Origin of the sequence: Pseudomonas sp. 65/3-MNA-CIBAN-0223 (assembly GCF_040310425.1) — a bacterium.
Taxonomy (GTDB): Bacteria; Pseudomonadota; Gammaproteobacteria; order Pseudomonadales; family Pseudomonadaceae; genus Aquipseudomonas; species Aquipseudomonas gregormendelii.
Window position 1 is genome coordinate 55,549 of record NZ_JBEOPV010000008.1, and the last position, 113,210, is coordinate 168,758.

Consider the following 113,210-nt stretch of genomic DNA (forward strand, 5'->3'; position numbering starts at 1 on the left):
TCGGCTTGACGGATTCCTCGGCGTTGACGTTGCGTCGCTCCAGGTACCCTTGCACCGCGCTCAGTGCGCCAGTGAGGTCCGGGGTCACCACGGTCACCGGCTGCTTGCTCAGCTCACCCACCTGCTCAAGCATCACTTTGCTCTGCGGGTTGTCCGGGTTGAAGTTGCCCTTGAGTATGTCCCGGGCTTCGGCCAGGGCCTGTGTGTACACCGGGCCCTGACCATTCAGCGCAGCCCACTGGGCTTGCTCCAGGGCCAGGCTAAGCGCCAGGCGCACCTGGCTGAGGCTCTGGCCTGCCAGCAATGGGCGAACATTCTTGTCGGCGTTGAAGTCGATGCGGATGTAGCGCGAGATCTGGTCCCACCATTGAGCCCAGCGGCTCGCGCCATCGCCATCGGCGGTCAGGCCCAGCAACGACTCGCCACGGTCCTTGTACTCCGGCGCCAGTTCGGTGAGGTTGATCACCTGGTCGCGCAATGCGCCCAGGCGCAGGAACAGTCCGGTGCGGTCCGGCTGCTCGGTGCTGCGCAGCGCGACCAGGGTCTTGGCCACTTGCTCGCGGGCAGCGAAGGAGCCCGGATCGTTCTGTTCGCGCAGGATTTCGTCGGCACCCTGGACCAGGGCCTGAGCGCTGCTGATGTCCTGCAAAGCAGACAGGCGCAGGCTGGCGAGACGCAACAAATGCTCAGCCTCAGCCAGGCGCCAGTCCTTGCGGCTGGCACCGAGGATGGTTTCCAGGCGCTGGTTCAGGCGCTGCTGATCGCCTTGCAGCTGAGCCACCAGGCGGCTGCGGGCCTCAAGTTCATCGGCAGGGGGCAGTTGCTCCAACCGAGCGCTCAGGCGTTGCTCATTGAGTTTCAGGCTCTGCGCCTGATCGTTCAAGGCCTGCACCTGGCTCAGCTGTTGCTGGTTATTGGCCTGCAGGTGACGCACCTGCCAGACACCCCAACCGCCGACAGCAACGCCGGCAGCACCCAGCAACAGCGCGACGATTGCCAGGCCATTGCCACGGCGCTGCACGGGGGCAGGAGGCACGGTATCAATCGGATCTTCAACCGGGGCATGCAGCACTGGCTGGACGTCATCTTTTGGCAAGGCTGTTTCGCTCACGTATCCATCCTTTGCATTAGAGAACGGGTTCGGGATGCTCCCGTAACGCCGTCAGCAAGGCCGCGGCACTGGCGCCACGACAATCCACAACTATTTGCGCCCCGGCAGCACGTGCCATTTCGGCGACCCGGGGGCTCGGTACAAACAACGGCAACTGCGCCAAGTGCGGCCAGGAATCGCCAGCCAATTGATGCAAGTGCTCAAAACCCTGTCCACTGCTGACCACCAGCCCGTTCAAGCGTTCCGCGCGGATCCGCTCAGGCAGCGTTGCCGGCGGGTAGTGGGGCAATTCGCGACGGTACAACTGCAGATACTCGACACTAGCACCAAGCCCGCGCAAACGCTCAGCGAGCAACTCGCGCCCGCCCTCCCCGCGCATGATCAGCACACGCGAAGCAGGCCCGGCGATTGCCTGGCGAAACGCGCCATGCTCAAGCAATGCTTCGCTGTCATCGCCCTGCTCGGGAAAGCTGACGTCCAGACGATGCTTATCGAGTATCTGCGCGGTAGCCGCGCCGACGGTGAACCACTTCAACGCCGGTGGCTCTGGCCAATACTCGCTGAGCAACTCGACGGCGATCCTGGCGGCGGGTTTGCTGACCACGATCACCGCATCGAAGCGATCCAGCCTCTGGATCAACTCGCGCATGTTGGCAGAAACGGGAAGAGGCTCTATGCCCAAAAGCGGCAAGCTGCTGCTGAAAACGCCCGCGTCCATCAACACGCCAGCCAGCGCCATCGACTCATCGGCGGGACGTGTCAGCAACAGGCGCCAGCAAGTCACTCGTGACCTGCCTCGCCATAGACCGCTTTGAGGATGTCATCGGCACCCTGGCTCAGGAGGTCTTCAGCCACTTGCACGCCCAGGGCTTCGGCCTCGCTGCGTGGTGCACGTGCCTCGGCGCTGAGCAACAGGCCGCCGCTTGGGTCACCCACCAGGCCGCGCAACCAGACCTGCTGGCCTTCAAGCACGGCGTAGCAGGCGATCGGCACCTGGCAGCCGCCATTCAAATGCTTGTTCAGGGCTCGCTCGGCGGTGACACGGGTAGCCGTGTCCTGATGGTGCAACGGCGTCAGCAAGGCGTGGATTTGCGTATCGACGCTGCGGCACTCGATGCCCACTGCGCCCTGGCCGCCGGCAGGCAGGCTGTCGTCGACGCTGATGGCCGAGGTGATGCGGTCTTCGAAGCCCAGTCGAATCAGGCCGGCAGCTGCCAGGATGATCGCGTCATATTCACCGGCATCGAGCTTGGCAAGTCGCGTGTTGACGTTGCCGCGCAGGAAGCGGATTTCCAGATCCGGGCGACGAGTCAGCAACTGGGCCTGGCGACGCAGGCTGGAGGTACCGACGATGCTGCCCTCAGGCAGTTCGTCCAGGCTGGCGTAGGTGTTGGAGACGAACGCGTCGCGCGGATCTTCGCGCTCGCAGATGCAGAACAGCCCCAAGCCTTCGGGGAAGTCCATTGGCACGTCTTTCATTGAGTGCACGGCGATGTCCGCTTCGTTTTCCAGCAGCGCCGTTTCCAGTTCCTTGACGAACAGGCCTTTGCCACCGATTTTCGAAAGCGGCGAGTCGAGCAGCTTGTCGCCGCGACTGACCATTGGCACCAGTGTCACCAGCAGTCCCGGATGGGCCTGTTCCAGGCGGGCTTTGACATATTCGGCCTGCCACAGGGCGAGAGCACTTTTGCGGGTGGCGATGCGGATTTCGCGAGAGGACATGGATCAATCCGTACTGAATAGATACGGCGGATAATAACAGCTCAGCCAAATCCACTTTGACTTGTATCAGAAACGCAGTGGCCTCCCTGGCCTCGGATGTCCTGCAAGCCGCTGGACAAAACGCGTGTGAACCGCGAGTTAAAGCTGCTGCATCATTTTTCGCACGCCCGCCACATGGCGGCGACTGACGATCAGCGCATCACCATTCAAGCCCTTGAGGTACAGCTGGAAATGCCCAAGAGGCGTACGTTGCAGGCGTTCAATTCGCTCGCGAGCCACCAGCGCATTGCGATGGATACGCACGAACCGGTCGCCGAACTCATCCTCAAGTGCCTTGAGAGGCTCGTCGAGCAGCACTTCGCCGCCTTCGTGGCGCAACGTCACATATTTGTGGTCGGCGATAAAATAGACCACCTGGCCCAGCGGGATCAGCTCGATACCCTTACGGGTTCGGGCGCTGATATGACTTCGCGGGCCGCTGCCAGTCTCGGCGGCAGGACGGGTGAGTGCAGCGAGCTGGACGCGATTGGGGCGCTCGGCCTTTTTTAACGCTTCTTGCAAATGTTCAGTGCGCACAGGTTTCACCAGATAGCCTACGGCGCTGGCCTGTAAGGCTTCCACGGCAAATTCATCGGGCCCTGTGCAAAACACCACGGCGGGCGGGGTTTCGCGTTCGCACAATCTTGCAGCCACTTGCAGGCCATCAAGGCCTGGCATGCCGATATCGAGCAACACGATATCCGGCTTGTGGCTGTCGATCAGTGCCAACGCCTCTTCGCCGTTCGTGGCGCTAGGCTCCAGGACGCTGTATCCCTCGAGTTCGCCAACCATTCGGCTCAGGCGCTCGCGGGCCAAGGGTTCGTCATCAACGATCAGGACATTCATATTGCGCTGGATTCCTGCGTGAGTCTCGCACAAGGATAGCGTAGACAGGTGAAGTGACGTCCGTCACCGCGATCCACGCTAAGACTAGCGCGAGGGCCAAAAAGTGCCGCTGGAACGACGGCTAAATTTTCATCATCCGGGCAATTATCGGCCCAGGCCCGCGTTGGCGAGGCATCGCCGTAGGGTTTGCTGATACACAATATGCACACCCCCTCTTTTTATAGCCAGTTGCAGCGCCCGGAAGTGCGCTGATCCCTCTGTCCAACTGTAGACGGTTGCCGGCGCGATATTGCTCAATCGAAAAATATCGTTGTGCGAATTATTGAAAGTCGGACCTGCCCCGGCTCGGCAGCCTCTGAAATCATTCCTGTCGACCAGTGTCAGCGACAGGCTTGGCAACCCTGTTATTATCCGCCACAGCTTCCAACGTCACTTTATTTCACCCGATACGAGCGAATTCATGAGCACTGACAAGACCAATCAGTCCTGGGGCGGCCGCTTCAGTGAACCCGTCGACGCCTTCGTCGCCCGCTTCACCGCCTCCGTCACCTTCGACCAGCGCCTGTATCGCCACGACATCATGGGCTCGATCGCCCACGCCACCATGCTGGCCAAGGTCGGCGTACTGACCGACGCCGAACGCGACAGCATCATCGATGGCCTGAACACCATCCAGGGTGAAATCGAGGCCGGACAATTCGACTGGCGCATCGACCTCGAAGACGTGCACATGAACATCGAGGCGCGCCTGACCGATCGCATCGGCGTGACCGGAAAAAAACTGCACACCGGGCGCAGCCGTAACGACCAGGTCGCAACCGACATCCGCTTGTGGCTGCGTGACGAGATCGACCTGATCCTCGCCGAAATCACCCGCCTGCAACAAGGGCTGCTGGAGCAGGCCGAGCGCGAAGCCGACAGCATCATGCCGGGCTTCACCCACCTGCAAACCGCGCAGCCGGTGACTTTCGGGCATCACATGCTGGCCTGGTTCGAAATGCTCAGCCGTGACTACGAGCGCCTGGTCGACTGCCGCAAGCGCACCAACCGCATGCCCTTGGGCAGCGCCGCGCTGGCCGGCACCACCTACCCGATCGACCGCGAGTACACCGCCCAGCTGCTGAATTTCGACGCCGTCGGCGGCAATTCGCTGGACAACGTTTCCGATCGTGACTTCGCCATCGAATTCTGTTCGGCCGCCAGTATCGCGATGATGCACCTGTCGCGTTTCTCCGAAGAACTGGTGCTTTGGACCAGCGCCCAATTCCAGTTCATCGACCTGCCGGACCGCTTCTGCACCGGCAGCTCGATCATGCCGCAAAAGAAGAACCCGGACGTGCCCGAACTGGTTCGCGGCAAGACCGGCCGCGTATTCGGCGCATTGATGGGCCTGCTGACCCTGATGAAAGGCCAACCCCTGGCCTACAACAAGGACAACCAGGAAGACAAGGAACCGCTATTCGACGCCGCCGACACCTTGCGCGACTCGCTGCGGGCGTTCGCCGACATGATCCCGGCGATCAAACCCAAGCACGCCATGATGCGCGAAGCGGCCCTGCGCGGGTTTTCCACTGCGACTGACCTGGCCGACTACCTGGTCCGTCGTGGCCTGCCATTCCGTGACTGCCACGAAATTGTTGGCCATGCCGTGAAATACGGCGTTGAAAGTGGCAAGGACCTGGCGGAAATGAGCCTGGAAGAGCTGCGCAAGTTCAGCGACCAGATCGACCAGGACGTGTTCGCGGTGCTGACCCTTGAAGGCTCGGTGAATGCCCGTGACCATATCGGCGGGACTGCACCAGCGCAGGTGAAAAAGGCTGTGGTTCGCGGCCAGGCACTGCTCGCCAGCCGCTAGAAACATCGCGGGCAAGCTCCCACAGGTTTCTCTGGTGACCACAGATCGTTGGCCAACAGGGATCCTGGTGGGAGCGGGCTTGCCCGCGATGACTGACTTCAGAGCGCTACAAAACCTACCGCTTGGACGCGACCATCGCCATAAACGCCGGCATGGCCGCGTCCTTGTCCTTCGCAATCCGCTGCACATGCGGATTCTGCTCCAGCCGCTCCAGCAGAAGCCTGGCCGCCGGCAGTTCCGCCAGCAAATCCAGGTCGAATAGCTTCTTCGCCACTGCGCAAGCCAGCGGCACGCTGTACAGGAAATACAGATCCGCCACGCTCAGGCTGTCACCCGCTACGTAAGGAGCGAACTTGGCGTGCCTGCCCAGCGAGGCAAACCCCAGCAGCAACTCCGCCTTGGTCTTTTCCTTGATCGCATCCGCTACCGGCATGCCGAAAAATGCTTCGGGATAGCAAGCGCGGCCTGGCAATTCGATATACAACTCGATTTCCTTGGCCAGCGCCAACACCTGGGCCCGCTCGAACGGATCGCTCGGCAGCAGTGGCTTGCCCGCCTGGCTCTGCTCTATGTACTCGAGGATTACCGCGGTTTCATTGACGAACCCCTGCTCGACGCCCAGCACCGGCACTTTGCCGCGCGGGCTGATCGCCAGGGCTTCGGCACTGGTGCCGGCATAAAACGGCACTTCCTCAAACGGCAGACCCTTTTCCAGCAGTGCCAGTTTGACCATGTTGTAATAGTTGCTGACAGAAAATCCGTAGAGCTTGAGCATCACAAAGCCTCCAGGCCGTGCAGGGTTGGCAGCGCCAGTTATAGAACGCCCCTGCAGTTCTTGCCAGCAGCATCACAGCGCTGAATGCAGGTAAACTGGCCGTCTTAACTTGAGGAGCCTGCCATGAGCGAGCCAACAGATATCGAGATCGACGAAGAAGAGTTCGCCGAGAACACTCTGGTCGAAGCGATCGAAAACCAGATTGAAAGCGACAACCCGCCTGCGGCCAAGGCCACCTTCAACAAGCTGACGCTGGTGGGTTACGAGCGCGAAGAAATTCTCAACCTGATGGCCCACGTGCTGGCAGTAGAAATCGACGCAATCCTCGAAGAAGACCGCGCGTTCAACACCGAATGGTACGAAACGGCACTGCGCGCCCTGCCCGAGCTGCCACCAGAAAAGAAATAACTCAATCCACTGTAGGAGCGAGCTCGCTCGCGAAAAACTCAAGAGCGACGCTGAGCATCTGGCTAACCGCGTTTTCGTTCACGATCTTCGCGAACAAGCTCGCTCCTACAGAAAAGCATCCGCAATATCACTATTGCCTCTCCCGCAGCAAAAAAACCCCACTGCAAGCACTGGACATGCCGCACAACTCGGCTCACCTTAGGGGCGCTATCGTCCAATTCCTAGAAAGTCTGGAGTCCTTATGTCGCTTACCCCTGAGTTGGTTGCCGAACTGGAAATCCTCGCACTCTTCAACCTGGACAGTTCCCAGGAAGGTTTGAAAATTCATCAGACCGCTGCCCCAAAAGCCATTGCCGCTGCCAAACGCCTGTATGACAAAGAGCTGATCGATCAGCCTGACGGCGGTTATCTGACCAGCCTCGGACGTGACGCCGCACAAAATATCCAAACGCTACTGACCATCCTGAACGTCGAAGAAACAGCCTGAATGTGACTGTATCGCCCACGGAAACCCCTGTTACGGGATTTCCGCGGGCACCCTCTGTCGCACGTCGTCGCAGCGCGATAAAAATCTGACGTCAGAAAACCAAAATCAGCTTAAATGTCCCGGGGCCGAGGCGCTAAACTGCGCTTATCCCGAGATCACCTGCGCCCGTGCCTACCGAGCCGGTTTGAGCTGACATGACCCGCAACCATGAAATCCGCCCCGACCTGGACGAAGGCATTGACCGCAAGGTTCTCAGCCAGCTGCGCGCACGTTTTTTAACGCTCAACGAAGGCCGTATCGCCCGTGCGCTCGAAGGCCTGTCGAGCCGTCAGCAGGCGGTGCTGACGCTGCTGCCACTGTTCTTTCACGTCAATCATCCGCTGCTGCCCGGCTACGTCTCGGGCAATACACCGGCCGGGCTGTCGAATTACGAGCCGGACGCAACCACCCTCGCCGATGCCCAGCGCCTGACCCGATCGTTTTCCTACAAGCCGCGCCACGGCAGCAACCCGCCACGCCCCATCCATGGCCTGTTCCTGATGGGCAGTCTCGGCACCCTGGCCCAGGCGGACCAGAGCGATATGGATGTCTGGGTGTGCCACGCAACGGATCTGGGCGAGAACGAACTCGCCGAGCTGCGCAAGAAGTGTCAGTTGCTGGAAGCCTGGGCAGCGAGCCAGGGGGCCGAGGCGCACTTTTTCCTGATCGACGCGGCGCGCTTTGTTCGCGGCGAGCGGGATAACCAGCTCAGCTCGCAAGACTGCGGCACCACCCAGCACTACCTGTTGCTGGACGAGTTCTATCGCACCGCCATCTGGCTGGCCGGCCGCACCCCCATCTGGTGGCTGGTGCCGGTGTACGAAGAGGCGAACTACGAACGGTATACCCACGCGCTGATCTCCAAGCGCTTCATCCGCGCCGACGAGACGCTGGACCTGGGGCATATGGCGTACATTCCGCCTGGCGAATTCATCGGGGCAGGCCTGTGGCAGTTATTCAAGGGCATCGATTCGCCATACAAATCAGTGCTCAAACTGCTACTGATCGAGGTTTACGCCAGCGAACATCCCAGGGTCAATTGCCTCAGCCTGCGCTTCAAGCAAGCGGTGTTCGCCAACCAGCTCGACCTGGACGAGCTCGACCCCTACGTCGTGGTCTACCGGCGCATCGAGGAATACCTCAAGGCCCGAGGGGAATCGGAGCGCCTGGAGCTAGTGCGTCGCGCGCTGTACCTGAAGATCAACCGCAAGCTGACCGCCAGCAACAATCGCACCCGCAGCTGGCAACGTTCGCTGCTCGAACGCCTGGCCCATGAGTGGAACTGGGACGACCGGCACCTGGCCCTGCTCGACAGCCGCAGCCAGTGGAAAGTGCGCCAGGTCGGCACTGAACGCCGCGCCCTGGTCAGCGAACTCAACTACAGCTATCGCTTCCTGACCCGCTTCGCCCGTGATGAACAAAGCGCCAGCCTGATTAACAAACGCGACCTTAATGTGCTGGGGCGCCGGCTGTATGCAGCCTTCGAGCGCAAGTCGAACAAGGTCGAATTCATCAATCCGGGGATTGCTCCGGACCTGGCCGAAGACACGTTGACGCTGGTGTTCGCACCGAGCAAGAAGGAAACGGGGCAATCCCAATGGGGCCTGTACAACGGCAGCCTGGCGGCGCACGAGTGGGAGCATTTCGCGCCGATCAAGCGCAGCCGCCATTTACTGGAATTGCTCACCTGGTGCCATCGCAACGGCGTGATAGACAGCAGCACGCGCCTGGCGCTGCACCCGGGCGCCAGCGACCTCAGCGAGTTCGAGCTGTTCAACCTGCTCGGCAGCCTGCAACAGAGCATCGCCCTGCCCCTGACCGCCGTCGCCGAAGAACCGCTGCTGCGCGCCGCCGTGCCGAGCGAAGTGTTACTCCTGATTAACGTGGGAGTGGATCCGCTCAAGCATCATCGCGACCTGAATATCCTGATGACCACCGAACGCACCGACTCCCTCAGCTACGCCGGGGTGCGGGAGAACCTGGTGCTGACCCTGGATCAGGTAACGCTCAACAGCTGGAACGAAGTGCTGGTCAACCGTTTCGACGGCCCCCACGCTTTGCTCGACTGCCTGTGCGACTACCTCAACCATTTGCCGGATGGCCCGCAGCAACCCCGGTTGCGCGTGCGCTGCTTCTGTCACAACCGCGCGCAATTCATCGCCCAGCGGGTCGAAGAGATCATCGACAGTGCGCATGACCTGCTGCTGAGCCGCCTCAATCATCGCTACCTGCTTCAGGTCCAGCAGCACTACCACGTGCTGGAGCTGGTGCCGGGACAGGTCAAACATGTTGCCTTGGCCACGCTGGCCGAACTGGTTGACTACCTTGCCAGGCAACAGACGAGCTACAGCCCGCTGCACCTGGACCCCATGGCCCTTGCCGACCATGACCTGGCGCTGATCCTGCCAATGGGCCAGCCAGCCTGCATCCAGGTGTTCTACCGGGTCCATGAAGACCAGGCAGATATCTACATATTGGATGAGTTCAACGCCTTGTGGCAGCAGCGTCTGCCCTATCACGACGATCAGAGCCTGCTGGTGCCACTGCAGCGTTTCCTTCAGTCCATCGGGTTTCGACGCGAAGCCTTGCTGCCCATGAGTGGCGTGTCGCCTTCGAGCCTCGAACTACAGTATTACCAGGTGTTACCGTCAGGCCCGATGCGGGCTCGGCGGGTCGAAAGCCGACCGGCGCCGGTGCTTGCGCCGAACCAACCGTTCTATGACGTGCAGGCCATCGTCGGCAAAGCCGGGGCCGACAGGGTGCAGGTCACCCTGTACTGTAATCAGCGCGAGTTTTCGGAGTTGGAGCATGGTGATCATCTGTTCAGGGTGGTGGCCCGGGAAATCGTCGAGCAACGCCGGGAACCCGAACGTTATCGGTGCTACATCACCGATCTGGACCTGTCGGGCCTGGCCGGTGATGATCAGCGCTCAAGTAATGTGTACCTGGGTTACAAGGCCGACCTGGAGCGCGCCTTGAACGAGGCGCTCGAGCAGGTCTGAGGAGTCTTACTCCGGGAAATCACCGCCATTGGCAGGCTGGGATTCAACTTCCAGCAGGGTCAGCTTCAGGGTCTTGCCACCCGGTGCCGGCCAGTCGATGTGCTGACCCACTTTGAGGCCCAGCAGCGCGCTGCCGACAGGTGCCAGGATGGAAATCTTGCCTTCGTCGGCGTTCGCATCCTTGGGGTAGACCAGGGTCAGGTGGTAGTCCTTGCCGCTGCTTTCCTCCCGGCAATGCACTTTTGAATTCATGGTCACGACGTCGGCAGGCACATCTTCGTGTCCGACCAGGGTATCGGCGCGATCCAGTTCGGTTTGCAGCGCGATAACGCCCGGCAGCGTGTCATCCAGGCTGTCGATCAGGCGCTCCAGACGTTGCACGTCCAGACGGGTAAGGGTGATGGAAGGTGCGGTCATGATCAGGGCAGACTCCTTTCTTCTGCACGAAAAAAGCAAAACCCCGCCACAAAAAGGCAGGGTTTTCACGAGCCTCGATGGGTTGAGGCGTACCCGGACACTATCACAGCTCAATAAATATACAAGCCAGTGGCGGCGGACGGCTTTGCCCCTGTAGGAGCTGCCGCAGGCTGCGATCTTTTGATCTTGTTCTTAGGCGAACTCAGAATCGCTAAAAATCAAGATCAAAAGATCGCAGCCTTCGGCAGCTCCTACAGGATATTGGTGGTGGCTTTGCGATTTGAGGCCTGGGCGCAGATGACCCGGCGGCGATCGTCGTCGGCCGAGCGCCATTCGCGGATGTCTTCGACGTGGCGAAAACACCCCTGGCAAACCTTCTGCTCGTCCAGCCGGCAGACTCCGCTGCACGGCGACGGGACTGCCGCGCTGACGTTGCTGTAGAGCGGCTTGGGCGGACGAACAGATGCAGGCTCGGCCACTTTTTACAAACCTTCGAAATCGAATTCAGCACCGGCCTGCTGCTTGACGATGCGCTCGAGCATCTCGCCGAGCTGCTCTTCGCTCTTGTCACACATCCAGCGCTCGCTCTCTTCGTCGTAGTCGAAGTGGAACCCACCGGACACCGCTGCCAGCCACAGCTGACGCAACGGCTCCTGACGGCTGAAGATCAACTGGCTGCCGTTTTCGAACTTCACGGTCAACACGCCAGCCGAACTCTCCAGATCGATGTCCAGGTCGCTGTCGTCAAAGATATCCTCCAGCGTTTGCTGGGTGGCATCGACCAGATCGTGGAAACGGGCTTCGGTCAAACTCATTACGGCAACCTCAAAAAGTGTCTACTCGCGCTCAAGCGCCGCACGATACGGGCGAGCCCCGGTGATTGCAAAGGATAACGATCAAGGGTCGATACAGGTAGATAAAACACTGTACCTGTGGGAGCGGGCTTGCCCGCGAAGGGGCCAGCACATCCAATATCTTTGTTGACTGACACACCGCTTTCGCGAGCAAGCCCGCTCCCACAGGCATTGCGGCGCCGTTCCGTGGGTCGTGCACAGCCCCGCCGGACGGGAGGGCCGTCGCATAGGCAAGCTGCCGGGTGGCCGGTATACTCCGGCGCAATTAAAGCATTTTCAAGGATTTCGCCATGAAGCGCCTGATCTCTTCCCTTGCTGCGCTCGCTGCGGTTGCCTGCCTGCTGTCGGCCTGTGGGCAAAAAGGCCCGCTGTACCTGCCTGACGATTCCCAGGATCCTGTCGAGCAGGCTAAGTCGTCGCAGCAGCAGCCTGCGTCGAAAGCCCACAAGCACGACGTCTACCAATAAGGGAACCTCATGGACGCTTTTAACTACCGTGACGGTGAGCTGTTCGCGGAAGGTGTTGCCCTGTCCGCCATCGCCGAGCGTTTTGGCACGCCGACTTACGTCTACTCGCGCGCGCACATCGAAGCCCAGTACCTGGCTTACGCCGACGCGCTGGCCGGCACGCCACACCTGGTGTGTTTTGCGGTCAAGGCCAACTCCAACCTGGGTGTACTGAATGTCCTGGCGCGTCTGGGCGCCGGTTTCGACATCGTCTCCCGTGGTGAGCTGGAACGTGTGCTGGCCGCTGGCGGCAGCGCTGACAAGATCGTGTTCTCCGGAGTCGGCAAGACCCGTGACGATATGCGTCGCGCCCTGGAAGTCGGCGTGCATTGCTTCAACGTCGAATCCACCGACGAGCTGGAACGGCTGCAAGTCGTGGCAGCCGAGCTGGGCGTTCGCGCGCCGATCTCGCTGCGCGTCAATCCGGACGTCGATGCCGGCACTCACCCCTACATCTCCACCGGGCTGAAGGAAAACAAATTCGGCATCGCCATCGCCGACGCCGAGGACGTGTATGTCCGCGCCGCTCAACTGCCAAACCTGGAAGTGGTCGGCGTCGATTGCCACATCGGCTCCCAGCTGACCACCCTGCCGCCGTTCATCGACGCCCTCGATCGCCTGCTGGGCCTGGTCGACCGTCTCGGCGATTGTGGCATCTACCTGCGTCACATCGACCTCGGTGGTGGCCTGGGTGTGCGTTATCGCGATGAAGAGCCGCCATTGGCTGCCGACTACATCAAGGCCGTGCGCGAGCGTCTGGACGGCCGCGACCTGGCGCTGGTGTTCGAGCCGGGCCGCTTCATCGTGGCCAACGCCGGCGTGCTGCTGACCCAGGTCGAGTACCTCAAGCACACCGAGCACAAGGACTTCGCCATCGTCGATGCCGCCATGAACGACCTGATCCGCCCGGCGCTGTACCAGGCCTGGATGGACGTCACCGCAGTGCGCCCGCGCGACACCGCTGGCCGCGCCTACGACATCGTCGGGCCGATCTGCGAGACCGGCGACTTCCTGGCCAAGGATCGTCAGCTGGCATTGGAAGAAGGTGACTTGCTGGCCGTACATTCGGCGGGCGCCTATGGGTTTGTCATGAGTTCCAACTACAACACTCGCGGCCGCGCCGCTGAAGTGTTGGTGGACGGTGATCAGGCATTTGAAGTGCGTCGCCGTGAAACGGTAGCCGAGTTGTTCGCTGGCGAAAGCCTGCTGCCGGAGTAAGACCATGCTGCTGCGTTTTACCAAGATGCACGGCCTGGGCAACGATTTCATGGTCCTCGACCTGGTCAGCCAGCACGCGCACATTTTGCCCAAGCACGCCAAGCAATGGGGCGACCGGCACACCGGCATCGGTTTCGACCAGTTGCTGATCGTCGAAGCCCCGAGCAACCCGGACGTGGACTTCCGCTATCGGATCTTCAACTCCGACGGCTCCGAAGTGGAACAGTGCGGCAACGGTGCGCGCTGTTTCGCCCGCTTTGTGCTCGACAAACGCCTGACCGCAAAACGGCAGATCCGCGTCGAGACCAAGAGCGGCATCATCGAACTGGATATTCGCAGCGACGGCCAGATCAGCGTGAACATGGGCGCGCCGCGCCTGGTGCCGGCCGACATCCCGTTCGAAGCGCCTGAGCAGGCGCTCAGCTACCAGATCGAAGTCGACGGTACCGAGGTCGACCTGGCCGCCGTGTCCATGGGCAACCCCCATGCGGTACTGCGGGTCAGCGACATCAACAATGCACCGGTGCATGAACTGGGACCGAAGATCGAACATCACCCGCGCTTTCCGGCACGGGTGAACGTCGGCTTCCTCCAGGTCATCGACCGCAACCGCGCGCAACTGCGCGTCTGGGAACGCGGCGTCGGGGAAACCCAGGCCTGCGGTACCGGTGCCTGCGCAGCCGCAGTGGCCGCGATCAGCCAGGGGTGGATGGATTCGCCGCTGTTGATCGACCTGCCCGGCGGGCGCCTGTCCATTGAATGGGCAGGCCCTGGCCAACCGGTGATGATGACCGGCCCGGCAGTTCGTGTTTACGAAGGACAAGTACGTCTTTGAGTGAGTCAATCCGATGACCGACAAGCCCCAGGTACCCGCCCTACAGCCCGACGAATCCCCTTCCGAAAGCCTTGAGGCGGCGGCAATTGCCGCGTACCTGGAGGCTCATCCGGATTTCTTCATCGAGCACGAAGAACTGCTCCCAGCCTTGCGCATTCCGCATCAGCGCGGCGACACCATCTCGCTGGTCGAACGCCAGATGACCATTCTGCGCGACCGCAACATTGAACTGCGACATCGCCTGTCGTACTTGATGGACGTGGCCAGGGACAACGATCGTCTCTTCGACAAGACCCGGCGCCTGATTCTCGCCCTGATGGATGCTGCCAGCCTCGAAGATGTGGTGATCGGCGTCGAGGACAGCCTGCGCCAGGACTTCCAGGTGCCCTTTGTCAGCCTGATCCTGCTCGGTGACAACCCGATGCCGGTTGGCCGCTGGGTGACCCATGCCGACGCCCAGGCCGCCATTGGTGGGTTGCTGTCCGAGGACAAGAGCGTCGCCGGCAGCCTGCGTGAGCACGAGCTGGATTTCCTCTTTGGCGAGGAGCAACGCAAGCAGATCGGTTCGACCGCTGTCGTCCCGATCAGCCATCAAGGCATCCACGGCGTACTGGCCATCGCCAGCCGTGATCCGCAGCACTACAAAAGCTCGGTGGGAACGCTGTTCCTCAGCTACATCGCCGAAGTCATGGGCCGCGTGCTGCCACGGGTGAACAATCCGCTGCGCTCGGTACGCTGATCGTGGAGCGACAACTGGACGCTTACTGCGAACACCTGCGCAGTGAGCGGCAGGTGTCGCCTCACACGCTGCAGGCCTATCGTCGCGACCTCGACAAAGTGCTGGGCTGGTGCGTCAAACAGAACATCGCCAGCTGGGCGGCCCTGGACATCCAGCGCCTGCGAGGCCTGATCGCCCGCCTGCACTCCCAAGGCCAGTCGTCCCGCAGCCTCGCGCGCCTGCTGTCGGCAGTGCGCGGGCTCTATCACTACCTGAACCGTGAAGGGCTGTGCGATCACGACCCGGCCAATGGCCTGGCACCGCCCAAGGGCGAGCGTCGCCTGCCCAAGACCCTGGACACCGATCGGGCATTGCAACTGCTCGAGGGTGGGGTGGAAGATGATTTTCTGGCACGCCGCGATCAGGCGATCCTGGAGTTGTTCTACTCCTCCGGCCTGCGGCTGTCGGAGCTGACCGGGCTCAACCTCGATCAACTGGACCTGGCCGACGGCATGGTCCAGGTGCTCGGTAAAGGCAGCAAGACCCGACTCTTGCCCGTCGGCGCGAAAGCCCGTGAAGCGCTGGAGTTGTGGCTGCCATTGCGCGCCATGGCCAACCCCGCAGATGACGCGGTGTTTGTCAGCCAACAGGGCCGGCGCCTTGGTCCACGGGCGATTCAGGTTCGGGTGAAAGCCGCCGGTGAACGCGAGCTGGGGCAGAACCTGCACCCGCACATGCTGCGGCACTCCTTCGCCAGCCACCTGCTGGAGTCTTCGCAGGACCTGCGCGCCGTGCAGGAGCTACTCGGCCACTCGGACATCAAGACCACCCAGATCTATACCCACCTGGACTTCCAGCACCTGGCGACGGTCTACGACAATGCCCACCCACGGGCCAAACGCATTAAGGGCGATGATTCATGACGATCCAATTGATCACTTTCGACCTCGACGACACCCTGTGGGACACCGCCCCGGTGATTGTCAGCGCCGAAGCCGTGTTGCGCCAATGGCTCACCGAACACGCGCCGAACCTGGGCGCAGTACCGGTCGAGCACTTGTGGGCAATTCGCGAGCGCATCCTGGGCAACGAACCCGGCCTCAAGCACCGCATCAGCGCCCTGCGCCGCCGTGTCCTGTTCCATGCACTGGAGGACGCTGGCTACACCCACGCAGAAGCCACTGATCTGGCTGACCAGAGTTTTGAAGTGTTTCTGCATGCGCGCCACCAGTTGGAAATCTTCCCCGAAGTAGCGCCGACCCTGGAGACGCTGGCCAGGCACTACGCCCTCGGGGTCGTGACCAATGGCAATGCCGACGTTCGACGGCTGGGGCTGGCGGATTATTTCAAGTTCGCCTTGTGTGCCGAAGACATCGGCATCGCCAAGCCCGATGCGCGCCTGTTTCATGAGGCGCTGCAACGTGGAGGTGCGACGGCGCAGACCGCCGTGCACATCGGTGATCATCCGGGCGACGACATTGCCGGAGCACAACAGGCAGGACTGCGGGCCATCTGGTTCAACCCGGCGGGCAAGGCGTGGGAAGCCGAAAAGGCCCCGGACGCCGAAATCCGCAGCCTGACCGAATTACCGGCGTTGCTGGCGCGGTGGAGTGCGACAAAAATTTGAGGCGCGGCTGAAAAGATCGCAGCCTTCGGCAGCTCCTACAGGTGTACACAATAAAATGCAGGAGCTGCCGAAGGCTGCGATCTTTTGATTTTCAGGCATGAAAAAGCCCGCAGCGACGGCGGGCTTTTTCAGCAAGCAAGGGCAAGCGCCTAGATAGGCCGGCTGCCGTACTTGTTGTCAGGCTTCTTGGGAGGATCGGCGACCACATTGGCCTCCACTTCCTGCACCTTGCCGCCTTTGGCCAGGAACTCTTCCATGGCTTTGGCGAGCGCATCGCGCTCTTTGTTTTTCGCTTCGACGCTCGGCAGCTCATCGACCGAAACCGCAGCCTTGGCCTTGCCTTTGGCGGTCGGAACGGGCGTTTCACCGCCATCGTCTTCAGCGACGTCTTCCGCCGCTGCTTCCAGACCTTCTTCGGTTTCGTCGTCGTCGCCTACTTCGAGGTCGTCGTTTTCCAGATCATCGTCGCTCATGTTCTACCTCATGACTTGCGAAAAGCAGATTAGTTATAGCCCAGCTTTGCCGTCTGTCGACGGCTGCCAGAAAAAATTCAACCGCCATTGATGACCAATGGCTTATGCCCCTTCACCGTGCAAGGTGGCGAGGACTTTACGAGCACCACCATGATCACGGTGCTCGCCCAGATAAACGCCTTGCCAGGTTCCCAACGCCAGTCGGCCTGCCGAAATCGGCAAACTGAGCTGACAGCCGAGCACGCTGGCCTTGAAATGCGCCGGGAGGTCGTCCAGCCCTTCGTCGTTGTGCTCAAAGCCGACTGTTCCTTGTGGGATCAGACGATTGAAAAATCGTTCGAAGTCGCGACGTACCGCCGGATCGGCGTTCTCGTTGATGGTCAACGACGCCGAGGTGTGCTGCAGCCACAAGTGCAACAGACCGACCCGACATGCCCTGATTTCAGGCAAACCGGCGAGTAACTCGTCTGTTACCAGATGAAAGCCCCGGGGCCTCGCCCGCAAGGTAATCAGAGTCTGTTGCCACATACAGTTCTCCGCACGTTCGGGGCGCATTCTAGCGCGCTCTGGGAAAAAACAAAGGCCCTAATATTCCTTCGTTGCTGTAAGCCATTGGCCGCACAAAATCGCTCGGTACAAAGGTAGCCAAAGCTCGAGGAAAAAACCTTTCAGCTTCCCTTCCAGTGACAAATCCGGGGCAAAAAAATGCCCGGCGAACCGGGCATTATTTTTTGCGCAAAACTTACAAGTTGTAGCCACGCTCGTTGTGCAGTGCCAGGTCGATACCCACCGCCTCTTCTTCCTCAGTCACTCGCAGACCCATGACGGCGTCCAGGACCTTGAGAATGATGTAGGTGATGATCGCGGTGTAGATCACTGTGAAGCCTACACCTTTGAGCTGGATCCAGACTTGTGCGCCGATATCGGTCACAGTGCCGAAACCACCCAGGGCCGGTGCGGCGAACACGCCGGTGAGGATCGCGCCGAGAATACCGCCGATACCGTGCACACCAAAGGCGTCCAGGGAGTCGTCGTAGCCGAGTTTGCGTTTCAGGGTGGTCGCGCAGAAGAAGCACACCACGCCTGCAGCCAGGCCGATCACCAGGGCACCCATCGGGCCCACGGTACCAGCGGCCGGAGTGACAGCCACCAGACCGGCTACCACACCCGAGGCAATACCCAATGCGCTAGGCTTGCCGTGGGTGACCCATTCGGCAAACATCCAGCCCAGGGCGGCGGCAGCGGTAGCGATCTGGGTAACCAGCATCGCCATGCCCGCAGTGCCGTTGGCAGCAGCCGCAGAGCCGGCGTTGAAGCCAAACCAGCCGACCCACAGCATCGCAGCACCCATCAGGGTGTAGCCGAGGTTGTGCGGAGCCATTGGCGTGGTCGGGAAACCTTTGCGCTTGCCCAGTACCAGGCAGCAGATCAGGCCCGCCACACCGGCGTTGATGTGCACCACGGTGCCGCCCGCGAAGTCGAGCACGCCCCAGTCCCACATCAGGCCGCCGTTGCCGGACCAGACCATGTGCGCGATCGGTGCATACACCAGGGTGAACCAGATGCCCATGAAGATCAGCATGGCGGAGAATTTCATCCGCTCGGCAAAAGCACCGACGATCAACGCAGGCGTGATAATGGCGAACGTCATCTGGAAGGTGATGAACACCGCCTCAGGGAACAGCGCCGCAGGACCGGTCAGGCTCGATGGCGTGACACCGGCGAGGAACGCCTTGCCCATGCCGCCGAAGAACGAGTTGAAGTTGACGACGCCCTGCTCCATGCCGGTGGTGTCGAACGCAATGCTGTAGCCATAAATGACCCACAGGATGCTGATCAGACCGGTAATGGCGAAGCACTGCATCATCACGGAAAGAATGTTTTTGGAGCGAACCATGCCGCCGTAGAACAGCGCGAGGCCGGGAATGGTCATGAACAGCACGAGGGCTGTCGAGGTCAGCATCCAGGCGGTGTCGCCGGAATTGAGGACTGGGGCCGCCACTTCGTCTGCCGCCATAGCCAGGCTGGGCATTACGAGGGACAACAGGGCTCCTAGCCCTGCGAATTTACGCAGAGTCATATTGTTTTCTCCTGGGGCGTTGGGTTTGTGGCGGCTTTTAGATTGCGTCGGTATCGGTTTCGCCGGTACGGATGCGAATCGCCTGTTCCAGATTGACCACGAAGATCTTGCCGTCACCGATCTTGCCGGTGTTGGCTGCCTTGGTGATCGCCTCGATAACCCGATCAAGATCCTTGTCGTCAATGGCGACATCGATCTTCACCTTTGGCAGGAAATCGACCACGTATTCCGCGCCGCGATACAGCTCGGTGTGACCCTTCTGCCGACCGAAGCCTTTGACCTCAGTAACGGTAATGCCCTGCACGCCGATCTCGGACAAAGACTCGCGCACGTCGTCCAGTTTGAACGGCTTAATGATGGCAGTGACTAGCTTCATGAAAACTCTCTCCCGAATTGGTGGACTTGCCCCAGGAAAACAAACCCGACTCAAGTCTAAGCGCAGTGCCTGGCTTTGTAACGCATCGTCGGCCCTACCTGCCCGTCCGACGCCAGTTAACCGCTCCTGGCGAAACACTTCCCCGTTTCGCCCGGCGCACTGCATTCGTCACAGCGACTGCATCAGTGCATGGGTTACTAGGCTCTTAGCAGAAAGCTTGCCATCTCTTGAAAAGCGCCTGAATTCAACCCCTTGGCCGGGCATGCAGCCGAATGGGCGAAAAACATGCGACGTATACGCACAACAACGGTGCGATACCGTTCGTCCCCATGCGCGAAAACCGTGCATCCCGTGCTCGGGATTGACTATAGACACTGCGTGATACACTGCTCGCCATTGTTTCCAGGACCTTTCCCATGCTCGCGCCCAAAGACTTCCTCGACGCCCTCACGGGTACCGCCTCGCGCCTTTTCAGCGGCGACACGCCATTGCCGAAAAGCGAAATCGAAAGCCAGTTCAAGGCATTGTTGCAGAGCGGCTTTAGCAAGCTGGACCTGGTGAGCCGTGAAGAATTCGATAGCCAGATGGTCGTGCTGGCACGCACTCGGGCACGCCTGGAAAGCCTCGAAGCGAAAGTGGCCGAGATGGAAGCAAAGCTCAACCCGCCAGCCGAATAAACACCGCCAATCCCTGTGGGAGCGGGCATATTCGCAAAAAGGCCCGCCTCCCCTCACAGCCCAAATCACCTGCTTGCGTAGGAGCTGCCGAAGGCTGCGATCTTTTGATCCCCAGGTTTGGCGACCTGAAAGCCAAAGGTGTACTACGATCATCGACCCCAGTCATGGCGGTTGTGCGTGGGAGACCCTCGGGTCTGCCGGGTTCCTTTTGCTCCGGTTCGCCAACCCGCGCACAGCTGCCACCCATTCGTTTGGCGATGACGGCCGGCAGCCCATTGAGCAGATTTCAGATTGCGCCATACAACACGATCTCCTAAGCTCGCCTCTGCTGAACATTCAGCACTGGGTTTGGCGACCCGGAACGCATGCAGCCCGTTGAGTAAAAGGAGCTGTATCAATGAACTGCGATGAAGCTTATCTGCCCCCCCACGTCTTCACCCGCCACAAACGCCCTCTCCACGCCCTTCTGCTGGAAAACCAGCCTTGGTTCAGCGCCCGGGACCTCGGTAGATTAATAGGGATTTGTCTCAACGAACGTACCCTTCGTAAACTCGATCCCGACCAGCACCAGTACGCACAGATACTGTTCAATGGCAGCCTCGAAAACACGCTGCTGATCAGTGAATCCGGCGTCTACGCACTACTGATCTATCACTACTGCCCCGAGTACAGAAGCCTGCGCGAATGGCTGACTCACGACGTGGTACCCGCCCTTAGGGACGCCACACAACCCGATAGCCCGGAACGTCCGACCCTGAGCCGGCTGATCTGGCCAGATATGTCCTTGAGTTTGCTGCACTGGAACAACCAGCCGTGGATTCGGCTGCAGGATGTGCCGCATCTGCTGCCTGATGAAGAACCGGTGCAACAGGCCGTCAACGTGCCATGGTGGAAAAAAGCCTCGCGAGCATTGCAGTCGCTATAGGCAGCTAACACGCTCGATATCGTCGCTGAGCGCGTCGTAATGCGATTGCAGATTCAGCCAGAAATCGGGCGTGGTATCGAACTGAACAGCCAGCTTCCTGGCCAGGTCCGGACTGACGCCTGCGCTCTGCGCGACAAGCCTTGTCAGCGCTACCTCATAACCTGAACGCTGGCCTGCAAGATCAGCCCCCGCTGCACCCGATGGTTCAAGCAGCTCCTGCTCTGGAGCTTCTTCGGTATAAATCGAGCGCATTCCATTACTGTCCATCTTCCCTTCTCCGGGTGGCTTGATCTGCAATGATCATAAGCAGCCCCCCAGCAAACAAGAGCGCCCCGGCTGTTCAGGCATTGCCCTTCAAACATTTCAGAACGGTCCTACAAGAACTGCGTGCTGGAGCTGACTTCGTCCCTCGTTTTGCTCCGCTAACTTCTGCATGGGCCTGCATGTCAATCGATGAGGTTCCGGCATTTGTTGCGGCAATTTTGATCCAAGGTGCCCAAGTGTTATACGCGCGTTACCAGGCACGTGATGGATGCCGTCTCACAATTGTCCGAGGTGCACGCGATTGCGCGATCCTGTCGCCGTAGTTGGATAATGAGGGGGGAAAACTTCTATTCGGTCGTGACCGCGTACAAGAGCCATCGCAACCGCGGAGCGATGAGTGTTGGTACCCTGAAAGCAAAAAAGGCGCCATAGGCGCCTTTTTACAATGCATTCAGGGCTGGTAGTCGCAGCGCTCGCTTAGCACGTCCGAGAAACCTCTCTCGAAAGGGGTCGAAAGCCAACCACTGTTGCCGGTTGCCGCTACCACAGGATCTACGAATCCTGCACATCCACAGTGTTAAGGCAATTTCGTAGTGAACCTCAACACCCCTGCTCTGTAAGAGCCCTGACCGGAATTCTATCAATTGCGCAGTGCTGCCTCAACGATTAGGTAGCTGGGCTACCAGCAGGCCAGCTGGGTTTCGTTTAACCCCAGATGAATCAGGCGCAGTGCGGAAGACGCTCAACCTGATCCCGAATCGCCGCCCCCCTTTCAATCTCGGCTCTACGCAAATCGTAAGTCGATTGCAGGTTCAGCCAAAACTCGGGGGTTGTGCCCAAGCAGATAGATAGCCTGAGTGCCATATCAGCGCTGACGCCTCGACGCTGAAGCACAATGTCATTCACCGTCGGAGTCGACACGCTCAACGCTCGGGCCAAGGCTGCCGCCGTAAGGCTCAGAGGCTCAAGGTATTCCTCTTTGAGGATCTCGCCAGGGTGAACCGGGCGCATACCATTCTTAGTCATTACTCACCTCAGTGATAATCGACGATTTCGACATTCGCTGGTCCGTTAGGACCCCATACAAAGCAAATTCGCCATTGAGCATTGATACGGATGCTGTACTGACCTTTTCGACTCCCATCCAGCGCCTCCAGGCGATTGCCTGGTGGTGATCGAAGGTCCGTCAGAACGGCAGCAGCATCAAGCATCGTCAGTTTTCGCTCCACGACACCCAGAATGGCTGACCACATACGGGTCTTACCGTTGCGAAACAGGTACTCGGTCTCAGAACACTTAAAGCTAACGATCATAATATAAAGCTTAACGTTATGCATTAATCTTCAGTGTATAACCTGATTTCACTTATGCAAATGCGCCAAGGCGGTTCTTGGTACTTCCCACCTCCTTACGCTTTCCCCTACCAGAAAGACGCTCGCAACATCCTGCGAAGCTTTCCCTGTCCCGTAGACACAATCCCCGTCTACCCTTGAAACCACCGCAGGAAGCGGTCTCCGTCAGCTCAAGGAACGACCATGTCCCTCTCCATCGTCCACAGCCGCGCCCAGATTGGCGTGGATGCACCCGCCGTCACCGTGGAAGTCCATCTCGCCAATGGCTTGCCGTCACTGACGATGGTCGGTTTGCCCGAAACTGCAGTGAAGGAAAGCAAAGACCGGGTGCGCAGTGCGATTATCAATTCCGGGCTGCAGTTTCCCGCGCGACGCATCACGCTCAATCTCGCCCCGGCGGATTTGCCCAAGGATGGTGGACGGTTTGATTTGGCGATTGCCTTGGGGATTCTGTCGGCCAGCGTTCAGGTGCCAGCGCTGACACTGGATGACGTGGAATGCCTGGGGGAACTGGCGTTGTCGGGAGCGGTGCGGGCGGTGCGCGGCGTATTGCCCGCCGCCCTGGCGGCGCGCAAGGCGGGTCGAACGTTGCTGGTACCGCGGGCGAACGCCGAAGAAGCCTGCCTGGCATCGGGCCTGCAGGTGATCGCCGTGGATCATCTACTGGAGGCCGTGGCTCATTTCAACGGGCACCAGCCCATCGCTCCATACGTGTCCGACGGCTTGATGCACGCCAGCAAACCCTACCCTGACCTGAGTGAAGTACAGGGCCAGCTCGCGGCCAAACGGGCGCTGCTGATTGCCGCAGCAGGCGCTCACAACCTGCTGCTCAGTGGGCCACCGGGAACAGGCAAAACACTGCTGGCGAGTCGACTGCCGGGGCTGCTGCCACCCTTGGCCGAAAGCGAGGCGCTGGAGGTCGCGGCCATTCAGTCGGTGGCCAGTTGCGCGCCCCTGAGTCACTGGCCGCAACGTCCTTTTCGCCAACCTCACCACTCAGCGTCGGGCCCGGCGCTGGTGGGTGGCGGGTCAAAGCCTCAGCCCGGGGAAATCACCCTCGCCCACCATGGCGTGCTATTCCTTGATGAACTATGCTTTTGACTTTTTAGGTTTGGTTGTCAAAATCGAATTTAGACCGTCAGATCAAGGGTTTACCATGGCATTTCCGTCCATCGAATCGTTGCCAATCTTCTCAAATGGGGTCCACTATGATCACTATCCGTATGAGCAGCTGAATGAATACCAAAGGGCAATATTTACCGACGCAACGTCGAGCCGTGGTCGGCTATGTTCATCAGTGAAGCAGATTACGCTTAAAAGCTTTGAGTGCTACCTCCAGATAACCCGTCAGGCGGCAACTCCGCGATCGCAATCGAAATTCCGAAAGGTGGCGGAAGGCTTCCTAGGTTTTTTATATTCAGAAAAACATATTGAAACGACTCCGCTACTTCGCGCCCAACGAGCGAGGTTTTTCATATCAATAATTCCTTTCCTATCAGAGAAATACCCCACCAAGAAAGATTATTCATTCCCCTTGACTATCGAAGAAATAAACAAATACATAAGTGTGCTGAATAGCTTAGAGCAATGCCCCCAAAAAATAGAATATTGGCGAGGATGGCCGTTGCTGAATGTTTCTGGAGGGATGCATTTTCTTCCCTTATGGGCGTTTTACCGAAAGCTTGGTGCCAACTTTACAAGGAAACTCTATTCTGAAACTCATATCTTCCTATCAGGAAGGCGTTATCGAGCAATGCCAATGCTATCGAATCTAGGAGATTTTATAGAGACTCAACTATTGGATATCACACCTACACACTTAACTTCAGACGTATTCATGAGCGAATTCTGGGATCGTTTTGTGAAGTATTACGTTACAACAGCATATGATAGCGGAAAAGGTCAGAAACTAAGCACCATCGCATCGGCCTGGAACGTACAATTCTCAGCTTTCGTGCGCAACCAACTCATTCCAGCATCCCTACTAAGTGGGGGGTATGCTGGATTACCCGTGTTACCAAAGAGACTCTATACCGATGCGGCTTCAAGAATCAGCACTGGAAATGACGGAACACTCGTTCATTCAAAATTATTGCACGATATTCCACTAGAGATTACCGACCAAGCGGCTATCTACCACATCTTTGACAGCCTAAACTCATCAATGAACGACTTAACAACCTGGGCTAAAGCTGAAGTCGCAGATCTGGACGCCAGACTAAATCGACGATTGCGAGAAGCGCCGAATGGAACACTGCGCTGGATCGGTGGATCTGGAGAAAACGAGGGAGGCCAAATTCAATGGATGAGAGATCGGAATAATCCAGCGTGCTTTGCTAATGCAGCACGAAATATCGAAGAGCACTCCTATTCATATATAATGGAGCGAGCTGTCCAAATTTTTGCTTCGCCATTTGCAGAAACAGCATATGAGCTAGGATTAGCAACAACAAGCTCATTGTACCCACACTGCCTACTACTCGTAAGTCTGTATCCAAAAATCACCGTTGGTTTCTTGGAAAACTTGGAGATATATGATGAGCATGGGAAAAAAATTGGTTTCATCCCAACCGACAACGGGTATCAATTAGTTGGATATAAACTTCGTAGAGGGCACCGTGAAGCTGAGCAGACTATTAGCCTTTGCGAGTACGGTGCATATCTTGTTCAACAAATAATCGACGTCACCGACTACGGCAGACGATACCTACAATCTATTGGAGATGATAATTACAGATATTTATTATTATCCGCAGTTAGAAGCTTCGGCAAATTTCAGCGACCAAAGTTAGCTTCGGTTACCACATCACCCATCCCAATAGAAAGACTGGTATCCGGCTTAAAGAAATACACGAACCTAGATCATGCTGAAGCTACGTACCTCGCACAACGCGCTAATCTCTCCACAATTCGCGCGACCGCTGGAGTAATGATCTATTTAGAATCAAAAAGCGCAAAAAAAATGTCCGAAGCTCTTGGCCATAAATCATTTGATCCATCGTTGTTAGCGCGCTATCTCCCAGCACCCATTTGGGATTTCTTTCAGGATCGATGGATTAGAATTTTTCAAGCAGGAATAATTATCGAAGCGATGGATGGGAGCCCATACAAACTGAAGGCTTCAGGTTTTGACAGCTTAGAGCAGGTTGAGGAGTTTTTATTAAACCACTCGATACAACTCCCCCCTGAGGAATCAAACACTCGCTTTAGCGAGGCGCGGCCCGACAGCTCTATATTGGTATCACTGAATGAACAAATTTTTGAAGAACTATTAAAGCTTAATGATTCAAGGTACAAATCTAGCAGCCATTTACAATCAAGTCTTTGGAAAGATCTCAGCTCTAAAATAATCACTCACGTTGACTCATGCCTTAGTGATCGACCAGACATCCAGCTTGCACTCTCTAACGCTAAAAACAAACTAGGGATAACCATTTAAATGAACGCGAAAGAAAATATTCACGCGCTGGCCTTTCTGGAAGAAATGTTCCCCTCCCAGAAAACTCGGTTTGAGAGCGAATGGTTGACCTCGGACTTTGATTCCAACGTATGGTGCTTTGATTTCGCGCACGGGTATAGATTTTGTGTAAATTTCAACGTGGAGCTCGAGGACGGGTCTAAACTTTCCGACCCCAAAAACAAAAAATTATTGAAATTATTCAAAAACTGGATAACTGTTCAGAATACCCAGAATTTAAATCAAGGTGTAAAACCAGGTAGTATCACCGCGTACGCTAACACGCGAAGAGCGATAAACATCATTGACTACCTTTTGCTGAACAGTTCGCGCCTTAAGCTCGCCAGCCATGGATTAAACCTTCTAACAGAAAACGATGTCGCATCGTTTTTTTATCAGTTGTCGAGTTCGGAAAAAATTGCTGAAGGGGTCTATAACTGGCGGCAAACTGTGGTCGATTTCCTAAGAAGATCCAGTGAGTGTAGCGATCAGATTGTCTTACGTTTCGCTGAAAAAAATCCCGATCTCTATGTTTTAATGATTCAAAATGAAACAGCATATGGCCTTTCGCCAAGCGAAACTCTTAAAGTCAAAATATGGCTACATGAGAACGATTATTATAGTCCCATTCTCAGCTCGGGGTACAGGTTAACGGTAAGCATCACCCGACTGGCATCACACATCTATAAAAATACCCTTGTGGGGGGCGCTATAAAAAGTGCTTTACCTGAGCTAAATCTGGCCCCTTATCCGGGGATGACAACTGAGTACAATGTCGTTGGGGTTCGCACGGCAAATGAAGACTCGATGTCAGATCGACAGTTTACCAAATATTATGCAACTTTTATGGCGATAAACAAACTGCCAGAATTAGGAATTGAAATTCCCAGTCATGCTTTTACTAAGCTCAGTTTGAGTGCTTTGAAAGCGCACCTAAATTTAGCGCAAACCATGCGTTTTAAGACATTGAGGCCGAGTATCCTATTACCTGCGCTGCAAAAGGCTATCGATTTTATTTACGAGTACGGAGAAGACATTTTCCAATCTGCTTCTGCTGTCATTGCTGCTCAAGCAAAGTATGGGGAGAGCGTAAACGATCCTGATTCGGATTGGTGGGTTCGCAAAGCTATCACACCTCGCCTAGCTGGGTTAGGAGTCCAATGCTGGAGTCTTAGCACCAAGATGCTGGCTGGCAAAAAACTCTCTAAAGAACTTAGAGAAAACAAAGTTCAGGAGTATTTTAACAGGCTCCGCAGTAACGAGGGGCTGTGGGAACTGTTACGAGTATATTATGGCGCAGCGCAATTGATCATCGGATTACTGATGGCGCGGCGCCAATCGGAACTTAAAAGCTTGATGCCGTTTGAGTGCCTTGATGACTCAAAGCGAAATTTAATATTTTTTAACGCAAAATCCGGATTTTTATCCAATAAACAAATTTTAAAAAGACCCATTCCAAGTATCGGCGTTCACATTATTGAAACATTGGAAAACTTCCAAAGCCTGCTGCTCAAAAATAAACTCATTATTGAACATACATATTTGTTCGCCCCGCCTGACAGATATGCAAAAGGACTAAAAAAGAGCTTACATTCGCCTGCCTACAATAGAAGTATTGATTTTTTCTGCGACTACATTGAGGCACCTCGAAACAGCGAAGGATCAAGATTTTATTTCCGCCAGCACCAACTGAGGCGCGGCTTTTCGATGATATTTTTTTGGGGCAATTCATTTGGTGGCCTCGACACATTAAGATGGTTCTTGGGCCATGCAGATCTTGAACACCTCTATCATTACATTACTGAAGCCACTCCCGGAGAAGTACTTCGCGGGGTAAAAGCAGCTTATCTGGCAGACTCCTTAGCGGCTGGCGATAAAGAGGTATCCAATGAACTCGCGGCAGCTCTACTTTCACATTTTGGAACATCTGAATTTACCATACTGGATTCTCAAGAAGTAGAAATCTACTTGGAAACACTAATCGAAAACCACTCGCTAACTGTCGAGCCACATTTTATTAAAATAGACGACGCAACTACATATAGGCTGGCAACTAAGCTGATAAAATCAATATGAACAAAAAACTCCATTCGACAATCAACCTTTACAATTTACTTCTCGATATTGCCTCTCATCCACACAAATATCAGAAATCAGCAATAGGAGCTTTCTTAAAATCACAAGGCTCATTAGCTCGACACTCAGCTCCGGATAAAAACATCTATCCTTGCTCTTTAAATACGTTGAAGACCCGTGCTGATTGCTTTCTTGCAGGAGGCTTTGAGGCTATGGATCATGCAAGAATTTTGGCACTAAAAGTGTGTTCCCCAGTAGTGGTTCTGATTTCTGCTCAAGACAAACCTAGAACGTTAAAAGACGACGTCATTGCTCTTAAAAAAGAAATACAGTTTCTCAACGAAGAAATTCTTTGCTACACCATCGCATTAGAAACAAGCATGGAACAGGCGAGAGCGTACGCCAAGAAGACAAACAATATAGTAAATATTCAACTCTGCGAAAAACAACAATCGGAAATTTATGCACTATTGAAATATCCCAGAGTCACGACCAATGACTAAACTTTATCGTTTGACATCAGCGCACTTTCAGCTACCTTTAGCTCTACTTTCCGATCAAACATATATTTTCAACTCGGCTTCGTACATCCCGATGCTTCGCTACCCTAACGGTACATGGTGTCACTACTCTAATTGCTACATGCATTCTCTTTATAGAAAAGGATTGTCTCGCAATAACAAAGGCGGAACATTAAAAACCTATGCGGGCAACATAAGCCATTTACTGCGTTTTTGTTCGGATAACGCGATTGATGTTGCGCAAATGACCGATAGCCTCTTTATACTATTCATGCAGACGTTGCTTAACAACAAGAAATCATTGTCTACGACACACACACTTCGGTCGACAACTTCAATACTTACGATAGGGAAAAACTGTATCGACTTACTGGCCTATATCGGAAAAATCACCGGTAGAGATGAGTTTGTCGGTAAAGATGGAGTGATCAGAGCTGAAAAAAGAAAAGCTGAAATAGATATTGGGAAGGGAAGAAAGCGCATCACCAAATACTATTGGCATCACCGTTCATTTCCTGAGCCATCGCCTGACAAAAAAAGATTCCCGATTACTGAGGCTCATTCGAATGCCATTATCGACGCAGCCGCTGGTACTGAGGACCTATTTCTCAGAAAGCGTAGATTCGTGATGCTTAAACTACTCGCCCATACTGGTTGCCGACGTTCTGAACTGGTTTCGATAACGACGCATGATGTATATGCAGCGCTTCATGAGCCTATCATCGGATTAAAATTGATGACGGCGAAAAAGCGCGGAAACTCAATCCATCATCGATACTTGCCCATCTCAATTCCGGATTTAAAATTCATCGTTTCTTATATTGAATTTAACCGACTCCCAAAAATTAAATCTCTGGGAGTTGAGGACGATGGCTTGCTGTTTATCAGTGCACGCACTGGAAAGGGCCTAATGCCAAATACGATCACACAAGAGATCTCAGAGTTGGCGGGACTAGCTGGCATCAATGAGCGCTTATCTCCACACATGTACAGACATCGCTTCATCACTCAATATTTCATAAAATTGATTATTCAGCATGACTTTAACAATTCTGATGAGTTCAGGAACTTACTAATCAACACTGAATCCTTCAAACGTGAGGTGCAACAATGGACAGGTCACACAAACATTAATTCTTTAGACAACTACATACATCTTGCTTTCTCAGATATATCCAACAGAAAAGAAGTTGTGGAGGCGGCAATCCGCAGCGAGCACCTTTCATCGTTACTACAAACTGTCAAAATGGCCCAAGCAGAAATAAAAGCGGGATTTTCCTCATCATCAGTTAATGAGCTGCTGAATACGATATCCGAATATCTAAATGAGCTTCAGCACTCGGCCTAACAAGCGTTATTTGGAATTACCAATCTTCTACTAGCACACCAAAATCAAAAGCAAATCAGATCATGGCCGATGTTTTCGAGTGGCCGTTCACGTACATTGCACAGCGATTAGCTGATCCGAATCGCTTCCCCCCTCGTTAACCATTGGCTTAAAATTCGCTAAGGTCGCATGCCGGCCCTGAGGTTGGAGAGAATTGTCAGGCCTCCTTATCTTTTGCAGATATGCATTTAGGTGATTGTTTGCTTGCACCACCCAGGCCTTCAACTGGCTCAAAATCTCGGTCAAAGCTTGCTGCCCGTTCCAAGAATCTGCTCTGTTTGAGAGACCGCTTTTCCAGACCAGAGCGGGCTATCCGCCTGTATTCGACAATCTGCTTAAGCTTTAAAAGTATCTTCTTTGGTCTTCTCATGATGATCCTGGGGTATCGATATGGAACGACTTGCTATAAACGATGTGAATTGCAATCGGTATGCCTATCATGCGCCACAGCAGCCTTGGAGACATTCCCTGAGCGGTTTATCAGCCTTGAGGAGCCTTATGCCTGGTCCAAATCTTTCTGAACTACTTGCTCAAGTAACAGAGATCGTTCAACACGCAGGCGCTCTCCTCGCGGCCGAGTGGAGTCTTCCAGAGGGACCTCGAGGCATTGGTGACAAGGCCGCGATCGATGTCGAAATCGAATGTTTCTTGCGGCCAGAACTTCTCAGCGTGTTCAACTGCGATTTTTGGGGCGAAGAGACCGGGCACGTTCTGACAGGGCAGTCGTGGTGTTGGGTTGTAGACCCTAACGATGGCACCAGTGATTTTTTGAATGGCATGAAGGGATCAGCGATATCAGTAGGGCTACTGCATAACACCATTCCCGTGATGGGGGTCGTATACGCGCCAGTGACTTCTGAGGGGCACCCCGACTGCATCGGTTGGGCTGAGGGCACCCCCCATTTGATTCGCAACGGTCGAGCAGTGTCTGTACGCCTCGAGAATAAACAGCTTTCGAATCAGAGCACGATCATGGTGAGTGCAGCAGCGATGACAAAGCCAGAACTCAATCGTGAACTGTGTGCTCCAGGACATTTCCATGCAATGCCATCGATCGCGTACAGACTGGCAAGAGTGGCTGCGGGTGACGGAATTTGCGGCATCTCTCTCTACGCTGTTTCAGCGCATGATGTTGTGGCAGGTCATGCGCTGTTGAGAGGTGCCGGAGGCGTCTTATTGGATGAAAATGGGTCCGAGATTCGCTATGTGACAGAGGCACAGATGATGGCAGTTTCGCAACGCTGCTTTGGTGGATCACCTTCAGTATGTCGCGAGTTGAAAGCTCGTGAATGGAGTCTGGTGCTCGGGGGTTCAAACGCTATTGATTAGAAGCCTGACGATTGACCACCAGAATCGGTCAAAACCATGCTCTACGCGAGTAATTGAACTCTAGGGGTCACCCGATCGTTCCACACAGGACGGGGCACTCTCCGAGCGGTATATGTCCAGTTATACCTGGACTAAGCGACGAGCTTCAGACGAGGAAAGATGGCCACAAAATCGTCTGGGATAGTGGAAAGTATGGCCGTCACTTTCTCTTGTGGAAGACTGGTGGCCAGCATCGCTTCGAGTCTTTCAACTCGTTGGCGTATCGAGGCTGCACGATCCCACTGAATTGCGTATTTCTTTGCGACCTTCTGTTCGATGAGCACCAAGTTGCGACTACTGTCGTAGGTGTATCGCATCGCCACTTTCACAGGACAGTCGTTTTCATCGGTCTCGAGAAAGGTGATCTCAAATATCACACCATTCGATGTCTTACGGGATGCTGATTCGACGTAGGTGTCTTCGAACAGGTTGTCGATGAGGTCGCTAGGCTGAACGCCTCGGCTGATATGGAGAGTCGTCAGTTCGTCAACGAGTAATTTGATAGATTCGAGGCTCATCTCAGCATTTTCCTCAGTTCAGCGATGACTACTTCCACGTGCGCGATCGACTCGGAAAGCGAGCTATTATCACGCTCAGCAACCTTGCCGTACTTCTTAGCCAGCTTGGTATTGATAAAGCTCACCAGTATACCGTCGTTGGGAGTATTCGGCTTTGCCATCGGAACGTGAGCTGCGAATTTCCGATAAAGAGTAGAGCTTTTCTCGTCGATCCCTAGGTCGCTGAGCAGTGTGGCAACTTCATCTTGGGCCTTTTTGGTAAGGATCTCTCGAAGCTGCTTCCGCGCGATCTCTGGTCGTTTTTCCATGAGTGTCGGGTCGATGACTTGGGCGGCTTTCTTCATCTCAGCGTTGCGGATGACGTTCGTCAACTGTGCAAGCACGTCAGCGTCGTAACCCTCTATGCCCGGCAACTCTTTGACTTTCTGGGCCGCAAAAGCATCGATTTCGGCTCGTTTGTCAGAGAAAATCTTGTTGAAATCCAGGTCTTCCAAATAGGAATCCTGATCGCTGACAAAAGCTTCGGAGGAACCAACCCCCGCCAGGGACTCCTCTTTTCGAACGTATTCCTGGTCAGTGATCACGTATTCCTTGGTGCGTTGATGTTTTGCTCGATCAACCTCCTTCTGAAACGAGCTCCACATCTCATCCAGGCCGGTTTCCTCGTGGTAGATCACAACGGCGTTGTTATCAATCTCGAACGCTGTGATCTCCTCTATAGGGATTGCGCGAAGAACCCGGCCGACGATTTGAGCGAAAGCATTCAGGCTTCGATAGGGTCGAAAAAGTGCAAGAACCGTAAGGTATCTATGGTCATATCCTTCCATCAGCATGTTCACGGAGATGACCACGTCGCATTGATTGTTATCGATCGTTCTAAAAGCTGCATCGATGTCCGACTGCTCCATGTAGCTATGAACAATCGCCGCTCTCAGATTTTTGGCCTCGTACCAAGTACGCAAATCCTCGGCATGGGAAATACTGCAGCCCACAGCAAGGATTTTGTGAGGCACTTCAGGTGACGCTTTCTTCAGCTCGGTGAGGTTGTAAATGCTCTGGTCAATCACATCCAGTGAGCATTCCTTGGACAATGCAACGCTGCGCTGAACCCACTCAGGATCTTTGAACCCGAGAACTTCCTCCTTTGATAGCCTAACGCCAGGCTGGTCAGCCAACGTGAAATAGAGTTGATGAGCATTGACCGTTTCTTTTCTGAGCCATTTGACGTAGCGGTCTCTCATCACCTCAGACAGCGGCGTTGTGTGAATCAGCTTTCCGGGCACTTCCTGGTTGTCACCGCGAAATGGGGTTCCAGTTACAAATAGCTTTTTAGCCTTGGCGAAGTAGCCAAGTGTCTTTTGCCAAGTTTCAGCCGGCGCGTGATGCCCTTCATCGACGATGATCAGGTCGAAGAAGTCGGGTGGGACTCGCCTGGTCAGGCACGTAGAGCGGTCGCTGTGAATTTGCTGAATATTGGAGTAAACGATGTGGCTTTGCTCCAAGTTGCGCTGGAGCGTCAGCGAGTTGAACTCGCAAGTGACGGGCAGGTCATTTCCGCTGAAGATCACATCAAAGTTAATCCAGAAATTGTCCTCCAGGAGGTCCTGGGTCTTCCTGATGCTCTGCTTGGTCACAAGACCAGGGGTGATGATCAGGACACGCCCTTTCGCCATTCCAAACGGCACGATGGAAATCAGCCCTGATTTGCCCGTGCCCGTAGGCAGCACGATCAGCGCATCCTGCTCAGGATTGCTTGCAAAATGCTCTTGGGCCTTGATGTAGGCTTCGATTTGAGGCGTCCGCAGCTTACTGTTGCCTAAAATGTTAACGGCAGTGTCGGTAAAGTAATTCATGAAAAACTCTCTGGCGTTTTTCGAGAATCCACGACAAAACCGCCGCTCGAACGAGCAGCATGCGCTTGCGCAGATTGCGATAGAAAGAGAACTGTCGACAGCAACGAAGCTGTGGCGGGCATCGAAATATCCTTATTTCTGAATCAACTGGATCAACAAAGGCGGTTTAGAGGGCTGAACACGCTTTTTAATCATAATAGCCGAATCATATTGCTCAAGGTGCCTTGAATTTTCGAGCCTGCTCATGCCGCCACTGCCGAAGACAGTTCATAGCCACGATACTCTAACTTTGAAGTCTCGCTTAGAAACATCAATTCGATCCGGACGTAATTTGGACTCCGGCTTTGGTAAGCAGCTCGTACAGGATCGCAATTTTTGTTCGTGTGCCACGCGAGGCACAGTAAGTAAATATGACCCGCTGCTTGGCCCGGGTGAAAGCCACAAAAAATCCTGCTGTCGCCTCAATTTCATCCTGGGAAAAACTCCACCACGCGCCGTCATCCAGTCCGACAAAAATGACGGTGTGATACTCAAGGCCCTTGCTCTTGTGGATCGTCATCAATGGAATTGCGTGGACGCCTTCGTACATGTCGAGGGCGTGGGACCAGTCCGTACTGTGGAACGAGGTGGACAGAAGATGTTCCGCCGTCGCGTCTAGCACTTTTTCTAGCCAGGTTCCCTGGTCATAGGCAGGGTTGGAGCGGATCACATGCTCTGGACCCACGAAATTTAGGATGTCGTCAACAAGTGCGCGCGAGGCCGACTTGCTTTTTGGGGAATGGGAGTAACGTGCAGCCAGTTCGGTTGTATAGGTATCCAACTCACGCGCGAGCCTACTCTGCCTGATTGCGTCATCGGCATCGATCCCTCTCATTGACGCGAGCCAATTCTGGCAGGTCGACCAATAACCACCAGCTCGCGGAGTCATTGCGAGGCGGAGAACGGTGACCAGCAACTTTGAGATTTCCTCTGCCATCAGCTCTTGCAGCATCACTTTGCCGACCATTCCAGCTTCGTTACGCAGAGACAAGTTTTCGCTCGCGAAAGCAGGTTCTAAAAGTTCGGCATACTCTCCTGCCTTTTGTCGAACCAGGATGACGAAATCTCGAGGAGCCAGTTTCAGATGGGCAATGTAGGACGCCACTGATCGTGCCAACTGCCGCGCTTCAATTTTCGGACTTGCAAAATCGAGAATTGAGCAACTTTCTCCGTCAATTGTGCCATCAGCCTGAGATACCGGCTGTACGGCTCGCGCGTCTAACGCCTGGGCCAGCACGTGCTGGATACGTACCAACTCCGGCGAAGATCGGTAATTGTTGAAGAGCGAAGTCCGGGCACCTTCGAAATCGGCATCGAAGGCAGAAAAAGGATCATCCATCGCCATTGCCCAACGCATGATCTGCTGCTTGTTATCTCCGACAGCAGTCACGATGGTTTCTGTGCCTCGGAAAATCGTGCTTACCAGATCGTACTGGACCCTGGTGGTGTCCTGGAATTCGTCCATGAACAAATGCGAATAAGTGAGGCGCAGGGCATCCCGTACCATCGGGTTGACTCGCAACAACAGTTCAGCGAGACGGCCAATCATCGCGAAAGACAGCACACTTTTGCCGCCGTTGTGGAGTGACTGTTGCCAGAACGCATCTGCCGCCCATTGTTCGACAGTTCGGGCCGGCCATCCGTCTACAGGCAGCGGTAAGCCGAGCAGGTGCTGGCGCTCAAATGTTTTTGGCCCAATTCCACGCACGTCATTTTTCGTTCCGATTATCGAAGGCGGCGCTGGAAGCTCATGAAGGAACTCACGAAAATCTCGTTCATTGTGAGTCGCGATCTCGTAATCGGGTCTTGGCCGCCAGCGATCCGGCAACGCCTGACCGAAGCGGTCGACCAATCCTTTTGCAAACGCATCAAACGTCATGGAGTCGAAGCGGCTCGCATGGGTGTGGTGGCAGCGCTGGCGTACGCGTGCTGCCAGATTTGACGCAGCATCGCGCTTGAAACTAATAGCTAGAATGCGCCGAGGAGATGGGGCCGCATCAGTCTGAAGGAGAAAGGCGGCGCGCTGCGCGAGCAGTTCTGTCTTGCCAGCGCCCGGCCCCGCAATAACGGACCGATTTTTTCGCGAACGAGCCACCGTCAGCGCATTCGCCTCCAGAGCTTTCACCCCTACGGGCTTCCAGTCCTCGGGACGTATTCGGCGTGACGAAACGGCCATGATCAGTCTCGCCTTAAGGAGCTGGCAATATGTCGAACAACTTCGGCTAGAACTGCTGGCATTTCTGCGATCAGACTCGCCTTGCTAATCCGGGCCAATGCCGCAAGGTGCGTAGCTGGCTTGCTATGGGTGAGAAAGTGGTACCGATATTGCGGAAACGATTCCGGGTAGTCCTCGTAGGGCCCCGTGTATACCGCAAGTCCCGGACCTGATGTGCCCAGCACAACTTCCGCCGCCTTGTCGGCGGCCATGCGGGGGCCACCTCCTTTCGGAATCACAGCGGCATAGTCATCGGGGAAGGCATTTAGCATCTCCAGATCAAGGTCCAGCGGCGCAGAGAAGAAGACGTTGTATTTCTTCAGCCTATTCATCCAACCCAACAGGTTGGAGTGGTCAGTTGGGTTGCTCCATTTGTGCATTCCGGCCAACTTTGCGTCGGTCATAATGCCGGATGTGATTTTGAGGATTTTGTCCTTAGGTTCGCCGAACTCAATAAGCTTCTCCAGAGCTGTTTTTACTCGCCCCCAACCTCCACCATCGCGGCCGAGATCCAAGTCCAAGAGAGTTGCGTAAGGAATACCTAGTCCCTTAAGTAAGCGCCAGAAATATTGGACGTGTCTTCCACCGAGAGGGACGATCGCGACGAAAGCTGGGTCGATGAGAAGATCAAGTGCCTCGGCGAGTTGAGGGAGGACGATCCTTTCCGAATCACCCTCAACGAGCAGGACAAACCGCGCGAAGTACAGCTCGGGATAGGCCAATATGGCACCACGCACAAACTTGCTGGCCTCCACATCACCAGCCGGCAGCTCAATTCGCTTCACATTAGATATGCGCGTCTTGGCGTTACAGCGGCAGTAACGAACCTCGCTAGGCTCGACGCGACTAAGAACTGCCGGCGAATGGCTCGTAATTATGGCCTGCGCCCCACTGGCCTCAGTCAACGATCGAACTTGGCGGATGATTCGAGCAAGGAAGTAGGGCGAAAGATGGTTTTCAGGTTCCTCAAGGGCAAACAGTGTGAGCGCAGGAATATGCAGTGCATCCTTTCGAAATCCGTCTACAGAACCTTCAACGACCTCGCGCTCTAAGTCAAAAACGGCGGCGGCCAATGCAAAATAAAATAGCGACTGTTGTCCGTCGCTAAGGGCTTCGATACCTCTTTCTCGTCCGTCAGGCCCCTGCTCAAATATGACTGCAATCTTGTTTATCACCTCCTCAAACCGTCGGCTCACCAGACTGAGCCTAGGCTTGGTATTAGAAGCGTCGTCATGCAGATCTGCCCAGCGCGTTTGCAGGGCCTCGGTGATTGCGGTGATCGCAGACTCGCCTTCAAACGCGGCTGTCAGGCTCTCAGTCGCCTCCTGCACTTTGTCTTCAGTGTCGGAGGACCATTCAATAGCCCTCAGGAGTCGGGCGGCCAGGGTACCGGCAGTTGCACGGATTTGGCCGGCGGCATCCCGGCTAGCTGGAGTGTAATAAAGTTGTATAAGGCCCCGATCGGTTACAGCCACTGGCTGGTATTTGTCCTCTGCGGGCTCCTTATCCAGGCTATCGATCCAAAAGAGATTCTGTGAAACCTCTCCCTCAAGCGTGCCGTCGTCGTCCCATTGTGCTTCAAGCCGCATTCGGCAAACGGGCGCTTGGGCCGCTCTCGTAATCAGCATGTGCCGAAATGAAGGGGCGATGATTTCTGGGGTTGCAGACCCGTCCAGCAACTCAGGGAAGGCAATAAGCGCCTCGATGTAGAGTTCTTTGGAATCGCGGCTCTCAGGATCCTCTCCGGGGGCGAGGTGGAAATCCGAAAATGATACGGTGCGCTGCGCCCGCGTGACCCCGAACATCTTCGACATAGCCTGCAGAAGCGCAGTTTTACCCGCAGCGTTAGGACCAACGATTGTGGTGACCTCAGCTGAGATAGGGATGGCAATCTCATTCGGGCCGAAACAGCGAAAGCCAGATACCGTGATCGACTCGATGCGCACAGGTTCCTTCCTCAATGCGGTAACGGGCACACATGCTCGTTACTATCCGGCGAGGTTAGCGCAGTATCCCTTCGCGCACAGCCCTCTAACCCCCGATTTTTGGGCCACTCTGGCCAATTAGGTATTTTGGCCAAGGCTATCAGCTACGGGATAGCAGCAAGCTGATTTCAGCCCCCCAAGCACCAGTGCGAGCATCCCCCTCGATCCATCGGCGAGCCTTGCGAAAATCGGTCAGTGCTTCTTCAGAGAAGGGTCGATCTAGAGTCAGGGCTCTAACGACTGATGTATGGCAGCAGGGTGTGAGGTTGGCAATCCAGTTGGTATGCGATGCGGTAGAGCTTCTCGATCGTAAGGTTGACTTCGCCTCTCTCGATCCTACCGACATAGCTGCGATCCATCATACATACGTGCGCTAAAGCATCTTGAGATAGGCCTACCGATATCCTTCGCTCACGGATGTTCTGCCCGAGATCCTTTGCCAGCTGATGCATAACCGCCTCGACTTACTCAAGGCGAAACTATCCGTCGTTTGCGGACTAGGTGGCGACGGATTATAATCCGCATTTGTATAGCTATTTGCATTCCTAGGTGCCTGCATGAAACCGGCTACATTTAAGTTAAACAGGCACATCTGCGAGTTACTCCAGGAAGAGAAACTCCAACGATTCACCACTCTCGACCTTCGAGATGCCTACGCTCAGAAAATAGCCCCATCAGATATCGGTCTCGGTGAGCTCTGGAAATATGTATATGAGCAGGTCCGCCGCTTGAAGCATGTCGGATGGATTCGGCAAGATGAAGTGCGTCGAAAACGAGGACAGGTCTTTCACGTGCTAGACAAGCCAGAGCTTCTCTCTGTTGAACTCGTCGACTGCAATTTCATGAGTTGTTCCCCTCAGCAAGGTCAAAGCCCTACTGCGAGTATTCTTAAACCGTTTGAGGCGCCTTCCCAACGGCTTGAGACGTTGGCCAAAGAAATTCGGTTGGACTTGCTCACATCCATGGGCGAGGCTGAGCGGTATAAACAGCTCTTGAATGAAATGCCACAGCTGAAAGTCTGGGTTGAAGATAATTACATTGAGGCCCGCGATCGAAGCTCTCGGCTACTTGGTCACCTCAAGGCTGTCGAGAAGACCTTAAAGTCGCTAGCCGCATGAATGTCTCTCTGCGCGCCTGGCAGACTGCATGCGTTGATGCAGCTCTATCTCGTTATAAGCATTCTCCGCATTTTTTTTGCCAAGCAACCCCTGGTGCAGGAAAGAGCAGAATGGCGGCGGAAATCGCCCGTCAACTATTGCTCTCCGGTGAGATTGATCTTGTGCTCTGTTTTGCTCCGTCCTGCCAAGTAGTAGAGGGATTGAGGAATACATTTTCAGGTGTGTTAAACCGCCAGTTTGATGGCCTATTAGGCTCTATTGGTGTCGCCACCACTTATCAAGGCATGCATCATCAGGGTGAAGAATTCTGGAGGCTGCTTGATAAATATCGAGTCTTCGCAGTGTTCGATGAGATCCACCACTGCGCAGGCCATGACCCACTTTTTAGCAATTCTTGGGGGCAGATCATTCTGCAGAGGGTTCAAGACAGAGCTGCCTATACCCTTGCGCTATCAGGTACACCTTGGCGGTCGGATGAGAGAGCTATTGCATTGGCAAGGTACTCAAATCCGGAGGGCCGCCTGATCTGCGACTTTCGCTACGGCATTGAGGAGGCGATATCAGACAAGGTATGCCGTCCTCCCCGTATCGTGCTGATCGATAACAATGCAATAAGACTGACAGAGCAAGTGGGTAACAGCTCAACGGACGTTGTTTATCCCAGCATTGCCCAGCTCCTCACTGAGTCTCCCGTTAATTTTGAGGACTTACTCTCTAACGATGAGATCGTGCAACAGACCATCGAATTGGGCTGTGAACGGCTAAATGAGATCCGGAAGGTCACCCCAAATGCCGCGGGCTTGGTGGTAGCGACTAACGTCCGGCACGCCAATCAGATTGCCTCTATTTTGATGGCCCGCGGTGAAAATTGTTTGGTCGTCACAAACCAGACTCCCGGGGCTCAAGGCCTTATTGATAAGTTTCGCAATAGCAATGATCGCTGGATCGTGGCAGTGGGGATGATTAGCGAGGGCACCGATATTCCAAGACTGCAGGTCTGCTGCTACCTCAGTAGGATTCGCACAGAACTACATTACCGGCAGGTGCTGGGGCGGGTGTTGAGACGCATGGGAGATATTGATGAGCATGCATGGCTATATGCGCTTGCAGAGCCCCTTTTGCAACAATTCTCCCAGCGGATTGCCGAGGATCTTCCAGAGGATCTGGCCGTTCTGGATTATGTTCAAGGCGCCAGCTCGCGTTTTGCATGGGAAAAAAATAGTGAGCTCGAAGCACCCTTCGATGGCTCAACTGAAATTTCGATACACCGTGCAGTTCCTCAAGTAGAGGGTGAACTATCGTTCGTAGGGGATGTAGAGAGAAAAGGCCTCTACGAACTGGATATCTCGTCAAGCTTTCGAACAGAGATTCTTGCTTATTATTGAATTCCGGCACCGCATGATGATTGCTAGATCCTTCAGATCAGCCAGAGCAGCCTGGACCGGAAACCATAGCTGCCAGTCATTTGTGTCTACAGAGTCAGGGGCAATTCAATCAGAGGGCAGTTCAGCGGCACGCTCTGGGGCTCTGTAAATATTCTATAGCGAGGGATGGTGGTGCCATCGTACGTGTTTGTCGGTTCGTGAAGATACCTACGATGAGGAAGTATACCCGGCCTTCGAATGACTGACTGATGGGTTGCCGATTGCCTTCCTGACCGGCAGCTGTTGGCCGTTTTTGTCTGTCGCGAAGGACGGCAACTGACCGTGAAGCGGTCAGTCATGACAGATAAAAAGCGACCAAGTGAAGTCGTTCGCTATGGGGATATGTATTTTTGAATAAGAGGCTCGTAGATACTCAATATGGAATTCGAGCGAGTTTTGATGCTGGTACGACCATACAACGTACTCCGCCAAAAAATTAAATTCCTAAGAGTTGCGCTCACAAGTACAGGGGGAAAGGGGGAAAGGGGGAAAGGGGGAAAGGGGGAAAGGGGGAAAGGGGGAAAGGGGGAAAGGGGGAAAGGGGGAAAGCTTACACATAAGTAATATTCGCGGCAGCTTTCTGAAAGGCTTCATTGGTTATTCTCTATTCAGAAGTTAGTGAGAACCAGGAGATAATCATGAAATCACTCAAAGCACTTTTTGCCGTCACTATTTTGACCTTGTCGTCATTGGCCATGGCTGAAGGCGGCGGTGACCGCGTTTACGGTCGGATGATGCAAGAAAACCAACAGGCGATGGAGCAATATGCCTTGAAAAATGGTAAGGCCATCCCTGAGGTTGTTCATTATGAATATGGTATGAACCTCGATATTCAGAAGGTGATCAGTGTCACGCAAGCCAACAAAACCTGTAGTGTTGCGCCTTCGCGCATGACTTATGAAGACTCGGCGGGCAGGCTTAATACCGTGGAGTACAAGATTATGGGTACCAACTGCCCACACGGAAGCTAACCCCTAAAGGTCATATCTACGTCAGATCATTCATTAGGCTTTTTAAGCATGCTTACTGGTCGCTGACATAGAAGTAATTTTCAGGTCACGCTGGAGTTATCTTTTGTATGAAATTATGTCTGCCGGCACTTAGAGGGAATCCCTACGTGCCGGTGGCTTTTTATAATGACAAAAATATTTCATAAAGAAACTCTGCCAAGCTAAAGCCTGGGGTGTTAAATGAACAATAAAAGCTTTTATGGTCTTTCTCTCATTGCCCTTGGTATGAGCATGGGGCAAGTTGCAGTGGCCGTTGAGCAAAAACCTGAGGGGTTCATTGAAGGGAGCACCTTTAGTCTTCTCAATCGTAATCTCTATTTCAATCGTGACTATCGAAAGGGTCAGTCAAGTCCTACAGGCAATGGCTACGCTGAAGAATGGGCTCATGGGATTATTGGACGTTTTGAGTCGGGCTTTACCCAAGGCACCGTCGGGTTCGGCATTGATGCATTTGCAATGGTAGGACTCAAGCTTGATTCGGGTGATGGGCGCTCGGGGGCTCGAAGCTCAGTGGATGTCATGCCCTACAACAGCAAAGGCCAACCTGAAGACTCTTACTCAAAAGTAGGCGGAGCCGCGAAGGCTCGCTTTACGGATACGGTGGTCAAAGTAGGAGACGTCTTTCCATCCACGCCTGTCGTGGCATATGGCGATTCTCGACTGCTGCCAGAGAGCTTTAGGGGGGCAACGTTTACCAATATAAGCATTAAAGACCTGACCATTCAGGGGGGCCGGCTGCATGCGATGAGCCAACCCAATTCGAGCAGCATGCGTGACGGATTTTCGACTTTCTATGCCGGTGCTGTTGATGCTCCGTGGATTGCCTACCTAGGGGGCGATTACACCGTTAATGAGCATGTTGGTGTGAGTCTTTACTCCAGCCAATTTAAGGACGTTTGGAATCAGTATTACGCTGGCACTTCCTTTAGTTATCCGCTCTCAGACAACATCGCGTTGATCGGTGGATTTAATTACTACCGCGCGGTCGACGAGGGTAAAAAACTCCTAGGCAGCTTTGATAACAACATCTGGAGCGGCAAAACCGGGGTCAAATTCGGCGTCCACACGGTGACCGTTGGCTATCAGCGCAGCAACGGCAATGACGACTTCGACTACCTGCGCCAATCAGACTCGATTTTTCTGGATAACTCCATCCAGTACAGCGACTTCAACTCTCCGAAAGAGCAATCCTTGCAGCTACGCTACGACCTGGATATGCAAGCTTTTGGCATTCCGGGCCTAAGCTTCATGACTCGCTACGCGAAGGGGTGGGACGCTGATTATTCCAACGCGAACAGCGTGTACATGCGTCGCGGAGCAGATGGAGCACCCTTGCAAGACCAAAAGCGTTGGGAGCGAGACATTGAGGCTAAGTACATCATCCAGTCAGGCTCTCTGAAGGACATGTCTCTGCGTGTTCGCCAAGCAACCACGCGTGCTACCGATTTCGAATCTGATTTGGATGAGGTCCGACTGATTGTCGAGTACCCACTGCAACTGCTTTAACGAGCGCTAACCTGCGGCACCAATTGTTCGACTACCAGGTACACCCCGTCTCCTTGTTTCTCCTTTGGTTTGGGAGGCGGCTTAGGCGCCCTAGTGGCGCCTTTTTTATGTGGACTGACATAAGGGAGGACGTTCTGTTGTCAGTACCTTTGTTTGCCCCGCTTTCAGTTTGTCGTCGCAAGCGATGATTTCGGTGGTAGATAACTATGGCCAACTCATTAGGGGCAACGGGGTTTTCTCGACTAAGCTATCCAGCAAGGTTGGGACGCAGATCCCTTGCGGCGTATGCAAAGCGCTCACACACAACGCAGGAAAATTGCGTTAGATGAACAGTTCCCGCTGGCGCAAGGACCTTGCGGCTCGGCGGCCAGGTCAGCCAGTTGTATACGAGGCTATTCTGCCGACGGAGCAATATCCATCACGCCCAGCATGTGTATCGAAATTAGCGAGTTTATGCTCAGGACATAATTTCGCTAATTTCCATACACCTTACGTCGCGACCGTAGAAAACTCCTCGTTTAGCGATCCTCATCGGCTTGAAGAACGCACTCAAGGGTGTCGGCTTCTTTCTTGGCGGAGCCTTGCTGGCATTGATCGGCTTCAAAGGCGCCTTGCTGGCCATGGCCGGCGTACTGGCGCTGATTTGGATCAGTAGCCTGATCCTGTTGAAGAAGGATTTGGGCAAGGCCAAAGCCAAGCCAAAGTTTCGCGACATCCTGTCCAAGAGCCGGGCGATCAATATTCTTTTAGCGGCGCGGATGTTCCTGTTCGGTACCTGCGATGTCTGGTTTTTGGTGGCCTTGCCGGTGTATGGGCTGGGGACGTGCTTATGGATATCGAGCGCCTTCGTGCTGCTCGCAGCTTTGATTTCGATAGCCCTGCCTCGGCATGCAAATCAATGAAATAGTCGCTTGGTCTATTTCTGGCGGCACTAGATGCCGCCATTCTGCTGTCATTGCATGTTGACGAAATGCTTCGTCAGTTAGCTGCGACTCGATAGCGATTCAATGATGCGATCTTGCTCTATAACACCACCCTGACAGCAAACGCTCACACAAGTCTTTGGACCGTCAGACTCGGTTGCCGCAGTCCGGCAGCACAAACCAGCGGTTGTTTGCGGCTCACTCGGGCACTTGGTAGCTAATGCCATTGGGTCCGGCCCCGACTTTATGGCTGGCCACCACTGTGCGACTGGCAGTATCGATCACAGAGAAGGTGCCCGCCTCGATATTGCTAACAAACACATAAGCGCCGTCGCTGCTGATGGCCACGCCGTGAGCGCCCTTACCGGTGGCCAGGGTGGCGACAACGCTCAAGGTCTGCGGGTCAATCACCGAGACGCGGTCATCCGGCTCACTGCTGCTGCCCTGATTGGCCACGTAGACCTGGCGACCATCTGCCGTGGCATACATCTGAATCGGCGTTCTGCCGACGGCAACTTTACCTATCAAGCGTTGTGTTTCCGTATCGATGATTCCGAGCTTGTTCTCCGCGCTCAGCGACACATAGGCCTGCCGCCCGTCTGGGGCGAAGCCGACTTGCACGGGGCCGTTACCAACGGCAATTTGCGTGGCTTCTTTCAGCGTTGCGGTATCGATTACTGATACGCTGCCACTGCGCATATTGGCGACATACAGCATCTTGCCATCCGGGCTAAGGCGTAAACCATGGGGGAAACTACCGGTCTTGACAGTGCCGAGCTGAGTGCGTGCTTGTAGGTCAAATACCCGCACCAGATTAGCGGAAGAGTCGCTAACGAAAGCCCGCTGCCCGCTCAGGTCAGTCACTACGTGGGCAGGATGTTGCCCCGCTGGCAGGCTAAAGGCCGGTTTATCCAGCGTGGCAGTGCTGAACACCAGCAACTCACCCGCCCTCATGGCTCCTGTTTGATGCTCGGCATGCGCAGGCATGCCCACCACCAGCAGCCAGCGTCCATCGGCGCTGATTTGTAAATTATGCGGTGCAATGTTCAGGGCCAGCGTTTTGACCACCCCCGTGTCGAGCCTGACTTGGCTAATCGAACTGTCGCGCTCATTGGCCGTGTACACAGTGCCAACTGGCGCTGCCAGGGCTACGTTTAAAGCCAGAGCGAGACTGGACGCCAAAAGCAGTTTGAACTTGAACATGTGCGCTGATCCTTTTAGCGAAACAGTGACTATTGCGACTGGTGTTCTGCGAGCAATCGCCTGCCTACCATGCTGCGCCGCCGCAACCAGTCGCTCATTGATCATGATCAACTACTCGGCATTGAGCGCTGCGGAAAAAAAAAGTTATTGCTCACGGCAAGACGAAGCGAAACAGCTCAGCCCAAGGATCAAACTGCTGCTCAACAACCGTGTACGAAATGCTTTTTTCATGGGGACGCCGTTCATGGTGGGCCTCGGGTTAATGTGCATCTGGGTTAGAGCATGGTCTGACTGTGGTCATCTAATAAGCGCTGCAAGGGTGCCCGACCAAATAGCCAGAACATCAAGGGGTCAGGAAGCTGTCCATAATGGTCGAGGTAACCAGCCACCTCCGCGCTGAAGGGAAAGTTGCAGCAAACTCTTGTAGAACACGACGCATTAATCAAGGTTCAGGAACAGCAGGCCCTGGCGCTGGCAACCAAGGGCTGACGGAAGCCGTGCAGCGTCAGGAAGTGGTCCTGGCTGGTCTGGGCAGTGAAAAGTTCGACCTCGAACCGCGTCTGACTGATCGCGCCCATTACCAGGAGTCAGTCGCTCAACAGCACGACGACGAGCGCCAGGCCACTGAACAGCGCCAGCAGTGCCTGGAACACGAACTGACTGAACTCCGGCAGCACCTACTCGCTCAGCAAACCCGCCTAGGTGGACTGTAAACACGGGAACAGCGCCTGGCGCAAGACAACGATCGCCTACAAAACACCCTCCTCAGGGCCAAGGACGCACTCACCCAAAGCCGCAGCGTACATGAGCACCTGATATTTCAATTCGCCGCGGCAGCTGAAAGCGCTGCACCTAAGCAGGAAGTCGCTACTGCGCCGTAAACTTAAAAGATTGACAACGTTTTATCGCTTTATCATTCGTTAATCGAGACAGCATGATGTTCGTGATCGAAATCAGACTGGGCTTTTAATACCTCGAGAAATCTAACGCCCTACTTTTTTCATTTTTGCTTGCTCGATCGCGCGGATACTGAACGAGAGCATAAATCAGGAAGCATTAGTAAATGCGGCAGCCCAAGGCTTAGCAAGAAGCCAAGCACTGTGAGGCTCGCGCTCAGAACGAAAGAGGCACCTGGCAGATAGACAGTACTGTAGAGGATTCCACCGACCGCCGACCCTAAGGTTGTCCCAAGACTGGACGCTGCCGTTTGCTTGCCTAGCTCCCAGCCCTGCGCACTTCCAGCCTTGGCCGAGATCCAGTAAGTGAGGATCGGCGACAGGATGCCGGCGCTGGCAGCGACCGCACCGATCACGACCAGCATCAACATAAAATCAGATGCCCAAGGTACAAGGAACAACCCAGCTGCCAGCACGGAGAGTGCGGGCGCGATGAGCCAGCGGGTCGTGTCCGGCTTAAACCAGGGTGAGAATACGATTGCTTGCATCCCAAACATCACCAAGCTGCACTCGGTGAACATCAGCGCAATCTGATATGGACTCAAACCAAGTTCCTGTTTACCACGTAGTGCGAGCCCGACCTCGAAGGCCCCGACGCCGACCGAAACGATGAACGTGAGAATAAGGAGTTTTGGCACGAGCCATGTTTTTTGATCGGCCGAGGCCTTCGATATCTTCGTTGACCGACCAAGGACGTCGATACTTGGTAGAGCAAACGCAACTCCACCAGCCACTAAAAAGGCGAGTAACCCCGTCGCCGCGAGCGGAACCGCGACTGATCCTGGCGGCAAGGCGAGGTTGAAGGTATCTGCGGCAAAGCGCGTTACGAACACGCTCAGCATCGGTCCAAGCAGGAAGCCGCTAATCCCTGTCATGCTGACGAACGCAAGCCGACGGGCTCGGCCCTGTTCAGTCGTCGTGACGTTTCCTATCACCGCCGCAACTACAGGCGTCACGGCGGCGGCGAACATGCCGCTCAGAAAACGCTCGGCGTATACAGCGACGAGACTCTCAACAAACGAGAAAACCAACATGGTTACGCCAAAGCCGAGGAGTCCAATAAGCAGTACACCACGCGGGCCGCGTTGATCGGAAAGTCGACCCCACAGGGGGGCGAATAGAAAAAGTGAAAGGGTATAGATAGCCGTCAGTAATCCCGTGTGCCGGGAAACTTGCGCAGCATCACCTCCCGCGCCCAGGAGTCGCTCAATCAGGTAGGGCAAAAGTGGAAGCACTATGCCAAAGCCAATCGACACAGTGAACACGCTCAGCATAAGCGTGACCATAGTCGCGATGGGCAAACCTGCTGAGCGCACGCTGGTGACCCTCATGTAGCCACAGGCCATCGAGTCATGCCTGCGGTCTGACTGCTGGGCATCATAGGGACGAGTTAACTGCAGCAACCGCCCTTGGATTGATGACTGGACGCGGCCTTAGCCATATCCACGCCATAGCCCGCGCCTTTAACGGCCGATTTCAGTTGATCGGGTGAGGTCAGTTGCTCGTCATAACGTACCGCAGCCTCGCCGGTCGAGAGCGACACTACTACGTCATGGACTCCGGGAATTGCTTTCAGCGCGTTTGCCACCTTGCTGGTGCAGCCGTCACACGTCATACCCGTTACGTTCAACGTTTGATTTTGCATGGTGATACTCCTTTTCATGATAGGGAATACAAACATTGCAGTAATACGCTTTTAGTCTCCTGCATGGACCTTCACCTTCTCATGCAGATCAATACTTGCCGGATTGCTTGACTCAAGGATTGCTTTGGATCTCGCCATCTCGTCCGAGGATCCATGGGCTACAACAAGAAATCCATCAGCTTTGACGGCTTGCTCGTACTGGATAACGCTGTCCTTCGGAATGCCGATGCTGAAAAGCGCAGCGCCAAGCGCGCTCAACCCACCGACCAGAATTGCACCCTCGACAGCGGCAACGACGATCCCTGCCAAGTGACCAAGCACCATGACAGGCCCGATCACAGGAAGGGTCAGAAATATTCCGCCGAAGAACAGGCTCCAAAGGCTGCCCCAAAATGCGCCCTTCTTACCCCAAAATTTAATTCGGTCGCCGACATTGTAAAAACCCACAACCTTTTCCTCGGAATGAAAACCTTGTCCGACGATACTGAAATGCGTCATGTCGAAACCACTGGCAGCAAGTTTGCGGACAGCGTCCTCTGCATCCTGATGATGAACGAATACAGCGACTACAGCGTCATGTTGATCCAGTTGGAGTGTCATGCTCTGTTCCTCGGTTGAGCGTGCTTGAGTTTTTTGGTTGGCACCAGCGATAGAGGGCTCCTCAGAGAACCATTGGTTTATCCGGTAATTCATTCGGCTCAACGCCGGCAATGGGAAAGTGTTTCGTCAGATGCTGTGTAACCGCCTGAACACCGCTGACTACGCCGTGTTCGTAATTGGATTGTTTGAAGGCGACTTCCATCTGGAGGCAAATGCTTTGCCATTCTTGAGAGCCTACTTTCACGTGTATCCCGCGATCGGCAACAATCTCCACGTCCCGGTCAGCGAGCAATAGATAAATCAGCACACCGTTATTGTGAGCGGTGTCCCATACACGCAACTGCGAAAAAACATCGACAGAGCGCTCGCGCGCGGACTGGCCCTTGAAAAGCGGTGTGCTATCCAGGGCGCCCTCAACAACGAAACGGATTTCTCCGGTGTGTGCAGCTTCACTGGCTTTGATCGCTTGCTCTATCACGATCAACGTTTCGTGAGGGAAAGCCCGATTGACCTGCCAGTGGGTCATAACAAGATGGTTCAGAATGCGTTTGATATTCATGGTTACCATCTCCCCGATGCGCCGCCACCGCCAAACCCGCCTCCGCCTCCGCCGAAGCCACCACCGCCTCGACCGAATCCTCCACGATGCCCCCCCATGCCGTATCCGCCCATACCGCCACCGACCAACGTGAACAAGAGCGCCATCACTCCCGCACCCAACGCGATGAGCAGTGCGCCGGCCACCAACCAAGCGATAACGGCCACAACCCCTCCAGTGACTAGCGCGCCTGGAAATCTGCCCAAAACGGGGCGCAGAACACTGCCGATCACGAGCGCAAGAATAAAAACGAGCGGCCCATACTGCTGAATATCTGTAACACCGCCGATAGGTTGTGCGTTGGGGGTAGGCAACGGTTCGCCATCAATTACCCGGATCATCTGGTCGAGCCCGGCAGCAATGCCACCGTAGAAGTCTCCTTGCTTGAAGCGCGGCGTGATGATCTCGCTGATTATGCGCTTGCTGGTGGCGTCATTGAGCACGCCCTCAAGCCCGTAGCCTACTTCGATACGAAGCGCACGGTCGGTCTTCGCGACAACCAGGATTGCGCCGTCATCCACTTTTTTCCGGCCTAACTTCCATTGCTCAGCAACTCGTAAAGCATATTGTTCGATCGCTTCCGGCTGGGTGCTGGGGACAATGAGAAGTGCGAGTTGAGTGCCTTTCTTGGCTTCAAACGTCCGTAAAATTTGCTCAAGATTGGCTGTCTGATCTGCGGTGAGCGTCGCTGTCTGGTCAGTGACCCGGCCAGTCAAGGGAGGGACTGCAACTTGAGCACCCACGAGGAAAGACCAGCAAAGCATTAAGACAAACAACGACGCGGCGCTTGTCGTGCGCACCATGGTCACTTGGCTGCTCCCTGACTCCCGCTTGAGGGAAGAGCAGGCGCTGACCCAAAATCTACTGTGGGAGGCTTAGCGATCTCTTTTTCGTTTGCTACCGTGAAATTAGGCTTCTCTTTGTATCCGAATGCCATCGCCGTCAAATTGGAGGGGAACGAGCGAACCGTGACGTTAAATTCCTGCACTGACTTAATGTAACGATTGCGTGCCACTGCAATGCGGTTTTCGGTACCTTCCAGCTGCGCCTGCAAATCGCGAAAACTGGCGTCTGCCTTCAGTTGCGGGTAGTTTTCGCTCACTGCCAGCAACCGGGACAACGCTCCGGAAAGCTCGCCTTGTGCAGCCTGAAACTTGGCAAAGGCGGCCGGGTCATTGAGCACCTCTGGCGTCACTTGTATGGAGGTCGCCTGTGCCCGCGCCTGCGTCACTTGGATTAGTACTTCTTTTTCATGCGCAGCATAGCCTTTGACGGTATTGACCAGATTAGGTACCAGATCCGCCCGACGCTGGTATTGGTTTACTACCTCAGACCAACTCGCTTTTATTTGCTCATCGTTGCTCTGGAATGTGTTGTAGCCACAGCCACTTAGGTTTAAAGCAACCAGCGTTGCCAGGAGGATCCATAATTTGCGCATTTTATTTTTCCAAAAACAGGTTTTCAAACCGGACAACATTGTGACTGTTGCGCCTTTCGGCAATATCCTTGCCATGTTTTGGTTGCGAAGACCAAGTACTACCTATAAAAACTCTTCGCCACGGAGCGGCAATACCGCTCATCGCATTGCTAATAATGAGATCTTTTCGGATCCATCGCCGTTTGCATTTATTTGTGTACCAATTGCAGTGACGGTTTTGTGTGCCCGACGATTTCACACCCATGCCATTTAGATTAGACATGTCATCCTGCATCGCGTTCATGTACTCGGCCATCAATGTACAACGATCTTCAGGTATATTTTTCCTGAAGTCTGGACAGTGTTGGTCATACTGGCAGAGTCAAATGAGAGCCGAGAGGAATAAAGTCAGAGTTGATATAAATCAGATGAAAAATTTCAGTTTCATGAATTTTCCCTCTTTTCTTATGGATAGTGGATAAATTTACAGTACGAGGATGAGGGAAAAGATAGATTGATCTAGGTCAAAGTAACCAGAATGAACCTCCTCCGCTCGTCGCTTGTGATTTGCACCCTGCAAAGCTTTGGCTCAAGGGAAAATATGAGTCAAGAGAGCAGAGGTCTGATTTTCAGTAGCCTTACAGATTTTTTCGCCTGAAACAGGAATGACATCAAATATCGGCGGCTACTTCACACTGCCCTGGCTCTTGATAGTTCATACCGAAACGCAGGGTGTTATAACTAACTCGGGTAGTGCGCATCTGTTTTGAGGGCACGGAGTTGCCACTTCAGCATGAGCTACATCACCTGCCTGGCAATCCACTGACCTCGTGTTGCCACACTGCGGCAGCAAGGCTTGCGTACAAGGTCGCGACAGTGTCGGTTTCCTCTTGCCGCATGATCGGGCCCGTGGGACAAATCGGCCGGCTTAGGCTTATACCGAGACGCCCGAGGAAGCCTGCGCGCCGGCCGTAGGTGTAATTTGTTGCCGTACACGCTTGATACCGGCGAGCTTGGTCCGCTTGAGTAGCAAAGCGTTGATTGCCACGACGGCCGAACTACCCGACATCGATAATGCTGCAATTTCTGGCGACAAAGTAAACGGGTAAAAGACGCCGGCTGCCACAGGGAAGGCGATCAAATTGTAACCAACCGCCCACCATAGGTTCTGATGCATCTTGTGCAGGGTGGCACGTGACAGTTCTATAGCACCGACGACATCGTACGGGTCGCTTTTCATCAAAATGACCTGCGCGCTTTCAATAGCCACGTCGGTGCCGGCACCGATCGCGAAACCTACATCGGCCTGGGTCAGGGCCGGCGCATCATTGATGCCGTCGCCTACCATGCCAACTTTGTGCCCCTGCGCTTGAAGCTCCTTAAGCTTGGATGCTTTCTGGCCTGGAAGCACGTCAGCCAGCACTATATCAATACCAAGCTCCTTGCCGATGCGATCGGCCGTGGCTTGATTATCGCCGGTAATCATCGCCACCTTTACACCGCGCTCCTGCAACTTGGCGATCGTCGCCATGGAGGTCGGCCGCACGGCATCAGCGATGGCGATCAGGCCGATCAGCTTTCCGCCGCGAGCGACATACACTACGGTGCGGCCCCCACCCTGGAGTCGGAAGGCTTCTGTGGCCAGCGCCTGCAATGGGATGTCTTCGGACTCCATCAGCTTGAGGTTTCCGAGCAGTACCTTCTCACCGGCGATCATCGCGTGAGCACCCTGACCATCGATGTTGGTAAAGCCCGTCGCGACCTCGGCCTGCGAGGTCCCCAATCTTTTGAGCACCGCCAACGCCAAGGGATGCTCCGAGAATTTCTCTACCCCCGCAGCGGTAGCCAGCAACTGAGCTTCGGTGACGTCCTGGGCGGTGACCATCTCTACCACGTCAGGCTGCCCTAGTGTGAGTGTGCCCGTCTTGTCGAAAACGATGACGGTTAGCTTGGTAGCGTTCTCAAGTGCGGCGGCGTTTTTGAACAAGATGCCGTTCATAGCGCCGAGCCCTGTACCGACCATTATGGCCATCGGGGTGGCGAGGCCCAAGGCGTCGGGGCAGGCAATAACGAACACCGTGATCGTTAGCGTCAAAGCGAACAGCAGTGGCTGGTCCAGGACCCAGAACCACACGCCGAAAGTGAGCAAACCAATGGCAATGGCTGCTAGAACCAGCCACTGCGAGGCTTGATCAGCGAGTAGCTGCCCGGGCGCCTTGGAGTTTTGGGCTTCCTGGACGAGTTTGACAATCTGGGCCAATGCCGTGTCGGCGCCAACCTTCGTGGCTTTGTAGCGGAAGCTACCACTTTTATTGATCGTGGCGCCAATGACGGCATCACCAAGAGCCTTCTTCACGGGCATCGATTCGCCGGTCAGCATAGACTCATCGACCTCAGAGTTACCCTCGATGATTTCGCCATCAACCGGAATCTTGTCGCCTGGCTTGATGATAACTGTCTCGCCTGTCAGCACCTCCGAGGTGGCCACCTCGGTCTCGACGCCAGCGCGTAGCACCGTGGTCATCGGCGGGGCCAGATCCATAAGGGCCCGGATCGCATCTGAGGCACCCGCGCGTGCACGCATCTCAAGCCAGTGGCCCAGTAGAATGAAGACCAGCAGCACGGCTGCCGCTTCGTAGAACACCTCGCCTTCGTAGAGGAAGGTGGCCCCCACACTGAACACATACCCAGTGCCGACCGAGAGTAAAATCAGGGTCGCCATGTTGACCACCCGGTTGCGCGCAGCACGCCAGGCTGCGATGAAGAAAGGCCAACCCGGATAGGCGATCGCGCCAGTGGCGGCGATGAACAGAAAAACCTTCCGATTGAGGTCGAACGGAGTTGCGAAATCGCCGAACATCTTGCCCATTGGCGAGTACAGGAAGACAGGAATTGCGAACAACAGGGCAACGAAGAAGCGATTACGCATATCGTTGGCCATGTCCTGCATCGACATGCCGGGCGCATGGCCCATATCGTGCGTCATTTCACTCATCGGTTGCGCGAGCTTGACGCTGTGGCCCGCATGGGGATCACTCCTCGGTGCCATTTCCTTCGGCGCATGTCCCTTGCTACCGCCATGCGCCACGTGGCCTGTATGCGCGTCTTCGGTCATCTTGTGATCTGTAGGCTCGCAGACGTGAGCGGGAACGAGTTCACCACGGCAGTGGTAGCCGCAGTCAATGATGCGTTGCCGGATCTCTTGAAGCGACGTTTTCGCTTCGTCAAAGTGCACGGTGGCACTCCCGGCCACATAGTTCACGTCGACATGATGGACACCCGATAGCATTGCAATCTGTCGGTGGACGCCGGCCGCGCTCAGGGTGGAGATTAACTCCCCCACTTCGAAGGTGCCTGTTTTCATGTTCGCTCCTGAGGGGCTGACATCAGCGCGCCAGTTTCCCAGCGTCGACGCAATTGGGCGTGAATTCGAATACGATGTCCCGATCCGGCTCGACGAGCTTGTTCTTCTTGCCCGCGTAATGTAGTCGGGAGAGGACGTCGCGTATAAGATTTAGACGCGCTAGCCGCTTATTGTCAGCCCGTACGATGCGCCACGGTGAAATAGCGGTATGCGTTCGCATCAGCATTTCGTCGCGCGCGGCGGAATACGCCTTCCAACGTTTAATGGCTACAGCATCGATCGGACTCGTCTTCCATTGCTTGAGCGGATTACGTTGCCGCTCGTCTAGACGGCGCCGCTGCTCGTCCTTGCTGATATCGAGGTAATACTTCAGCAGCTTGATACCTGAGTTGACGAGCACTTCCTCGAACTTCGGCACCGATTGCATGAACTCCTCATGCTCGTCATTAGAGCAAAAGCCCATCACATGCTCGACGCCGGCACGGTTGTACCAACTTCGATTGAACAGAACGAGCTCCCCAGCCACAGGGAGGTGGACGACGAAACGCTGGAAGTACCATCCACTGCGCTCGCGATCGGAGGGTTTGTCGAGTGCCACGACGCGCGTTTCGCGCGGGCTTAGGTGCTCGACGACGCGCTTGATGCTGCCGTCCTTACCGGCGGCGTCTCGCCCCTCCAGCAGCACGAGAATCCTATCGCCGCAGCCGATGAAGTGCCTCTGCAGCTTGACCAACTCAATCTGCAAAACACGAAGCTGAGTTGCATAGTCATCAGGTGGGATCAATGCCTCGGTTTGCCCTCTGCTGACAATACGCTCCGCTGGCAAAATATCTGCGCCGCCTGTAACCGGCAGAGCGAATGCATCACGTCCCCTGACATTTTTTTTCTTTTTGCTCATGGAAGTACTCCATCGCCCAGCTCGGACCTTCAGGGCAAAACTGATTGATCTTGGTGACCACCGATTCGATCTGGATCGTTGTTACGTACGCAGATTTTTTAGGCGCTTACGCGCTGTCTGCACACGTACCCGATACGGGTACGTCCCTTGACATTAGGCTCGTTCTGCTGAGGTACAAGACCCGAGCAATCAACAGATGGAATGGGATTGATGCGTTGCTTGCGTTGTTGAACCTGCTAACGCGATTCAGGTATTGGTCCATAGCCGCCGGAATAAACCGAGTTAAAGGAGTGCCAGCGAGCCTTCAGGCAACATCGCTTCAGGTGGCCGATAGCCGCTTGCGCAGCGATGGCAGAAAGCGTGGTGTCTTCGCCGCATAATCTTCGAACTCCGCGCCGAACTGCTTACGCATCTCCACCTCTTCTGTGATAGCCAACCGCGCATACATCACTAGCAAAATAGGAAACATGAGCAAGGTCAGCAACGTCGGCCACTGGAACAGAAAGCCCAGCAGAATAAGTACGAACGCAACGTACTGCGGATGGCGGATATGCGCATACGGGCCTGACACGGCGAGACCTTTGCGCTGCTGCGCGTGGTACAGGACATTCCACGCGCTGGACAGTAAATAGAAGCCGAAGCCAAGGAAGACATAGCTGGCGATGTGCAGCACACCGAAGTGCGGATCGCCCTTCTCTCCGAGTAACGTCGACCACAGATGGCCGGTGTTGTGGGACAGTAGGTCGAGGCTCGGAAACTTCGTCTGAAGCCAGCCCGACATCAGGTAGATGGTCAGCGGGAAGCCGTACATCTCGACGAACAGAGCGACTATGAAGGCTGCGAACGCCCCGAAAGTGCGCCAGTCGCGTGCGGTCTGAGGCTTGAAGAAACTGAACGCGAATATGATGAAGATGGCCGAATTGAGGATGACGAGCGTCCACAGTCCGTAAGACGGGGTGTCGTGCATGACTAATCTCCAGTCTTGGGCGGCTGCGATGGTCCAGGGGGGACTTTGGTCGATGGGTCTCCATGTTGGTGACCATGGCCGCCGTGCATGAAGAAGTGCATCAGCGGGCACGCCAGCAGCAGTAGAAACGGCAGCGCGCCGAAGAAGTGGACACGGTGCTCGCTGAACAGGAAAAACGCAGCAATGGCGCCAAAAACGATCAACCCGATCAAGTAGCGCGAGCTCCAGAAGCCTGGTGGCTCAGAGTTGTGCTGGAGGTGGTCGTGATTCACTAAATTCTCCTTCAAACCGACGCGGGTATTTCTTTTAAAAACGCAGCGCATTGATAGACTTTGGCCTCACCATAGTCATGGTTTTTTATTCGCTTTAATCCACTGATCGAATACGTCGATTTCCTTCTTTTGCGCGGCAATTATGTCCTTGGCCATATGGAGCATCTCCTGATTTTTTCCGCTCTTGAGTTCGGCTTGCGCCATTTCGATTGCCATCTGGTGGTGCATGCGCATGTTGGCCGCGAAGTCATAATCCGCATCACCAGTCATGGACATGCCGCCCAGTTGCTTCGTGATCTTCGATTGATCCATCTGCTCGGAAGGCATCGGCATCGGCATCGGCATCGGCATCGTTTCGCTTTTCGCGGGTTCTGCGGCATTGGCCAACGTCGGCGCTGCTGCCATTACCGCAACAACCATCGCTACCGCCCTCATCAACAAAGTGAACCGGCTAGCGCTGTTGTGCTTGATATACTGTGACATTGTGAATCTCCTGTTAGGGCGGGAGGGTTGGCCATTGCCCACCGAACACGGAAATTGCTATTTCTGAACCGCATGAGGCCTGACCAACCCTAAGTGCCAACCATTTTTCGGCAACGCTGATCCCATTCACAACAGGCCCTGACGCAATCTCCCATACCTCCATCGACTCGTTTACAGCCCTGGGCGCAAGCCTCACAGAGGCTCGGCGCAAACCCCGCACACGTGGAGGTGGAAACGGAACCGCTCAACAAAAATTGGCCGACGTCTAATAGATTTTCATCACAGTTGATCATTAGACGAAAATGTTCGGCCTCAAGATGTTTACCCCAAGCCTCAAGACTACCAAGCGTAACTCGAGCAAAATGCTGTTTCACAACGCTCAAGTAAGCACATACCCAAAGGCTCACATTTCACCCTAGACCACGTTTGACGGACAGTCGACTGAAATTAAGATTACATTCCTGTCAGCTTCTAGTTGGTTAGCATTTCGATGCGCATAGGTGTTAAGCACCATCCGAGCCTATTTAGCTGACGAGGTGTAAACCACGATGCACTGTCAGGAATGACATTAACAGAGCAAATATCATACCTGACACATAAGTAATGTTAGCGGCAGCTTTCTGACAGGTATTACTGACTAATATCTAATTACAATTAATTAGCGCTCGGAGAAAACCTACTCGAATGCGAACAGTTTCTATATGCGCCGAGGAGCTGATGGCGCCCCACTACAGGACCAGAAGCGTTGGAGCGTGACATCGAAGCTAAGTACATCATTCAAATCGGCTCTCTGAAAGACATGTCTTTGCGTGTTCGCCAAGCGACGACTCGGGCTACTGCCTTCGAATCTGATTTGGATGAGGTTCGTCTGATTGTCGAGTACCCACTGCAACTGCTTTAACGAGCGCTAACCTGCAGCATCAATTGTTCGATTGCTAGGTACACCCCGTCTCCTTGTTATTCCTTTGGTGGGAGGCGGCTTAGGCGCCCTTGTGGCGCCTTTTTTTTATTTCTTGGTCATGGCCTTACACGAATTTCGAGCAGGCTTGGTCAACAAACGACCATCAACGTAAACACCAGCTCTCCGCCTGCTAGCCACATTGACCACCATCAGCGTCGCCTTCACGCGTCGCTCTCTTTGATAAGCTCGGTGCATGATAAGGCGGAAAAACCTTCCGAGCGGCAGACATGACAATCCCGTGGCATGAACGCCGCCGCCTGCTGGTGGGTATCGATGCCGAGCCGGCGGACGCGTAACTCAGGAAAACTGTGCAGCGATGCGCAAGCTGTTGCACATCATCTTTGGTGTGCTCAAATCGGGCCAACCATTTGGCCCGGACTTCTTGATCAAGATCAACCCGAGAGGCGATTCGGAGCTATATTTTTAGTTGTGCTGTTCCTTCGCGCAGAGCGGTTAAGTTGCGCGTTCCCATTGAGCGGAATCATGATATGAAACTGACAAAGCTAACCGCGTTCCTGATAGGCGCATCACTCACCCCAGCCTGGGCATTGGCCGCGCAAGGCACTGAAGGAAGCCCCATGCCCCTAGCACAACAACCAGCCGTCAATGTCGAAGAATTTGATAAGCACATGGCACAGGCTCAAGAGCATCTGAAGAAGATGGAGGAGGTTATGACCGAGATCCAACAAGCCAAGGACCCCAAGGAGCGTCAGAAACTCTTGCAGGAGCATCAAGCGATGATGCAACGCGGCATGGGAATGATGGGGGACTTGTGGGGCCGAGGGATGATTGGGCGTCAAATGATGAAAAGCGGGATGATGGGCTGGAAGGATATGGGGGACCGATACTCAGCGATGACCCCGGAGCAGATGAAGCAGCACCAGTACATGATGGATCGGTACATGGGCATGCAGCAGATGATGATCGATCAGCTGATGCAGCGCCAACACCAAATGGATATGCAGCCGCGTTAACCAGCTCCACAGCCGCCGGAAAGGCGCTGACCAATGCCTTTTTGAATTTACACTTTGAACTCAGTACGTAACCTCGGGTTGCAAGATTGGCAAGTTCATTGCGATCTTGGAACAAGGTTCGGATCTGAAAACTCTTTCTCGGCTGGGGAACGTCAATAAAGAGGGAACCCGGCGGCTGAAGTTCCTAAAGTAGACTCTGCTTAAAACCAATCCTGCACCCCATATATTGGCCTTGGAGCGATTGGCAACACGCCAGAATCAAGCACAGCAACGTGCGGTGGCTGCACAGCGCCTGGTGAGCAACAAGGCCTGCGCGTGAGAAAGAGCTGATCGAGACGGAGACGGCAGCCACATCGACTGTAACTGGCGCAAGCGACGCTAAAGGTGCTGTCGCGCAGGGCGGAGTGACGTCCCGCAAACTCTCATGCATACCTCCACGCTACCGGAGGGGGGGTAACGGGTGCCGTTGTGGCGAACTATTCGGACAGGGGGTTGAATCCCTGGACAGAAATATCTGGCCTCGGCTCGCCGAACGCAATTTCCCAAGCTGGCAACGACGCAACCACGAATCACATCGGCGAAAACAACATCGCAAAATTTTAAGAGGTCGATGTAATCGGGCACCCTGGGGGAGCGACTTTCAGTCAATTCTCCAGCGCGTCGGGGTATGTGTGTAAGGGAGCAATCATGCGTAAGCGTCTGGTCAATACATCTTGGCATTGCTCTCATCCCCGTGCTGGCGCTGCTGGGGAGCTTTCACAAGTGACCAGATTTTCTAAAAATGGTGTCAGTTCAAATGAGGTGGACACCATCGCCTTAAGCGATGGCATCAGGAGGGCGTGTTGCCCAGACGCTTACCACCCGCGGGGCGAGACAGCTGATTGTCTGCTCTCAAACGCCAGTGCTGAATCCAGCCTAGAGGGGTATGAGCTTACTTGAAGCATCCCTCGACAACGCCTCGGGGGGTGTAGCAATACGTGCATCAGCGTAGGCTCAGTAAAAATTCCAGATCTGCACCTAACCTGCGACCGCCTCTCATCAAGACATAGACAGTGTTTTGAGTTTCGAATAGGCATTCATGAGTGAACGAAACTTCATATGAGCTTTTAACCCAGTCTCCTGGAAGAAAACGCCCACGACTGTCTTCAATGACGCAAAGCGCATAAACGATGCTGGCCGCGAGGCCCAGCGTCGCAAGCATTCTAGCCTGCTCGTCGGAAACGGATACATCGATCAACGTCCAATCAGCTACCAAGCAGTACGCTCTGCCCGGAAAATGCGCCTCAACAAACGACACCGCTTCGGCATCGCTCAGAACACTGCCGATCAAGCTGTTTCCTTTACCAGCCAGTAAATCGATCAAGCCCGACACTTCCATACATTCCTCCGGGTTTGCCTAAGAAGAAATATGCCTTCGTTCTTACAACCTATCCGCATCGAGAAGGACTTATTAGCCTCCGGCGTCGATCTCTATCAGCTGTGTTTTGGCGCATTGCCGATAGAGTTCGATCCCGGATTGATTATAAGGCCCGTCCTCTGTCCAATCAGAAAGCCAGACCGCTGGATGATATTGCGCATGCAACCAGGAGCCGTGCAGCAGTGGCGGACACGATTACTTCATAGTCCGCTTCCTTGCGAGAGTTTAGATTCAACAGCGAGGCGCCGGAGGCGCATCAAGCGGTAAGCTGCCGGAATAACAAACAGGGACAGTAAGGGCGCGGTAACCATGCCACCGACCATGGGCGCGGCAATGCGGCTCATTACTTCGCTACCGGTACCGCTACCCAATAGGATCGGCAACAGGCCAGCAATGATGACGGCTACGGTCATGGCCTTGGGTCGAACACGCTGCACGGCTCCTTCGCTAATCGCTGCGATTAGTCCACGCTCAGTACTGTCGCCGGCCTCTACACGCTCGGCCCAGGCGTTTTTTAAGTAGAGCAGCATGATCACACCGAATTCGGCAGAAACACCCGCCAGAGCAATGAAACCGACGCCAGTAGCCACCGACAGGTTGAATCCCAGCAGGTAGAGGAACCACGCCCCACCGGTAAGGGCGAACGGCAAGGTGGCCATGATCAGCAAAGCCTCGTCGAATCGGGCAAACGTCAGGTACAGCAGTACGAAAATGATCAGCAGCGTGGCGGGCACCACCAGTTTGAGCCGTGCGTTGGCTCGTTCAAGAAACTCGAACTGTCCCGAGTAACTCAGGCTCATGCCTGGCTGCAGCTTGACCTGCTCACTCACAACCCGACGCAGATCGGCAACCACGGAAGCAATGTCCCGGCCACGCACGTCGATATACACCCATCCGGAAGGTCGGGCATTTTCGCTCTTGAGCATCGGCGGGCCTTCACTGACTTTGACCTTCGCCACGGTACCAAGAGTGATCTGACTCCCCAAAGGGGTGTAGATTGGCAATTGCTCCAGGGCGCCGAGCGAGTCACGCCACTCACGGGGATAACGTACGTTGATAGGGAAGCGTGCGAGCCCTTCAATGGTCTCGCCAACGTTCTCACCGCCAATAGCACCGGCCACGATCGACTGCACATCAGCGATATTCAATCCGTAGCGGGCAGCGGCTTTGCGGTCGATATCCACATCGACGTAACGCCCACCGGTTAATCGTTCGGCCAGTGCCGAACTGACACCGGGCACGTCCTTGGCCGCGCGCTGGACGGCCTGCGTGGCTGCATCGATCTCCATCAAGTTGCTGCCGGCAATTTTTACTCCGATCGGACTCTTGATCCCGGTGGCGAGCATGTCGATGCGGTTGCGGATCGGTGGTATCCAGATATTAGTCAGGCCAGGGACCCGTACCACTCGATCCAGCTCTTCCACCAATTTTTCCTGGGTCATACCAGGACGCCATTGCTCGCGAGGTTTGAACTGGATAGTGGTCTCGAACATCTCCAGCGGCGCGGGGTCGGTGGCAGTTTCAGCGCGGCCGGCCTTACCGAAGACGTGTTCAACTTCGGGTACTGTCTTGATCAGACGGTCAGTCTGTTGCAGCAACTGCGCTGCTTTCTGCGCCGACAATCCCGGCAGAGCCGAAGGCATATAGAGTAAATCGCCCTCGTCCAGCGCAGGGAGGAATTCGCCACCCAAACGGGAGATCGGCCACAACGCGCTAAGGAAGACCAATAAAGCGATCAACAGGGTGACTTTGGGCCGATGTAACACCGCATCCAGGGCCGGTTGATAGATCCTGATCAACCAGCGGTTCAGAGGATTCCGGTCCTCTTTGGGGATCCGTCCACGAATCCAGTAGCCCATCAGCACCGGCACCAGGGTTACCGATAGTCCTGCCGCCGCAGCCATGGCATAGGTCTTGGTGAAGGCCAATGGACCAAATAGACGACCCTCTTGGGCCTCTAGGGTGAACACTGGAATGAATGACAGGGTGATGATCAGCAGGCAGAAGAACAGCGCCGGTCCCACCTCCGCCGCCGCTTCGGTTATCACATGCCAGTGACGTTCGCCCTTCAACTCTTCCCCTGGATGGGCCACATGCCAGGCCTCAATCTTTTTGTGGGCGTTCTCGATCATTACCACGGCGGCATCGACCATGGCGCCGATGGCGATGGCGATCCCGCCCAAGGACATGATGTTGGCGTTGATCCCTTGGTAACGCATAACGATGAAGGCAATCAGCACCCCCACCGGTAAGGAGATGATTGCCACCAGGGATGAACGCAGATGCCAGAGGAATACTGCACAGACCAACGCGACGACGATGAACTCCTCGAGTAGCTTGTAGCTGAGGTTTTCGACGGCGCGATCGATCAGTTTGCTGCGGTCATAGGTGGTGACGATTTCCACCCCCGCCGGCAAACTGCTTTTCAGGTCGTCCAGTTTGGCCTTGACCGCCGCAATGGTCTCACGAGCGTTCTTGCCGCTACGCAGAATAACCACGCCGCCGACAGTCTCACCCTCGCCGTCGAGCTCGGTGATACCACGACGCATCTCCGGGCCCAACTGGATCGTTGCCACGTCGCCGAGGGTCACCGGCACCCCGCCGGCACCGAGCTTGAGCGGAATCGAACGAAAGTCATTGAGCGTCTTCAGGTAACCGGAAGCGCGCACCATAAACTCGGTCTCCGCCATCTCCAGTAACGCACCACCGGTTTCCTGATTGGCCTTGCCGATAGCCTCAGTCACCGCTGCTTGAGTGATGCCTAGGTTGGCCAGTTTCAGTGGGTCGAGCTGCACCTGATACTGCTTGACCATGCCGCCCACGGTGGCCACTTCCGCAACATTCGGTAGGGTCTTGAGTTCGAACTTGAGGAACCAGTCCTGCAAGGCGCGCAGTTGCGCCAAGTCGTGTCCGCCACTGCGATCCACCAGTGCGTACTGATAGATCCAGCCCACGCCTGTGGCGTCGGGTCCCAAGGACGGTTTGGCGGAAGCCGGTAGGCGGCTTTGGACCTGACTCAAGTATTCCAGCACCCGCGAGCGGGCCCAATATAAGTCCGTGCCGTCTTCGAACAACACGTACACGAAGCTGTCGCCGAAAAAGGAATAGCCGCGTACGGTCTTAGCCCCCGGCACCGAGAGCATGGTGGTGGCCAACGGATAGGTCACCTGGTTCTCAACTATCTGCGGCGCTTGTCCCGGATAAGGGGTGCGGATAATCACCTGAACATCGGAAAGGTCTGGCAATGCATCGATGGGTGTGCTCTGAACCGACCAGACGCCCCAAACCGTGACGAAGATCGTCGCCAGCAGCACCAGAAAGCGGTTTGCCACTGACCAGCGAATCAGGGCGGCGATCATGGCTGGCCCCCTAGTTTTTCCAGGTGTTCAACGCGCAAACCATCATCGGTTTGGCTAACCGAGACCCTAACCTTCTCGCCAGTCTTGAGACCTTGAATGAGAGCAGGGTCAGCCAATGGGAAGGTCATTGTCATACCAGGCATGCCCAGCGTCTTGAACGGACCAAGGGCAATTGTTACGTCTTGGTTATTGATCTCGACGATCTGCCCATCCGCCTCATGAAAGCTGGAGGCTGCTGCGCTGGGTGGTGACATTTCCAGCGTGCTCGCAACAATGCCCTTGAGACTGGCCTCAGAGTCGAGCAGAAACTGTCCAGAGCTGACTACCTGCTGACCTTCTTCCAACCCCTTTAAAACCACCGTCTTGCCTTCGTTTTCCTGCCCGAGTTGCACTTCTATGGGGCGGTAGCGACCAGCGTCTTCGGCGAGCATCACCAAGACTCGTCGGCCGGTGCGAATGATTGCCTCGCTCGGCACCCACAGCACACTTTGTTCGGTCGAACGATTCAGGTGCACCTGGGCCGTCATACCCGGCCTGAGTCGCCCATCCAGGTTGGGCAGTTCGACCCGCACACGCACAGTTCGGCTGTCGGGATTGGTTTCGGGCAAAATCGCACTGACCGTGCCCTTAAGCACTGTGCCCGGAAAGGCTGGCAGACGTGCTTCGACCGCTTGCCCCATGATGATCGATCCAGTCTCCGACTCTGGAACGGCCACTGCCAGCCAGACGCTGCTCAAGCCATTGACTCGAGCCAGCGTCTCGCCGGCCGCCACGGTCATACCCGAACGTACATTCAACTCTTGCAGCACACCGCTTATGGGGCTGGTGAGCGTCAGGACCGGCTGGGTCTTGCCGCTTCGCTCCACTTGAGCAATCAACGTCGCTGGCATCCCGGTCAAGCGCAAGCGTTGGCGCGCTGCCGCCAGCAAGTCGGCATCGCCACTGCGTTTGAGTGCGAGAAACTCTTCCTGAGCAGCGGCCCACTCCGGGACCAGGATATCGGCTAAAGCCGCATGGGCTTTGAGCACATCGCCTGGAGCACGGGCATACACCCGCTCCACAAAGCCAGCAGTACGCGATTGAATCACCGCAACATCCCGCTCGTCGAATGCCAGCACACCGACCACGTCCAGGCTGGAAGCAAGCACGCCGCGAGTGACTGTGGCCAGTCGTAAGCCGAGATTCTGGGTCAGGCTGGGGTCAATACTGATGGCCGCACTGTCCGCTGCAGCATCAGCGTAGCGGGGCTTCAACTCCATATCCATAAAGGGAGATTTGCCTGGTTTATCGAATTTCTGTTGCGGCTGCATCGGGTCGTACCAATACAGTACTTTGCGTTCGTCTTGCGTTTTAGGGGCCTGTTCGGAGGTGGTCTCAGGCATTGCACTCATGCGCTGCTGAGCGAACCAATAACCGCCGGCAGCGCCCAAGGCAATCGAGAGGCCTGTCAGCAAAGCCCCTTTCCAGATTCGAGTGCTCATTGATTGGCGTCCCCATAAGCAAAATACAGGCGAGCACTGGTGAGGGCGCGCTGTTCTTCGAAGTCGATCTGTTTGAGGCGGGTCTCGATGAGTTCCCGTCGGGCCGCGATGACCGCCGCCAAGTCGCTTTTACCGGCGCGGTAGCTGGCCATGGTCAGCGCCACCTTTTCCTTGGCCAGGGGTAGCAGACTGTCCTGGCTGCGGCGCATGGCACGGTTTAGACGCTCGTACTCGGCCAAATCGTCCTCCAGTTGCTGGGTATGTTCACGTATGAGAGCCTCGCGCTCGGCCTCCAACTGATTCAGTTCGGCGTGTTTGGCGGCGATCTTCGGGTTTTGTCGGGAGTCGGGGAACAGTGGCAGGTCGAACGTGAACTGCACGCTGACCATGTCGCCGAACTGACGGCCGCGCCGCTGGTAATCAAGCTCCCAACTCCAGTCGGACTGCTTTTCCGCCTTGGCTTCACGGACCTTGGCCTGCGCTTCGCGAGTCATTGGAACGAACGCCGCCAGTGCGGGGTGATGTTGCAGCTTATGCGGGTAACCCGAAGCGTCGATGGGCCACTCGGGCAAGCTGCCGACGGGCTGGTCATTGGCGGCCGGACCTATCCAGCGTCTGAGAGCTGCTCTGGCTTGAGCCCGCAAACGGATCAGGTCGTCTTGTTGTTCCGCCAACTGAGCCGCCTCCTGTTTCGGCGTTACTGCATCGGCAGGCTGACCACGGCCTCCGGCGATCTGCGCCCGGACGGTATCAGCCAATAGACGGTTCTCCCGGTAAAAATCCTGAAAAAGCGCCTCTTTACGTTCGACGGAGTAGCTGCTGATCCAGGCTAATGCCGTGGCCTGACGAACGTTCAAGCGCTCGACACGGCTTTCGGCCGCGGCTCGATCTATTGACGCTTCCGCAACTTCAATGCGCGCCCTACGCTTGTCACGGTTGGGTACCTCCTGCATGACGCCGACCATCTGCATGGTCATGAAGTCCTGCTCGAGGCGCCAGCGGTCAGGGCCGCCGATGGGATAGTTTTGTACGCCCAGTAGGAGCTTCGGGTCGGGTAGTTCACCGGCTGGAATGGCGGCGCTGCTGGCGGCTTGCAGTTTGGCTGCTTGGGCGGTCAGTGATGGTGCATTGTTTTCAGCCAAGCGTAAGGCTTCGTCGAGTGTCAGGGGCGCAGCAAGACTTGGCAACGCCAGCACGCTTGCCGCCAGGGCCGCCACGAGGGGCCAACCGGTGCAGTAGCACTTGGAATTCATGTTCACGATTCCTGTGATGATCCACTGCGCGCCTCTCTAAACATGCGCACAGATATGCCATCCCGCGCCAGAGCAGGATGAGGCTCAGTGTGGTACAGGAATCAAGCGCGAGGCGGTCGCCACACCCCGGACGGGGTCTGAGTAGGCAGGGAGTCGCTGAAGATTGTCAGCATCTGAGGACTGGACAAACGGGTGGCAGGTTTCCCAAACGACACCTGTAGCAGACTGGCGCTCCTGCATTCCTGACCAGGTTTGCAGGGTTTGCCATGGTCGGAGGAGCTGCTCATCTCGACGCAGCAGTCCTGGTTCATATCAGCCATCATGGTCATGCCCGTCGTTTTCATCGGGCAAGGTTCTATCGGTGACTGAATACCCGCCATCCCGCTGAGGGGAAGCGCCAAGCTGATCAGGAAAATGAGGCAACACCGCAGATAGCGTTTCATGCGAAGGAGTTTAGTCGCAGGTAAAGGGATAAACCATTACGAATCTGTCAGGAGGAACCAGCCAGATAGCCCAGCAGGTCAACATGAGTCTCCTTGCCTAGAAACAAGGACTCGCTAAACAGCGAAGCCTGACTCCCTGAGCATGGAAGTAGTTAAAGCTCACAGAATACCGTTCGGATCACGTTTGATTGGTTTTACTATTAGTGTGGCCTCGGTAGCTGCCGTAGCTGCCGTAGCTGCAAAGTAAGGGAGCCCACTAGCCTTTGTTTACACGGCCATGCTCAAAGGGTTCGATGAGCTGTCCAAGGTAATTTTTGGGGTAATCCTTTCCATGCAATCCGACCTCGGCTTGGCCTAGTTTCCCCAGACTGTCATAGAACGTGCCAAATATTCGGTCCCACACCATCAGAAACTCACCATAGTTGACCTGGGCGTCTTCAAAGTCGCGTTTGTGATGCCAGCGATGAATTTCGGCAACACCGATAATGTGGCGCAACCATCCCACCCGGTAGTCCAGGTTCGAATGCTGGAAGGCCAAGTGCACTGTTAGAACTCCAAACCAAGTGGCCACAACTGCGGAGGGTGCGCCTGATGCGAACAGGATCACCAGCCCCGGACTCGCCATAAGCACCGCGTGCAACGGATGTCGTCGCTCCCCGTTCATCCAATACAACCGCTCGGCGCTGTGATGTGGCATGTGAAAACGCCACAGCCAATGCACTCGGTGACTGATCCGGTGCATGACATATAGGCTCAGATCGAGTACGGCGATGACTAGTAGCAACTGCAGCCACAGCGGGCTCTCGATCGGAAAGAGACGAACCGAAGCTGGCACCGCATCACCAAGCTTGACCAGGACTCCAGCTGTGAATTGAATGACAGAAAGGTTCACCAACATGTGCAGCAGGTCTGTCGCGGTGTCGTGATGATCCTCAAGCCAAGCTTCTCGGAAAGGTTGGATGCGCTCCAAACCAGCAATGATCAAAAGTCCCACTGCAGCAACTAGGGGAGTCGTGGGCCAATACGGTACGCCGGTATACAGCGTCCAGATCATGAAGGCAGCAGAGCCGCCAAACACGAGTGGATAGCTCACCCACCGTAAGGCGAATCGTAGAAAGGAAGGCATTGCTCAGCTCCTAGATATGGAACCATCACAATATGTTAAGAGGTGAGCTTTCGACTTGAACGAAAGAGCTAAACCTCCTGGAGATGAACATCTGCCAAGGCGGATGACGGATCGATACCCAGTAGCGCCCGGAATGTCCGGGAGAAATGAGCCGAGTCTGAAAAGCCCGCCTCATGAGCCGCGTCGGTCAGCCGTGCACCTTTTGCCAAATGCTGCAGGGCTTGCGTGAGACGTAACCATCTCGCGTAACTGCGAAGCGGCAGCCCCGTCTGCTCCACGAACCAATGAGAAAACCGCGTGGGGGATAGATGCACCACCGCGGCCAACTCTTCGCGTCCCATTTGGCCTCTGCTCAGCGCCTCAATGACCTTGATCAAGCGAGGATCTGGGGGCGGGAGATCGGGCAGTCGCAGTGCCTGGCGCACCCCGGTCCTAACCTGGAGATCAGTGTGTCCTGGCTCGTGCAGTGCGTCGACTATCGGCGCTACGTCCGCCGGAGTGATCCAAATCACCCTCGCTTCTTCCGCACCCCGCAGAGCGCGGGCTTCCTCGGACAGCGCATCCACATAGATCGACAGAACGTGACCGGCGCTCAGTTGGTGTTTCATACCGGCCGGAATGAAGATGGCGCCCCCTGTTTGAATACCCATCGGGGTTTGAACCGATACAGTTGAGTCGAGGCCAACTGAGATCTGATGTGCTTGATGGAGGTGCCATTCTTGGTGACCGGCACGGCCATAAAAGACACCGATACCAGGGCCAACCCATGCATGACCCGCCCAGCGCACGGTCTCTGCTGTAACCCAGCTTTTCATTCTCTAGCTCGGCCTACTTCCACTTTTTTCCGTGCTGACTGCACACGTATAGTCATTCGGCATCTGACTGCGGCATCGTATTGATGCTGGGCCATGATGGGCTATTCGTGCGCCGACTCCCAATTTCTTTACCGTGCTTGCGCACCTGGATAGTTGAGAGTTTTTGCCGACGCCGGTTCGACCGCTTTGCCACCGTTCGGGTAATGAACTTTTGTGATTAGTTTGCCGGGTACTCAGCGATCACTTGGTCAGTACCTGCTTTGCTCAGACCGATGACCTGATACGCATCCTGCTTCCCACCAGCCTCCATACCAGGCGAGCCTGCCGGCATCCCCGGCACAGCAATCCCAATAAGGTCATCGCGTTTGCTCAAGGCAACTATTTGCTCAGCTGGTACGTGGCCTTCAACAAATTTTCCGTTGATCACTGCGGTGTGGCAGGACGAGAGTCGTGGAGCAACACCGAGATCCTGCTTGACCGCGCTCATGTTGGTTTCTACATGATCAACGACGGTGAAGCCGTTAGCTTCAAGGTGCTGGATCCACTTCTTGCAGCATCCACAGTTAGCGTCACGATGGACGTCGATCGTCAGCGACTCTGCTGCATGACCAACTGAACTGATAAACAGAGCCGCGAACGCAGCGAGGCGAAGTGCCCGACCGGGACGAAGAAAGTTATTTCGCATGGGTATGCTCCTTCCCATCAGCGTGGGTATGAGTTTTTGGCTGAACGGCCGGAGTTGCAGGAGCGTCATGTGAAGCCTCCAAAACCTGAGGATGGGCGTGTTTGGTACTTTCATCCTGAGAAGGCGCTGCGGCCGCCTCATGGGCATGGGCGCTGTTTCTCTCGCCATGATGGTCGCCTGCTTCGGCTATCTCTTCGGCTGCACCCGCATCATGATGCCCCGCGACAGCCCCTTTTTGGCCCTCATGCTGGCCTTCATGGTTATGCATTTTGCTCTCGCCGCCACCGTGTTGATGACCACCGCTGCTGGTTGCTAGAGCGTTGTATTGCTCTGCATCCAATGAAGGCAGCTGTTGGAGAAAAGCGACCATTCCCCATATGTAGGGATCGGCCATGCTTTTACCCCAAGCGGGCATGCCTGTGGATTTGATTCCATGCTTGATGATCCAGAAAGCTGCGGAAGGGTTTCCATCAACGCCCAGTTTTGAAAGATTCGGAGGTGCAGGGTAAAGGCTATTACTTAATTCGGTTCCTGCAATACCTGGAGCCAGATGGCAACCAATGCACATAGCGTTGTAGTTGCCAGCACCTGCGCGGATGAGAGCTTCTTCGCTCAGGTCGGGGACTTTAATATCGCGTGAGCGCACAGCAATCGAGCGATCCCGAGCAGTGGAAAGAAGTGAGTGAACGGGGCCGAAATGCGGATCATCCGCCCCAACATTGATCACACCAGAATACACCACGCCGGCACCTACTATTGCGGCGACCACCCCGGCAGCAGTCAATGTTTTCAATGTTCTTTTCATGTCAGGCCCTCAAAACCACATCCGAATACCGGCGACAAATCGCGCCTCGTTCGCATCCTCTCCTTCATCGCTGGCCAAGTCTGCCGTATTGCCGTAGGAGCGGCTCCAGCTAACACCAATATAAGGGGCAAATTGGCGAACAATCTCATAACGCAATCGGAGCCCTACTTCGGTGTTTGCCAATCCAGACCCAATGCCGCGTTGAGGATCATTTTTTCCGTAAAAATTGGCTTCGGCCGTCGGCTGCAAGATCAGGCGATTGGTCAGCAGAATGTCGTAGTCGCCTTCCAATCGAGCTGCGGTTTGACCGTTCTCACCGATGTAGGCAGTCGCTTCGGCTTCAAAGTTATAGAGGGCCATGCCCTGAATACCGAGCGCTCCCCAAGTTTGTGGTGACCCGGGCTTGAAGTCTTGTCGTACGCCGGTGACGACATCCCACCATGGACCGATGGAGTGCCCCCAAAGTGCTGAGAGTTCAGCGCTTTCCGTTACGCCATTGGTACGTTCGCCTTCCGAGCGCAACCACAGTCGATCAACGTCACCGCCGATCCATCCTTTTGCATCCCAAGCCAATGCACTACCGTTGTCAGCATCCTGGTACTCGAACTTATCCAGCAGCATGAAGGAGTTGAGTTTTTTGTCGTGGACACCATGACCAGCGACATCTGGAAAGGCGGCTGCACGGTCAGCGTCGGTAAGTACGGGGACTGGGGTTCGACTGGTGGTAGTCGCCCCTCCATCCATACTTTCCATTCCGTCCATTTTCCCGTCATCCATACTCATCTTGCTGTGATCCATAGCCCCCATCTTGCTATGGTCCATAGCTCCCATTGAGCCGTGGTCCATCTTGGAGTGATCCATCTCTTCAGCGGCGTGAGCCACGACAAAGAAAGCAGGACTGGTAGAAACTGCCAGTGCCATCAACGTTGGGCGTAAAAACTTCCTGGTCATGATCTCAATCTGCCTTTTTGGTTTTTTGGTCATGATCCATCGACTCATGGCTCATCTTGCTGTGGTCCATTGACCCGTGATCGGGCTTAGACTCGTTTGTCGCAGTTGCAGGCTTGCTCGTTGCTTTCGCAGGAGTAGCAGGTGAGTGATCACTACTATCTTCGACTGCCAGCGTCACGGACGAGAGTCCACCCATCAAGCCGACGGCAAAGAGGCAGCCGACCAGCGATTTACGATTTAGGTATGTGCTCACAGATCGTCTCCTTTACTCATCAACCCGTACTTCACGGAACATGCCCATTTCCATATGGAATAGCAGGTGGCAGTGATAGGCCCAGCGACCTAAGGCATCAGCAGTGACTCGGTAGCTGCGTTTGGTTCCAGGCGGCATGTCGATCGTGTGTTTGCGCACCATGAATTTGCCGTTCTCATCCTCAAGGTCGCTCCACATGCCGTGGAGGTGGATGGGGTGGGTCATCATGGTATCGTTCACCAGGGTGATGCGCAGACGCTCGCCATACTTGAGGCGCAACGGCTCGGCGTCAGAGAATTTGATGCCATTGAATGACCACGAGAACTTCTCCATGTGACCGGTCAGATGCAGCTCAATGGTGCGATTGGGTTCGCGGCCGTCAGGATCTTGGAAAGTGCTTTTCAGATCTGAGTAGGTGAGCACGCGACGGCCATTGTTCCGCAAGCCAATGCCAGGATCGTTTAGCTTCGGTGTCGGGCTCATGGCTTGCATGTCAACCAAGGGGTTATTGGTTTCGGAGGCTGGGTGAGTCTGCATTTCGCCACCCATGCCGCCCATGCCTGCCATCTTGCTGTGGTCCATGCCGGCCATGTTGGACATGTCACCTTTGTCCATTCCCGCCATCTTGCTGTGGTCCATGCCGGCCATGTTGGGCGTGTCGCCTTTGTCCATGCCCGCCATCTTGCTGTGGTCCATACCGGCCATGTTAGTCATGTCACCGCTGTCCATGCCGGTCATCCCGGTCATGTTACTTTGGTCCATTCCGGCCATCTTGCTGTGGTCCATGCCAGCCATGCCTGACATGTCGCCGCCGCCCATACCAGCCATGCTGCCATGGTCCATGCCCGCCATACCGCCCATACCCATGTCATCCATGGTCAAAAGCGGCCGAGGATCAATCGCAGGTACCTGTGCCTTTAATCCTTCGCGAACTGCCAAGGTTCCACGTGCATAACCGGTTCTATCCATGGACTGGGCGAAGATTGTGTAAGCCTCTTCGCTGGCAGGTTCTACGATCACGTCATACGTTTCTGCCACGGCGATGCGGAATTCGTCGACGCTCACCGGTTTGACATGTTGGCCGTCGGCGGCCACAACGGTCATTTTCAAGCCAGGAATGCGGACGTCGAAATAGCTCATCGCCGAGCCGTTGATAAAGCGCAGGCGTAACTTCTCACCCGGTTTGAAAATACCGGTCCAGTTACCGTTAGGCGCCTGGCCATTCATGAGGTAGGTATAAGTATCCCCACTGACGTCTGCGAGATCAGTGGGGTTCATTTTCATTTCAGCCCACATCTTCCGGTCGGCTACGGCAGATGACCAGCCTTCCTTGCTGACATCGTCGATGAAATCGCCAACGGTACGTTTGTGATGGTTGTAGTAGTCAGATTGCTTCTTGAGCTTCGCCATGACGCGACTAGGATCTTCGTCGGTCCAGTCAGTCAACATCACCACGTAGTCGCGGTTGTATTGAAAAGGTTCAGGCTCTTTCGAGTCGATAACGATTGGCCCGTAAACACCGGCCTGCTCCTGTAAACCCGAGTGGCTGTGATACCAGTAGGTACCGTTCTGATGAACCTTGAATTTGTACTCGTACATGCCATCGGGTGCGATGCCATGGAAACTCAAGCCAGGTACACCGTCCATGTTGGCCGGCAGGATGATCCCGTGCCAATGGATTGAGGTGTCTTGGTCCAGGCGATTTTTCACACGCAGTGTGACCGTATCGCCTTCGCGCCAGCGCAGCAAAGGTCCGGGCAACGAACCATTGATGGTCATGGCTGTGCGCGGCGAGCCAGTTATGTTTACAGGGGTTTCACCAATAAACAGATCAAATTCGTTGCCGGTGAGAACGCTCGGCAGACCAGGACTGGTCACTGCCCATACAGGAGTGCGCCACAGACCAAGGCCGCCAAGAATGCCACCAGCGGCCAGGCCTTTAACGAATGTCCGCCTAGAGGTTTTGGAATGCATGCCGTTTATGTCCAATCAGTCAAAAGGGAAGCCGTACGAAACAACCAATGAGTTGCCCGGATGAGCTTCGCCCACCGTCACAAAAAACGAACTCTTACGGCAAGCGAGCTCAGAAATTGCCACATTTAAACCACCACAGTGATTACATTTCTGTCAGCTTGGGAATGTACCCAGCTATTTAGCAATTCTTGTGGTCCATCGCTTTGGCTTGGCTTTCTGCGACGGGAGGTTGGGAGCTTTGCGTTTGAGCTACTTGGTACGACTCCATCGAATTATTCCTAGCCACTTCCATACGTGCGAACGCCCGGTCACCACCGCCTTCAGCCATAGCCAAAGAAGAGACGGTCAGGGCTGCGATGACGAACAAAGTTTTGATGGGGTTCATTTGAATTTCCTCGGATGAGTATTGGTAACCCCTCGAATCCACATCAAGTGACAATTCTTAGGGGAGAGCTTAAGGCTCAATAGGACTATAAGACTCATACCCTGTCAGGAACCTTAGGCCAATATTACAGTTGTGTCAGGTTGCGATATTTCTCTTGAGGAACACGCTATTTAATCCGTAAGGTCTCGATCTTCCAACGTTACACCGCTATTAACTGAGTATCAGTTGAGGCGCTTAACATTGTAAGTGTCCGTTAGCTTTCAAGGTGCAGATGTTTTTTTAGTTTCTGCACTGGAACTGCATATGTGAGCCTGGATGCACCGCGTCAACACTTAAGTGTTCGATGCTCATGAAAAATAGCAACGCTACTGAGGGTGATTGAGTGTGAGTATTAATTTTGAGAAAGCGCTTGGCTCCGCAGAAAGAGCGTTAATTTTTCGTAGCCAAAGAGCTGAAATCTTGAGTAACAATATCGCAAACGCTGATACGCCGAACTTCAAGGCCCGAGATTTAGATTTTTCTACTGTGCTTTTGCAAAGCCAGACAAAAGAAACTCCTGCTACTCCGATTTCTTTGAAAACAACAAATGTAAAACACATTACCGGAAAAGAATCAGTAAATGATATTTACGGAGGTGCTTTGCTTTACAGCACACCAGCTCAACCTGCCATTGATCAAAATACTGTCGATCAGCAGGTCGAGATCGCAAAGTACACAGAAAATGGAATACGTTTCGACGCCGCTTTTACTAGGTTGAATGGAGCATTCAAAGGTTTGCTCAAAGCTCTGCGAGGTGATTAGTAGCGCAAGGGCTTGCGAGCGGTAATTGTGGCCGACGTGGCTGCTTCGGTACTTCCTGAGGGTTAACCAAGGGGAGCCCCTGTATACGGGGCTCTGACCATGGAAAGGTGCCAGCATTCAAGCACTGATCTGGGAAGGAAAACCTAACGCCTCGACAGCTTTACGAATCTGCTCTGGGCTTTCGCTGCTTTCAACACTCACCTTACCGGCTGACCGATCCACGGAAACGGTAGCTTCGTTGTCCAGTGACTGAATCGCTTTGGTGATTTTGCTGACGCAACTGCCGCAACCGATGCCTGATACATCTAAGACGAACATGGTTATTCCTCTCGTGCTGAGCGGTCTCTTTTCACCGCACCGATAGCATCAACGTTGACACGACGGCAAGGTCAACAGTTATATGTTTCGGGTTGTGAGTGTCATTGACGGGTAATTGCACAGACTTAATCACTCGTTTGCATTTGACCTGATAAACGATTTGCAGCGTATTCGACCAATACGCTTCTTGGTCATGGCCGGGAGAGAACGGTCAGAGGCGGACATTCCAGCTACTCTCGCTCCTCACTCGCAGTTGAAGCCTCTTTCCTGCCAGGCACTGTAGATGCTCTCTCCGCTCCTTGGTCTTGCATAGGTATAGGGGGTATGCCTATCATGCACAATACATAGCTAGGGGGGGTATCCTATGGGCCATATTGCAGCAAACAAAGAAAATCTTCTCAAACGCGTAAAACGCATAGCCGGACAAATCCAAGCCGTTGAACGGGCATTGGAATCGGATCTCGATTGCGCCAAAACACTACACCTTGTTGCTGCCACTCGCGGAGCAATCAACGGCTTAATGGAGGAAATCATCGAGGACCACGCGCGGGAGCATGTCGCGAACCCTGCGCTCAGCGAAGAAGAGCGTAACAAGGGCGTCGAAGAGCTTCTTGAAGCCATTCGCCGTTACGCCAAGTGAACGCATCTAGGTACACACTCATGAGCAGCACCAACATCAATTACACACACGACCACGTGTTCCTTGGCTCAGCGCACGACGAAAATGCCAAGCGTACGCTTTGGGTTGTGGCACTGACGGTGGTGATGATGGTTGGCGAGATCACCGCCGGCTATATCACGGGTTCGATGGCGTTACTGGCCGATGGCTTCCACATGGCAACCCATGCCGGCGCATTGGGCATCGCGGCGGCCGCTTACGGATACGCAAAACGCCATGCTTCCAGCCAGCGCTACAGTTTCGGTACCGGAAAGGTTGGAGACTTGGGCGGATTCGCCTCGGCACTGATTCTCGGTATGGTCTCCCTGGGAATTGGCATTGAGTCTGTCATGCGCCTCTTGCAGCCAACGGAAGTTCAGTTCGGCACCGCTACGCTCATCGCGATTGCCGGTTTGATCGTCAACATTGTCAGTGCCTTGTTGCTGGGCCACGGGCACAGTCATGGGCACGATCACGATCACGATCACGGCCATGCCCACCACGGGAACGACAACAACCTGAAATCGGCCTACGTCCACGTCATCGCAGACGCGCTGACTTCGGTTCTGGCCATTGCTGCACTGCTCGCCGGCCGGTATCTCGGCTGGGTTTGGCTAGACCCGGTCATGGGCATTGTCGGCGCCATTGTTATCGCGCGCTGGGCATGGACCTTGATGGGGGCAACCGCAGGAGTACTGCTGGATCAGACAGACGCACACGTTGCCGAGGAAATCCGCGAACTGGTTGAGAAACCGGGGGATGCCACTATCACGGACTTGCACGTCTGGCGGATTGGACCGCAAGCCCATGCGGCCATCGTCAGCGTCCTTGGTGAGGCCACTGCGAACGCCGATAGAATTCGTGAACGTCTCAAGCCGGTCTACGAAGTCAGCCATCTGACGGTCGAGTTTCGACCTGTCTGATTCAGCGCCCCCCCACCATTGTCTCCAAAGGAACCCGCAATGCCTCCAGGGAAACGTGAACTGGCACGAATCGAACGTCGGTTGATGACCACGCTCACCGAAGCATGCGAAACAGCAAAAGGTGAAATCGAAGGCTTTACCTGGCTCACTCATGCCGCTGACCTGAACGCATTGGCTGAAACCCTGAATGTAATCTGGGTGTTCGAAACCCAGGCTGACAGAAAGCGCGCCCTGGTTAACGCTAAGGCGCGCATCTTTGAGTTGACGGCCTTAGCGTTGAATGAGGCCAACATCGATCTGATCCCTTCAAACCTTAACGTCCGCTTCGACTCTGAGGAGGAGTGTCAGCGAACTCACGGAGGTGACTGGAACACCCGCCTGACTCAATCACGTGTGTCCAAAGGTGGCTGACAATGGCTAAAGAAATCGAGAATCCCTGCATCTCAGTTTGCCAACTCAGTGGTGATCTGTGTGTGAGCTGTGGGCGAAGCAAGGAAGACATCAGAAAATGGAAACGCATGAAGCGGCCTGAAAAAATGGCCGCTGTTCAAAGGGCGAATGTGCGCTTGAAGGGACTGAAGAAAGCACATGGGTAGTCACTTGCCCAGGTTTACCGCTTTGGGTCGTTATGAGCCCCTCAGCTTTGATGTCTGGTTGGTCAAATTCTCAATCGCTGATCAGTCAAATGCGAATGACTGGTCAGGTCGTATGCAAACGCATGGCAAGTGCGCTGCAATTTTGAAGCTCAGTCAATTCGGGTATTCCTCAGTCTCAATGCATTGAAAACTACAGATGCAGAACTCACGCTCATGGCTATGGCAGCGATCATGGGCGACAGGAGATGTCCCGTAAGTGGATAGAGCAAGCCTGCGGCAAGAGGAATGCCCATTGAGTTGTAAAGAAAGGCGAAACCCAAATTTTGCCGCATGTTTTTTACTGTTGCGACCGAAAGAGCCCGTGCTCGTAAAATCCCCATCAGGTCGCCTTTTACCAGCGTGAGTTGCGCGCTATTCATCGCCACGTCAGTCCCTGTCCCCATGGCTATGCCCACATCTGCTCGCGCCAGGGCCGGTGCATCGTTGATACCGTCACCAGCCATGGCAACCTTCCTGCCATATTGCTGGAGGTCTGCGACCAGACGTTCCTTGTCCTGAGGTTTCACTTCACCGTGGACTTCTTCAATCCCCATCTCCCTGGCGACAGCCCGAGCGGTGGTGAGCCCGTCGCCAGTAGCCATGATAATTTTGATGTCATCAGCCTTGAGCTTGGTGACTGCTTCTTTGGAGGTCGGCTTAATTGGATCTGATACTGCCAACAACCCTGCCAATACCCCGTCGACTGCGAGGTAGATGATGCTGATGCCATCAAGTCGCAACAACTCTGCACGCTCTTGTAGGGGCTTAGTGCTCACGCCTGCGGCTTCCATCAACGCGGTGTTCCCCAGCTGGATCTTCTTGCCATCAACGATGCCACTGACCCCGATACCTGAACCAGACTCAAAGGATTCTGGCTTGGTGAGCTTAATGTTCTCGGTTCGGGCGTGATCGACGATTGCATGAGCCAAGGGATGCTCGCTGCCCTGATCAAGGCTGGCAGCCAGCTGAAGAACATCGTGGGGATTGAATCTGGGTGTGGCCTCCACACTGTGAAACACTGGCCGCCCCTCTGTCAGCGTGCCTGTCTTATCGACAATCAGCGTGTCGATCTTGCAAAGGTTTTCGATGGCACTGGCATCCCTGAACAGCACACCCATGCTAGCTGCTTTACCTGTCGAAACCATGATCGACATGGGTGTAGCAAGACCCAACGCACAGGGGCAAGCGATGATCAGCACGGCGACAGCGTTGATCAGACCAAACACCCAGCTGGGCTCAGGGCCAAAAAGCCCCCAACCAACAAATGTCAGTATCGCAATCGCGATAACACCCATCACAAAGTAGCCGGCAATCGAGTCGGCCATTCGTTGCATTGGTGCTTTGGAGCGCTGAGCCCGAGCGACCATCTGTACGATCTGTGACAGCATGGTCTCGGCGCCGACCTTCTGCGCCTCCATTACCAAGCTCCCATGTGTATTCAGCGTGGCGCCGATCAGGCTATCTCCAGCTCTCTTCATTACCGGCACTGGCTCGCCAGTGAGCATGGACTCATCCACCGCACTTTCACCCTCCAGTACTGAGCCATCAACTGGCACCTTTTCACCAGGCCTGACCCGCAGATGGTCTCCAAGGTGGACATGGGTGAGAGGAATGTCTTCTTCCTGTCCATCGGCATTGATCCGGCGTGCGGTCTTGGGCGACAGGCCGAGAAGGGACTTAATGGCGGCGGAGGTTTGCGATCGGGCTTTGAGCTCAAGAATCTGCCCAAGCAAGGTGAGCGAGATGATGACCGCAGCGGCTTCGAAGTAGACGCCGATACGTCCATCTTGCATAAAGGTAGCGGGAAAGCTTTGGGGTAAGAACGTTGCCATGACGCTGTAAAGGTAGGCTGCGGCGGTACCCAAACCAATCAAAGTCCACATGTTTGGACTGCGATTTCTAATAGAGGCTATGCCCCTTACAAAAAAGGGCCAACCTGCCCATAAAGTCACCGGTGTCGCCAGAGCGAACTCGATCCAGTTTTGGATCGAGCCATGGAGGAGTTGTAACGAGTGTCCCGCCATGGCGAGCACGGTCACTATCACGGTTAATGGCAGCGACCACCAAAAGCGGCGGGCGAAATCCCGGAGTTCAGGATTTTCTTCTTCATCGAGCGCGGGCATGACCGGCTCTAATGTCATGCCACATTTAGGGCAGTTGCCGGGTCCGGACTGGCGTATTTCCGGGTGCATCGGACAGGTAAACTCAGTGCCTGTTTGTACCGCAGAATCTGGAGTGGTGACGCGGGATTCGGCGCTCGAAACATTACCGCTGAAGCGTTCAGGATCAGCTCGAAACTTCTCCTGGCATTTCAGGCTACAAAATTGATATGCCTGTCCCTGATAAGACTCACCAAATTTACTTGGTGAAGTGACTGCCATTCCGCACACCGGGTCACGCAGATCATCGTCATTGAGCGGAGCAGCATGGGCGTGACTGTGTTCGTGGTGGCTCGATATGGTAGGCATGGCTATTTCCCTTTTTCGTCCTTGTTGGTTGCTGTCTGATCGCCATGGCTATGTCCGCCATGTCCATGTCCAAAAAAATGCATCAATGGACAGATCAACAGAATCAGATAAGGCCAAAATGGATAAACGTGGCTGAAATGCTCCCGCAAAACGTAAAAGGCACCAATCGCAATAAGCATGATCAGTACAACGCCTGTTTTGCGCCTCCAAAATGGGGCGGTGGTGTTTCCATCCGGATGCTGATGGTTATTCATGATCTATACCCCACTGTGTGAGCATTGCTGTGATCTCTGCGACAGAGCGTAGCCAACTCTTGTATCGAAGCGGTGTTAGCAGCCAGCTCTGGCTTATTTCAGGTCAAACTGACCGACCATCCCCGATTGATAATGCGCCGGCATGTTGCAGGCAAACTGAAGCCCAGTGCTGTTGTTGAAGGTCCAGATTAACTCCTGGGTTGCGCCTGGCTCGATCAGGATGCTGTTCGGGTCGTTGTGTTCCATTCCGACCATCTTCATTCCACCCATGCTGTGGCCCATGTCGCTCATCGCTTTCCCGGTACCAGTGGGGGTCAGCGTCCCGTTCTGGAGCATGCTTACCATTTCTTTTTGGTGCGCTGCATGAGCAGCGGCTTTGCCGATGTTGAACTCGTGCAGCATCAAACCCTCATTGTGAAGGACAAATCGAATGGTTTCACCAGGTTTTACGTCGATGCTTTCAGGCTTGAAGAAAAGATCACCCATCTCAACCTCCACCGTACGGGTAACCTCAGAGGCGACTCCAGGACGACCGATGTCCTCTTTCCCATGACCTACGCCGGCCATGGCCGTTGCACCGAATAGCAGGGTGATTGCTGCGATGACTGGGGTAACGAGCTTAGCTTTCATGGTGACCTCGGGAGTAAGTGGGAAGCACCGGCTATGCTAATGATGCGGAGCTGCCAGTTAACTGACCTGAACATTACATTTCCGTCAGTTTTCGAAATAAATACGGCGTCCAGATGACGCCGCATTCAACAAGACTGTTTAAAAAGCTCTTTCCAGCGAGTTGCTCACTGGTGGTTCTCTGAAAGCATCAGCTTGTGCTCGCGTTGCATTTGACTCAGAACGTCGTCGACAATTTTGTCGTGTTTTTCCATCCAGGTCAGGTGCTGCTGGGGTGACATTGAGGCGTCTGGATGATCTTTATGGAGTTGGCTCATGATGTCGCCGAGCATCTTCATATGCTCGGCCATGTGGACATGACGTTGTCCTTCAGGGGCTTTTTCAGCTTGAATCAGTACGGCTTCAGCCCTGTCGCGCAGGCCTTCCATACGCTCTATCACCCGGTCTCCGCCACTTTCAGCCCATACAGAAGCTGAGACGAGTATTGAGCTCACAAAAAACAGCATTTTCAGGCGATTCATGGGGGCAACTCCTTATGGAATGATTTTTCCGGCTCCCAAACGTTTCATGCTGAAGAGTCGGTCGAGCACCAGGAAGTACTCATGCTTGAACCCTAGACAGCGCTCGCTGACATCTACCTGAAGCCAATATTACTTTTCTGTCAGTTGCTGGTTGGCTGGCGTGTTTCGTTGCAGACTGCGCTTCATCATTATCCGAGAGCCACCCTCATGAGACTTCTGGTTGCTGAAGACGAACCCAAAGTAGGTATCTATTTGCAACAAGGACTCACGGAGGCGGGGTTCAATGTGGATCGCTTTACCAATGGCAAAGTGGCGCTACAGCACGCTTTGAGCGAGGCCTATGACCTGCTGATTTTAGACGTCATGATGCCCGGGCTGGATGGCTGGGAAGTACTTCAGAAGGTTCGTGCATCCGGAAAAGATGTTCCCGTGCTCTTCCTCACGGCGCGGGACCGCGTTGAGGATCGAGTGAAAGGACTTGAACTCGGGGCAGATGATTACCTGATCAAACCCTTCGCATTTTCTGAACTGTTGGCTCGCGTCAGAACATTGCTGCGTCGGGGTAACGGCGCTCCCTCGCAAACCTATATGAAATTGGCTGATCTGGAGGTGGACCTGCTCAAGCGTCGGGCCATTCGTGGAGGTAAGCGCATAGACCTTACGGCCAAAGAGTTTGCGTTGCTTGAGCTGTTGCTACGACGTCGAGGGGAGGTGCTGCCAAAGTCACTTATCGCCTCCCAGGTTTGGGATATGAACTTCGACAGCGATACCAATGTTATCGAGGTTGCAGTGAGAAGGTTGAGAGCCAAGATAGATGACGACTTTGAGGTCAAGTTGATTCATACCTCAAGGGGAATGGGTTACATGCTCGACGCACCTGATTCGGAGTCGGAATGAACCGGATGTCCCTGACGACTCGCATGAGTCTGATGTTCATGCTCGCGGTAACGGCCGTTCTCACCGTTGCCGGACTCAGTTTCAATAACCTCAGCCGGCATCACTTCAAGATGCTGGATCAGCAGGCGCTGAACGAAAAACTCCATTCGACTCAAAGAATTCTAACGGGGTTGAACAGCATTGATCAATTCAGTGATGTTAAGCCTGAGCTGGAGGCGCTGCTTGGCGCTCACCGTGATTTGACTGCCCTGATAATCGATGGCGGCGGCAAAATACTGTTTGCTGATCCCGGCCCCGTCGATGTTCCGGAGGAATTCCGCACAATCCCAAACAACAACGTCTGGGAGTGGCGAGATCAAGAGCAGATGTTCCGTGGCGTGACAGCACAAGCCGTTGTGACGGGGCAAGACAAGCCATTGACTGTCATGTTGATCTTTGACGTTACTCAGCACATGTCCTTTTTCGAGACGCTAGAGCGATGGTTTTGGATAGGGCTGGTGATCAGCGCGCTGGTCAGTGCGGCGCTGGGCTGGATGGTTGCAAGCAGTGGCCTGCGGCCTATTCGCCAAGTCACTCAGGTCGCGGCCTCAATGTCAGCTAAATCACTCAAAGAACGAATTCCATTAGCACCGGTTCCCAAAGAACTTCAGCAAATGGTGCTGTCATTCAACGCAATGTTATCTAGGTTGGACGATGCGTTTGTTCGCTTATCGAATTTCTCTGCGGACATTGCTCACGAGTTGCGGACCCCCGTCAGCAACTTGATGACCCACACGGAAGTGGTGCTTTCTAGAAAAAGGAATATCGAGGACTACGAAGACAATCTGTACTCAAATCTTGATGATTTGAAGCGTATGGGGCGAATGATTGATGACATGCTTTTTCTGGCGAAGTCTGACAATGGTCTGATCACGCACGAGAACAAACCGATAGACCTGGTGGAAGTCGTAGAGAAATTGCTCGAATACTACCGCCTGTTGGCTGATGAGCGAGGTATTGAGCTCACGGTTTCAGGAAGGGGCAGTGTTCGAGGCGATGTTCTTATGCTCCACAGAGCCATTTCTAATCTGCTCTCAAATGCGCTGCGCTACACCTATGAAGGGAAGTCCATCAGTGTCGATATTCAGCAGAAGGAGATGTCGGTATTGGTCGTTGTGGAGAACCATGGAGAGCCCATTGCTCCCGAACACCTTGAAAAGCTGTTCGATCGCTTTTACCGCGTGGACCCAGCTCGGCGAGAAGGCAGTCCAAGCAACGCGGGGCTAGGTCTGTCGATTACACGATCAATAATTGAAGCGCATGATGGCAAGATATGGTGTACGTCCTTTAGTGGAAAAACGGCCTTCCATCTAGAGTTTCCTAGTGTTGACTTGAAGGTCAGCTGATCAACGGCGCATTTGTGATCAACGGCGATCTCTCAGCCTGCGCCCAGCGTCCACTTTCGTTATTTTTGAATGAGTGAAAACCCTGGTATCGCGGGCACGCGGTCTCGTCTTTAAATCCCGCTACGCCCGCCAATTCGCGGCCAAGCACCCGCGTCAAGCTGACTGAAATGTAATCGAACAGTTTGCGTTCGTGTGGCATCGTGTTCTTGCACTGTGACGTTGGGGCCTAGTGAGTTTCTCGTGTTCACCCTGCCCTAGAACAAGGAGGCTACTAGCTAATCATCAGTGGTTTTAACAAGAATCGAAAAGTAAAAACTAGATATTCCCAAACAAACCTCGAATCAACAGCTCTTGCTGTGAGGAGCCTTGCATGTCATTCCTTAAAACTACGACCGTAGCTGTTGCACTTACCGCTGGTTTGCTTCTGAGTGCAGTTGTTCAAGCACATCCAAAGCTCCTTTCTTCGACTCCGGCAGAAGGCTCGAATGCGGCGGCCCCTTCGAAAATTGAACTGCACTTTTCTGAGAATCTCACCACTCAGTTTTCCGGTGCAAAACTGATCATGACCGATATGCCTGGCATGCCGAACTCCCCAATGGGTGTTAAGGCCGCCGTCGCTGGTGGCGGTGATCCGAAAACGATGGTGATTACACCGGCAGCACCTCTGACCACCGGTACCTACAAAGTCGAATGGCGTGCTGTCTCCTCGGATACTCACCCGATCACCGGCAACTTCTCATTTAAAGTGAAATGATTTATGAGCGACTCAATAAATATTGTGGTTCGCTTTGCTCTTTATTTCGACCTGATGTTGTTATTCGGATTGGCAATTTTCGGCTTGTACAGCCTCAGGGGAAAGGAAAGAGTATCGGGCACGGTCTTGAATTTTGAGTCGCTTCTTTACGGTACTTCTGTTGCAGGTGTAGCTCTATCCCTTGTCGCCATGCTGTTGCTTGCGAAAGCAATGAGCGGTGTGTCGGAGCTTATGGAGCTACATCACCATATTTTTGAAATGGTCCTCATGGGGACCGACGTCGGGTTGACCTGGATGGTCCGAATAGCTGCCTTGGTGTTGGCAATTATTGGCGTCGCGTTGAATAAGCGATTTCCGACACCCAGTCTCTGGATCGTCACCGTATGCGGAGCGATTGCGTTGGCGACGTTGGCTTGGACAGGGCACGGCGCCATGGATGAAGGCAGCCGACGCTACTGGCATTTCATCACCGATATATTCCATCTTCTAGCCGCAGGTGGCTGGCTGGGTGCTCTATTGGCATTCGCTCTACTGCTGCGGTTGAAATCGCTAAAGGGCGAACAAGAAGCTCGAATTCTTGCACGGGTGCTGACTGGTTTTGAATCGGCCGGCGCTGTAATCGTAGTGATTATAAGCATCACAGGCGTAGTGAATTACCTGTTTGTCATCGGTCCAAATCTCGATGAAGTGATGCTCACTACGTACGGTGTACTGCTGTTTTTGAAGGTCCTGCTCTTTGCCGGGATGATCGTGTTAGCCACGCTGAACCGCTTTCACCTAAGTCCGGTATTGGAGCGTTCAGTTCGAAATGGAGAATACTCTGCCGCGGTCAATGCTTTGCGCCGCAGCATGACACTCGAGTTTTCAATGGCAGTCGTCATAATTTGTCTTGTCGCATGGTTAGGCACTTTAAGTCCGGAAATGGAAATGAGCGCGGAATAGATGTACCTGACTTCGGAGAGGTGACGAGCTTCTTGGAAACCTGCATCTCACCTGACCCGAACGCGTGTTGCCGCTGACCGAAAACTGACCCAGTAAAGGCTGTTCTGCCGACTGAAAACTGACCCAGGTGTTCAACTACTTCTGCTCACTTTCCGAGCAGGAGAACACAGGGTGATCAGCATGGAAATGTTGGGGAAAATTCGGAGGATGTACTTTCGCGACAAGCTGTCGCTGCACCAGATCGCCAAGCGTACCGGGCTGTCGAGAAACACCATCCGAAAATGGGTCAGAGCACCCGAAGCCACTCAGCCGGCGTACCAGCGGGGCGCTACCTTCAACAAACTCAGCCCATTCCACGAGACGCTGGAGCAGGCGCTGAAGGCTGATTCGTTTCGGGCAAAGCACAACCGCAGGAGCGCCAAAGCACTCTTTGAGCAGATCAAAGCCCAGGGTTATGACGGCGGCTACAGCCAGCTCACAGCCTTCATCCGCTCGTGGCACGGTGAGCAAGGCAAATCGTTACGTGCCTTTGTACCGCTGACGTTTGCACTTGGTGAGGCTTTTCAATTTGACTGGAGCGAAGAAGGTCTGCTGATCGGCGGCCTGTTCCGACGCATTCAGGTCTCCCACATGAAGCTGTGCGCCAGTCGCGCGTTCTGGTTGGTTGCGTATCCCAGCCAAGGCCACGAGATGCTGTTCGATGCCCATACGCGCTCGTTCGGTGCGTTAGGTGGGGTGCCACGTCGCGGCATCTACGACAACATGAAAACGGCTGTCGACAAGGTTAACAAGGGCAAAGGCCGCACGGTCAATGCCCGGTTTTCCGTGATGTGCGCGCACTACCTGTTCGATCCGGACTTCTGCAATGTCGCCTCGGGCTGGGAAAAAGGCATCGTTGAAAAGAACGTGCAAGACAGCAGACGACGCATCTGGCTCGACGCTCAAGACTGCATGTTTCACACCTTCGAAGAATTGAATGCCTGGCTCGGCCAACGCTGTCGTGCACTCTGGAGCGAGCTGGTGCATCCGCAGTACAACGGGCTGACGGTGGCAGAGGTCTTGGAGCTGGAGCGGGTCGAAATGATGCCGATGCCGACGGCTTTTGATGGCTACGTCGAGCGCACCGTACGGGTCTCCAGCACCTGCCTGATCAGCGTGGCGCGAAATCGATATTCGGTGCCTTGTGAGCGAGTCGGCCAGTGGGTCAGCAGCCGTCTGTATCCTTCTCGGATCGTGGTCATCGCCGATGAAACGATGATCGCCAGCCACGAGCGTCTGTTTGATCGAGATCAGGTCAGTTTTGACTGGCAGCATTACATCCCACTCATCGAACGCAAACCCGGTGCGCTGCGCAATGGCGCGCCGTTTGCCGATCTGCCCAAGCCGTTACAGCTTCTCAAGCGGGGCCTGAGACGTCACAGCAACGGTGATCGAATCATGACGCAGGTACTGGCTGCTGTGCCCATCGCCGGTCTCGACCCGGTGCTCGTGGCGGTAGAACTGGTGCTTGAGTCGGGAAGCCTGAGCGCCGATCACATCCTGAATGTTCTAGCTCGACTGACCTCTACTGCACCACCTCCTTCCGCAGAAACCAGCCTGCAACTCAAGGTAGCGCCTGTCGCCAATACAGCGCGCTACGACCGGCTCCGTACAACCGATGAGGAGAATCGCAATGCGTGACCTAATGGCGGAACTCAAAGAGCTGCGTCTGCATGGCATGGCCAGCGCTTGGGAAGAGCTGGCTTCTCAAGGAGAGGCCTCGACGGCGTCGTCGAAATGGCTGCTCGAACATCTGCTCCAACAAGAACAAGCAGATCGCGCCGTACGCTCGGTTAACCATCAGATGAGCATGGCCAAACTACCCATGCATCGTGACTTGGCTGGCTTCGACTTTAGCGCCTCCAGCGCAGATGCCCGTCTGGTCAAAGATCTGTCGAGCTTGGAGTTCACAGAGACCGCGCAGAATGTGGTGTTCATCGGCGGGCCCGGAACCGGCAAAACACATTTGGCCAGCGCCCTGGCCGTGTCCGGAATCACGACCCATAACAAACGCGTGCGCTTCTTTTCCACAGTGGATCTGGTCAATCTGCTGGAGCGTGAAAAGTACGACGGCAAGAGTGGCCGAATCGCTCAAGGGCTGCTTCGGACAGACCTGGTGATACTCGATGAACTGGGGTATTTGCCCTTCAGCCAGAGCGGTGGCGCGCTGTTATTTCACTTGCTGTCCAAGCTGTACGAGCACACCAGCATTGTGATCACGACCAACCTCAGCTTCTCGGAATGGTCGAGTGTGTTCGGCGACGCCAAGATGACCACAGCGTTGCTGGATCGGTTGACACACCATTGCCACATCGTCGAAACGGGCAACGAGTCCTACCGCCTGCAACACAGCACGCTGGCCGCGCAGACAAAGATCAAATCACGTGAACGAAAGCGCAAGGACGAAGATGGTATCGAGGACGATGAACCGTTTTGATCTGCACCATAAACACCCTGCCGCATGCCTTTATGCGGTGGGGCTCGATGACCGTTCAACCGGGACACTACTGCTAAGCTTATTCACAATTGCTGGGACAAAAAACAGCAATCCGCCCTGGGTCAATTTTCAATCGGCAGGGTGGGTCAGTTTTCAATCAGCGCCAACACCGAACGCGAAACTCGACTAATCACAGCGGAGGTGATCACCGTATTTTTGACAACTTTTTGTGATTAACGTCTCAAACAGCAAAATACCGGAGTTTGATCGCAGGGTTTTGGAAGTGTTGCGTGAGCCTATGGAGTCCGGCCATATCGTGATTTCCCGGGCCAGGGATCGCGTGCGTTTTCCGGCGCGCTTTCAACTGGTCGCGGCGATGAATCCCTGTCCCTGTGGATATCTTGGCGAACCAACGGGCAAGTGTTCATGCACCCCGGACATGGTCCAGCGCTACCGCAACAAACTGTCCGGCCCGCTGCTGGACCGCATCGATCTGCACCTGACCGTGGCGCGGGAAGCTACAGCGCTGAACCCTTCAGCGAAACCCGGCGATGACTCCGCCAGCGCGGCAGTGCTGGTAGCCGACGCCAGGGAACGGCAGCACAAGCGCCAGGGCTGCGCCAACGCCTTTCTCGACCTGCCAGGCCTTCGCATACACTGCAAGTTATCCACAGCCGATGAAACCTGGCTGGAATCCGCCTGCGAAAGATTGACCCTATCGCTACGCTCGGCCCATCGGCTGCTCAAGGTGGCGCGCACGTTGGCGGACCTTGAGCAGATTGATGCCATTACGCGAGAGCATCTGGCTGAGGCGCTACAGTATCGTCCGGCCACGAACTAACGGATTTACTCCTTGGTGAGATCCACCAACGGCATCTGCCGCACCTCGGTTTCCCGCCCGGCCTGAATCTCGCTCACCCGCTTCAACGCCTGATCCACCGCCCCTTTGTCCGCCAAGAGGCTGTAGCTGATGCGGAACTGTTTCTGCTCGTTTGGCGCGATCGTCGGCACCAGGCCCAGTGGTCGTTGATACCGGCGGTTGTAGGAAAAGCTCGTGCCTGGCTCAAGTCCGGTGACATAGCCCTGCCCTTGGGTATCGGTGTTTTTCCACAGGGAGAACACGGGCAGGGTTTGCGTGTTGAAACCTACCGAGACGCCCAGGCTGCCGGCCTTGTTGTGCAGCACGGTCAATGTGTCGCCTTTTGCATCGGCATACGGCACCACGTTGTAGACCGTCTCGTCGTAGTCCTTGGTCGGCCCGCGGTAGGTCTGCCAGTCCGACAGTTCACCCTTGGCCTTGTCGTTGAACGGCGACACCTGTTTTACCGGCGCAGCGAATCGAGCACCCTGTTCCAGGAACGGGGTACTGAAGTTGCTGTGGTAGAGCGCCTGGTATTCCTTCTGATAGTCGCCATTGTTGGTCAGGGTGTCGTTGAGGCTGAAGCGCACGCTGCCGGGTTCGGTGACCAGTTCGGTGGCGACGGAGAAGTCGACTTTCTTGAACGCCTGCTCTTTCAACTCACCGCGCAGGCTGATGGCGTAAGGCGGTTTTTCGTCGATGTGCAAGGTGACTTTGCTGGCCGGAATGTTGGCGGCGCGGCCGTGCAGGGTCAGCAACTCGCCATTGTCCACGCCAGGGTGGCCGACCCATTCGTAACCGCAGCGGGTCACCAGTTCGTTGAAACCTTCCAGCCAGCCCAACCCGCCCCGACCGTTGAGTTCGATGAAGGCCGGGTTGACCACCTCTTTCACCGGCGAATCCCAGCCCATGCGCACAGACCCCACCGAGGCCTGGAGGACGTTCATGCCGCGGGTCGGTACCACCGAGAGCTTGAGCATGCCGTTATCAATGTCGACGATGCTGACGCCCTCTTGCCGACCGCCATGCAAGGTACGCAGGGTCACGGAGAAGGGTTTGTCGGTCTTCACCCCGAGTTGCTGACTGGTGATTGACCAGTTGGCGGCCGCTTTGTCGGAGTCGAGCAGAACATAGTCCCACGCCATGGCATGGGAGGCAGCGGACAGCGCGCCGAGGGCGACGACGAGTTTGAGCGGAGTCATGGCACAAGCCTTTCTTGGAGTTGTGCCATTTTTATAGACCGGCTGAAACGATTCATCAAGCGTAAAACCAACAATGGCCCTATGTCTTGATAAAACCGAGCGGGCTCACGCCTACTCAGGAGTGTCGGTGGACGCAGAACTTGTGAACGCCAATCACACCTGTGGGAGCAAGCCTGCTCGCGATTACCATAGCCGGAACACCTCAACGAAACCGGTCAACCTCCTGCCGCAACTCCGCCGCCAGGCTCTCCAGTTCCTTGGCCGTCACGGCCAGGTGCGACACCACCTCGCGCTGCTCGCTGTTGGCCAGCGCAATGCTTTGCAGGTTGCTGCTGAGCAACGTCGCGGTGCTGCTTTGTTCCTGGGTGGCCGTGGTGATCGCCGAAAACTGCTGGCCAGCCGAGCGACTCTGCTCATCGATACGCGCCAGGGCCGAGGCGACATTGGCGTTGCGCGACAAGCCCTCCTCCATCAGTACCTTGCCCTGCTCCATGGTGCTGATGGCGTTGCCGGTTTCCTGCTGGATGCTCTGGATCATCAGCGAGATTTCATCGGTTGCCTGGCGAGTGCGGGAAGCCAGATTGCGCACTTCATCGGCCACCACCGCAAAGCCCCGGCCTTGCTCGCCGGCGCGGGCGGCTTCAATGGCCGCGTTGAGTGCCAGCAGATTGGTCTGCTCGGCAATCGAAGTGATCACCCCGACGATGCCGCCAATTTCCTGAGAGCGCTGGCCCAGTGTGTTGATGACCGTCGCCGTGCTGTTCAGCGCGCCCGCAATTTGTTCAAGAGACGAAGACGCTTCGTCCATCGACGTACGACCGATCCGGGTTTGCTGTGCGTTTTCCTGAGCCAGCAGCTGGGTGCTGCCCATGTTGTCGGCGATGTTCAGGGAAGTGGCACTGAATTCCTCCACCGCACCTGCCATGCTGGTGATCTCGCCCGACTGCTGCTCCATGCCTTCGTAAGCACCACCGGACAAACCAGACAAGGCCTGGGCACGGCTGTTGACCTCTTGCGAAGCTTTGCGGATGTGCTCGACCATGGTCGACAGGGCCTGGCTCATCTGGTTGAAGGCGCGGGCCAACTGGCCGATTTCGTCGTGGCTCGAGACATTCAGGCGCACGCTCAGATCCCCCGCGCCCAGCGCCTCGGCCTGACGCACCAGATCACTCAGTGGCGCCAGCTTGCTGCGCAACAACCAGACCGCCGCACCCACGGCGATCAGCATGGCCAGCAGGCTGCCTATCGCCAATTGACTGCCGACACTCCAGGTCACGGCGCGAATTTCCGCTTTGGGCATGCTCGCCACCACCGACCATGGGCCACCCTCGAACGGCACGGCGACGCTGTAAAAGTCTTCGGATTTGTCGCTCCAGAACTCACCTTTGCCAGGCGTTTTTGCCAGCGCGGCAAGGGTCGGCGCCGCCTGCTCCAACGCCTGCACGCCCGCAATCGGCACCAGCCATTTGCCCTGTTCGTCGAGCAACGCCAGGGAGCCGGTCTGGCCGATGCGGAAGCGTTTGAGATTGGCAAATTGCGCGTTCTGCGCGTCGGTGTAATCGAATCCTACAAACAGCACCGCAATCACCTTGCCGCCGCTGTCGCGTACGGGGGTGTACTGAGTCATGTAGGACCGTTCAAACAACAGGGCCCGGCCGACGTAGCCCTGCCCCGCCATCAGGCGCGCATAAGCGGGGTGCGCGTGATCGAGCAGCGTGCCAATGGCGCGCGTGCCGTCCTGCTTGCTCAGGGAAGTGCTGACCCGGATGAAGTCGTCGCCGTTACGCACGAACAACGTGGCAACACCGGCAGTCATCTGCTTGAACTCGTCCACTTCCTGGAAGTTGTTGTTCAGCACTTCGCTGCCCAGGTGCAAGCCCGCGGTCTGCACGCCCGCGACCGTCACCGGCTGCTCCGGGTGCAGACTCAGTCCCGCGCTGAAGCGCTTCTCGAACAAGCCGCTGAGGCGCTGGGTACTCTCACGCAACGTACCGTGGAAGGTGCTCAATTGATCGGCCAGCAGCCTTGCTTCGCTGGCCAGGTGTTCCTCGCGGGTGGCAAGGTTGGCGGTGTCCAGCGAGCGCAGGGCAAACACAGTGCTGCAGCTGATGACGATCGCCAGTATCACGGCAAGCGCGATACCCAGCTGGGAGGCGATGCGGGCGCGAGGTTGAGACATGACAGCTCCTGGCCAAGCGTCCGAATCCTCCTTGATCGGGCTGCACACTCAGCGACATTTCTAATAATGGGGGTTACGTCGAACCTGCACGAAGGTTCCACCTGCATCTCTTCGGCGGTAAACCTGAATACTTGAGCCGATTACCGGGATATTGCCGGAGCCTGTCGCTGCACAGGCTCTATCGATTCAGCTCAGGTGCTCCACGTCCGGCAGCTCCATGGCCCTGACCTCGCCCTGCAGGAAGTCACTGAGGCGGCGCATCCGTTCTCCGCCGGGCCGGGTTTTCGGCCAGACCAGGTAATATTTCTCACCGCTGGCGACGGCAGTCGGCCACGGCAAACTCAGGCGCCCCTGAGCGACATCCTCGGCCACCATCAACAAGTCGCCCATCGAAACCCCGTAGCCACGGGCGGCGGCGATCATGCCCAGCTCCAGCGTATCGAACACCTGCCCGCCCTTGAGCGACACCTGTTCGGCCAGCCCCATGCGCTCCAGCCAGTTGCGCCAGTCGCGGCGGTCCGGTGTGGGGTGCAGCAGTTCGGTATTGGCCAGGCGCGTCACGTCCCAAGGCTGCTCGCTCAGCAGGTTCGGCGCACCGACCGGGATCAGTTCTTCGGGGAACAGATAACTGGCCTCCCAGTCAGGTGGGAAATGGCCGTTGCTCAACAGCACGGCACAGTCGAAGGGCTCGTCGTTGAAGTCCACCGAGTCGACGTCCATCCAGGCGCTGGTGAGCTGCACCTCATTGCCCGGTTGCAGGTGACGGAAGCGGCTCAGGCGCGCCAGCAGCCAGCGCATGGTCAGGGTCGAAGGCGCCTTCATGCGCAGGATGTCGTCTTCGGCGCGCAGGGTGTTGCACGCCCGCTCCAGGGCGGTGAAGCCCTCGCGGATGCCGGGCAGCAGCAACCGGGCCGATTCGGTCAGTTGCAGGTTGCGGCCACTGCGGTGAAACAATCGGCAGGCAAAGTGCTCTTCGAGCGTACGAATATGCCGGCTGACCGCGCTCTGGGTGATCGACAACTCTTGCGCGGCACGGGTAAACGAACTGTGGCGAGCGGCCGCTTCGAAGGCACGCAGGGCATACAACGGAGGAAGACGACGAGACATCCAGAAAGCTCCTAAAGCGCAATCGCCACAACTTAGCAGAAACTCATCCATGATGAGTTTTAGTCATGCCATCCATCCTTTTTATCCCTTTGTGGAAATCCTCCAGAGCGCCGAAAATCGACGGTCTACTGTTCCCTCTGAAAACCGAGCGTGATGATCATGAAGCATCCAGCGCGTATTGAACTCTGGGCCATCCTGCGGCTGGCGGGGCCGCTGATTGCCTCGCAGTTGGCGCATATGCTGATGGTCCTCACCGACACCTTGATGATGGCGCGCATCAGCCCCGAGGCGCTTGCCGGCGGCGGCCTGGGGGCGGCCACCTACTCTTTTGTGTCGATTTTCTGCATCGGGGTGATTGCGGCAGTCGGCACCCTGGTGGCTATCCGTCAGGGTGCGGGCGATATCGTTGGCGCCGCCCGGCTGACCCAGGCAGGTTTGTGGCTGGCGTGGCTGATGGCACTGGCCGCCGGCCTGTTGCTGTGGAACCTCAAGCCCGTGCTGCTGCTGTTCGGCCAGACCGAAAGCAACGTCCATATGGCCGGGCAATTCCTGATGATCCTGCCGTTCGCCCTGCCCGGCTACTTGAGCTTCATGGCCCTGCGCGGCTTCACCAGTGCGATCGGCCGGGCGACGCCGGTGATGGTGATCAGCCTCGCCGGCACGGTGGCGAACTTCCTGCTCAACTATGCATTGATTACCGGCATGTTCGGCCTGCCCAGGATGGGGCTGGTGGGGATAGGGCTGGTCACGGCCATCGTCGCCAACCTGATGGCATTGGCGCTGGCCCTGCATATTCGGCGGCATAGGGCGTATGACGCTTATCCATTGCGTGAAGGCCTGTCGCGGCCCAACCGTCAGTACCTCAAGGAGCTGTGGCGGCTGGGCCTGCCCATCGGCGGCACCTACGCGGTGGAGGTCGGGCTGTTTGCCTTCGCGGCGTTGTGCATGGGCACCATGGGCAGTACGCAACTGGGTGCGCACCAGATTGCCCTGCAGATCGTTTCGGTGGCGTTCATGGTGCCGGCCGGCATGTCCTATGCGATCACCATGCGCATCGGCCAGCACTACGGTGCCGGGCAACTGCTGGATGCACGGCTGGCGGGACGGGTTGGTATTGTGTTCGGAGCGGCGGCGATGCTCGGCTTCGCGATGGTTTTCTGGCTGCTGCCGCATCAATTGATTGGCTTGTTCCTGGACCATAATGATCCAGCGTTCCGCCCGGTCATCGAATTGGCAGTGAGCCTGCTGGCGGTCGCCGCCTGGTTCGAGCTGTTCGACGGCACGCAGACCATCGCCATGGGCTGCATACGCGGGCTCAAGGATGCCAAGACCACCTTCCTGGTTGGACTGGCCTGCTATTGGCTGATTGGTGCGCCGGCAGCCTGGTGGATGGCATTCCATCTTGACTGGGGCCCAACGGGCGTGTGGTGGGGCCTGGCGCTGGGCCTGGCGTGTGCGGCGGTGAGCCTGACGCTGGCGTTTGAGTGGAAGATGAAGCGCATGATTCGGCGTGAGCCTGCGGTGCAGGCCAGTTTCAGGGTGATTCAACCCGATTGAGATCAAAAGATCGTCCGAACGCGGCCCGAGCCTTCGGCAGCTACTACGGGTGTACACATTCCCATGTAGGAGCTGTTAAAGGCTCGGGCCGCGTTCTGGCGATCTTTTAAATGGCCTCCACAACGGCCTGTTGGCTGGAACCGAAGGTCAGGTATTCAACCAGCTCCACCAACGGCAACGGCTTGCTGATCAGGTACCCCTGCACCTGATCACAGCCAAACCCACGCAACAGATCCAGCTGCTCCGGGGTTTCCACGCCTTCGGCCACCACTTCGAGATTGAGGTTGTGCGCCAGGTTGATCATCGCGTGCACCAGTTTGCGATTCTCCTCGCGCTCTTCCATCTCGCCGACAAAACTCTTGTCGACCTTCAGCAAGGCGATCGGCAGGCTGTTGAGGTGCACGAATGACGAGAAGCCGGTACCGAAGTCATCCAGGGAAAAGCGCACGCCCAGGCGCCCGAGGGCGTCCATGGTCTGCTTGACCAGATCGCTGCGGCGCATCACTGCGGTCTCTGTCAGTTCGAACTCCAGCCACTGCGCCTCGACTCCGCGCTCGATGATCAAGCGGCTGAGGGTGGGCAACAACTGGCTGTCCTGGAACTGCCGAAACGACAGGTTGATTGCCATGTGCAGCGCCGGCAGCCCGCGCTCGCGCAGGGCCTGCATGTCACGCAGTGCACGGGAAATCACCCAGTAACCCAGGGGCACGATCAACCCGCTCTGCTCGGCCAAGGGCACGAATTCGCTTGGCGGCAGCAAACCGCGCTCGGCATGACGCCAGCGCACCAGCGCTTCGAGGCCGACGATCTGCCCGTCTTCGAGGTTCAGTCGCGGCTGGTAGTGCAGCTCCAGCTCATCACGGCGCAATGCCCGTCGCAGTTCGCTTTCCAGGTCGGCCATGCTGCGCGCATTGCGATTGATGCGCTCGTTGAAGATGTGAAAGGTACAGCCCTGGGTGCTCTTGGCCTGCTGCATGGCGATGTGCGCGTGCCACATCAGCGGGTCGGCACCGGCCTGGGCGCGTGCATGGGCGATGCCCAGGCTGGACCCGATCAACAGGCTTTCGCCGTCGACCCAGTAGGGTTCGGCCAGTGCTTCGGTGATTCGTTCGGCCATCCACTCGGCGCGCTGGGGTGCCCGGCGGGTGTCGATCAGCAGTGCAAATTCGTCGCTGCCCAACCTTGCGAGCTGATCACCCACCTCCAGCTGGCTTTTGAGCCTGGCAACGACTTGCAGGATCAACCGGTCGCCCGCCTGATGCCCCAACGCGTCGTTGGCGTGACGAAAGTTGTCGAGGTCCAGGTGCCCGAGTGCCAGGCCACGGCCATCGTTTTCCACCAGCCGGGCCGCCAGCAGGGTCTGAAAACCCTGGCGATTGGCGATGCCGGTCAAGGGGTCCTGCTCGGCCAGACGCTGCAGGGTGGTCTCCAGCAGCCCCCGTTCGCGCACATGGCGCAGGCAGCGCTGCAACATGCCTGTATCAAGCAGATCGCGCACCAACCAGTCGCTCACGCCATCGGGCGGCGACGCCGGCTCGTGTTCGAGCAGCAATACCGTCGGCAAGGTGCAACGACCGGGAAGTGGCTGCAGAGCAGGGATCGTCAACAACACCGCGCTGCGGTTGTCATCGAACAGACTGCTGACAGACTCCCAATTCGGAGCGCTGATGAGCACGGCCGAGCTCCCCATTGGAGCCAGACACTCGCGCAACAACGCTGTCCACGCTGGCTCTTCTGCCAGTAGCAGCAAACGCAAGGGTTCGACAGGCGTAGACAAGCTAGCTCCCTAGACTCTGCAGTGGTGTACGCACCGGGCATTATGCCGGGCCGCCAACCAATGACCAAATGACATCAGTTATCAGACGTGGCTTTTGTATCAGGAATTACGAACATTAGACGCAAATACCTCACGTATCCTGCGTGAAAGTAACAAAACCGGCAAATACAGTTAGCGTGGTGCGTCACAAGTCGGAGAGAGCAGCACAAATTGCTGAGCCTGTTAAAATGCCGGCCCATTTCGCAAACGACTCCCTGATTCCGTATGTCCCGACTCAATCCCCGGCAGCAAGAAGCCGTGAGCTACGTCGGCGGCCCTCTTTTGGTGCTCGCCGGCGCAGGCTCCGGCAAGACCAGCGTGATCACGCGCAAGATTGCGCACCTGATCCAGAACTGCGGCATCCGCGCCCAGTACATCGTCGCCATGACCTTTACCAACAAGGCTGCGCGCGAGATGAAGGAACGGGTCGGCACCCTGCTCAAGGGCGGCGAAGGCCGCGGCCTGACCGTGTGCACCTTCCACAACCTGGGCCTGAACATCATCCGCAAGGAACATGTTCGCCTGGGCTACAAGCCCGGCTTCTCGATTTTTGACGAAGCCGACGTCAAGTCCTTGATGACCGACATCATGCAGAAGGAATACGCGGGCGACGACGGCGTCGACGAGATCAAGAACATGATCGGCTCGTGGAAGAACGACCTCATCCTGCCTGCCGAGGCCCTGGAAAACGCGCGCAATCCCAAGGAGCAGACCGCCGCCATCGTCTATACCCACTATCAACGTACGCTCAAGGCGTTCAACGCGGTGGATTTCGACGACCTGATCCTGCTGCCGGTAAAGCTGTTCCAGGAACACGCCGACATCCTCGAAAAGTGGCAGAACAAGGTCCGCTACCTGCTGGTGGACGAGTACCAGGACACCAACGCCAGCCAGTATTTGCTGGTGAAGCTGCTGATCGGTACGCGCAACCAGTTCACCGTGGTGGGCGACGACGACCAGTCGATCTACGCCTGGCGTGGCGCGCGGCCGGAAAACCTGATGCTGCTCAAGGACGATTATCCGTCCCTGAAAGTGGTCATGCTCGAGCAGAACTACCGCTCCACCAGTCGCATCCTGCGCTGCGCCAACGTGCTGATCTCCAACAACCCCCACGAGTTCGAAAAGCAGCTGTGGAGCGAGATGGGCCACGGCGACGAGATCCGCGTGATCCGCTGCCGCAACGAAGACGCCGAAGCCGAGCGCGTGGCCGTGGAACTGCTGACCCTGCACCTGCGCACTGACCGGCCCTACAGCGATTTCGCGATCCTGTACCGCGGCAACTACCAGGCCAAGCTGATCGAGCTGAAACTGCAACACCACCAGATTCCGTATCGGTTGTCGGGCGGTAACAGCTTCTTCGGGCGCCAGGAAGTGAAAGACCTGATGGCCTACTTCCGCCTGATCGTGAACCCGGACGACGACAACGCCTTCCTGCGAGTGATCAACGTCCCACGCCGGGAAATCGGCTCGACCACCCTGGAAAAACTCGGTAACTACGCCACCGAACGCAAGATCTCGATGTACGCGGCCACTGACGAAATCGGCCTGGGCGAACACCTGGATACGCGGTTCACCGATCGCCTGTCACGCTTCAAGCGCTTCATGGACAGGGTCCGCGAGCAGTGTGCCGGCGAAGATCCGATTTCGGCGCTGCGCAGCATGGTCATGGACATTGACTATGAGAACTGGCTGCGCACCAACAGCTCCAGCGACAAGGCGGCCGATTACCGGATGGGCAACGTCTGGTTCCTGATCGAGGCATTGAAAAACACCCTCGAGAAGGACGAAGAAGGCGAGATGACCGTCGAAGACGCCATCGGCAAACTGGTGTTGCGCGACATGCTGGAACGTCAGCAGGAAGAGGAAGACGGCGCCGAAGGCGTGCAGATGATGACCTTGCACGCCTCCAAGGGCCTGGAATTCCCCTACGTGTTCATCATGGGCATGGAAGAGGAAATCCTCCCCCACCGCTCCAGCATCGAAGCCGACACCATCGAGGAAGAACGCCGCCTGGCCTACGTGGGCATCACCCGCGCGCGCCAGACCCTGGCCTTCACCTTCGCGGCCAAGCGCAAGCAATATGGCGAGATCATCGACTGTGCGCCAAGCCGCTTCCTCGATGAGCTGCCGCCGGACGACCTGGCCTGGGAAGGCAATGACGACACCCCCGTCGAAGTCAAAGCCGTTCGCGGCAATACCGCATTGGCGGATATACGGGCGATGTTAAAGCGCTAGAATCGAATACTTTTTAACCAAACACTTTTTGACAAGCTAGGCGCATCTCGCGCCGGTAGAGGAAAGCTTCATGGAAGCACTGCACAAGAAAATCCGCGAAGAAGGCATCGTGCTTTCCGATCAGGTCCTGAAGGTTGACGCCTTTTTGAACCACCAGATCGACCCGGCCCTGATGAAGCTGATCGGCGATGAATTTGCCGCGCTGTTCAAGGACTCGGGCATCACCAAGATCGTCACCATTGAAGCCTCTGGTATTGCGCCGGCGATCATGACCGGGCTGAACCTCGGCGTGCCGGTGATCTTCGCCCGCAAGCAACAGTCCCTGACCCTGACTGAAAACCTGCTGTCGGCGACCGTTTACTCGTTCACCAAGAAGACCGAAAGCACCGTGGCGATCTCCCCGCGCCACCTGACCAGCAGCGACCGCGTGCTGATCATTGATGACTTCCTGGCCAACGGCAAGGCGTCCCAGGCGCTGATCTCGATCATCAAGCAAGCCGGCGCGACCGTGGCCGGCCTGGGGATCGTGATCGAGAAGTCGTTCCAGGGTGGTCGTGCCGAGCTGGATTCGCAGGGTTATCGCGTCGAGTCGCTGGCTCGCGTGCAGTCCCTGAAGGATGGCGTTGTAACCTTCATCGAGTAACCTGCCGCATTGTGTTCTCTCTGTGGGAGCCAGCCTGCTGGCTGGCTCCCACAGTTGGTCTTGTGCTGGGCGTTATTGCGAAGTGGCCTTGAGGCCGGTGAGCAACAACCGCTGGAACAGATCCTCTTTCAATCCGTCCGGGTTAGTCAGCTGCATCCGCTCCAGATGCACCGGAAACTGCGACGCCTCTGGCGCATCCAGCGCCGCCTTGCCCAGCTCCAGGATTTCCGTCAGCTTGAACTTGCTCTTCAACCAGTTCAAAGCCCGCAACAGATCCCGCTCCACCTCAGTGAAATCGCACCCCAGCGGATATTCGGGGAACAACTGCGGATGCCGCGCCTGAATCGCCTGCAGCCGTTGCGGCGTATTGTCGGCAAATCGCGGATCGATGCGGAAGTCTTTCGGCAGCTTGCCCACCTTCTGCGCCTGCTCGATCAGCCCCGGCTGAAAGCGCGAGTCGCTGATATTCAGCAGCGCCTCGATCACCGCCGCATCGGTTTTGCCACGCAGATCGGCAATGCCGTATTCGGTCACCACAATATCGCGCAGGTGCCGTGGGATGGTGCAATGGCCATATTCCCAGACGATGTTCGAACTGACCTCCCCACCCGCCTCGCGCCAGCTGCGCAAGATCAGCACCGAGCGCGCGCCTTGCAATGCATGACCCTGGGCGACAAAGTTGTACTGGCCGCCCACGCCGCTGAGCACGCGCCCGTCCTCCAGCTGGTCGGCCACGCCGGCACCCAGCAGGGTCATGGTGAAGACCGTGTTGATGAAACGAGCATCCAGGCGTTGCAGGCGCTTGAGCTCCTCCTGACCGTATAGCTCATTGATGTAGCTGATGCGGGTCATGTTGAATTCGAGCCGCCTGCTCTGCGGCAACTCGCGCAGGCGCTCGTAGAAGCTGCGCGGGCCGAGGAAAAACCCGCCATGCACCGAGATGCCATCGGTCTGTGCGGCCTCATCCAGTGTGCCGGCATTGGCCCGTTGCTGAGTCGGCACATCCGGGTAGACCTTGCGCCGCACGATCCCGGCATCCGCCAGCACCAGCAGGCCGTTGACGAACATTTCGCTGCAACCGTACAAGCCTCTGGCGAACGGTTCGATACCGCCTTCGCGCTCGATCAGTTGCGCCCACTGGCTGAGATTGATGTCTGCCAACAGCGCTTTGTAGCCGTCACTGTCGGCCTGACGCGCGAGCAAGGCCGCGGTCAGCGCATCGCCCATCGAGCCGATGCCGATCTGCAACGTACCGCCGTCGCGCACCAGTGCGCTGGCGTGCAGCCCGATGAAATGGTCCTGCAAGCCCACCGGCATGTTGGGCGTGGAGAACAGCGTGGTGTCGTCCTTGGCATCGATCAACAGGTCGAAGACATCGATACCGATTTCAGCGTCGCCTGGCATATAAGGCAAATCGTTATGCACCTGCCCGACCACCAGGATCGTCTCCCCCGCTGCCCGGCGTTTTTCCACCATGGGCAACAAGTCGAGGGTGATGTCTGAATTGCAGCTCAGGCTCAGGCGATCGGGGTGCTCGCTGTGGCTGGCCACAAGCTGGGCGATCAGGTTCAAGCCGGCGGCATTGATGTCCCGCGCGGCGTGGCTGTAGTTGCTGCTGACGTAATCCTGCTGCGCCGATTCGCTGTGGAGCAGGCTGCCTGGCTGCATGAAGAACTGCTGCACATGCACGTTGGCCGGCAGGCTGTCCTTGAGCAAATCCGCCAGGAAATCCAGTTCCGGATAATCGCCGAACACCCGCTCGATGAAAGGCTTGAGGAAGCGCCGCTGCAAGCCATCGCCCAGCACCGGTCGGCCCAGGCACAACGCGGTGTAGACGGTCAGCTGGCGTTCGGGCAGCTGCGCCACACGGTGATACAGCGCATTGACGAAATGGTTGGGTTTGCCCAGGCCCAGGGGCAGGCCCATGTGAATGTGCGCCGGCAACCGTGCCAGGACGTCATCGACCGCTTGCTCGATAGAACACAGCTGAACCATCTGATCTTCCCTTACATTCCGTGAGTCAGGGTTGGACCGAGCTTGCCTGCTCTTTGCTGCATTGAACAGTCTGGAACAGTGGAAAATTGGCGGAGCACGCTTGCGCGGGGCGTCAGGTCACCGGCGTCATCGTTGACGATCATCGCGCGCAAGCTCGCTCCTACAGGATCGAGTAGGAGGCGGATTCACACCCGCCGTCCTCTCACACCACCGCACGTACGGTTCCGTATACGGCGGTTCAGGTTATACGGCTAAGCTGGTTTATCGTATCCAGTATCGAGACCAGACCGAGCCGATCCCAGAGCTTCTTCGGCAGCGCCTGATTCATATGTGACGCTCCCGAGTTCCACCAAGGGCCCTGCCCATTGGACGCCGATCTACGAGCGCGTCCTTCGTCGATCCCCAAGCCCATCAGGTTACGCGCCCTCGTTGAGGGCTGCTTCCATTGGCGCCAGAGGATGCAGCGAAGTTTGTGCCGCACCCAGCCGTCCAACTCCTCAAGAGGGCGCTTACTCTGACTGAGCTTGAAGTAACCCGCCCAACCGCGCAGTACGGGGTTAATCCGCTCGATGACGCTCGCCATCTTGCAGCCCCGCGCTCCGCGCAGCAGGTCTCTGAGCCGGTCACGCAAGCGTCTCAGGCTCGTCGTCGCAACTCTTAGTCTCGGCTGCTGATGCCAGCTCATCCCGTAACCCAGGTAATCGCACATCCAAGATCCGGCTACCCGGCTCTTGTCCCGGTTCAGCGTCAATTTAAGGCGCTGATACAGGAACCGCTCCACGCCGGCCATCACTCGCTCGCCAGCACGATGACTGCACACATAAATGTTCGCATCGTCGGCGTAGCGCACGAAGCGATGGCCCCGTTGCTCCAATTCGCGATCGAGTTCGTTGAGCAGGATGTTCGACAGCAACGGCGAGAGCGGGCCGCCTTGCGGCGTCCCTTCCTGCCGTCGGCTGACGAGTCCGCCCGACATCGTTCCCGCTTCGAGGTAACGACGGATCAGCGTGAGCACACGCTTGTCTTCGATTTGACGCGCCACGTAGGCCATCAAAACGTCGTGATTAACCCGGTCAAAGAACTTCTCCAGATCGAGTTCCACGCACCAACGGTGACCCGCCGCCACATGGGCGCGGGCAGTTTCGACGGCTTGATGAGCGCTTCTGCCCGGACGAAAACCGTAGCTGTAGTCCGAGAACAATGGGTCGAAGATCGGCGTGAGCTGTTGCAGCAGTGCCTGTTGGATCAGGCGATCCACGACGCAGGGAATGCCCAGCTGCCGTGTCCCGCCTTTGGGTTTGGGGATCTCGACGGCGCGCACACCTTGCGGGTGATACTCGCCGGCCAGCAACCGAGCCTTGAGGGTCGGCCAATACTGTTTCACGTAGCCCGCCAATTCGTCGACCGTCATGCCATCGGCACCCGGCGCACCTTTGTTGCTGACTACGCGCTGATACGCACGCTTAAGGTTGGCGGATGCAAGCACCCGCTCCATCAGCGTGTCCGGCTCCGCGTTCGTCCACGCCACAGACGCCGTCGATACCTGTGCGCTGTCAGCCGTCATCCTCGGATTCTGTCCGGGACTCGGAGTAACAGTCTTCTCTGGGAGAAATTTCTGCATTTCGGTATTCAACGAGACTCTGACGCCTACTGGCGGCATAACCTGTTCGGCCCTTGGTGACGTGGTTATTCGTCACTTACTACGGCTTCGGCTGACTTCTGCACGCTCATCCCGTCGCCTCTCGACGCTCGGTAGCACAATGGCAAACGTGCAGATCTCCCAGGGTAATTCGCGCGACCTTCCTGCTTATGCCTGTCGGATCTACGTCATAGCGTTCCGTGCAAGTATTGGGCTTTGGCAATTATGGCTACCTTACCCCGCTACGCCGCCTCATCCGCTTCCTGTTCGTCAGGCCAGCATTTTGCCTCGGGCTTCCTTCAGATTCGCGGTCACCCGCGACACCCTTGCCTCTGGCTAACACTTCCCCTTGCCGGGTGTGTAGAGGACTTTCACCTCCAAGTCACCAGCGAGGCCACCACAGCCAAGCTGGTTGCGCTTGCGCGCAACGCGCCATGCCTGGCGCACCACAAAAAAAGCCGCCCGAAAGCGGCTTTTTTGCTGAAGATGAACGCTTATTTCAAGCCGGACATTTTCTCGATGGCGCCTTTGAGATCTGCATCGGAGCAGTCAGCACAGGTGCCTTTTGGCGGCATTGCGTTAATCCCGGTGATCGCTTTGGCCAGGATGCCGTCGAGGCCGCCCTGGTGATCCGCACGTTCCTTCCAGGCTGCAGTGTCACCAATTTTTGGTGCGCCCAGCAGGCCGGAGCCGTGGCAAGCGTTGCAATGTTTTGCAATGATAGAGTCAGGCGTCTTGGCATCACCGCCGCCGACAGAAGCAGCGACTTCCATACCTTTGCACTCTTGACCTGTTACACAGACCTTGCCGACGGGTTCAAGGCGCTTGGCAATATCGTCATTCGTCGCAGCTTGAGCGCTGACAGCCCATAGGGCCAGTACGGTTGCTGGTACAGCCAGCATTTTCATAATTAGGTTCACGCGTTCACCCTCAATGGTGGCTAGTCACGCCCACGGCCACGGTTCGCAGGCGGGCGCAAGTATAACGGTAAGCCCGCCACACTGAAACAACCCCAAAGTCGAAGGGGTCTTGTTCCATGGCGTTAAAACGCTTCGGGCGCCTCTGCGGTACTGGCAGGACGCCTCTTGCGTCAGAAATTCGCCGGTGTCGCTGCGCTGATTAGCCGCGCCGGTGCATCGAACGGATTACGGAAACGGTGCGGCTTGGTACTTTCAAAGTAGTAGCTATCGCCCGCCTCGAGCACAAATGTTTCAAGCCCGACCACCAATTCCAGTCGACCCTCAAGCAGAATCCCGGTCTCCTCACCTTCATGGGTGAGCATCTCGTCACCGGTGTCGGCGCCCGGCGGGTAGATTTCGTTGAGGAACGCAATGGCGCGAGTCGGATGAGCACGGCCGACCAGCTTCATGGTCACTGCACCATCGGAGATATCGATCAGCTCATTGGCCTTGTAGACGATCTGGGTCGGTTTTTCCTGCAGGATTTCTTCGGAAAAGAACTCGACCATGGACATGGGAATTCCGCCCAACACCTTGCGCAACGAACTGATCGAGGGGCTGACGCTGTTCTTCTCGATCATCGAGATGGTGCTGTTGGTAACACCCGCGCGCTTGGCGAGCTCACGCTGGGAGAGACCCTTGAGCTTACGGATGGATTGCAGTCGTTCACCGACGTCCAATGCAGGAGCCTCCAGGAATTCAGGTTGTTGGAATATTGAGCGTTATCATGGCGACAGCGTTCAGTATTTACAACACTTGGACCTGAATCCTGTTGGGCGAGGCGATATTGTGCACACCGTGCCTTGCGTCAAACCCCGGAATAGAGCTTTGGCACCCGACGCAAATTGCAGAATATCTGGTAAGGAATCGTGTCAGCAGCCGCTGCGACCTCGCTGGCAAGGACGTTCCGGCCCCACAGTTCGACGGTTGAGCCGAGGCCAGCCTGTGGCACGTCGGTCAGGTCGATGCACAACATGTCCATCGACACCCGGCCAATCAACTGGCTACGCTGCCCGGCGACCATGACCGGCGTACCGGTGGGCGCCTGGCGCGGATAACCATCGGCATAACCCATAGCCACCACGCCAACGCGCATCGGCTTCGGGGTGACAAAACGGGCGCCATAGCCAATCGGCTCGCCGGCCGGAAGCTCACGCACACAGATGACTTTCGACTCGAGGGTCATCACCGGTTGCAGGCGCGAGGCCACCGTGTTGGCTTCTTCGAACGGCGTCGCGCCGTACAGCATGATGCCTGGGCGTACCCAGTCGCTGGGAACCTGCGGCCAGCCCATCACCGCCGGGGAGTTGCGCAGGCTAATTTCCGCCGACAACCCCTGGCGGGCCGACTCAAACACCGCGACCTGCTCGGCACTGGATTGATCATGCAACTCGTCAGCACGGGCGAAGTGGCTCATCAGCACAATCTTCGCGACCTTGCCGCTGGCCAGCAGCCGCTGATACGCCGCCTGGTAGTCCGCCGGATGCAGGCCGACCCGGTGCATGCCCGAGTCAAGCTTGAGCCATACCGTGATCGGCTTGCTTACAGCGGCTTTTTCAATGGCTTCGAGTTGCCACAGCGAATGCACAACACACCAGAAATCGTGCTCGACGATCAGCGACAACTCATCGGCTTCGAAAAAGCCTTCGAGCAACAGGACCGGCGCGCGAATGCCTGCAGCCCGCAATTCCAGCGCTTCTTCGATGCAGGCCACGGCAAAACCGTCCGCCTCGGCTTCAAGGGCCTGGGCACACCGTACCGCGCCATGACCGTAGGCATCGGCCTTGATCACGGCGAGGGCTTTGGCCCCCGTGACTTCACGGGCCAGTTGGTAGTTGTGGCGCAGGGCTTGAAGGTCGATCAGGGCACGGGCAGGACGCATGGCGGCAGACTTCTGGTCGGTCAGTGGAAGAAAAACCGGCGCGACTGGTGGCGTACACCGCCAGTCGCACCGGGAGAGGGATCTTGCTTAAGGCAGAGCGGCCACCACCGACAGCTCAACCAGGATTTGCGGTTCGCACAGCTTTGACTCGACCGTGGCACGGGCTGGGGCGACGCCTTTTGGCAGCCACTTGTCCCACACCGAGTTCATGCCGGCGAAATGCGCGTCGATGTCTTTCAGGTAAATCGTGACCGACAACAGGCGGTTCTTGTCAGTCCCCGCCAGATCGAGCAAACGCTCGATATTGGCCAGTGTTTCGCGGGTCTGCTGTTCAATCCCGGCGCTCATATCATCGCCGACTTGCCCAGACAGGTACACGGTACCGCTATGGACGACGATCTGGCTCATGCGCTCATTGGTGAGCTGGCGCTGGATTGACATGTTTTGCGGACTCCTGAATTTTGTGGCCATAACGAGAAATATCGAGGCCTTCGGCACTGATCTGCGGCGTTTTCTTCGCCATCAGATCGGCCAGCAAGCGACCGGAACCGCATGCCATGGTCCAACCCAGGGTGCCGTGACCGGTGTTCAAAAACAGATTGCTGAACGGGGTCGCGCCCACGATCGGCGTACCGTCCGGGGTAGTCGGACGCAAGCCGGTCCAGAAACTTGCCTGGGCCAGATCGCCGCCCTGAGGATAGAGGTCGTTGACGATCATCTCCAGGGTTTCACGCCGACGCGGGTTAAGCGACAGGTCAAAACCGGCAATCTCCGCCATGCCGCCGACCCGGATGCGGTTGTCGAAACGGGTGATTGCGACCTTGTAGGTCTCGTCGAGAATGGTCGAAGTCGGCGCCATTGCCGGGTTGGTGATCGGCACGGTCAGGGAGTAACCCTTGAGCGGATACACCGGGGCCTTGATGCCCAGCGGCTTGAGCAGCTGCGGCGAGTAGCTGCCGAGCGCAAGTACGTAGCGGTCAGCGGTTTCCAGCTTGCCGTCGATCCACACGCCATTCACGCGGTCGCCGGCGTAGTCGAGCTTCTGGATGTCCTGGCCAAAGCGGAATTCAACGCCCAGTTTCACGGCCATTTCGGCCAGGCGGGTGGTGAACATCTGGCAGTCGCCCGTCTGGTCGTTCGGCAGGCGCAAGGCACCTGCGAGGATATCGGTGACGCTGGCCAAGGCCGGTTCGACCCGGGCGATACCAGCGCGATCGAGCAACTCGAACGGCACGCCGGACTCTTTGAGGACGGCGATGTCTTTTGCCGCGCCATCCAGTTGCGCCTGGGTACGGAACAGTTGAGTCGTGCCGAGGCTGCGGCCTTCGTAGGCAATGCCGGTTTCAGCGCGCAATTCATCGAGGCAGTCACGGCTGTACTCGGACAGACGGACCATGCGCTCCTTGTTCACCGCATAACGGCTGGCGGTGCAGTTGCGCAGCATTTGCGCCATCCACAGGTACTGGTCGATGTCGGCGGTGGCCTTGATCGCCAACGGGGCGTGGCGTTGCAGCAGCCACTTGATCGCCTTGAGCGGTACACCCGGTGCCGCCCACGGCGAGGCATAACCCGGCGACACCTGGCCGGCGTTGGCGAAACTGGTCTCCATGGCAGCGGCCGGCTGACGATCCACGACCACCACTTCAAACCCGGCTCGAGCCAGATAATAAGCACTGGCGGTACCGATGACGCCGCTACCCAAGACCATAACGCGCATTTTCATATCCCTCATCGCGGCACGCCGCTGACGTTTGTTGTGTTCGAGCAATGATGTGCGCAGTGTAAAAAAGATTAGGCAGTGCTTTTCACTATATAAGTGCCTATATTTGGCGACAATTCTCGGCAAAAACCCTTTTCACGGAGGCGCATCCCCTATGCGTACCAACACCCAGACCAAACGTGAGCTGGACAAGATCGACCGCAACATCCTGCGGATCCTGCAAGCGGACGGGCGCATCTCGTTTACCGAGCTGGGGGAAAAGGTCGGGCTCTCGACTACGCCCTGCACCGAGCGGGTCAGGCGCCTGGAGCGTGAAGGGATCATCATGGGCTACAACGCCCGCCTGAATCCGCAGCACCTCAAGGGTAGCCTGCTGGTGTTCGTCGAGATCAGCCTGGACTACAAATCCGGAGATACATTCGAGGAGTTTCGCCGTGCCGTGCTGAAACTGCCGCACGTGCTGGAGTGCCACCTGGTGTCAGGAGATTTCGACTATCTGGTGAAGGCGCGGATTTCCGAGATGGCTTCGTACCGCAAACTGCTCGGAGACATCCTGCTCAAGCTGCCGCATGTGCGCGAATCCAAGAGCTACATCGTGATGGAAGAGGTGAAGGAGAGCCTGTGTTTGCCGATTCCGGATTGATCTTTTGACTTTCGACGTTTAAACCAACACCTGTCGGGTCGACGCCATGTACTCATGAATCTGCTTCTCCACCCGTGGATGAATCAACTCCACAGGCCCACGCCCATTGGGGCACGGCAAGGTTTTGGTGGTGCCAAACAGCCGGCAGATCAGCGGCCGCTCGCCATACACCGTGCAACCATTCGGGCCCAGGTGCACACAGTTGAGCTCATCCATTGCCGCGTCCTGTTCGGCGCGGGTCTTGCGCGGCAGGCGGGACATTTCTTCCGGCGAGGTGGTCACCGGCCCACAGCAGTCATGGCAGCCGGGCACGCACTCGAACGAGGGTATCTGCTGGCGCAGGGCGCGAATTTTCTGACTGTTGCAGCTCATCGAAACAGTGACCAAAGCAGCGAAATAGAGCGCAATTGTGCAGCAAAAGCGCCCATCCAGACAGCGCGAACCGACCAGTGTTGCCCGGCCTTGAAGGTCCGGCTTATGCTCGGTCAAATTTTCCAGACACCCGAATCAGGAACACGCACATGAATGCCCGTGCTCAGCAACCGGTCGCGAGCCACCAGCACACGCGCTCTTACTACGCCGCCAGCAGCCTGGCGCAACCTGATCATCCGATATTGCAGGGCGACGTGGTGGCTGACGTCTGCGTGGTTGGCGGAGGCTTCTCCGGGCTGAACACGGCACTGGAATTGGCCGAGCGAGGCTTCAATGTGGTGCTGCTCGAAGCCCATAAGATTGGCTGGGGAGCCAGCGGCCGCAACGGCGGGCAGCTGATTCGTGGAGTCGGCCATGGGATCGACCAGTTCGCCAACGTGATCGGCGCCGACGGCGTGCGCCAGATGAAACTCATGGGCCTGGAGGCGGTGGAAATCGTCCGCCAGCGGGTCGAACGCTTCCAGATTCCGTGTGACCTGACCTGGGGTTATTGCGACCTCGCCAACAAGCCCGGTGATCTGCAAGGTTTCGCCGAAGATGCCGCCGAGCTGCATGAGCTCGGTTATCGCTACGAAACCCGGCTGTTACACGCCGAAGAAATGCACACGGTGGTGGGCTCCAATCGGTATGTGGGCGGCCTCATCGATATGGGCTCCGGGCATCTGCACCCGCTCAACCTGGCGCTCGGCGAAGCGGCTGCCGCGCAGCAATTGGGCGCCCGGTTGTTTGAACAGTCGGCGGTGACCCGCATCGAGTATGGCCCGCAAGTCAAAGTCCACACGCTCCACGGCTCGGTCCGCGCCAAGACCCTGGTCCTGGGATGCAACGCCTATCTCAACGGGCTCAACCCTGAACTCAGCGGCAAAGTGCTGCCTGCGGGCAGCTACATCATCGCCACCGAACCCCTGAGCGAAGAGCAGGCTCATTCACTGCTGCCGCAGAACATGGCGGTGTGTGATCAACGGGTGGCGCTGGACTACTACCGGCTCTCGGCGGATCGGCGCCTGCTGTTTGGCGGCGCCTGCCATTACTCGGGGCGCGATCCAGGCGACATCGCGGCTTACATGCGGCCGAAGATGCTCGAGGTCTTCCCACAGTTGGGGAGCGTGAAGATCGATTATCAATGGGGCGGCATGATTGGCATCGGTGCCAACCGCCTGCCACAAATAGGCCGGCTCAAGGATCAGCCGAACGTGTATTACGCCCAGGCCTATTCGGGTCATGGGGTGAACGCGACCCACCTGGCGGGCAAACTGCTCGCCGAGGCCATCAGCGGCCAGCAGGGGGGTGGGTTCGATCTGTTTGCCAAGGTGCCGCACATCACATTCCCTGGCGGCAAGCATTTGCGTTCGCCGTTGCTGGCGTTGGGAATGTTGTGGCATCGGCTCAAAGAGTTGGTCTGATCATTTGTCTGTGTACTTTCGGCCCTCATCGCGGGCAAGCTTTGCTCCCACAGGTTCGGCGACAATTATGTGATTGACGCCATACCTGTGGGAGCAAAGCTTGCCCGCGATGAGGCCGATGAGAACAGTGCACATCTCAGATCCGCCAAAACGGTTTGAGCCCCTCCTCCCGCGCCTGCTCCGGACTCAGCCCGATATCCCGAAGCTGCTCCGCCGAAAGTCCCAGCAACGCCTTGCGCGTGTGCAGACGATGCCAGAACAGATCCCAGCGACTCAGGCCGGACGGCGCGTTGCGCATGTTCGCCTCACGCGTGCCGTTTTCCTGCCCTTTCGCCAGTTCCTGACTGTGTAACGTCAGCCGCACATCGCTCAAGCCGTTCATCGTGTTGACTCCTGTTTACTTGGGTAGCAAGAGGTTTGATGATGCGCGGACGAGCAAAACCGTGACAGATCCAAACTTTGCGTATTAAATCCATACAGATTGGGCGAATTGGCTCTGAATTGTCGAATTTCAGCTGATCTGTACTGGTCGACCGAACAATACATAGCGAGACTGCGCCATGACCCTCTACGTCAACCTTGCCGACTTGCTAGGCACGCGTATTGAACAGGGGTTCTATCGCCCCGGCGATCGGCTGCCTTCGGTGCGGGCGCTGAGTGTCGAGCACGGCGTGAGCCTGAGTACGGTTCAACAGGCTTATCGCGTCCTTGAGGACAGTGGCCTGGCGATGCCCAAGCCCAAGTCGGGCTACTTTGTGCCCGCCAGCCGCAAGCTTCCGGAGCTGCCAGCGGTAGGCCGGCCGGCGCAGCGGCCGGTGGATATTTCCCAGTGGGACCAAGTGCTGGAGCTGATTCGCGCAGTACCGCGCAAGGATGTGGTGCAACTGGGCCGTGGGATGCCCGACATCACCACACCGACCATGAAACCGTTACTGCGCAACCTTGCGCGCATCAGCCGGCGCCAGGACATGCCCGGCCTGTATTACGACAACATCCACGGCACACTCGAACTGCGCGAACAGATTGCGCGGCTGATGCTCGATTCCGGCTGTCAGCTAAGCGCCAGCGATCTGGTCGTCACCACTGGCTGCCATGAAGCGTTATCCACCAGTATCCGGGCAATTTGCGAGCCGGGAGACATCGTGGCGGTGGATTCGCCGAGTTTTCATGGTGCCATGCAAACCCTCAAGGGCCTGGGCATGAAGGCCCTGGAAATCCCGACTGACCCCATCACCGGCATCAGCCTGGATGCGCTGGAACTGGCACTGGAACAGTGGCCAGTCAAGGTCATACAGTTGACCCCCAACTGCAATAACCCGCTGGGCTACATCATGCCGGAGTCGCGTAAACGCGCATTGTTGACGCTCGCCCAGCGTTTCGACGTGGCGATTGTCGAGGACGATGTCTATGGCGAACTTTCCTACACCTACCCGCGACCGCGCACCATCAAATCCTTTGATGAAGACGGCCGCGTCCTGCTGTGCAGTTCATTTTCCAAGACCCTGGCGCCGGGTCTGCGCATTGGCTGGGTAGCGCCCGGACGGTATCTGGAAAGGGTGCTGCACATGAAATACATCAGCACCGGTTCTACGGCGCCGCAGCCACAGATCGCCATCGCGGAATTTCTCAAGTCCGGGCATTTCGAGCCGCATCTGCGACGCATGCGCAGCCAATACCAACGCAACCGCGACCTGATGATCGACTGGGTTACGCGCTACTTCCCTGCGGGCACTCGCGCCAGCCGGCCCCAAGGCAGTTTCATGCTGTGGGTCGAGTTACCGGACGGCTTCGACACCCTGAAACTGAATCGTGCCTTGCACGATCAGGGCGTACAGATTGCCGTGGGCAGCATTTTCTCCGCCTCCGGCAAATACCGTAATTGCCTGCGGATGAACTACGCTGCCAAACCAACACCGCTCATCGAAGAAGCGGTGCGAAAGGTCGGCGCGGCGGCGATCAGGCTGCTGGCGGAAACTGATCACATCCACGACTGACCTTTCTGCCTAAACCAGCGTCCATATGCCGTCCCCAGCCGCCAATCGGAACGATCCTACGTGAGAGTCAGACACCCCCTGCTCGCTCTTGTGCTCCTCGCCTCGCTCCTGGGAGGCTGCGCCAGCCTGGATGTGACACGCGAACCCAGCCAGGCCCTGCCTGCGAGCGATTCGGCGTTCGGCCGGTCGATCCAGGCCCAGGCAGCACCTCATGAGGGCAGGTCAGGTTTTCGCCTGCTGTCCAACAGCAGTGAAGCGTTCATGGCGCGCGCAGAGCTGATCCGCAATGCCCAGAGCAGCCTCGACCTGCAGTACTACATCGTCCACGACGGTATCAGCACGCGAATGCTGATCGAAGAGCTGCTCAAGGCGGCCGACCGTGGTGTGCGGGTCAGAATCCTTCTCGATGACACCACCAGTGATGGTCTGGACTGGGTGATCGCGACCCTGGCGGCGCACGAGCACATTCAGATCCGCCTGTTCAACCCGCTGCACCTGGGCCGCTCTACGGGCGTGACGCGCAACATGGGCCGCCTGTTCAACCTGTCGCAACAGCACCGACGCATGCACAACAAGCTGTGGCTGGCGGACAATAGCGTGGCCATCGTCGGCGGGCGCAATCTGGGCGATGAATACTTCGACGCCGAGCCCAACCTGAATTTCACCGACATCGACATGCTCAGCGTCGGCCCGGTGGCCGAACAGCTGGGGCACAGCTTCGATCAGTACTGGAACAGCGCGCTGAGCAAACCGATCGACCAGTTCCTGTCGAGCCGGCCTACGCACAAAGACTTGCAAGACACCCGCACCCGGCTTGAGCAATCCCTGGAAGAAACCCGCAAGCAGAATCACGCGCTCTACCAGCATTTGACGACCTACAACACCAATCCGCGCATGGACATCTGGCGCCGGGAGCTGATTTGGGCCTGGAACCAGGCGCTTTGGGATGCGCCAAGCAAGGTGCTGGCAAAAGGTGAACCCGATCCGCAGCTGCTGCTGACCACTCAGTTGGCGCCGGAATTGAACGGGGTGAGCAAGGAGCTGATCCTCATCTCGGCTTACTTCGTGCCGGGACAGCCGGGGCTGGTGTACCTGACCGGCCGCGCCGATGCCGGCGTCTCGGTGACCTTGCTCACCAACTCACTGGAGGCCACCGATGTGCCGGCGGTGCACGGCGGCTACGCGCCTTACCGCAGAGCGTTGCTTGAACACGGCGTGAAGTTGTTCGAGTTACGCCGTCAGCCGGGCGAAGGCGGCGGTAGCGGCCCGCACATTTTCTCCAGCAAGTCCTACCGCGGCTCCGATTCCAGCCTGCACAGCAAGGCGATCATTTTCGATCAGCAGAAGTCGTTCATCGGCTCCTTCAACTTCGACCCGCGCTCGGTCCTGTGGAATACCGAAGTCGGCGTACTGGTCGACAGCCCTGAACTCGCTGCGCATGTGCGCAAATCGGCGCTGGAGGGCATGGCGCCGGCCTTGAGTTACCAGGTGAAACTGCAGGACGACCAGATCGTCTGGGTGACCGAAGATGACGGCAAGATGCACGTGCTGACCAAAGAACCTGGCAGCTGGTGGCGTCGCTTCAATGCATGGTTCAGCACGGCCGTAGGCCTGGAGCGGATGTTGTAGAAGGGCAAAAAATCGCTGCCTTCGGCAGCTCCTACAATTGAAAATGCAATTTCCTGTAGGAGCTGCCGAAGGCTCGGGCCGCGTTCGGACGATCTTTTGATCTAAGCCGGTTGCACGGCACCAAACGCCCCCTGCCGCGACAGCAGGATCACCAAGCCCAACGCCCCTGCTGCCATCAACAGCGGCAACGCATGGCCACTGATCCACTGGCTGCCGGCACCGGCAACCAGTGGCCCGACCAGACAGCCGATCCCCCACAATTGGGCAATATGCGCATTGGCGCGCACCAGCGCATCGTCCCGATAGCGCTCGCCAATGAGGATCAGCGACAAGGTGAACAAGCCGCCCGCGCTCGCGCCAAACAGC

The 113,210-nt window shown here is 56.2% G+C and carries 107 protein-coding genes and 5 pseudogenes (2 of these 112 only partly in view); 47 read left to right on the forward strand and 65 right to left on the reverse strand.

Annotation, left to right across the window (positions count from 1 at the left end):
* The 4 genes from AAEZ09_RS11365 to AAEZ09_RS11380 all read right to left on the reverse strand — a co-directional run.
* Nucleotides 1-1,111, reverse strand: the 5' portion of a protein-coding gene (locus tag AAEZ09_RS11365) for a uroporphyrinogen-III C-methyltransferase (protein WP_350599532.1). The gene continues 44 nt to the left of window position 1, outside the view; 1,111 of the gene's 1,155 nt are visible here — the first part of the coding sequence; it begins with the start codon at nt 1,109-1,111; its stop codon lies off the left edge, out of view.
* 16 nt (nt 1,112-1,127) lie between these two features.
* Nucleotides 1,128-1,895 (reverse strand): uroporphyrinogen-III synthase, encoded by a 768-nt coding sequence (locus AAEZ09_RS11370; protein ID WP_350599533.1) that lies wholly within the window; start codon nt 1,893-1,895, stop codon nt 1,128-1,130.
* Nucleotides 1,892-2,833 (reverse strand): hydroxymethylbilane synthase, encoded by a 942-nt coding sequence (hemC, locus tag AAEZ09_RS11375; protein WP_045059681.1) that lies wholly within the window; start codon nt 2,831-2,833, stop codon nt 1,892-1,894. The genes AAEZ09_RS11370 and hemC overlap by 4 nt, the downstream gene beginning before the upstream one ends.
* 138 nt (nt 2,834-2,971) lie before the next feature.
* Nucleotides 2,972-3,718: a LytR/AlgR family response regulator transcription factor gene (locus AAEZ09_RS11380; protein ID WP_045059682.1), complete on the reverse strand. Its 747-nt coding sequence runs from the start codon at nt 3,716-3,718 to the stop codon at nt 2,972-2,974.
* 460 nt (nt 3,719-4,178) lie between these two features.
* On the opposite strand from AAEZ09_RS11380, the gene argH reads away from it, so the two are divergent.
* Entirely contained in the window at nt 4,179-5,573 is a 1,395-nt protein-coding gene (gene argH / locus AAEZ09_RS11385) for an argininosuccinate lyase (protein ID WP_045059683.1), read from the forward strand.
* A gap of 115 nt (nt 5,574-5,688) precedes the next feature.
* Here the strand turns inward: argH and AAEZ09_RS11390 are convergent, their stop codons facing one another.
* Complete coding sequence (locus AAEZ09_RS11390; protein WP_205891715.1) at nt 5,689-6,348, reverse strand: glutathione S-transferase family protein; 660 nt, start codon at nt 6,346-6,348, stop codon at nt 5,689-5,691.
* 123 nt (nt 6,349-6,471) lie between these two features.
* Between AAEZ09_RS11390 and AAEZ09_RS11395 the strand changes: the two genes are divergently transcribed.
* From AAEZ09_RS11395 to AAEZ09_RS11405, 3 genes are all read left to right on the forward strand, one after another.
* Nucleotides 6,472-6,756, forward strand: coding sequence for a hypothetical protein (locus AAEZ09_RS11395; RefSeq protein WP_045059685.1), 285 nt, complete (start codon nt 6,472-6,474; stop codon nt 6,754-6,756).
* A gap of 241 nt (nt 6,757-6,997) precedes the next feature.
* Nucleotides 6,998-7,243, forward strand: a complete 246-nt coding sequence (locus AAEZ09_RS11400) for a TIGR02647 family protein (RefSeq protein ID WP_045059686.1) — start codon at nt 6,998-7,000, stop codon at nt 7,241-7,243.
* Nucleotides 7,244-7,437: 194 nt separating this feature from the next.
* A complete protein-coding gene (locus tag AAEZ09_RS11405) occupies nt 7,438-10,284 on the forward strand; it encodes a class I adenylate cyclase (protein WP_350599535.1) in 2,847 nt (948 codons plus the stop codon).
* A 6-nt stretch (nt 10,285-10,290) separates the two neighbouring features.
* Here the strand turns inward: AAEZ09_RS11405 and rnk are convergent, their stop codons facing one another.
* The 3 genes from rnk to cyaY all read right to left on the reverse strand — a co-directional run bounded on the left by rnk (nt 10,291) and on the right by cyaY (nt 11,516).
* The gene (gene rnk / locus AAEZ09_RS11410; protein WP_045059688.1) at nt 10,291-10,701 is read right to left on the reverse strand and encodes a nucleoside diphosphate kinase regulator; all 411 of its coding nucleotides are present in this window, start codon (nt 10,699-10,701) and stop codon (nt 10,291-10,293) included.
* Nucleotides 10,702-10,952: 251 nt separating this feature from the next.
* Complete coding sequence (locus AAEZ09_RS11415) at nt 10,953-11,180, reverse strand: DUF1289 domain-containing protein (RefSeq protein ID WP_350599537.1); 228 nt, start codon at nt 11,178-11,180, stop codon at nt 10,953-10,955.
* A 3-nt stretch (nt 11,181-11,183) separates the two neighbouring features.
* Nucleotides 11,184-11,516 (reverse strand): iron donor protein CyaY, encoded by a 333-nt coding sequence (gene cyaY / locus AAEZ09_RS11420; RefSeq protein ID WP_045059690.1) that lies wholly within the window; start codon nt 11,514-11,516, stop codon nt 11,184-11,186.
* A 329-nt stretch (nt 11,517-11,845) separates the two neighbouring features.
* Between cyaY and lptM the strand changes: the two genes are divergently transcribed.
* From lptM to AAEZ09_RS11450, 6 genes are read left to right on the forward strand one after another with little or no spacing between them, the layout of a single operon-like run.
* Nucleotides 11,846-12,022: an LPS translocon maturation chaperone LptM gene (gene lptM, locus AAEZ09_RS11425; RefSeq protein WP_045059691.1), complete on the forward strand. Its 177-nt coding sequence runs from the start codon at nt 11,846-11,848 to the stop codon at nt 12,020-12,022.
* Between the two features lie 9 nt (nt 12,023-12,031).
* Nucleotides 12,032-13,279: a diaminopimelate decarboxylase gene (gene lysA / locus AAEZ09_RS11430; RefSeq protein ID WP_122841017.1), complete on the forward strand. Its 1,248-nt coding sequence runs from the start codon at nt 12,032-12,034 to the stop codon at nt 13,277-13,279.
* Nucleotides 13,280-13,283: 4 nt separating this feature from the next.
* Nucleotides 13,284-14,114 (forward strand): diaminopimelate epimerase, encoded by an 831-nt coding sequence (gene dapF / locus AAEZ09_RS11435; RefSeq protein WP_045059693.1) that lies wholly within the window; start codon nt 13,284-13,286, stop codon nt 14,112-14,114.
* A gap of 13 nt (nt 14,115-14,127) precedes the next feature.
* Nucleotides 14,128-14,853, forward strand: coding sequence for a DUF484 family protein (locus AAEZ09_RS11440; RefSeq protein WP_350599539.1), 726 nt, complete (start codon nt 14,128-14,130; stop codon nt 14,851-14,853).
* Between the two features lie 2 nt (nt 14,854-14,855).
* Nucleotides 14,856-15,755, forward strand: coding sequence for a tyrosine recombinase XerC (xerC, locus tag AAEZ09_RS11445; RefSeq protein WP_045059695.1), 900 nt, complete (start codon nt 14,856-14,858; stop codon nt 15,753-15,755).
* A complete protein-coding gene (locus AAEZ09_RS11450) occupies nt 15,752-16,459 on the forward strand; it encodes an HAD family hydrolase (RefSeq protein WP_045059696.1) in 708 nt (235 codons plus the stop codon). The genes xerC and AAEZ09_RS11450 overlap by 4 nt, the downstream gene beginning before the upstream one ends.
* Nucleotides 16,460-16,608: 149 nt before the next feature.
* On the opposite strand, the gene sutA is transcribed toward AAEZ09_RS11450, so the two are convergent.
* The 4 genes from sutA to glnK all read right to left on the reverse strand — a co-directional run bounded on the left by sutA (nt 16,609) and on the right by glnK (nt 19,388).
* On the reverse strand, nt 16,609-16,932 hold the full coding sequence (gene sutA, locus AAEZ09_RS11455; RefSeq protein ID WP_045059697.1) for a dormancy-specific transcriptional regulator SutA: 324 nt from the start codon (nt 16,930-16,932) through the stop codon (nt 16,609-16,611).
* Nucleotides 16,933-17,034: 102 nt separating this feature from the next.
* The gene (locus AAEZ09_RS11460) at nt 17,035-17,460 is read right to left on the reverse strand and encodes a secondary thiamine-phosphate synthase enzyme YjbQ (protein WP_350599541.1); all 426 of its coding nucleotides are present in this window, start codon (nt 17,458-17,460) and stop codon (nt 17,035-17,037) included.
* A gap of 214 nt (nt 17,461-17,674) precedes the next feature.
* Nucleotides 17,675-19,012 (reverse strand): ammonium transporter, encoded by a 1,338-nt coding sequence (locus AAEZ09_RS11465; RefSeq protein ID WP_122841012.1) that lies wholly within the window; start codon nt 19,010-19,012, stop codon nt 17,675-17,677.
* Nucleotides 19,013-19,049: 37 nt separating this feature from the next.
* Nucleotides 19,050-19,388: a P-II family nitrogen regulator gene (glnK, locus tag AAEZ09_RS11470; RefSeq protein WP_002555808.1), complete on the reverse strand. Its 339-nt coding sequence runs from the start codon at nt 19,386-19,388 to the stop codon at nt 19,050-19,052.
* 416 nt (nt 19,389-19,804) lie between these two features.
* Between glnK and AAEZ09_RS11475 the strand changes: the two genes are divergently transcribed.
* Complete coding sequence (locus AAEZ09_RS11475; RefSeq protein ID WP_205891720.1) at nt 19,805-20,065, forward strand: accessory factor UbiK family protein; 261 nt, start codon at nt 19,805-19,807, stop codon at nt 20,063-20,065.
* A 397-nt stretch (nt 20,066-20,462) separates the two neighbouring features.
* Nucleotides 20,463-20,990, forward strand: coding sequence for a BRO-N domain-containing protein (locus AAEZ09_RS11480; protein ID WP_350599542.1), 528 nt, complete (start codon nt 20,463-20,465; stop codon nt 20,988-20,990).
* Here AAEZ09_RS11480 and AAEZ09_RS11485 read toward each other — a convergent pair.
* From AAEZ09_RS11485 to AAEZ09_RS11495, 3 genes are all read right to left on the reverse strand, one after another.
* Nucleotides 20,985-21,257 (reverse strand): helix-turn-helix transcriptional regulator, encoded by a 273-nt coding sequence (locus tag AAEZ09_RS11485; RefSeq protein ID WP_350599544.1) that lies wholly within the window; start codon nt 21,255-21,257, stop codon nt 20,985-20,987. The two genes, AAEZ09_RS11480 and AAEZ09_RS11485, sit on opposite strands and share 6 nt — an antisense overlap.
* A gap of 717 nt (nt 21,258-21,974) precedes the next feature.
* Nucleotides 21,975-22,280 carry a HigA family addiction module antitoxin gene (locus AAEZ09_RS11490; protein WP_045059703.1) on the reverse strand — a complete coding sequence of 102 codons (306 nt, stop codon included), beginning with the start codon at nt 22,278-22,280 and terminating at the stop codon, nt 21,975-21,977.
* Nucleotides 22,281-22,288: 8 nt separating this feature from the next.
* Entirely contained in the window at nt 22,289-22,567 is a 279-nt protein-coding gene (locus AAEZ09_RS11495; protein ID WP_045059705.1) for a type II toxin-antitoxin system RelE/ParE family toxin, read from the reverse strand.
* 222 nt (nt 22,568-22,789) lie between these two features.
* Here AAEZ09_RS11495 and AAEZ09_RS11500 point away from each other — a divergent pair.
* The 6 genes and pseudogenes from AAEZ09_RS11500 to AAEZ09_RS11525 all read left to right on the forward strand — a co-directional run.
* Nucleotides 22,790-23,698, forward strand: a pseudogene (locus AAEZ09_RS11500) (YifB family Mg chelatase-like AAA ATPase); the annotation flags it as partial.
* On the forward strand, nt 23,691-26,045 hold the full coding sequence (locus AAEZ09_RS11505) for a hypothetical protein (protein WP_350599545.1): 2,355 nt from the start codon (nt 23,691-23,693) through the stop codon (nt 26,043-26,045). The pseudogene AAEZ09_RS11500 and the gene AAEZ09_RS11505, both read left to right, overlap by 8 nt.
* Nucleotides 26,046-28,139: a hypothetical protein gene (locus tag AAEZ09_RS11510; RefSeq protein ID WP_282410952.1), complete on the forward strand. Its 2,094-nt coding sequence runs from the start codon at nt 26,046-26,048 to the stop codon at nt 28,137-28,139.
* Nucleotides 28,136-28,642: a hypothetical protein gene (locus AAEZ09_RS11515; RefSeq protein ID WP_282410953.1), complete on the forward strand. Its 507-nt coding sequence runs from the start codon at nt 28,136-28,138 to the stop codon at nt 28,640-28,642. Before AAEZ09_RS11510 ends, AAEZ09_RS11515 begins: the two co-directional genes overlap by 4 nt.
* Entirely contained in the window at nt 28,635-30,008 is a 1,374-nt protein-coding gene (locus AAEZ09_RS11520) for a tyrosine-type recombinase/integrase (RefSeq protein WP_238706143.1), read from the forward strand. Before AAEZ09_RS11515 ends, AAEZ09_RS11520 begins: the two co-directional genes overlap by 8 nt.
* A gap of 537 nt (nt 30,009-30,545) precedes the next feature.
* Nucleotides 30,546-31,376, forward strand: coding sequence for an inositol monophosphatase family protein (locus AAEZ09_RS11525; RefSeq protein ID WP_077747138.1), 831 nt, complete (start codon nt 30,546-30,548; stop codon nt 31,374-31,376).
* Nucleotides 31,377-31,507: 131 nt separating this feature from the next.
* Here the strand turns inward: AAEZ09_RS11525 and AAEZ09_RS11530 are convergent, their stop codons facing one another.
* Together AAEZ09_RS11530 and AAEZ09_RS11535 are read right to left on the reverse strand one after the other, a co-directional pair.
* Nucleotides 31,508-31,933, reverse strand: a complete 426-nt coding sequence (locus AAEZ09_RS11530; RefSeq protein WP_046487091.1) for a hypothetical protein — start codon at nt 31,931-31,933, stop codon at nt 31,508-31,510.
* The gene (locus AAEZ09_RS11535; RefSeq protein ID WP_077747137.1) at nt 31,930-33,786 is read right to left on the reverse strand and encodes a DEAD/DEAH box helicase; all 1,857 of its coding nucleotides are present in this window, start codon (nt 33,784-33,786) and stop codon (nt 31,930-31,932) included. The genes AAEZ09_RS11530 and AAEZ09_RS11535 overlap by 4 nt, the downstream gene beginning before the upstream one ends.
* On the opposite strand from AAEZ09_RS11535, the gene AAEZ09_RS11540 reads away from it, so the two are divergent.
* Nucleotides 33,785-33,928 carry a hypothetical protein gene (locus AAEZ09_RS11540; protein WP_156176573.1) on the forward strand — a complete coding sequence of 48 codons (144 nt, stop codon included), beginning with the start codon at nt 33,785-33,787 and terminating at the stop codon, nt 33,926-33,928. The two genes, AAEZ09_RS11535 and AAEZ09_RS11540, sit on opposite strands and share 2 nt — an antisense overlap.
* 168 nt (nt 33,929-34,096) lie before the next feature.
* Here AAEZ09_RS11540 and AAEZ09_RS11545 read toward each other — a convergent pair whose 3' ends face one another.
* The 3 genes from AAEZ09_RS11545 to AAEZ09_RS11555 form a co-directional block, all read right to left on the reverse strand.
* A complete protein-coding gene (locus tag AAEZ09_RS11545; protein ID WP_350599547.1) occupies nt 34,097-36,001 on the reverse strand; it encodes a UvrD-helicase domain-containing protein in 1,905 nt (634 codons plus the stop codon).
* A 2-nt stretch (nt 36,002-36,003) separates the two neighbouring features.
* Nucleotides 36,004-37,986: an ATP-dependent nuclease gene (locus tag AAEZ09_RS11550; RefSeq protein ID WP_046487085.1), complete on the reverse strand. Its 1,983-nt coding sequence runs from the start codon at nt 37,984-37,986 to the stop codon at nt 36,004-36,006.
* Between the two features lie 272 nt (nt 37,987-38,258).
* Nucleotides 38,259-38,477, reverse strand: a complete 219-nt coding sequence (locus AAEZ09_RS11555; protein ID WP_077747135.1) for a helix-turn-helix domain-containing protein — start codon at nt 38,475-38,477, stop codon at nt 38,259-38,261.
* Nucleotides 38,478-38,582: 105 nt separating this feature from the next.
* Between AAEZ09_RS11555 and AAEZ09_RS11560 the strand changes: the two genes are divergently transcribed.
* From AAEZ09_RS11560 to AAEZ09_RS11580, 5 genes and pseudogenes are all read left to right on the forward strand, one after another.
* Nucleotides 38,583-39,143 carry a VspR family transcription factor gene (locus AAEZ09_RS11560; RefSeq protein WP_046487081.1) on the forward strand — a complete coding sequence of 187 codons (561 nt, stop codon included), beginning with the start codon at nt 38,583-38,585 and terminating at the stop codon, nt 39,141-39,143.
* Nucleotides 39,140-40,528 carry a DEAD/DEAH box helicase gene (locus AAEZ09_RS11565; RefSeq protein ID WP_282410954.1) on the forward strand — a complete coding sequence of 463 codons (1,389 nt, stop codon included), beginning with the start codon at nt 39,140-39,142 and terminating at the stop codon, nt 40,526-40,528. Before AAEZ09_RS11560 ends, AAEZ09_RS11565 begins: the two co-directional genes overlap by 4 nt.
* A gap of 677 nt (nt 40,529-41,205) precedes the next feature.
* Complete coding sequence (locus AAEZ09_RS11570) at nt 41,206-41,538, forward strand: DUF2790 domain-containing protein (protein ID WP_077747133.1); 333 nt, start codon at nt 41,206-41,208, stop codon at nt 41,536-41,538.
* A gap of 219 nt (nt 41,539-41,757) precedes the next feature.
* Nucleotides 41,758-43,083 (forward strand): OprD family porin, encoded by a 1,326-nt coding sequence (locus AAEZ09_RS11575; protein ID WP_282410466.1) that lies wholly within the window; start codon nt 41,758-41,760, stop codon nt 43,081-43,083.
* 518 nt (nt 43,084-43,601) lie between these two features.
* A pseudogene (locus AAEZ09_RS11580) lies at nt 43,602-43,895 on the forward strand (organoarsenical effux MFS transporter ArsJ); the annotation flags it as partial.
* Between the two features lie 309 nt (nt 43,896-44,204).
* Here the strand turns inward: AAEZ09_RS11580 and AAEZ09_RS11585 are convergent.
* Nucleotides 44,205-45,314, reverse strand: a complete 1,110-nt coding sequence (locus tag AAEZ09_RS11585; RefSeq protein WP_350599550.1) for a YVTN family beta-propeller repeat protein — start codon at nt 45,312-45,314, stop codon at nt 44,205-44,207.
* A gap of 392 nt (nt 45,315-45,706) precedes the next feature.
* Here AAEZ09_RS11585 and AAEZ09_RS11590 point away from each other — a divergent pair, with 392 nt between their 5' ends.
* Nucleotides 45,707-45,922, forward strand: a complete 216-nt coding sequence (locus tag AAEZ09_RS11590; RefSeq protein ID WP_138738998.1) for a hypothetical protein — start codon at nt 45,707-45,709, stop codon at nt 45,920-45,922.
* A gap of 287 nt (nt 45,923-46,209) precedes the next feature.
* Here the strand turns inward: AAEZ09_RS11590 and AAEZ09_RS11595 are convergent, their stop codons facing one another.
* The 12 genes from AAEZ09_RS11595 to AAEZ09_RS29420 all read right to left on the reverse strand — a co-directional run bounded on the left by AAEZ09_RS11595 (nt 46,210) and on the right by AAEZ09_RS29420 (nt 56,816).
* Complete coding sequence (locus tag AAEZ09_RS11595) at nt 46,210-47,439, reverse strand: MFS transporter (RefSeq protein ID WP_238706142.1); 1,230 nt, start codon at nt 47,437-47,439, stop codon at nt 46,210-46,212.
* A 116-nt stretch (nt 47,440-47,555) separates the two neighbouring features.
* Nucleotides 47,556-47,810, reverse strand: a complete 255-nt coding sequence (locus tag AAEZ09_RS11600) for a heavy-metal-associated domain-containing protein (RefSeq protein WP_077747444.1) — start codon at nt 47,808-47,810, stop codon at nt 47,556-47,558.
* 51 nt (nt 47,811-47,861) lie between these two features.
* Nucleotides 47,862-48,410: a general stress protein gene (locus AAEZ09_RS11605; RefSeq protein WP_077747130.1), complete on the reverse strand. Its 549-nt coding sequence runs from the start codon at nt 48,408-48,410 to the stop codon at nt 47,862-47,864.
* A gap of 61 nt (nt 48,411-48,471) precedes the next feature.
* On the reverse strand, nt 48,472-48,969 hold the full coding sequence (locus tag AAEZ09_RS11610) for a TPM domain-containing protein (protein ID WP_077747129.1): 498 nt from the start codon (nt 48,967-48,969) through the stop codon (nt 48,472-48,474).
* 2 nt (nt 48,970-48,971) lie between these two features.
* The gene (locus tag AAEZ09_RS11615; RefSeq protein ID WP_077747443.1) at nt 48,972-49,772 is read right to left on the reverse strand and encodes a TPM domain-containing protein; all 801 of its coding nucleotides are present in this window, start codon (nt 49,770-49,772) and stop codon (nt 48,972-48,974) included.
* A gap of 41 nt (nt 49,773-49,813) precedes the next feature.
* Nucleotides 49,814-50,446, reverse strand: a complete 633-nt coding sequence (locus AAEZ09_RS11620) for a LemA family protein (protein WP_077747128.1) — start codon at nt 50,444-50,446, stop codon at nt 49,814-49,816.
* Between the two features lie 913 nt (nt 50,447-51,359).
* Nucleotides 51,360-53,789: a heavy metal translocating P-type ATPase gene (locus tag AAEZ09_RS11625; RefSeq protein WP_077747126.1), complete on the reverse strand. Its 2,430-nt coding sequence runs from the start codon at nt 53,787-53,789 to the stop codon at nt 51,360-51,362.
* A gap of 22 nt (nt 53,790-53,811) precedes the next feature.
* Nucleotides 53,812-54,687, reverse strand: a complete 876-nt coding sequence (gene ppk2 / locus AAEZ09_RS11630) for a polyphosphate kinase 2 (protein ID WP_138738996.1) — start codon at nt 54,685-54,687, stop codon at nt 53,812-53,814.
* 319 nt (nt 54,688-55,006) lie between these two features.
* Nucleotides 55,007-55,654 (reverse strand): methyltransferase family protein, encoded by a 648-nt coding sequence (locus AAEZ09_RS11635; RefSeq protein ID WP_077747125.1) that lies wholly within the window; start codon nt 55,652-55,654, stop codon nt 55,007-55,009.
* A gap of 2 nt (nt 55,655-55,656) precedes the next feature.
* Nucleotides 55,657-55,926 carry a DUF2933 domain-containing protein gene (locus AAEZ09_RS11640; protein ID WP_077747124.1) on the reverse strand — a complete coding sequence of 90 codons (270 nt, stop codon included), beginning with the start codon at nt 55,924-55,926 and terminating at the stop codon, nt 55,657-55,659.
* A gap of 75 nt (nt 55,927-56,001) precedes the next feature.
* Nucleotides 56,002-56,409 (reverse strand): DUF305 domain-containing protein, encoded by a 408-nt coding sequence (locus tag AAEZ09_RS11645; protein WP_238706141.1) that lies wholly within the window; start codon nt 56,407-56,409, stop codon nt 56,002-56,004.
* Nucleotides 56,410-56,498: 89 nt separating this feature from the next.
* Nucleotides 56,499-56,816: a four-helix bundle copper-binding protein gene (locus AAEZ09_RS29420; protein WP_502947577.1), complete on the reverse strand. Its 318-nt coding sequence runs from the start codon at nt 56,814-56,816 to the stop codon at nt 56,499-56,501.
* A 258-nt stretch (nt 56,817-57,074) separates the two neighbouring features.
* On the opposite strand from AAEZ09_RS29420, the pseudogene AAEZ09_RS11650 reads away from it, so the two are divergent.
* The 3 genes and pseudogenes from AAEZ09_RS11650 to AAEZ09_RS11660 all read left to right on the forward strand — a co-directional run.
* Nucleotides 57,075-57,310 (forward strand): annotated as a pseudogene (locus AAEZ09_RS11650) (OprD family outer membrane porin); the annotation flags it as partial.
* 548 nt (nt 57,311-57,858) lie between these two features.
* Nucleotides 57,859-58,344: a hypothetical protein gene (locus tag AAEZ09_RS11655; RefSeq protein ID WP_077747123.1), complete on the forward strand. Its 486-nt coding sequence runs from the start codon at nt 57,859-57,861 to the stop codon at nt 58,342-58,344.
* Nucleotides 58,345-58,797: 453 nt separating this feature from the next.
* A pseudogene (locus AAEZ09_RS11660) lies at nt 58,798-59,028 on the forward strand (TIGR03756 family integrating conjugative element protein); the annotation flags it as partial.
* Between the two features lie 298 nt (nt 59,029-59,326).
* Here AAEZ09_RS11660 and AAEZ09_RS11665 read toward each other — a convergent pair.
* The 13 genes from AAEZ09_RS11665 to AAEZ09_RS11725 form a co-directional block, all read right to left on the reverse strand.
* Nucleotides 59,327-59,722, reverse strand: coding sequence for a DUF6957 family protein (locus tag AAEZ09_RS11665; protein ID WP_077747122.1), 396 nt, complete (start codon nt 59,720-59,722; stop codon nt 59,327-59,329).
* A gap of 239 nt (nt 59,723-59,961) precedes the next feature.
* Nucleotides 59,962-63,120, reverse strand: a complete 3,159-nt coding sequence (locus AAEZ09_RS11670) for an efflux RND transporter permease subunit (RefSeq protein WP_282410469.1) — start codon at nt 63,118-63,120, stop codon at nt 59,962-59,964.
* Nucleotides 63,117-64,601: an efflux RND transporter periplasmic adaptor subunit gene (locus tag AAEZ09_RS11675; RefSeq protein WP_052966031.1), complete on the reverse strand. Its 1,485-nt coding sequence runs from the start codon at nt 64,599-64,601 to the stop codon at nt 63,117-63,119. Before AAEZ09_RS11675 ends, AAEZ09_RS11670 begins: the two co-directional genes overlap by 4 nt.
* A complete protein-coding gene (locus AAEZ09_RS11680) occupies nt 64,598-65,854 on the reverse strand; it encodes a TolC family protein (protein ID WP_172689356.1) in 1,257 nt (418 codons plus the stop codon). The genes AAEZ09_RS11675 and AAEZ09_RS11680 overlap by 4 nt, the downstream gene beginning before the upstream one ends.
* Before the next feature lie 101 nt (nt 65,855-65,955).
* Entirely contained in the window at nt 65,956-66,297 is a 342-nt protein-coding gene (locus AAEZ09_RS11685; protein ID WP_090401472.1) for a hypothetical protein, read from the reverse strand.
* A 256-nt stretch (nt 66,298-66,553) separates the two neighbouring features.
* Complete coding sequence (locus AAEZ09_RS11690; RefSeq protein ID WP_050683301.1) at nt 66,554-67,423, reverse strand: sterol desaturase family protein; 870 nt, start codon at nt 67,421-67,423, stop codon at nt 66,554-66,556.
* 68 nt (nt 67,424-67,491) lie between these two features.
* Complete coding sequence (locus AAEZ09_RS11695; protein ID WP_282410470.1) at nt 67,492-68,238, reverse strand: helix-turn-helix transcriptional regulator; 747 nt, start codon at nt 68,236-68,238, stop codon at nt 67,492-67,494.
* A 217-nt stretch (nt 68,239-68,455) separates the two neighbouring features.
* Nucleotides 68,456-68,923, reverse strand: coding sequence for a DUF411 domain-containing protein (locus tag AAEZ09_RS11700; protein ID WP_052966109.1), 468 nt, complete (start codon nt 68,921-68,923; stop codon nt 68,456-68,458).
* The gene (locus tag AAEZ09_RS11705) at nt 68,913-69,728 is read right to left on the reverse strand and encodes a c-type cytochrome (RefSeq protein WP_282410471.1); all 816 of its coding nucleotides are present in this window, start codon (nt 69,726-69,728) and stop codon (nt 68,913-68,915) included. Before AAEZ09_RS11705 ends, AAEZ09_RS11700 begins: the two co-directional genes overlap by 11 nt.
* A 9-nt stretch (nt 69,729-69,737) precedes the next feature.
* Nucleotides 69,738-70,712, reverse strand: coding sequence for a copper resistance protein B (locus AAEZ09_RS11710; protein WP_050683289.1), 975 nt, complete (start codon nt 70,710-70,712; stop codon nt 69,738-69,740).
* Nucleotides 70,684-70,932 (reverse strand): hypothetical protein, encoded by a 249-nt coding sequence (locus AAEZ09_RS11715; protein ID WP_177346273.1) that lies wholly within the window; start codon nt 70,930-70,932, stop codon nt 70,684-70,686. Before AAEZ09_RS11715 ends, AAEZ09_RS11710 begins: the two co-directional genes overlap by 29 nt.
* Before the next feature lie 12 nt (nt 70,933-70,944).
* The gene (locus AAEZ09_RS11720; protein WP_050683288.1) at nt 70,945-72,906 is read right to left on the reverse strand and encodes a copper resistance system multicopper oxidase; all 1,962 of its coding nucleotides are present in this window, start codon (nt 72,904-72,906) and stop codon (nt 70,945-70,947) included.
* Nucleotides 72,907-73,084: 178 nt separating this feature from the next.
* Nucleotides 73,085-73,291, reverse strand: a complete 207-nt coding sequence (locus tag AAEZ09_RS11725) for a co-regulatory protein PtrA N-terminal domain-containing protein (RefSeq protein WP_050683287.1) — start codon at nt 73,289-73,291, stop codon at nt 73,085-73,087.
* A 384-nt stretch (nt 73,292-73,675) separates the two neighbouring features.
* Here AAEZ09_RS11725 and flgB point away from each other — a divergent pair, with 384 nt between their 5' ends.
* Nucleotides 73,676-74,092 (forward strand): flagellar basal body rod protein FlgB, encoded by a 417-nt coding sequence (gene flgB, locus AAEZ09_RS11730; RefSeq protein ID WP_077750531.1) that lies wholly within the window; start codon nt 73,676-73,678, stop codon nt 74,090-74,092.
* Nucleotides 74,093-74,209: 117 nt separating this feature from the next.
* On the opposite strand, the gene AAEZ09_RS11735 is transcribed toward flgB, so the two are convergent.
* Nucleotides 74,210-74,410 (reverse strand): heavy-metal-associated domain-containing protein, encoded by a 201-nt coding sequence (locus AAEZ09_RS11735; RefSeq protein WP_019821359.1) that lies wholly within the window; start codon nt 74,408-74,410, stop codon nt 74,210-74,212.
* A 364-nt stretch (nt 74,411-74,774) separates the two neighbouring features.
* Between AAEZ09_RS11735 and AAEZ09_RS11740 the strand changes: the two genes are divergently transcribed.
* The 4 genes from AAEZ09_RS11740 to AAEZ09_RS11755 are packed head-to-tail and all read left to right on the forward strand — an operon-like array spanning nt 74,775 to nt 76,587.
* On the forward strand, nt 74,775-75,050 hold the full coding sequence (locus AAEZ09_RS11740) for a metal/formaldehyde-sensitive transcriptional repressor (RefSeq protein WP_050683285.1): 276 nt from the start codon (nt 74,775-74,777) through the stop codon (nt 75,048-75,050).
* 20 nt (nt 75,051-75,070) lie between these two features.
* Nucleotides 75,071-75,991, forward strand: a complete 921-nt coding sequence (dmeF, locus tag AAEZ09_RS11745) for a CDF family Co(II)/Ni(II) efflux transporter DmeF (protein WP_077750530.1) — start codon at nt 75,071-75,073, stop codon at nt 75,989-75,991.
* A gap of 39 nt (nt 75,992-76,030) precedes the next feature.
* A complete protein-coding gene (locus AAEZ09_RS11750; protein WP_050683283.1) occupies nt 76,031-76,402 on the forward strand; it encodes a hypothetical protein in 372 nt (123 codons plus the stop codon).
* 2 nt (nt 76,403-76,404) lie between these two features.
* Entirely contained in the window at nt 76,405-76,587 is a 183-nt protein-coding gene (locus AAEZ09_RS11755) for a DUF1289 domain-containing protein (RefSeq protein ID WP_050683282.1), read from the forward strand.
* Between the two features lie 149 nt (nt 76,588-76,736).
* Here AAEZ09_RS11755 and AAEZ09_RS11760 read toward each other — a convergent pair whose 3' ends face one another.
* From AAEZ09_RS11760 to AAEZ09_RS11775, 4 genes are all read right to left on the reverse strand, one after another.
* On the reverse strand, nt 76,737-79,094 hold the full coding sequence (locus tag AAEZ09_RS11760; RefSeq protein WP_282410472.1) for a heavy metal translocating P-type ATPase: 2,358 nt from the start codon (nt 79,092-79,094) through the stop codon (nt 76,737-76,739).
* A gap of 2 nt (nt 79,095-79,096) precedes the next feature.
* Nucleotides 79,097-79,348, reverse strand: coding sequence for a DUF2933 domain-containing protein (locus AAEZ09_RS11765; protein ID WP_077750534.1), 252 nt, complete (start codon nt 79,346-79,348; stop codon nt 79,097-79,099).
* Between the two features lie 93 nt (nt 79,349-79,441).
* Entirely contained in the window at nt 79,442-79,978 is a 537-nt protein-coding gene (locus AAEZ09_RS11770) for a cupredoxin domain-containing protein (RefSeq protein ID WP_282410473.1), read from the reverse strand.
* Nucleotides 79,979-80,142: 164 nt separating this feature from the next.
* A complete protein-coding gene (locus AAEZ09_RS11775) occupies nt 80,143-80,496 on the reverse strand; it encodes a co-regulatory protein PtrA N-terminal domain-containing protein (RefSeq protein WP_282410474.1) in 354 nt (117 codons plus the stop codon).
* Nucleotides 80,497-80,703: 207 nt separating this feature from the next.
* Here AAEZ09_RS11775 and AAEZ09_RS11780 point away from each other — a divergent pair, with 207 nt between their 5' ends.
* From AAEZ09_RS11780 to AAEZ09_RS11810, 7 genes and pseudogenes are all read left to right on the forward strand, one after another.
* Nucleotides 80,704-81,393: a heavy metal response regulator transcription factor gene (locus AAEZ09_RS11780; RefSeq protein WP_350599556.1), complete on the forward strand. Its 690-nt coding sequence runs from the start codon at nt 80,704-80,706 to the stop codon at nt 81,391-81,393.
* On the forward strand, nt 81,390-82,778 hold the full coding sequence (locus AAEZ09_RS11785; protein ID WP_077750542.1) for a heavy metal sensor histidine kinase: 1,389 nt from the start codon (nt 81,390-81,392) through the stop codon (nt 82,776-82,778). Before AAEZ09_RS11780 ends, AAEZ09_RS11785 begins: the two co-directional genes overlap by 4 nt.
* Before the next feature lie 370 nt (nt 82,779-83,148).
* A complete protein-coding gene (gene copC, locus AAEZ09_RS11790; RefSeq protein WP_282410475.1) occupies nt 83,149-83,532 on the forward strand; it encodes a copper homeostasis periplasmic binding protein CopC in 384 nt (127 codons plus the stop codon).
* Nucleotides 83,533-83,535: 3 nt separating this feature from the next.
* A complete protein-coding gene (gene copD, locus AAEZ09_RS11795) occupies nt 83,536-84,474 on the forward strand; it encodes a copper homeostasis membrane protein CopD (RefSeq protein ID WP_282410476.1) in 939 nt (312 codons plus the stop codon).
* Nucleotides 84,475-84,654: 180 nt separating this feature from the next.
* Nucleotides 84,655-86,154, forward strand: a complete 1,500-nt coding sequence (istA, locus tag AAEZ09_RS11800) for an IS21 family transposase (protein ID WP_282410479.1) — start codon at nt 84,655-84,657, stop codon at nt 86,152-86,154.
* Complete coding sequence (istB, locus tag AAEZ09_RS11805; protein WP_200646038.1) at nt 86,147-86,950, forward strand: IS21-like element helper ATPase IstB; 804 nt, start codon at nt 86,147-86,149, stop codon at nt 86,948-86,950. Before istA ends, istB begins: the two co-directional genes overlap by 8 nt.
* Nucleotides 86,951-87,200: 250 nt before the next feature.
* Nucleotides 87,201-87,791, forward strand: a pseudogene (locus tag AAEZ09_RS11810) (ATP-binding protein); the annotation flags it as partial.
* A 5-nt stretch (nt 87,792-87,796) separates the two neighbouring features.
* Here AAEZ09_RS11810 and AAEZ09_RS11815 read toward each other — a convergent pair.
* The 3 genes from AAEZ09_RS11815 to AAEZ09_RS11825 all read right to left on the reverse strand — a co-directional run bounded on the left by AAEZ09_RS11815 (nt 87,797) and on the right by AAEZ09_RS11825 (nt 92,297).
* Nucleotides 87,797-89,011: an aldose 1-epimerase family protein gene (locus AAEZ09_RS11815; RefSeq protein ID WP_350599558.1), complete on the reverse strand. Its 1,215-nt coding sequence runs from the start codon at nt 89,009-89,011 to the stop codon at nt 87,797-87,799.
* A 202-nt stretch (nt 89,012-89,213) separates the two neighbouring features.
* Complete coding sequence (locus AAEZ09_RS11820; protein ID WP_350599559.1) at nt 89,214-91,190, reverse strand: methyl-accepting chemotaxis protein; 1,977 nt, start codon at nt 91,188-91,190, stop codon at nt 89,214-89,216.
* A gap of 186 nt (nt 91,191-91,376) precedes the next feature.
* Nucleotides 91,377-92,297, reverse strand: a complete 921-nt coding sequence (locus AAEZ09_RS11825) for a LysR substrate-binding domain-containing protein (protein WP_045059315.1) — start codon at nt 92,295-92,297, stop codon at nt 91,377-91,379.
* Nucleotides 92,298-92,456: 159 nt separating this feature from the next.
* Here AAEZ09_RS11825 and AAEZ09_RS11830 point away from each other — a divergent pair, with 159 nt between their 5' ends.
* Nucleotides 92,457-93,854, forward strand: a complete 1,398-nt coding sequence (locus AAEZ09_RS11830; RefSeq protein ID WP_045059320.1) for a NorM family multidrug efflux MATE transporter — start codon at nt 92,457-92,459, stop codon at nt 93,852-93,854.
* A gap of 106 nt (nt 93,855-93,960) precedes the next feature.
* Here AAEZ09_RS11830 and AAEZ09_RS11835 read toward each other — a convergent pair whose 3' ends face one another.
* Nucleotides 93,961-95,631, reverse strand: a complete 1,671-nt coding sequence (locus tag AAEZ09_RS11835) for a putative bifunctional diguanylate cyclase/phosphodiesterase (protein WP_045059316.1) — start codon at nt 95,629-95,631, stop codon at nt 93,961-93,963.
* A 264-nt stretch (nt 95,632-95,895) separates the two neighbouring features.
* Here AAEZ09_RS11835 and rep point away from each other — a divergent pair, with 264 nt between their 5' ends.
* Together rep and AAEZ09_RS11845 are read left to right on the forward strand one after the other, a co-directional pair.
* A complete protein-coding gene (gene rep, locus AAEZ09_RS11840) occupies nt 95,896-97,905 on the forward strand; it encodes a DNA helicase Rep (RefSeq protein ID WP_045059317.1) in 2,010 nt (669 codons plus the stop codon).
* A gap of 70 nt (nt 97,906-97,975) precedes the next feature.
* Nucleotides 97,976-98,548, forward strand: a complete 573-nt coding sequence (locus AAEZ09_RS11845; RefSeq protein WP_016772573.1) for a xanthine phosphoribosyltransferase — start codon at nt 97,976-97,978, stop codon at nt 98,546-98,548.
* A gap of 72 nt (nt 98,549-98,620) precedes the next feature.
* Here AAEZ09_RS11845 and AAEZ09_RS11850 read toward each other — a convergent pair whose 3' ends face one another.
* The 7 genes from AAEZ09_RS11850 to dadA all read right to left on the reverse strand — a co-directional run bounded on the left by AAEZ09_RS11850 (nt 98,621) and on the right by dadA (nt 106,740).
* Complete coding sequence (locus tag AAEZ09_RS11850; protein ID WP_350599562.1) at nt 98,621-100,543, reverse strand: acetyl-CoA hydrolase/transferase C-terminal domain-containing protein; 1,923 nt, start codon at nt 100,541-100,543, stop codon at nt 98,621-98,623.
* 238 nt (nt 100,544-100,781) lie between these two features.
* Nucleotides 100,782-102,203, reverse strand: a complete 1,422-nt coding sequence (gene ltrA / locus AAEZ09_RS11855) for a group II intron reverse transcriptase/maturase (protein ID WP_350599563.1) — start codon at nt 102,201-102,203, stop codon at nt 100,782-100,784.
* Nucleotides 102,204-102,676: 473 nt separating this feature from the next.
* Nucleotides 102,677-103,090 (reverse strand): c-type cytochrome, encoded by a 414-nt coding sequence (locus AAEZ09_RS11860; protein ID WP_045059173.1) that lies wholly within the window; start codon nt 103,088-103,090, stop codon nt 102,677-102,679.
* A 182-nt stretch (nt 103,091-103,272) separates the two neighbouring features.
* Nucleotides 103,273-103,821, reverse strand: coding sequence for a cupin domain-containing protein (locus tag AAEZ09_RS11865; RefSeq protein ID WP_045059174.1), 549 nt, complete (start codon nt 103,819-103,821; stop codon nt 103,273-103,275).
* A 128-nt stretch (nt 103,822-103,949) separates the two neighbouring features.
* A complete protein-coding gene (gene alr, locus AAEZ09_RS11870; RefSeq protein ID WP_045059175.1) occupies nt 103,950-105,023 on the reverse strand; it encodes an alanine racemase in 1,074 nt (357 codons plus the stop codon).
* A gap of 87 nt (nt 105,024-105,110) precedes the next feature.
* Nucleotides 105,111-105,464, reverse strand: coding sequence for a RidA family protein (locus tag AAEZ09_RS11875; RefSeq protein ID WP_205891728.1), 354 nt, complete (start codon nt 105,462-105,464; stop codon nt 105,111-105,113).
* Nucleotides 105,436-106,740 (reverse strand): D-amino acid dehydrogenase, encoded by a 1,305-nt coding sequence (gene dadA / locus AAEZ09_RS11880; RefSeq protein ID WP_045059199.1) that lies wholly within the window; start codon nt 106,738-106,740, stop codon nt 105,436-105,438. The genes AAEZ09_RS11875 and dadA overlap by 29 nt, the downstream gene beginning before the upstream one ends.
* A gap of 157 nt (nt 106,741-106,897) precedes the next feature.
* Between dadA and AAEZ09_RS11885 the strand changes: the two genes are divergently transcribed.
* Nucleotides 106,898-107,386, forward strand: a complete 489-nt coding sequence (locus AAEZ09_RS11885; RefSeq protein WP_010465173.1) for an Lrp/AsnC ligand binding domain-containing protein — start codon at nt 106,898-106,900, stop codon at nt 107,384-107,386.
* 18 nt (nt 107,387-107,404) lie between these two features.
* Here AAEZ09_RS11885 and AAEZ09_RS11890 read toward each other — a convergent pair whose 3' ends face one another.
* Nucleotides 107,405-107,758 carry a YkgJ family cysteine cluster protein gene (locus AAEZ09_RS11890; protein ID WP_045059177.1) on the reverse strand — a complete coding sequence of 118 codons (354 nt, stop codon included), beginning with the start codon at nt 107,756-107,758 and terminating at the stop codon, nt 107,405-107,407.
* Between the two features lie 149 nt (nt 107,759-107,907).
* Here AAEZ09_RS11890 and AAEZ09_RS11895 point away from each other — a divergent pair, with 149 nt between their 5' ends.
* Nucleotides 107,908-109,221: an NAD(P)/FAD-dependent oxidoreductase gene (locus AAEZ09_RS11895; RefSeq protein WP_350599565.1), complete on the forward strand. Its 1,314-nt coding sequence runs from the start codon at nt 107,908-107,910 to the stop codon at nt 109,219-109,221.
* Between the two features lie 136 nt (nt 109,222-109,357).
* On the opposite strand, the gene AAEZ09_RS11900 is transcribed toward AAEZ09_RS11895, so the two are convergent.
* A complete protein-coding gene (locus tag AAEZ09_RS11900) occupies nt 109,358-109,603 on the reverse strand; it encodes a DUF1127 domain-containing protein (RefSeq protein WP_122840994.1) in 246 nt (81 codons plus the stop codon).
* A 178-nt stretch (nt 109,604-109,781) separates the two neighbouring features.
* Here AAEZ09_RS11900 and AAEZ09_RS11905 point away from each other — a divergent pair, with 178 nt between their 5' ends.
* Together AAEZ09_RS11905 and AAEZ09_RS11910 are read left to right on the forward strand one after the other, a co-directional pair.
* On the forward strand, nt 109,782-111,215 hold the full coding sequence (locus AAEZ09_RS11905; RefSeq protein ID WP_350599566.1) for an aminotransferase-like domain-containing protein: 1,434 nt from the start codon (nt 109,782-109,784) through the stop codon (nt 111,213-111,215).
* Nucleotides 111,216-111,275: 60 nt separating this feature from the next.
* Nucleotides 111,276-112,844, forward strand: coding sequence for a phospholipase D family protein (locus tag AAEZ09_RS11910; protein WP_350599568.1), 1,569 nt, complete (start codon nt 111,276-111,278; stop codon nt 112,842-112,844).
* 101 nt (nt 112,845-112,945) lie between these two features.
* On the opposite strand, the gene AAEZ09_RS11915 is transcribed toward AAEZ09_RS11910, so the two are convergent.
* Nucleotides 112,946-113,210, reverse strand: partial view of an MFS transporter gene (locus AAEZ09_RS11915; protein ID WP_045059182.1) — the end only. The gene runs 878 nt beyond the window's last position; the window shows 265 of its 1,143 coding nt (coding positions 879-1,143); its start codon lies off the right edge, out of view; its stop codon occupies nt 112,946-112,948.

What these genes read in the sequence shown, in the direction of transcription:
- hemC (WP_045059681.1), bottom strand. Translation starts at nt 2,833, where the DNA reads ATGTCCTCTCGCGAAATCCGCATCGCCACCCGCAAAAGTGCTCTCGCC.
- AAEZ09_RS11380 (WP_045059682.1), bottom strand. Translation starts at nt 3,718, where the DNA reads ATGAATGTCCTGATCGTTGATGACGAACCCTTGGCCCGCGAGCGCCTG.
- argH (WP_045059683.1), top strand. Translation starts at nt 4,179, where the DNA reads ATGAGCACTGACAAGACCAATCAGTCCTGGGGCGGCCGCTTCAGTGAA.
- AAEZ09_RS11390 (WP_205891715.1), bottom strand. Translation starts at nt 6,348, where the DNA reads ATGCTCAAGCTCTACGGATTTTCTGTCAGCAACTATTACAACATGGTC.
- AAEZ09_RS11395 (WP_045059685.1), top strand. Translation starts at nt 6,472, where the DNA reads ATGAGCGAGCCAACAGATATCGAGATCGACGAAGAAGAGTTCGCCGAG.
- AAEZ09_RS11400 (WP_045059686.1), top strand. Translation starts at nt 6,998, where the DNA reads ATGTCGCTTACCCCTGAGTTGGTTGCCGAACTGGAAATCCTCGCACTC.
- AAEZ09_RS11405 (WP_350599535.1), top strand. Translation starts at nt 7,438, where the DNA reads ATGACCCGCAACCATGAAATCCGCCCCGACCTGGACGAAGGCATTGAC.
- rnk (WP_045059688.1), bottom strand. Translation starts at nt 10,701, where the DNA reads ATGACCGCACCTTCCATCACCCTTACCCGTCTGGACGTGCAACGTCTG.
- cyaY (WP_045059690.1), bottom strand. Translation starts at nt 11,516, where the DNA reads ATGAGTTTGACCGAAGCCCGTTTCCACGATCTGGTCGATGCCACCCAG.
- lptM (WP_045059691.1), top strand. Translation starts at nt 11,846, where the DNA reads ATGAAGCGCCTGATCTCTTCCCTTGCTGCGCTCGCTGCGGTTGCCTGC.
- lysA (WP_122841017.1), top strand. Translation starts at nt 12,032, where the DNA reads ATGGACGCTTTTAACTACCGTGACGGTGAGCTGTTCGCGGAAGGTGTT.
- dapF (WP_045059693.1), top strand. Translation starts at nt 13,284, where the DNA reads ATGCTGCTGCGTTTTACCAAGATGCACGGCCTGGGCAACGATTTCATG.
- AAEZ09_RS11440 (WP_350599539.1), top strand. Translation starts at nt 14,128, where the DNA reads ATGACCGACAAGCCCCAGGTACCCGCCCTACAGCCCGACGAATCCCCT.
- AAEZ09_RS11450 (WP_045059696.1), top strand. Translation starts at nt 15,752, where the DNA reads ATGACGATCCAATTGATCACTTTCGACCTCGACGACACCCTGTGGGAC.
- sutA (WP_045059697.1), bottom strand. Translation starts at nt 16,932, where the DNA reads ATGAGCGACGATGATCTGGAAAACGACGACCTCGAAGTAGGCGACGAC.
- AAEZ09_RS11460 (WP_350599541.1), bottom strand. Translation starts at nt 17,460, where the DNA reads ATGTGGCAACAGACTCTGATTACCTTGCGGGCGAGGCCCCGGGGCTTT.
- AAEZ09_RS11465 (WP_122841012.1), bottom strand. Translation starts at nt 19,012, where the DNA reads ATGACTCTGCGTAAATTCGCAGGGCTAGGAGCCCTGTTGTCCCTCGTA.
- glnK (WP_002555808.1), bottom strand. Translation starts at nt 19,388, where the DNA reads ATGAAGCTAGTCACTGCCATCATTAAGCCGTTCAAACTGGACGACGTG.
- AAEZ09_RS11475 (WP_205891720.1), top strand. Translation starts at nt 19,805, where the DNA reads ATGCTCGCGCCCAAAGACTTCCTCGACGCCCTCACGGGTACCGCCTCG.
- AAEZ09_RS11480 (WP_350599542.1), top strand. Translation starts at nt 20,463, where the DNA reads ATGAACTGCGATGAAGCTTATCTGCCCCCCCACGTCTTCACCCGCCAC.
- AAEZ09_RS11485 (WP_350599544.1), bottom strand. Translation starts at nt 21,257, where the DNA reads ATGGACAGTAATGGAATGCGCTCGATTTATACCGAAGAAGCTCCAGAG.
- AAEZ09_RS11490 (WP_045059703.1), bottom strand. Translation starts at nt 22,280, where the DNA reads ATGACTAAGAATGGTATGCGCCCGGTTCACCCTGGCGAGATCCTCAAA.
- AAEZ09_RS11495 (WP_045059705.1), bottom strand. Translation starts at nt 22,567, where the DNA reads ATGATCGTTAGCTTTAAGTGTTCTGAGACCGAGTACCTGTTTCGCAAC.
- AAEZ09_RS11505 (WP_350599545.1), top strand. Translation starts at nt 23,691, where the DNA reads ATGAACTATGCTTTTGACTTTTTAGGTTTGGTTGTCAAAATCGAATTT.
- AAEZ09_RS11510 (WP_282410952.1), top strand. Translation starts at nt 26,046, where the DNA reads ATGAACGCGAAAGAAAATATTCACGCGCTGGCCTTTCTGGAAGAAATG.
- AAEZ09_RS11515 (WP_282410953.1), top strand. Translation starts at nt 28,136, where the DNA reads ATGAACAAAAAACTCCATTCGACAATCAACCTTTACAATTTACTTCTC.
- AAEZ09_RS11520 (WP_238706143.1), top strand. Translation starts at nt 28,635, where the DNA reads ATGACTAAACTTTATCGTTTGACATCAGCGCACTTTCAGCTACCTTTA.
- AAEZ09_RS11525 (WP_077747138.1), top strand. Translation starts at nt 30,546, where the DNA reads ATGCCTGGTCCAAATCTTTCTGAACTACTTGCTCAAGTAACAGAGATC.
- AAEZ09_RS11530 (WP_046487091.1), bottom strand. Translation starts at nt 31,933, where the DNA reads ATGAGCCTCGAATCTATCAAATTACTCGTTGACGAACTGACGACTCTC.
- AAEZ09_RS11540 (WP_156176573.1), top strand. Translation starts at nt 33,785, where the DNA reads ATGAAAAACTCTCTGGCGTTTTTCGAGAATCCACGACAAAACCGCCGC.
- AAEZ09_RS11535 (WP_077747137.1), bottom strand. Translation starts at nt 33,786, where the DNA reads ATGAATTACTTTACCGACACTGCCGTTAACATTTTAGGCAACAGTAAG.
- AAEZ09_RS11545 (WP_350599547.1), bottom strand. Translation starts at nt 36,001, where the DNA reads ATGGCCGTTTCGTCACGCCGAATACGTCCCGAGGACTGGAAGCCCGTA.
- AAEZ09_RS11555 (WP_077747135.1), bottom strand. Translation starts at nt 38,477, where the DNA reads ATGCATCAGCTGGCAAAGGATCTCGGGCAGAACATCCGTGAGCGAAGG.
- AAEZ09_RS11560 (WP_046487081.1), top strand. Translation starts at nt 38,583, where the DNA reads ATGAAACCGGCTACATTTAAGTTAAACAGGCACATCTGCGAGTTACTC.
- AAEZ09_RS11565 (WP_282410954.1), top strand. Translation starts at nt 39,140, where the DNA reads ATGAATGTCTCTCTGCGCGCCTGGCAGACTGCATGCGTTGATGCAGCT.
- AAEZ09_RS11570 (WP_077747133.1), top strand. Translation starts at nt 41,206, where the DNA reads ATGAAATCACTCAAAGCACTTTTTGCCGTCACTATTTTGACCTTGTCG.
- AAEZ09_RS11575 (WP_282410466.1), top strand. Translation starts at nt 41,758, where the DNA reads ATGAACAATAAAAGCTTTTATGGTCTTTCTCTCATTGCCCTTGGTATG.
- AAEZ09_RS11585 (WP_350599550.1), bottom strand. Translation starts at nt 45,314, where the DNA reads ATGATCAATGAGCGACTGGTTGCGGCGGCGCAGCATGGTAGGCAGGCG.
- AAEZ09_RS11595 (WP_238706142.1), bottom strand. Translation starts at nt 47,439, where the DNA reads ATGCTGAGCGTGTTCACTGTGTCGATTGGCTTTGGCATAGTGCTTCCA.
- AAEZ09_RS11600 (WP_077747444.1), bottom strand. Translation starts at nt 47,810, where the DNA reads ATGCAAAATCAAACGTTGAACGTAACGGGTATGACGTGTGACGGCTGC.
- AAEZ09_RS11605 (WP_077747130.1), bottom strand. Translation starts at nt 48,410, where the DNA reads ATGACACTCCAACTGGATCAACATGACGCTGTAGTCGCTGTATTCGTT.
- AAEZ09_RS11610 (WP_077747129.1), bottom strand. Translation starts at nt 48,969, where the DNA reads ATGAATATCAAACGCATTCTGAACCATCTTGTTATGACCCACTGGCAG.
- AAEZ09_RS11615 (WP_077747443.1), bottom strand. Translation starts at nt 49,772, where the DNA reads ATGCTTTGCTGGTCTTTCCTCGTGGGTGCTCAAGTTGCAGTCCCTCCC.
- AAEZ09_RS11620 (WP_077747128.1), bottom strand. Translation starts at nt 50,446, where the DNA reads ATGCGCAAATTATGGATCCTCCTGGCAACGCTGGTTGCTTTAAACCTA.
- AAEZ09_RS11625 (WP_077747126.1), bottom strand. Translation starts at nt 53,789, where the DNA reads ATGAAAACAGGCACCTTCGAAGTGGGGGAGTTAATCTCCACCCTGAGC.
- ppk2 (WP_138738996.1), bottom strand. Translation starts at nt 54,687, where the DNA reads ATGAGCAAAAAGAAAAAAAATGTCAGGGGACGTGATGCATTCGCTCTG.
- AAEZ09_RS11635 (WP_077747125.1), bottom strand. Translation starts at nt 55,654, where the DNA reads ATGCACGACACCCCGTCTTACGGACTGTGGACGCTCGTCATCCTCAAT.
- AAEZ09_RS11645 (WP_238706141.1), bottom strand. Translation starts at nt 56,409, where the DNA reads ATGTCACAGTATATCAAGCACAACAGCGCTAGCCGGTTCACTTTGTTG.
- AAEZ09_RS11655 (WP_077747123.1), top strand. Translation starts at nt 57,859, where the DNA reads ATGAAACTGACAAAGCTAACCGCGTTCCTGATAGGCGCATCACTCACC.
- AAEZ09_RS11665 (WP_077747122.1), bottom strand. Translation starts at nt 59,722, where the DNA reads ATGGAAGTGTCGGGCTTGATCGATTTACTGGCTGGTAAAGGAAACAGC.
- AAEZ09_RS11670 (WP_282410469.1), bottom strand. Translation starts at nt 63,120, where the DNA reads ATGATCGCCGCCCTGATTCGCTGGTCAGTGGCAAACCGCTTTCTGGTG.
- AAEZ09_RS11675 (WP_052966031.1), bottom strand. Translation starts at nt 64,601, where the DNA reads ATGAGCACTCGAATCTGGAAAGGGGCTTTGCTGACAGGCCTCTCGATT.
- AAEZ09_RS11680 (WP_172689356.1), bottom strand. Translation starts at nt 65,854, where the DNA reads ATGAATTCCAAGTGCTACTGCACCGGTTGGCCCCTCGTGGCGGCCCTG.
- AAEZ09_RS11685 (WP_090401472.1), bottom strand. Translation starts at nt 66,297, where the DNA reads ATGAAACGCTATCTGCGGTGTTGCCTCATTTTCCTGATCAGCTTGGCG.
- AAEZ09_RS11690 (WP_050683301.1), bottom strand. Translation starts at nt 67,423, where the DNA reads ATGCCTTCCTTTCTACGATTCGCCTTACGGTGGGTGAGCTATCCACTC.
- AAEZ09_RS11695 (WP_282410470.1), bottom strand. Translation starts at nt 68,238, where the DNA reads ATGAAAAGCTGGGTTACAGCAGAGACCGTGCGCTGGGCGGGTCATGCA.
- AAEZ09_RS11700 (WP_052966109.1), bottom strand. Translation starts at nt 68,923, where the DNA reads ATGCGAAATAACTTTCTTCGTCCCGGTCGGGCACTTCGCCTCGCTGCG.
- AAEZ09_RS11705 (WP_282410471.1), bottom strand. Translation starts at nt 69,728, where the DNA reads ATGAAAAGAACATTGAAAACATTGACTGCTGCCGGGGTGGTCGCCGCA.
- AAEZ09_RS11710 (WP_050683289.1), bottom strand. Translation starts at nt 70,712, where the DNA reads ATGACCAAAAAACCAAAAAGGCAGATTGAGATCATGACCAGGAAGTTT.
- AAEZ09_RS11720 (WP_050683288.1), bottom strand. Translation starts at nt 72,906, where the DNA reads ATGCATTCCAAAACCTCTAGGCGGACATTCGTTAAAGGCCTGGCCGCT.
- AAEZ09_RS11725 (WP_050683287.1), bottom strand. Translation starts at nt 73,291, where the DNA reads ATGAACCCCATCAAAACTTTGTTCGTCATCGCAGCCCTGACCGTCTCT.
- AAEZ09_RS11735 (WP_019821359.1), bottom strand. Translation starts at nt 74,410, where the DNA reads ATGTTCGTCTTAGATGTATCAGGCATCGGTTGCGGCAGTTGCGTCAGC.
- AAEZ09_RS11740 (WP_050683285.1), top strand. Translation starts at nt 74,775, where the DNA reads ATGGGCCATATTGCAGCAAACAAAGAAAATCTTCTCAAACGCGTAAAA.
- dmeF (WP_077750530.1), top strand. Translation starts at nt 75,071, where the DNA reads ATGAGCAGCACCAACATCAATTACACACACGACCACGTGTTCCTTGGC.
- AAEZ09_RS11750 (WP_050683283.1), top strand. Translation starts at nt 76,031, where the DNA reads ATGCCTCCAGGGAAACGTGAACTGGCACGAATCGAACGTCGGTTGATG.
- AAEZ09_RS11755 (WP_050683282.1), top strand. Translation starts at nt 76,405, where the DNA reads ATGGCTAAAGAAATCGAGAATCCCTGCATCTCAGTTTGCCAACTCAGT.
- AAEZ09_RS11760 (WP_282410472.1), bottom strand. Translation starts at nt 79,094, where the DNA reads ATGCCTACCATATCGAGCCACCACGAACACAGTCACGCCCATGCTGCT.
- AAEZ09_RS11765 (WP_077750534.1), bottom strand. Translation starts at nt 79,348, where the DNA reads ATGAATAACCATCAGCATCCGGATGGAAACACCACCGCCCCATTTTGG.
- AAEZ09_RS11770 (WP_282410473.1), bottom strand. Translation starts at nt 79,978, where the DNA reads ATGAAAGCTAAGCTCGTTACCCCAGTCATCGCAGCAATCACCCTGCTA.
- AAEZ09_RS11775 (WP_282410474.1), bottom strand. Translation starts at nt 80,496, where the DNA reads ATGAATCGCCTGAAAATGCTGTTTTTTGTGAGCTCAATACTCGTCTCA.
- AAEZ09_RS11780 (WP_350599556.1), top strand. Translation starts at nt 80,704, where the DNA reads ATGAGACTTCTGGTTGCTGAAGACGAACCCAAAGTAGGTATCTATTTG.
- AAEZ09_RS11785 (WP_077750542.1), top strand. Translation starts at nt 81,390, where the DNA reads ATGAACCGGATGTCCCTGACGACTCGCATGAGTCTGATGTTCATGCTC.
- copC (WP_282410475.1), top strand. Translation starts at nt 83,149, where the DNA reads ATGTCATTCCTTAAAACTACGACCGTAGCTGTTGCACTTACCGCTGGT.
- copD (WP_282410476.1), top strand. Translation starts at nt 83,536, where the DNA reads ATGAGCGACTCAATAAATATTGTGGTTCGCTTTGCTCTTTATTTCGAC.
- istA (WP_282410479.1), top strand. Translation starts at nt 84,655, where the DNA reads ATGGAAATGTTGGGGAAAATTCGGAGGATGTACTTTCGCGACAAGCTG.
- istB (WP_200646038.1), top strand. Translation starts at nt 86,147, where the DNA reads ATGCGTGACCTAATGGCGGAACTCAAAGAGCTGCGTCTGCATGGCATG.
- AAEZ09_RS11815 (WP_350599558.1), bottom strand. Translation starts at nt 89,011, where the DNA reads ATGACTCCGCTCAAACTCGTCGTCGCCCTCGGCGCGCTGTCCGCTGCC.
- AAEZ09_RS11820 (WP_350599559.1), bottom strand. Translation starts at nt 91,190, where the DNA reads ATGTCTCAACCTCGCGCCCGCATCGCCTCCCAGCTGGGTATCGCGCTT.
- AAEZ09_RS11825 (WP_045059315.1), bottom strand. Translation starts at nt 92,297, where the DNA reads ATGTCTCGTCGTCTTCCTCCGTTGTATGCCCTGCGTGCCTTCGAAGCG.
- AAEZ09_RS11830 (WP_045059320.1), top strand. Translation starts at nt 92,457, where the DNA reads ATGAAGCATCCAGCGCGTATTGAACTCTGGGCCATCCTGCGGCTGGCG.
- rep (WP_045059317.1), top strand. Translation starts at nt 95,896, where the DNA reads ATGTCCCGACTCAATCCCCGGCAGCAAGAAGCCGTGAGCTACGTCGGC.
- AAEZ09_RS11845 (WP_016772573.1), top strand. Translation starts at nt 97,976, where the DNA reads ATGGAAGCACTGCACAAGAAAATCCGCGAAGAAGGCATCGTGCTTTCC.
- AAEZ09_RS11850 (WP_350599562.1), bottom strand. Translation starts at nt 100,543, where the DNA reads ATGGTTCAGCTGTGTTCTATCGAGCAAGCGGTCGATGACGTCCTGGCA.
- ltrA (WP_350599563.1), bottom strand. Translation starts at nt 102,203, where the DNA reads ATGCCGCCAGTAGGCGTCAGAGTCTCGTTGAATACCGAAATGCAGAAA.
- AAEZ09_RS11860 (WP_045059173.1), bottom strand. Translation starts at nt 103,090, where the DNA reads ATGAAAATGCTGGCTGTACCAGCAACCGTACTGGCCCTATGGGCTGTC.
- alr (WP_045059175.1), bottom strand. Translation starts at nt 105,023, where the DNA reads ATGCGTCCTGCCCGTGCCCTGATCGACCTTCAAGCCCTGCGCCACAAC.
- AAEZ09_RS11875 (WP_205891728.1), bottom strand. Translation starts at nt 105,464, where the DNA reads ATGTCAATCCAGCGCCAGCTCACCAATGAGCGCATGAGCCAGATCGTC.
- dadA (WP_045059199.1), bottom strand. Translation starts at nt 106,740, where the DNA reads ATGCGCGTTATGGTCTTGGGTAGCGGCGTCATCGGTACCGCCAGTGCT.
- AAEZ09_RS11885 (WP_010465173.1), top strand. Translation starts at nt 106,898, where the DNA reads ATGCGTACCAACACCCAGACCAAACGTGAGCTGGACAAGATCGACCGC.
- AAEZ09_RS11890 (WP_045059177.1), bottom strand. Translation starts at nt 107,758, where the DNA reads ATGAGCTGCAACAGTCAGAAAATTCGCGCCCTGCGCCAGCAGATACCC.
- AAEZ09_RS11895 (WP_350599565.1), top strand. Translation starts at nt 107,908, where the DNA reads ATGAATGCCCGTGCTCAGCAACCGGTCGCGAGCCACCAGCACACGCGC.
- AAEZ09_RS11900 (WP_122840994.1), bottom strand. Translation starts at nt 109,603, where the DNA reads ATGAACGGCTTGAGCGATGTGCGGCTGACGTTACACAGTCAGGAACTG.
- AAEZ09_RS11905 (WP_350599566.1), top strand. Translation starts at nt 109,782, where the DNA reads ATGACCCTCTACGTCAACCTTGCCGACTTGCTAGGCACGCGTATTGAA.